The organism is Pseudoalteromonas sp. MMG013 (assembly GCF_018100885.1).
GTDB classification, from domain to species: Bacteria; Pseudomonadota; Gammaproteobacteria; order Enterobacterales; family Alteromonadaceae; genus Pseudoalteromonas; species Pseudoalteromonas aurantia.
Window position 1 is genome coordinate 115,344 of sequence record NZ_JAGJEE010000007.1, and the last position, 103,979, is coordinate 219,322.

The following is a 103,979-nucleotide window of genomic DNA, read 5'->3' on the forward strand; positions in this document are numbered from 1 at the left end:
AAACACAATCGCCAGTACTGCAAGCATGCGCTTTTTACGTCTAGGATTCATACTGCTTGCTCCTGCTGAGCTTTTTTAATTCGAGCTTCTCTTTCAATCTGCAACCTAACTTGCTGCTTAAGCCGCTTCCCATCAAATAAAGAACTTATCAAAACTGATGATAATACCAATGCACAACTACCAAACGACAACCAGACATAAAAACCATATCCACCCATCGAAATAAAATCACTAAATGACTCAAACTGCATACTTAACCTCGACTTACTAAATCTCGTACCCACGGGCGATGCTTTTCACATTGTAAGATCTCATTCTTCAAACGAATTAGCGTAATTACGCCAACAAAGCCTGCAAATGCCGCAATATTTATTAATAGCGGCCACAACATTGAAGCATCAATAGCAGATGTATCAAACTTAGTAATTGTTGCACCTTGATGTAACGTATTCCACCATTCAACTGAAAAGTGGATTATCGGTAAATTAATAACACCAACAATTGCTAAAATACAAGCCGCCCGTCCAGCTGACTTTTTATCCTCAAAGGCGTGATATAGAGACAGCACCCCAAAATATAAAAATAATAATATTAATTCAGATGTAAGCCGTGCATCCCATACCCACCAAGCTCCCCACATTGGCTTGCCCCAAGCGGCTCCTGTAATTAATGCAATTGCCGTCATTGCCGCCCCTACTGGAGCTATGGCAATAACCGCCAATTCTGCATTCCTTATTTGCCAAACCAGCGCTATGATGGCCGCAATGGCCATTGATGAATATGCTCCCATGGACAAAATAGCAGAAGGTACATGAATGAAGATAATACGATAACTGTCTTTTTGCTGATAATCGGCTGGAGCATAAGCGAGCCCCCAAACCCAACCAACAACTAAACACACGACGGTAATAACTGTAAAATAAGGCAGTAGCGTATTACATAATTGATATGCACGCTCTGCTTTTGCATAGGGATGTAACCATTTCCACATGTTAACTTACACTCACTTTTAAAGCTGACGATATTGCTAAAGGGGCCATAACAGCAGCTACTGCTAACATAGCCCCGAGGATCGCGAGTTGTCCACCATAAGCCAATGACATGCTACTTGTATCAATGGCGGACGTCGCAAAAATTAGTACTGGTATATACAAAGGTAACACCAAAAGGCTCATTAAGATCCCGCCTTTTTGTAACCCAACAGTCAATGCCGCGCCGATAGCACCAATAAAACTCAAAAGTGGTGTCCCGATCAGTAATGTTAATAACATCGCGCTGAGTAATTGACTGTCTAAATTCATGAGTAATGCAAAAACAGGTGCCATCAATACCATTGGTAACCCAGTCGTTGTCCAATGGGCCAGTACTTTTGCTAACACTGATAATGGTAACGGGTATGCTGAAGCAATTAATTGTTCTAAGGAACCATCATTAAAATCATCTCGAAAGACTTTATCTAGCCCAAGCATGGTAGAAAGTAAAGCTGCGACCCAAATTATGCCTGGAGCCATTCTTGCTAACAGCGCAGGTTCCGGACCTATCGCCAGCGGGAATAATGTAATAACAATTAAAAAAAACAGCAATGGATTAACAATTTCTGCACGTTGACGAAATGCTAACGTAAGGTCTTTTTTATAGACTGCATAAAATAACTGCCAATATGAATGAGATATTTTCATTAATGACGATACTCCAAAACAAGCGTTTTTAAATCGTCAAAATGTGTGGTTAAATCCTGATGGGTTGTCAATAATATCGACCCACCTAGGCTTAATTGCTGAGCGAATTGTTGTTGCAGTAATATCACGCCTTTTTTATCCAAGGCAGTGAAAGGCTCATCTAGTATCCATAGTTTAGCGTTATTCATCCATAGCCTCGCAAGCGCGACTCGTCGTTGCTGTCCTGCCGATAGTGTCCGTACAGGCACGTCCTCAAGGCCAACCAGACCAAGTTTGGCTAACACCTCATAAATATTGGTTGGACGTTCATAGCCATGTACATCAAGCCAATGACAGACATTTTCATAGGCTGTCAATTGCCCATTTACGCCCGTTTTATGACCTATGAATAACAATTGAGTAGCGAACTCATCATAATGGTCAGTAATTGATTGGCCGTTAAAAATTACATTACCTTCATCCGCATTTGCAAACCCTGCAACAATGCGCAATAAAGATGTTTTACCCGCACCATTTGGGCCCTCAACTTGCATGATTTTACCTGATTCTAAAGCAAAGCTTAAAGATTCGAACAAACAACGCTCTTGTTTGACACAAGTGACCGACTTTATCTCTAGCAAATTGGTGATTCTCGCTACTCAAAATTGGGCGTTAGTCTACCATAATGGTATGGTAATACGAATAATCCAACACCAACGATTACTGAAAATTTGATTTAAAATAATGAATAAACAACCAATTCACATTCAAACTTCGAGTACATCTGACACTCGCACAGTTTTAAGCGATGCTAGTACAAATAGCGTTCAGCATTCTCCACCAAAAACCTTTATCGCTAAGAATGTGGTGATTAAGTCTGATAGCCTGCAAATGGATGTAGAATTAAACGGCCGGTGGCAACCAATGCGACTGGCTATTAAAAATGGGAGCGCGGCGCCTTCACGAATTGAATTAGCACATGTTACTGTCGCAAACAATGGGCAAACATTAACACTTAACACACCAGAACAAAGCATTCAGGTTAAAGCTGCAAATGAACTGATGGCGCTCGTTAACCTGCTCAAAGGACTTCACCCTTCAACGAGCCTTCAACAAAACGTCAGCGTCATCCACACCCCAAACCCACAGCTTCAATTCAAAAAACTTGGTATTAACTTAGCAATTAATCCTGCTTTGTCAGAAATACTCAAAAACGAGTCTAAGCTTGTAGCTAATATTCAAGCTGCACCACAAAAAGTTACTTTTACTTTACTCAATCAGTTTAAAGACCCGTTATTAACAGGTGCTATTAGCAAGCAAAAGTTCACAGAGCTGTTAGCATCAAATAAAGTCACGCCTTTTATACTGGTGGATAAGCAGGATATTCAGGTGAAATTTTCGCAATCTCAGCAATCATTCACACTGACTAATACCAAAGTGGAAACAAGTAATATTACGAGCACCGCTAAATGGCAACAAGCATCGATTACAAAGCATAGTCAAGGTATTAACATCGCAGCAATCCCTCAAAAACACGCTCTGACATTAGCGCAACCTATTAAAAGTCAATTCTCTGACATTCAACCTTTACCAAACAACAGCTCAATATCAAACACCCACAAACCAATGTCTGATAATACGCTTGGCTACAATAAACCGCTTGTACATATCACCTTCCAAGACATCAAAGATGCGGTTAAAAACGCACTAAACAACTTGATTGCTAAACCGTTTGAATCCCTTAACCAAAAGAATCAAACTACAACGACAATGAACACCGACTCTACTATTGCAAAAAATAGTCAGCATCACCAAAAGCTACCAACGACACTCGATACAACCTTAGTATTACGTTCAGCAAGCCGAACTGAACAAGCCCCTATTGTGCATTTACTTTCAAGGTTAAGCACGGTAATACAATCGCTATCAATGCAAAGCCCTTTGATGGCTACCGAAAAGCTATCAAGCCTAGTTTTGTCTACAAACAATGCATATGACTCACGCACTGATTGGAGTGCACTCAAGCACAGCATAGTAAAACCCACGGCCGCACCGTTGTTAAACTTTCCAAATGAGTTGCCGCCTTCACGTATGCACTATGAACAGCTTTCCTACACGCCTAAGTTGCCTATCGAACGCGCATTACTTAAAACAATACTTGGTCTAGAAAAACAGCCATCACCTGCATATAAAGACTTACCAACAACCCAAATCCTCACCCAAAAAATAGACGCAATTAGTCATTTTAAAAGTAGCGACTCTGTTGATCTAACTAGGCTAGTACACAATGCTTTCAACCGAATGATCGATGAAAAGAATATATCTGCACCTAAAATACTTCATGAGTTACAACCGCATTTTACGCAGTTTTCAAGAGCTCCTATCAGGGAAACACACGGCCAAAGTAGTAATAACTATACCCAGGCATTAGACAAACTACTGGTAACACTCCTTGCCGCCCCCAAAGCCACACAAGGATTTAGTGAAGATATACAGCTTGAAAGACTGCATTCTTTGCTTAAAACACTCACCCCGGAATTTAAAGGGGTGCAATCAAAACAGTTATTACAAAATTTGCCGCAACTAAACTCTCAATTATTAGATGATTTAATAAAAATAAATAACGCACACCAAACAAATCTAGTACCCAGTCCAAATGCCACAAAATTTGATTCTGACGCCCAGTTACTATTGAGTTTATTTATGCCGATGAAACTCCCTCCAGAATGTCAACAAACCGAGCTACAAATTGGCCAATATAAGAAAAAGGCCAAAGAGAATATGCCAGAAAAAACGGTTTGGTTCATTCGCTTAAATTTTGACTACGCACAACAAGGTAAAATCAGTGCACATGCGGAACTTATGGATAAGGCATTAGAATGTGAGTTGTTAGGTACCACGGCACAAGTTTGTAACTTAGCTGCACCCCATATAGATGGTCTGCGAAGAAAACTTTCAGCACACGGGTTACAAGTAAGTGAGATAGTTTTAAATGAAAACGCAGAGCAAGTAGATGCTTTTTTTGACAGTCATGCTATTGTCAATATACAAGTATAGGGGAATTTAAAATGGGGCAAAAAACAGCGATAGGCTTACTTTATGAAGCCGGCCAATCTCCACATGTCGCGTGTAAAGGCTTTGGTGAACTGGCTGACGAAATAATTACGCTCGCAAAAGATAAAGGAATAATGCTTCATCAAGATGCGAGTCTTGCCAGTACATTAAGCCAACTCGATTTAAATCAAGAGATCCCCAGAGAGCTCTATTATGTTATCGCAGAGCTTATCGCATTTTCTTATGTACTAAGAGGCCAATTCCCGCCTGGGTGGAAAGGCTTTAATAGCAAACTAGATATTAAAGCCTAATTATTATGATTTATTATGCAACGACATAAGAAGCTCAGCTTCGGCACGTGGCAATTCACATTCACGCATAACTTCTTCAATATCAGCGCCTAGCTCAACCATTTTTACGGCTCGAGAGTAAATTCTTGCATCTGGATCATCATACTTTTGTGCCGCCTGTTGCTGCGCCAAATCTTTAGCATAATTCTCACAAGCAATAAGACGTTGGCCTATACTCAGCAAACCAGAACGAACTTCCGCAATTTCACTGCGCAAAATTGCGGTTTGATTTTCAGTATCTTGTATATGAGCGTGTAACTTATTATGTTTGATATGGCTCTGCTGTGCTTTTTTCAATAATACAAAAACAAACCCCAAGCACACCAATGAAAGTACGCCCGAGGCTATTGCAACAAACAGTAAAACCAAATTGTTATTTACTACATCCACTATTTATATATGACTCAGTTCATCCCACTCATCATCATTGAGCAGCTTATTAAGGTCAACTAAGATCAGCAGCTCTCCTTCTCTATTCGATACACCTTGAATGAACTTAGCACTCTCTTCAGTACCTATATTGGGCGCGCTATCAATTTCAGAGCTTCGCAAGTATACAACCTCTGCAACACTGTCTACCAAAATCCCAATTACTTGTTTTTCGGCTTCAATAATTACAATACGAGAGTTATCTGTTACCTCTGCACTCATTAATCCAAAGCGAGCGCGAGTATCAATAACCGTAACAACATTACCACGAAGATTAATAATACCTAATACATAGCTTGGTGCACCTGGCACTGGTGCTATCTCTGTGTAACGCAATACCTCTTGTACTTGCATTACATTAATACCATACGTTTCGTCTTCGAGTTTATAAGTTACCCATTGAAGAACTTCATCGTTACTATCAGCATTCTTGTCTGCAGAAAGTAGTCTATCTTGGCTCATGGTTTTACTCCATAAAGATCTTAGTTACTGCTCTCGACTATCGAGGCCTTGCTCAAGCAAGCGGTTTAAATTATCGACATCAATTAAGGCACACATTTTCTTTTTTATAACACCTGCCAACCAAGGTCGTTTGCTGTCACTCGTGCGCCACTTTACATCATCTGGTTGTAACGTAATATTATTAACTAGGCTCTCAGCCAATAAGCCCCATGGGCTATCGCCCAGAGTTATCAAATACTGATAATCTAAACGCTCCTCAAGTTCTGGTGTAAACTTTTCCGGCATAACCCACCGAGCTGTATCTACAACATTTAGCTTTTCTTCGCGGTTTAACATCACTCCTTTAAACCATTTAGGTTTTCCGAAAAGTTGATTTATTTCACCTAATTGGTGAATTCCGCCTAAAGATTTCAACGGTACAGCGAGTGTTAATCCAGCAACTTCAAAAAATAGTGCTTGAAACTCGTCTTCTCCATAAGCATCTCGAGCACTCACGGCGTGATTTACTGTGTCAGCTGCTTCTTTGATAATAGTATTATTTTCTGGTATCTCAAGATTTTTTGCTTGTAGCTCAACGATTTCTTGAGGTTCAACCTGTATTTCAACTGACCTTACCTTTTCAACTTCTGCCGCTGTCTGTGTTGCAACTTTCGTTGAGGTCGGTTCAATTTCAGTAACAACTTCATCTACACTTTGTACTTGCTCTAATAATTTAGCTACAGGTGCAAGTTCTTCTTCTTGAAGAGGTTCTTCCGTTAGTAAAGCCCCTAAATATTGCTTCATGACTTTTTCATTAGCAAATAAATGCTTACTCATTTATACCTCTATTTTGCCTGATGCAGATACTCTAGCAACGCTTGATATGCAAACACACCTCTGGATTTAGGACAGTACTCCACTGGTACTTGCTGCGCCAAACTAGCATCGCGAAACTTAGTATCTACGGGGATAACCCCTGGCCATACATATTCTTTGTAATTGGCTAATAGTGATTTATAAGCTTCTAATGATGCTTTAGTCCTTTTATCATACATTGTAGGCACAATAGTATATTGATAATCTTTGGATTGCGAACTTTGCATCAATTCCATGGTACGCATCATACGATCTAAGCCTTTTAATGCTAAAAACTCTGTTTGTACTGGGATAAGTATACGCTCACTTGCGGCAAGGGCATTAACCATTAAAACACCCAATACAGGGGGGCAATCTAAAATAGCATAATCATAATGCTCGCTAATTTTTGCCAGCGTTTTTTTTAACACCAAGCCCATCCCCGTGCGATTGCCCATACTTCTATCTAATGTCGCGATTGCCATTGTTGCGGGCAAAATATCCAGATTATCAATTGTAGAAGGGCACAACGCTTGCAAAATTTCCTCACTTTGCATCGCTGAGCCTCGCGCAAAAATATCATAAACGCTCACCTCTAACTCTTCTGAGTCGATCCCAAAATAATAAGTCAGTGACGCGTGCGGATCTGTGTCTATTAATAATACACGCTTTCCTTGCAATGCGAGTATACCGCCTAAGCTCACTGCGGTAGTAGTTTTCCCTACCCCACCTTTTTGATTTGCGACTGTCCAGATCTTCACAATATATGTCTATTCCTAAACGCGATGCCTATTCACAATAAATTAATTGCCCATTACGTACGCTGTTTCTCGCACATTATTAGCACCCTACCTCTTTTGCAACTCTCATCGCAACATCTTGGAGTGCTAAACTCTCAGTTGATAAACCAGCATTAGTAACAGCTTGAGGCATACCGTAAACAACACACGTTTTTTCATCTTGTGCCCAAATAGTAGAGCCTGCTTGTTTTAACATTCTTGCCCCATCCCGACCATCGGCCCCCATACCTGTTAAAACTACGGCCAATACATCCCCTTGGTATGCCTTAGCAGCACTTGCAAAAGTAATGTCTACACTCGGTTTATAAGTAATCCTAGGACTCTCATCTTCAAACACTTTCAATGTTTTAGAACCGCCTCTGGCTTCCACCATCATCTGCTGTCCACCAGGTGCTAAATAAGCGACACCAGGAACGAGTCTATCGCCATTTTTAGCTTCTTGTACTTTTATCTTGCAAAGGCTATCAAGACGCCCAGCAAAAGCTGGAGTAAACGCTGCAGGCATATGTTGAATGAGCAAAATTGGATGTGGGAAATTAGCAGGGAGTTGAGTTAAAATAGTTTGTAAAGCAACAGGTCCTCCTGTTGAAGTACCAATAGCAACTAGCTGGTAGCGTTTTCCAGATGCTTTTACACTTGTCGAAGTCGTCGTTGGCGAAGAGCTTCGACTAAAGCTCCTATCTGGTTGTGCAATTACTGGTTTAGCTGATGTCGTAGGCTTCGAATTTAATCGACTACTAACCTCAGTCGCAGGCGCTCTTGTTGTTGGTGCCACACGATGAACCCGCCTACGGCCAATCTCTTTAACTTTTGACTGTAAAGATTTAATCGCCTCTTCGCTATTGCGTGCTATGTCTTCAAACTTTTTCGGTAAAAAATCTAAAGCACCTGCATCCAAAGCGTCTAGCGTCGCACTAGCACCTTCTCTTGTTAAAGATGAAAACATCAATATTGGTGTCGGGTTCGCTTTCATAATCGCTTTAACTGCGGTTATCCCATCCATTACTGGCATTTCTACATCCATTGTGATGACGTCGGGTCGAAGCTTTGCAGCTTTTTCTACTGCTTCTTGTCCATTAACAGCAAAATCAATAACCTTGATATCACTGTCTTTTTCTAATATTTCACTGACACGACGACGGAAAAAGCTCGAATCGTCTACTACTAATACTTTAACTGCCATTGGCACGCTCATTTTTCTATGCGGATCTGAAAAGTGGCGCACTAGCACCACTTCAATCAATTTAACTGTAATCTACAAACTGGGTTACTGACCAGCGTAATGTTTCAGCATATTTGGTACATCTAAGATCAACGCTATACCACCATCAGAGGTTATTGTAGCTCCAGCCATACCTGGAGTACCTTGCAGCAATTGGTCGAGAGGCTTAATTACCACCTCTTCTTGACCAATCAAAGAGTCAACAACAAATCCAACTTGCTGCGTACCTATTTGCACTATAACGACGTGACCTTCCGCTTTTCTGGTCGTTGTATCAGCGCCTTTTACTAACCAATGCTCCAAATAAAATAGTGGAATAGCTTTTTGCCTCACGATAATAGTTAGTTGTCCATCCACAATATTCGTTTTTGTTAAGTCTAAATGGAAAATCTCACTAACACCAGCAAGAGGTAATGCAAAAGTTTGCTCACCTACAACAACCATTAAGGTTGGGAGTATCGCTAGCGTCAGTGGTACTTTGATTTCTAAAATAGTGCCAACACGAAGCTCCGACTGAATATTCACGGAACCATTGAGCTGAGTAATTTTAGTTTTTACAACATCCATTCCAACGCCACGGCCAGAGATATCAGATATTTCTTCTTTCGTTGAAAACCCTGGTGCAAAAATTAAATTATACGCTTCGGTATCAGATAAACGGCTAGCCTGATCAGAATCAATAACCCCTTTCCCAATCGCTATTTTCTTAAGTTTTTCAGGATCCATACCTGCACCATCATCTCTGATGGTTAACAATATATGATCCCCTTCTTGGGAGGCTGATAACGTAACCGTACCCGTTCTTGGCTTGTTTGCTGCTTCACGAACATCCGGCATTTCAATACCATGATCGACTGAGTTTCGCACTAAGTGAACGAGTGGGTCAGCTAACGCTTCAACCAAGTTTTTATCTAAGTCAGTCTCTTCACCTTCCAAAATTAAATTAATATCTTTTTTCAGGCTTCGAGCTAAATCCCTAACAACGCGAGGAAAACGACCAAACACTTTTTTAATTGGCTGCATCCGAGTTTTCATTACCGCGCCTTGTAAATCAGCAGTAACAACATCTAAGTTAGAAATAGCTTTACCCATAGTTTCACTATTTGTATTGTTAGCTAAACTCACTAACCTATTTCTAACCAAAACTAATTCACCAACCATATTCATGATTTGATCTAAACGTTTTGTATCTACTCGTACAGTTGTTTCTGCTTGCGCAGCAGCTGGTTTTTTAGCCACTGGCGCTTTCGCTGGCGCAGCCTTAGCTTCAGGTTTAACAACTGGTTTCGGTGCTGGTTTTGGTTTTGGCGCTGCTTTTGGTACTGGTGTTGGTGCAGCCGCTTTAGGAGGCTCAGGCATTTGTGCAGATTCACTCGGTTTAGCTGGTGCTTCTGACTCTGTTGAACGTGGAGCCCCCCCCTTGCCATGAAGTTCATCTAATAACGCTTCAAAATCATCATCATTGATTTCATCGTCAGCGTTATCACCTCCGACAGCCGCACTTGGCTGTGACGAATTTCCTGTAGTTGATGATTCCGCCTCTATATTACCAAAACTACCAACGCCATGTAATTCATCTAGTAGACTATCAAATTCATCATCACTTATATCACCATCACTGCTGCTCGCAGCTGGCGCTGGAGTAGGAGCAGGCCCTTGCCCTGATCCATGAAGTTCATCCAATAAATTTTCAAATTCATCTTCTGATATCTCATCAATACCACCATCATTTTCTGTAGCAGGCGCTAAGTCCGCCTCAAATAACACATCATCGACGGGTGGAGTACTAACCGGCTCGGGCTCGGTTGCAACAATTGGCGCTTCATCTTCTGATTCTGGTCGACTTAATTGATGTAACGTCTCTAATAATTGAGGGTCTGCAGGCTCTGGTTTTTCACGATTTTGAATATGCCCAAACATCTCATTAATGGTATCTAATGACTGTAGAATCACATCCATCAATTCGGAGCTAACGCCTCTTTGCCCTTGCCTTAATACATCAAACACATTTTCAGCACCATGACATGCATCAACGAGTTCGGTCATACTTAAGAAGCCGGCTCCGCCTTTGACAGTATGGAAACCTCGGAATATGGCGTTCAATAACTCCTTATCTTCAGGATTGTTCTCCAGTTCTACCAGTTGTTCTGATAATAGCTCTAGAATTTCTCCTGCTTCAACAAGAAAGTCTTGTAAGATATCTTCATCGACTTCAAAGCTCATGTACCTACTCTCCTATTAGAAGCCTAAACTAGACAATAAATCATCTACTTCATCTTGCCCAGAAACCACATCATCGCGAGTATCCGCATCCAATATGGGGCCTTCGGGACCTGATATAGCATCGATGTCTACTTCAGTTGCTTGAACTACCGCTTGCTCAGCGATTACGTCACTTTCTTGGGCTGGTAGTTCATCAGTCGTACCAAAAACGGTAAGCATATGGATAAGGTTATCTTCAACTTCCCTGACAAGTTCAATAACACGGCGAATAACTTGACCGGTTAAATCTTGATAATCTTGTGCCATTAGCACGTTAGTCATCAGGCCCTGTAACTCGTCAGTACGAGTTTGAGAGCCCTGCATAAAACGATCTAGGTCATGACAAAGCGTTTTAAATTCACCGAGTTGGATATCTCGGCTCATTAAACGATCCCACGTAGGCTTTATCTCTGAGATTTCGTCACCTAACTGTTGCGCTAAAGGTAAGCTAGCCTCTATTGCATCCATTGTTTTGTTAGCTGCATTCTCAGTCATTTCCATGACATAATTTAAACGTTGTTTAGCGTCAGGAATGGCTTCAGTCGTCAAATCAGCAAGGCGAGTATCGAGTTCGAAACTTTTTAGAGACTCATGCAATTGACGGGTTAATTTACCCACCTCCGCAAACAACTCGGACTGTTCTTTATTCGCAGCATCCAGTATAAGTTGGTCTGCTTTATCTTGCTCACCTTGTTCCAAATAAACAACAAGTTGTTTAGCTTGCTCAAGGGTGATTTGAGGCACAGAAGGCGTTGACATAAGCCTCTCCTTCTTATTGTTAACCTAAACGTTCAAACACTTTTTCTAACTTAGTTTTTAGCGTTCCTGCAGTAAACGGTTTAACTATATATCCATTTACACCAGCTTGCGCAGCAGCTACTATCTGCTCTTTTTTAGCTTCTGCTGTTACCATCAGAACAGGTATGTGCTTTAAACTATCGTCAGCCCTAATTGCACGCAATAAATCTATTCCTTGCATACCAGGCATATTCCAGTCTGTTACAACAAAATCAAACTCTTGATTTTGAAGCATGGGAAGCGCCGTACTTCCATCATCAGCTTCTTGTACATTTGTAAAGCCTAAGTCTCTAAGTAAGTTTTTGATTATTCTCCTCATTGTAGAAAAATCATCAACCACGAGAATTTTCATGTTTTTATCCAAAACATCCTCCAGTGAGGTTTCAACCTATTATTTTTACTCTAATTGACCCAGTCATTGATTTTAGCTTTGAGCTTTATCATTGCCTGCCCATGGATTTGGCTAACACGAGATTCACTAACATCAAGTATCTGGCCTATTTCTTTTAAATTCATTTCGTCGTTATAGTAAAGAGAGAGTACTAAACTATCCCTTTCTGGTAGCGATTGTATCGCTGTCAGCAACGATTCATTAAAACGTTCATTTTTAACGTTATTAAAAGGTTTGTCTAGCGATAAATCATGGTTTGCAGGAGTAATCACGTCTTCATCAACGCCTAAATCCTCGATACCGATAATTTTACTCGCATTTACATCATGTAGAATATGATGGTACTCATCTAACGTAATATCAAGTTTTTCAGCAATTTCAGTATCTTTTGGTTCTCTTCCCAACACAGATTCAAGGAAAGATATCGCTTCAGCCACCGTCCTGCTGTTTTTATGAACAGAACGTGGAGCCCAATCACCCCGGCGGATTTCATCCAACATCGCGCCCCGGATCCGAATACCCGCGAATGTTTCAAAACTTGCCCCTTTACTGGCGTCAAAGTTTTTTGACGCCTCGATGAGACCAATCATACCTGATTGAATTAAATCATCTAATTGAATATTTGCAGGTAGCCTTGCCAATAAATGGCATGCCACCTTTTTTACAAGTGATGCATGACGTTCAACCACCATGCTCAAGTGTTCTGTTGTTTGATACCCCATCGCTTTACTCACCGATGATGCCATAGTTACCCATTGACAAGTTGTTCAATAAAAAACTCTAAATGCCCTGATGGCTGATGTGGTATAGGCCATTTAGCGGCCTTGCTTGCCAGTCCACGAAATGCAACCGCGGCTGGAGACTTAGGAAATAGCTCAACAATTGTTTTTTGACGCCGCGAAGACTTTCGCATGTTTTCGTCATACGGAACTGTTGCAACAAGCTCAAGTGCCACATCTAAGAATCTATCCGTCACTTTAGACAGTTTAGCAAATAACTCTTGGCCTTCTCTTAAACTACGCACCATATTCGCAACTATTTTAAATTTGTAAACGCCATGCTCTCTGCTTAAAACTTTAATCAATGCATAAGCATCTGTAATGGACGTTGGCTCATCACATACAACGACCATTACGTCCTGTGCTGCTCTAGAGAAGCTTAGCACCATATCCGAGATACCGGCGGCAGTATCTACAATTAAAATGTCAAATTCAGTATTTAACTCACTAAATGCCCGGATCAACCCAGCATGCTCTGCCGGTGTAAGCTCAACCATATTCTGTGAGCCGGATGTCGCAGGCACTATTTTTATGCCTGCTGGCCCTTCAACTAAAATCTCATCTAGCTCACATTCGCCCGATAAAACATGAGATAAATTCTTTTCGACACGCAGACCCAACATGACATCACAATTTGCCAACCCTAAATCAGCGTCTAAAACTAATACTCTGTTACCTTGTTGACCTAGCGCTATAGCCGTGTTCAAAGACACATTGGTTTTACCCACGCCACCCTTACCACCAGTAACGGCTATGACTTTAACACCATGGTTATTATTTTGATTCATCCTACGCAGGCCACTTGCTTGATCTAAAACTGTGTTAATCATACATTCCTACTGTCTGAGACGCCACTGCTTCGCGCCTCGAATGTTGTGCTTTTATTCTCTTTAAATACAATTGCTCAGCTTTTTTGACTAACTTTTGAGCATTTGCCACTCGAATGTCTTCTGGCACCCGTTGACCATTAGTAAGATACCCTATTGGCAAGCGATTTTGAATCGCAATACTGATAATCTCACCTAAACTTAGACATTCATCAAGTTTTGTGAAAATACAGCCACTTAAATTTACTTTTTGAAAGTGACGGACCGACTCTTGTAAAACATGCATCTGTGAAGTCGCACTTAATACTAAATAACTTCTAATATCAACTCTTGCGCTACGCATTAAAGTATTTAATTGTTCTGTTAATCGCAAATCTCTTTGACTCATTCCTGCTGTGTCTATTAATACTAGACGCTTATTGCGTAAATGATATAAAACTTCTGCTAATTCATTGGCATCTTTTACTTGCTTTACAGGACAACCTATAATCCGGCCATATGTCGCTAACTGCTCATAAGCACCTATTCTATACGTATCTGTCGTAATTAGCGCTACTTTGTCAGCTCCGTATTTTTGTGCGCCTAATGCCGCAAGTTTTGCCACAGTGGTTGTTTTACCCACACCAGTTGGACCAACTAACGCATAAACACCACCTTGGCGTAAAATATCATTATTAGTTGTATGCATTTGGTTTACGACCATATTAAGCAATGCATTCCATGCTTCTTTGCGCGAAACATCATCTGGAATAAAACACGCCATTTGTTCCGCAACCTCTGAATCAATCCCCATACCTTGCAGGCGATCAATTAAACAGGCTCTTGTAGGATCTCTGCGTGCCATATCTTGTTGCATCAACCCGGAAACTTGGTGCTCTAACAACTGACGAATTGCATTCATTTCTTCGCGCATTGACGTCATTTCGTCTGGCTGGACTTCACCTGACGGTTTAACTATATCATCACCAAACCCAGACTCTAATTCATCCTCAAACTGCCAATCAGCGTTACTTTCAGTGTGACGAGCTGAAATATCCATTGGTTTTGATTTCGTTGGTCTAACATGACTTTGTTGAGTCGGCGCGCTTTGACGCTGTCCCACTGAACCATATTGACCACCGGCTTCTGCATGCTTATTGAATACTTGGTCTGTATCAATACCAGATTGCGAAAACATCGATGCCAACTCAGGAGAACGGGGACGAGGTGCTTGGCGCTCTAACAGAGCTTGCAAGCTATCTGCAACTTGAGCTTGTGGCTCAGGCCGTGCTCTTTGAGGCTCTGGACGTACAAATCTAGGCGGTTGTGATTGCGGTTGCGTAACCGTTTCTGCTAGATTTTCTGAAACCTGAGGTTGTTTCACTAGTTCTCGGTCATTATCTACCGCTGCAACGATCTCAACACCATCTGCCAACTTTTTATTTGACATGATTACAGCATCAACGCCAAGTTCTTCTTTGACTTCCTTTAATGCTGTGCGCATATCTTTAGCAAAAAAACGTTTAATTTTCATGTTACAACCCCTTGAGTCCTATTATTGTCCAACTGAGCTCACAATCTTGATTTGCCTTTCATCTGGTACTTCTTGATATGACATCACTCGAAGTCCAGGTATTGTATGTTTAACAAATCTTGAGAGCACACTTCTCAACATACCTGAGGTTAATAAAATAGACGGGTCACCTAACATTTCTTGCGTTTGATGCGCTTCTCGTAACGATTCTTGAAGCCGCTCCGCAAGGCCTGGTTCGATACCTGCCCCTTCATCACCTGCGTTCTGAAGTGACTGATGCAACATCTGTTCCAACTCAGGCGCCAATGTTATGACAGGGATTTCTTCCGCAGCTCCTACTGCATCTTGAATAATCAATCGTCGTAACGAGATTCGTACAGCAGCGGTGAGTACATCTGGGTCTTGACTACGAGGGCCATACTCTACAAGCGTTTGAATTATTGACCGCATATCTCTAATTGCGACCCCTTCGTTGAGTAAGTTTTGTAATACTTTAACGATAGTCGTGAGGGGCAATACATCTGGCACCAAACCTTCTACAAGTCTCGGATGACTTTTCGCCAAAATATCCAATAGGTTCTGAACTTCCTCATGACCTAATAATAATGATGCATTATTGGTCAACAATTGGCTTATATGTGTTGCAACGACTGTTGCGGCATCAACCACAGTATACCCGAGCGAGTGCGCTTCATCTTTTTGTTCAGGCTTAATCCAAACAGCCTCTAAACCAAAAGCAGGATCAGTGGTCGCAACACCATTAATGGGACCAAATACTTGACCTGGGTTAATTGCAAGTTCATCGCCATGTTTTAGCTCTCCATCACCTGAACCAACCCCCATTAAAGTAATATTATAAGCATTTGGGTCTAGCTCTAAATTATCTCTAATATGTACAGGTGGAACCAAAAATCCCAATTCTTGAGATAGCTTTTTACGAACACCTTTAATTCTACTTAATAGTTCACCACCTTGTGCTTGATCTACCAATGGTATTAGTCGGTAACCAACTTCAAGGCCTATAACATCCACAGGCTGAACGTCGTCCCAACCAAGCTCTTTTTGATCTTGTTTTCGAGCTGCGATGTCACCACCTTTGGCTTCTTCCGCTTGCTTTGCCTCCTCTACTTTTATTTTTTGAGACTGGGTGTAATACGCTAAATACCCGAGTAATGCACCTAAACTCAAAAATGCAACATGAGGCATCCCGGGTACAAGCCCCATAACAATTAAAATCGCGGCAGCTATTGATAATGACTTTTCATTTCCAAGTTGCTCCTTAAATTGATCTCCCATATTGTGGGATTCATTTTGTCTGGTTACAACAATTGCAGTCCCGATAGACAGAAGCAACGACGGCAATTGCGCCACAAGTCCATCTCCGATGGTAAGTAGAGTATAAACCTCCATCGCTTTACCAAACGCTAGATCATGTTGGATCATACCAACAAACAAACCACCAATAATATTAATAACGAGAATCACAATACCTGCTATTGCATCGCCCTTTACAAACTTGCTTGCTCCATCCATTGAACCATAAAAATCAGCTTCTCGGGTTACTTCATCTCGTCTCGCCCGCGCCTCATCTGCACTAATAAAGCCAGCATTTAAATCCGCGTCTATCGCCATTTGTTTTCCTGGCATCGCATCTAATGTAAATCGTGCTGATACTTCAGAAATACGCCCCGCACCTTTAGTGATTACAACAAAGTTAATAATAATTAGAATTAAAAAGACCACTAAGCCAACTGCGTAATTTCCGCCGATTACCACTGAGCCAAATGCTTCAATTACTTTACCAGCCGCATCACCACCATTGTGCCCTTCCAGTAAAACAACTCGTGTACTTGCAACATTTAATGCCAATCGCATAATTGTTGCAATAAGTAACACTGCTGGAAACATACCAAATTCTAATGGTTTCATGGTGTAAACGGTCACCAATAATACGACTAGTGCTAGCGCGATATTAAAAGAAAATAAAATATCTAGTAGAAAAGGAGGTAGCGGTAAGATAACCATGCCTAGCGCAGCCAGAACCATTAGAGGGGTACCTACACCCTTTGCATATTCTTTTTTATCTCTATTGATTTGCTGTAAAACTGCTTTAAAATCCATAACTTACTAACTACAAAATATTGACACTGATTAGTAGAAAGCAAATTATGCGCCATAAAGTTACTAACCCTAAATTTATAAGGAAATGATGAAAAATGTAGAGCATAAATAAATGTTACGCTTGTCTAAAAAAGCCGTGAAGTTTAGTGCTTCAACTCATTGGGAATAGGTAGATCACCATTAAGCTCTGTCGGTCGCTTGCCACGGCCCTTTTGAAAACGCTTTAACTGAAATACAAAAGCGAGTACTTGTGCTACGGCTGTAAACAATTGATCTGGTATTTGCTGACCAACTTCAGTCGTGTGGTATAAAGAACGTGTTAAGGCTGGTGATTCAACAATAGGCACTTCATTACCTATTGCGACCTTTCTAATTTGCATCGCCAACTCGTCAACCCCCTTGGCTAATACAATGGGTGCGCCTGCTTTTTCGGTATCATATTTTAACGCAACAGAGTAATGGGTTGGATTGGTCACAATCACATCAGCATCTGGTACATCTTGCATCATTCTCCGTTGAGACATTTCCCTTTGAGTTCGGCGAATACGCGCTTTAATTTGCGGATCACCTTCAGAGTTCTTATATTCATCTTTGACCTCTTGTAAAGTCATTTTAAGCTGCTTATGATGATTATAACTTTGGTATGGGGCATCAATGGCTGAAATAATAATTAACGTACAACTCAGGGCTAAGAACATCCATGCCAATATCTCTAATGCGTGAATGATGCTACTTGGGATTTGCTCAACACTTAAATGCAAAATTTCATAAAAAAAAGTATTAATCAGATAAATCGCAAATCCAGCAACCAACACGAACTTTAACAATGCCTTTATCAGCTCTACGCCAGCCTGTGGCCCAAGGATTCTCTTTATGCCTTTTGCAGGTGACATCTTGCTCGCTTTTGGGGCTGCAGCTTGCCAACTAAAATTAAAGCCGCCTAGCAGCGTATTACCAATAATAGCTGCAACTGCAATGATAAAAACAAACATAGACATCGGAAAAATAAGCTCTGAAAACATTTCTCCCCAGATAGAAAACATCTTAGTTGTATCATACGTTTCGTTACGATTTAAGCTTAATGCTCGACCCATGATATTATACAAACCTTTACCTATATCTGGTCCATATAATAATAATGATATCGATGAAAAAATGAGTACGAACGTAGTTCCAAGCTCTTTAGAACGAGCAATCTGCCCTTTCTTACGAGACTCTTCAATTTTTTTCCCCGTGGGCTCTTCTGTTTTTTCTTGTCCTGAATCTTCTGCCATATTACACCGTACAACCGATCAAATTGCACATTAGTTCAACAGTTTTAAGCCATTGAAACTCATACTGTACAATAAAGTTTCCTAACGTAGCCCAAATAATAGTTAGGCCTGCAACAAGCGTAAATGCAAAACCAACTGCAAATATATTCATTTGCGGCGCAGCACGGGTCATAATGCCAAATGAAATATTAATAACCAGCATCGCCGTCAATGGCGCTAAAGATAATGCCAATGCGGTGGTAAACATCCAGCCACCCCAATTAATTATTTGCCAATAATTATCAACAATCCACCACTGCTCATTAATAGGAAATGTTTCAAAGCTAAACACCACCATTTGGATCATCATCAAATGACCATTAAAGACAAAAAAAAGTAAAGTAGCCAATATCAAGTAAAATTGACCAACCGCAGGAACACTCAAGCCATTTGCAGGGTCAACCACTGAAGCAAAACCAAGGCCTGTTTGCATGGCTAAAATCTGCCCAGCAATAATAAATGTATTGAGTAAAAGGAGGGATGCAAAACCAATCGCAATACCAATAATCATTTGTTGGATCACAACAAAGATCATCGAAAATGAAAATAGGTCGGTAAATTGGGATGCTGGTAACGCTGGGACAACAGCAAAAGTAACAGTGACAGACAGTCCTAACTTTATTCTTGTTGGCACACTTTGCGCCCCCAACCCTGCCATAACCATGATCATCGAGCTAATACGAACTAAAGGCAGCAGGAAGTCACTTAACCACTGCATAACAATTGTTATTGGGAAATCCACTGCTAGCCCGCAACTTCAGGAATTAATAAAACCAAACCTTTGAAATAATCCATCAACTCTTGTGTTAACCAATGACCACCAGCAATTAAAGCTAAAATAGTGACTATTAAACGCGGCAAGAAACTCAACGTCTGTTCATTAATTGATGTAGCAGCCTGGAAAACAGCAACTACGATTCCGATAGATAAGCCAGGAAGTACAATTGCTGCAACTAACTTTATTACTAAAAACAATGCATTACTTAATATGTCAACAAATACTTCTGGTTCCATACTACGTCCCCAGTCCAAAGCTCCGAGCTAGCGTGCCCATAACCAAGCCCCAGCCATCAACAAGTACAAAAAGCATGATCTTAAACGGTAGAGACACTATCATAGGTGAAAGCATCATCATACCCATTGCCATCAAGACACTGGCAACCACCAAGTCCACAATGAGAAATGGGATAAAAAACATAAAACCTATAATAAATGCCGTTTGTAATTCACTCGTTACGAAAGCAGGAATAATCACAACAAATGGTGTGTCTTCTGGCGCATTCAAGTTATCGTAACCAGCTATTTTTGCGAAGGTTTCTAAATCCTTTAAACGGGTTTGCGATAACATAAATGCTTTTATCGGTTCCTTTGCTTCAGTGAGCGCTTGCACAGACGTCAATTGTTCATTCAAATACGGTTGCACTGCTTTATCATTTATCTGACCAAAGATAGGTGCCATAATAAAAAATGTTAGAAACAATGACATACCTAACAAAATTTGATTTGATGGTGATTGCTGAAGGCCTATCGCCTGACGCAGTATAGCAAGCACTATAATAATTCTTGTAAAGGAGGTCATCATAATAACTGCTGCAGGAATAAAGCCCAACGCAGTCATGATTGCCAGTACTTGCAATGTCACAGAGTACTCTTGTGAGCCATCTGGATTAGTAGTCACACTTAATGCACCGATCCCTTCAGCACTCACATAAGGTGTAAACAATAGTAAAAGTACTATCACTAATAATCTAATCATTTGGTGTATTCTTATTCTCGGGCGTAAAAAATCGGCTTAGTTCTTTTGCAAACACGGGGCTACTTTGCTCGTCGAGCGGTTTGTCTAATTGATATAGATAATTAATATTTTGCGGTGTAACCCCAAGTAAAAGCTGTTTATCATCAATTTCTATAACCAGTAAGCGCTCTTTAGTCCCCAAAGGGAGGCTTCTAATCACTTTGAAATCAGTGTTATTACCAATGTTGGGATTTAACTTTTTCAGAAAAAACCCTAACCCAATGATCAACAATAACACCATCAAAAGAGACAAACCAACTGACACTAGCTCTGAACTGAAGCCCGAGGGCTGTACAGCAGTATAAGCTACACTTGGGTATAAACTAATTGCAAATAAAAAATGTTTCATCGTAATTTTTTTATACGTTCAACTTGGCTGATAACATCCGTTAGACGAATACCAAACTTGTCATTTACTACAACAACCTCTCCATGTGCAATAAGAGTACCATTAACAAGTACATCTAGAGGCTCACCAGCGACTCTGTCGAGCTCTACAACTGAGCCTTGGTTTAATTGTAATAAATTACGGATATTAATTTTAGACCTCCCCACTTCCATAGAAATAGTCACTGGTATGTCTAAAATGGTATCTAGTTTTCGGGCTTCATCGGCTGACAAGTTACCTGATGCATCTGTTAACTCATCAAGCTCTGCTAACTCAGGCTCTCCACCTTGATCCGCATCATCAGCCTCTGCTAATGCCGCAGCCCACTCATCCATTGTATCTTGGTCATCACTCATACTATTAAAACCTTTATTAAATCAATTATCACCAATCTAAATCTACGCCATCAGATAAGTGCAAATCTTCTTCTAATTCAGCCAGCTCAGCATCAGAGTCAAGTTTCTTTCCACCTTTAGTAAAGACATGCAACTCTGATTTCACAGATTCTGGACGTTTAATTTTCTCGCTGATCTGCAGCGCTATATTGTCTCTTGAACGACCCATTTTTGCTCGATATGTTGGTAATTCCTCAACAAATACCGTTATATGCTCTGGCATTTCAACCGGGATCACATCCCCCGTTTTCAACCCCATAATTTGTTCAAGGGATAAATCAACCTCAAGAAGTTGTGTTGATAACTCAACCTCAACGTCCATAATCTCATCTCTGAGCGCTTTACTCCATCGTAAGTCGGTATCTTCAGTGTCTGATTGCACACCCGCATCAAGGAGTTCACGAATCGGCTCTAACATAGAGTAAGGTAGGGATATATGGAAGTCGCCACCACCACCATCGAGCTCAATGTGAAAAGAGCTAATAACAACCACTTCCGTAGGGCTCACAATATTTGCCATTGCTGGGTTTACTTCTGAATCTAAATACTCAAACGAAACATCCATTACAGGTGCCCACGCTTCTTTATAATCTTCAAAAATAATCTTTAGCAGCATCTGAACGATACGTCTTTCGGTTGGGGTAAATTCTCGACCTTCAATTTTAGCGTGATAGCGACCATCACCACCAAAAAAGTTATCCACTAAAATAAAAACAAGTCTCGCTTCCATGGTGATAAGACCTGTCCCCTTCAAAGGTCGAAAACGCACCATATTCAAGCTGGTTGGTACAAATAAGGTATGTATATATTCACCAAATTTGAGCATTTGCACACCGTTTATCGATACTTCTGCTGTACGGCGCATCATATTAAACAAGCTAATTCGCATATGGCGAGCAAAACGTTCGTTCACAATTTCAAGGGTTGGCATACGCCCACGAACAATACGATCTTGCGATGAGAAATCGTACTGTAGCGCATGAGAGGACTCACCTTCTTCACCTTCAACAACTTCTTCTTCTTCAACTTCATCGACACCATGCAATAGTGCATCAATTTCGTCTTGAGATAATAAATCACTCACCGTAGGACTCCATTACTGCATCACAAAGCCAGTAAATAATACACGCTCAACAACTTTACTACCCTCGACACCTTCCATTGCAGCCTGTACTTTATCTAAAGCAGTTAAGCGTAACGTTTCTTTTCCAGCACTAGTACTCAATTCATCTGCCGTCGTAGTTGAAAATACACTTAGCAGGGTCCCTTCTATCAAGGGTATATGCTTTTTAGCAATTTCTTCATTGCCATCACCACGAACCAATAACTGCACTTTTATCTGCACTATACGATCTCGGCTTGCGCCCGGTACATTAAAAACAAAAGGTCTCGGCATCGCAACATATAGTGCACTGCCGGTTTCAGCTGCTGAACTTGGCTCTGGCGCTTCAACAATTGCTGTTTCTTCCTCGAGTGTTTCCGCTGGTTCATCCGAGCCAGACATTAAGAAAAATCCAGCTACGCCTCCTAAGATAACCACAACTGCGGCTATAATAATAATCAGCTTTTTTTTACCGCCACCAGCTTCTTCTATCTCTAAATCTGTTTCTTCTGCCATACCAATCCTTAAAAGTGATATAAAGTCACAAGGTTTCTTTATATATCATAGCAGTTGTTAGGCATAGTAATCTATTCCTGACCCTTCATCTGCTTTACTATTCATCAATTGAGCGGTATTTTGCGCCTCGTCATTGTTATTGGCAAGTCTAGAATTCCCTTCTTGTTGATTATTCTCGCTTTGTTCATCCCGTTGACCTTGATCCTCTTGCTGAATATTACTCTCCCCCAATTCTATGCCTTGTTCAGCCAACATCTCTTTTAGCTTTGGCATTGACTGCTCAAGAGCTTCTTTAGCCTGCTGATTTTGAACGACAAAATTGACTTGAGCTTGTTCAGCATCACTTCTAATACGAATTTGCATACTGCCTAACTCTGGTGGATCTAATCGAACTTCAGCTTCTTTATTATTCAAGTTCAACATCATCGATACCTTCTCTTGAAGCACTTTTGCAGCATCATTTCGAGCAACATTTATCGCTTGCTGTATCTCTGGATCCATCACCACTCGGCCTGATAAGAGTGATGTTTGATTTTGATTTGACACTTGTTGCCCCTGTGTAGAATCTAATATTTGCACGGGGCTGTTATAATCAACAAAGTCTGTATTGTTCACGCTTTGTGGTGCTACAGGTTGCACAATAGCTTTAAATAATTGCTCGACTTGAATATTAGATACTGGTTTTCTAAGTACATTTATTTCTGCAGTGTCTACATTATCATCAGCGGTTGCTTGACCTTTAATTACTGCCTCTTTCACTGCTTCTTCTTGCAAGGCTTTCAATTCACTACTTCGGTATCCACCGCTTTCAGATTGAGGAACCCGAGAAGTGATGCTCTCAAGTACTGAGCTTAATTTAGGCTGATTCTCATGACTTACAGCCTTAAGTGGGTTATCCGGATCCACCACATCACTTTCACCTATCTGCATTTCTATCTGTGGTGCTTTTACATTACGCTCATTGTTCATGAATTGAAGTGCGCGCTGTGCATTTTCTTTCGCCTCAGGCGATAAAGTGTTTCTATTTATGGCCTGCTGTAAAGCAAGCTGAAGTGACTTTTTCTCATTGCTATTAAGTTGTTCAATATGTGTTTTGAGCTGCAAATCTTTTTCTAGAAGCGGTGTTTTATCTTTCTGTTGAGTCACCGTAGGCTGCTCATTCATCTCCTCTTTCTTTATGAACCTACTGTCTATTGCGTTGTACTTAGTATTGCTACTCGATTGTCTATCCATAAGTACTTCAGCACTCTCTTGATTCACGTTTTCCTCTGTAGGTTTGTTCTCTCCTGTTTGTGAAGCGCTATTAATCAATGTCGGGTCTTTTCTAGCTATGTCATTATTTGCCAGAGATGACGATAAGCCAGGTGTACTTTTGTCCGGTTTATTATCCTTATAACCCGACTCTATACCCTTAACCGCTTTATCAACATCAGACGCTTTTGTGATCTGTATATCACCACTTGTCACTGCGTCATTTTTTGTACCTTTAGATATTAATTCAGCTTTATTAGTAAATAAAAGCTGATCATCCGATTCTTTCTCATTCTTTAAATTTCCCCCAATCTGTTGTTCTGGCTTGGCATTTTTTGAAGCATTCAATTGCTCTATTGCCTGTGCAACTTGAGACAGTTTTGAATACTCTGGGGTGGTCGGTTGTGTGTAACTTTTGACTGATGTACTTTGCTGTTGCGCAGCATTAATTTGCGCTAGGAAATCACCGTCACTATTGTTTGCTGTAGACTTAACACCCTCTTTTGCATCTGGCTCTACAATAATATCAGAATTGGCTTTAGTAGAAGAGCTGGCTTCATCAGTAGAGGGATTGACTTCGGCTTTATTGTCACTCGTATTAATATCATCTGTTTTACCGGCCGTTGCAGGGGTTTCATACTCTTTGCTTCTCGTCTGCAACTCTTCTTTTGGCTCTTTACCATTTCTTAACTTAGGTTTATTCTCTGGAGTCTCTTTTGAGTCATAAGACGAGGCGTACTCTTCATATCTACTCAATTCATTTGCAAATTCTTCATTAGCTACTGCTGCATCTTTTCGCTCTTCGTATTTGACTTTCTCTGAATACTCAGAGTTGAGTATAGCTAAATCTTGTTTCATATTGAGCATATGATCACCTTTTACATAACGGCAAAACCACGCCGTTCACATTAATAACTTATAAGGACAAGCAAATAACAAGCCAATTTAGCTTGCTTTACGTCGCACAAACTGATTTGTTGCAAACTCATCTAACATAGCCTGCTCTGCTTTATCTAATCGCTTCTGCTTTTCCAAAGCTCTTTTATTAATAAGCATTTCAATTGCTTTTGCTTTTACTTGTTGAGCTAGCCAAATTTTTTTCCGCTGCTCAACAACTTGTTGTGCCGTCATAACTGTTGAGGCTTGCTGCTTTATGGCATCTTCAATTTTTTTAATAAATGATTGATATTGATTAAAGCCACTGGTTTGCAGTCCCGCTAACGCTTTCAAATGAAGCTGCTGAGTATATTCAAGGCGAAAATCATTCAAGCCTTTGAGCTTTTGCTGATTAATGCTCAGGTGCTGTTGAGCCTGACTATAATTAACTCGTAGTTTTTCTTCTTTTTCACTTTCAAGCTTATACAGGAGTGCCAATTTATCTGTCGCCATTAGCCTTGCCCCAATAATTGTGCAAGCCCTTGCAAACATTCATCATAATTGAGCACATCTTTCATTCCTTGTTGTAAGAATGTATTCACTGCCGGCATCATGGTGATCGCTTGATCTAACATTGGATCACTGCCTTTTTGGTAAGCACCAAGTGTTATCATGTCTTTATTTTGTTGATACATAGAGTAAACTTGTTTCAAAACTCGTGCTTGTTGCATATGACTCTCAGACACCACTTGCGGCATAACTCGACTAATCGACTTTTCAATATCAATTGCAGGATAATGACCACTATCCGCGAGCTCTCGTGATAAAACAATATGACCATCTAGAATCGCACGCGCGGCATCTGCGATAGGATCTTGCATGTCATCACCTTCACTTAAAACCGTAAAAAATGCCGTGATTGACCCTTGCCCTTCACCGCCGTTACCAGCCCTTTCTACTAAAGCTGGCAACTTAGCAAATACTGAGGGCGGATAACCTTTAGTAGCTGGAGGTTCTCCAACCGCTAATGCGATTTCACGTTGTGCCATCGCATACCGGGTTACTGAGTCAAGTAACAACAAAACACTTAACCCCTGATCTCGAAAATACTCCGCGATTGTGATTGCACTCTCACAGCCTTTCAATCTCATCAACGGGGATGCATCCGCAGGTGCTGCAACCACAACCGAACGCTTTCGTCCCTCAGCACCTAATATTTCGTCAATAAACTCTTTTACTTCTCGACCACGTTCGCCGACTAAACCAACCACGATAACATCGGCTTCACTGCCACGCGTCATCATGCCCAAAAGTACCGATTTACCCACTCCACTTCCTGCAAATAGGCCCATTCTTTGCCCTTGACCCACAGTGATAATTGAGTTGATAGCCCTAACACCGACATCCATTGGCTCCTTGATTGGTCGCCTTGCTAATGGATTGATCGGTTCTTGAGCAAATTTTAACGTTTCTTGTGTATCGACCGAGCCTAAACCATCCAATGGACGACCAAGCCCATCAACCACTCTACCTAGCAACCCCATCCCAACTGGCAACCCTGTTTCATTCAATTGCGGAATAACGCGTGCGCCCGGTAATACTCCTGAAATATGGTCATTTGGCATCAAGTACAGCGTATCATCGTTAAAACCAATTACTTCGGCATCGACAAAACCACGAATTGTTTCAATTTTACATTGACTTCCAACGGGTGCGATTAATCCTTTAGCTTCCAGTGTTAGCCCTACAACACGTGTTAGACTGCCTGCTACGGGCACGGAGAATTGCGGTATGTGATCTTGATAGCGAGCGATCCGCTCTGCGAGAGTATTGGTTTGGCTCATCCGGTTACGTGATTCTGAATGTTAGATATCACTATCATGCAAGAATTTATCCAAAATTTCTCGCATTCGTGTTTTTAATGTCATATCAATCGATGACTGCACCGTTTTAACCTCACACCCTCCTCTAGCCAAAGTCGGTTCGGGTGTTAATTGCCATTGTTGTTTAGATAACTCTTCCTCTCCGTAGGCTTGCTTAACTAGCTCAAGATCTTCAGGGTGTAAATGCACCTTCACATTTTGCTGCACGATAGGCAACGCATCCATCGCTTTTTTCAACGCCAATAAAACTACATCAGGGTTTAATTTTACTTCTTGAAAAATAACCGCTTCCGCCAATATATTGGCAAGAAAAACCAGTTGCTTTTCACACGCTTCGTCAACAAGTCTCAGGGGAGAATTTAAATCGCTCACTAACTGAGATAACACCTGTAGCTTCTCATCTATCAATGGTTGTGCATCATCCAGCCCTTGTTGTTTACCAATTTCAACCCCCTCTTTATAACCAGCGTCTTTTCCTTCTGTCATTCCCTTATCAAAGCCATCAATATAACCTTGTTCATGACCTTGCTTTATCCCTTCTTCATAAGCATCTTGACGAATTTGCTCAAGCTCTTCCATTGTTAATGTCGGAAATTCAGGCTCATGTGCTTGCGGCTCTGCATTCACTTTTTCTTCCGGTTTTTGGAACACTTCTTCCAAAGGTTGGCCAAAAGCCGTTGAACGACCGGCATATTTCCTAGGGTCATCAGCAACATCAGGGATCGGCCAATTTTTTAGCAACTCATCTAATGCCTCTCCCTCAACAGGGCGCCCTTTATAAAACTTTGGATCACTCATGGTTTACAAGAACTCCTCACCGCCACCACCGCCTAGCATAATTTCACCGGAATCAGCTAATCTTCTGGCCGTTGAGAGTACTTCTTTTTGAGCGGCTTCCACTTCACTTATTCGCACAGGGGGCATTGCCTCTAAGTCATCAGCCATCATCTCGGCAGCACGCTTCGACATATTGGCCAAAATCTTATCTTTGAGTGCATCATCTGTGCCTTTGATAGCTTTCATCAACACATCTTGTTGAACTTCACGGAGAATCGCTTGAATACCTCTGTCTTCCACATCCAATAGATTCTCAAATACAAACATTAAGTCTTGGATCTGCTGTGACATCTCTTCATCATGCTCACGTATAGAGTCCATTAATTGCCCTTCAACATTGGTATCTAGATAATTCATAATATCCGCAGCCGCTTTCAAGCCACCCATTTTAGCTGCTTGTGCGCCCGCTTGACCAGCAAACTGTTTCTCCATAATTTCATTTAGTTCTTGTAAAGCGGCCGGCTGAACTTCTTCTAAGTTAGCAATACGCATAGTCAAATCTAAACGAACCTTCTCCGGGAATTGAGACAAAATCTCCGCCGATTGCTCTGGTTCTAAGTATGACAAAACAATGGTTTGGATCTGAGGGTGCTCATTTCGGATTATATTCGCAACTTGCTTTGAATCCATCCACTTGAGTGAATCCAAACCTTTAGCGCCCGAGCCCATGACAATTTGGTCAATCAAACTCGCCGCTTTATCTTCACCCAATGCTGCGGTTAATGCTTTACGAATAAAATCTTCTGACTGGAAGCCAATAGTACTGAAACTCTGTATTTGTTCAATGAACAGATTATGTACAGCACTAATCTTAGATTGAGATAAATCATCTAATGCAGCCATCGACATACCGACTTTTTGTACTTGCTTTGGCTCAAGGTGCTTCAGTATCTGAGCTGCATCTTCTTCGGTAAGGCTCAATAATAAGATTGCAGCTTTATCAACACCATCAAGTTTTTCAACATCAAAGGTTGCCGGTAATTGTTTTTGTTCTTCATCAGTCATCTTCTGTTAACCACGCTTTCACTACTTGTGAGGAGAGTTCTGGCTCGTTAGCTACTAAAGCTCGTACTGCTTTAAGTAAGTCTTCATCGCCATGTAAGTCCGGTAATTGTAATGTACCATCTGACGAGAAACCAACAGCAGCTGAATCAAAATCGTTATTTAACATATCTAACGTGCTATCACCTAAGTCAACACCTGAAGTTAATGAATCTTCATCAAACTCTTCTAATGTATCATCTGGGTAAATCAGACGCTTCAACATCGGTCTTACAACCGCTAGAATTAACACAATAATAACCAATGCTCCCATCACAAGACGCATTGTTTTCATAAACCACTCTTGTTCCCACAAAGGTAGCTCAGCAGTTTCTAAAATGTCTTCTCGCACAAAGGGCACTGTCACAACTTCAAGTGCATCACCACGCTGCATATCAAACCCTACACCACCTTGCAGTAACCGTCTTATGTTATTAATTTCTTCTTGGCTTCTTGGTGCCATAGTTACGGTGCCCTCGGCATCTGCTTTCGCCAAATAATCAACCGCAACTGACACACTGATCCTGCGTATAACACCACTTTGTTGGCGCTTATGACTAATCGTGGTATCTAGTTCATAATTACGTGTTGCTTCTTTATGCGTTCTACTTGGATTTGCATTATTTCGCCCATTGCCTTGTCCAGCAACTTCAGGAATATTTGAATTAACAGGAGGCTGATTCGTCAACGCACCAGGGATCCCTACTGCCAGCCCTCCGATGTTATTTTCTTCGAAGGTTGTTTCACTTCTCACTGCCGGCAAATCAGGGTTAAAGCGCTTTTGTGTTTCTTCGATGGCGCTAAAGTCCATTGTTAAGTCAACTTGCGCTGTAAATTTCCCTAATCCAACTACTGGGATTAAAATACTGTCAATTTTTTCTAAGTACTCTTGCTCTCTTTTACGCTCTAAATCATACTCTTTACGAGAGCGAGCGGCCAAAGAGTCTTGAGAACCCGAGTTAAGTAAACGGCCGTTTTGATTTGTCACAGTTACTCGCGCCGGTTCAAGTCCTTGAACAGCTGATGCGACAATATCAACAATAGCATCCACTTCTTCTCCACCCAGAGAGCGGCCCCGTTTAAGCGTGATTACAACTGTTGCAGAAGGTTTTTTCTCTCTTCTTGCGAATACATTTTCTTTTGGGATAGCCAGTAAAACTTTTGCTCTGGTAATATCTTGAAGTTCTTCAATTGTACGCGCGAGTTGCTGCTCGCGACCGTGCTTTAAACGCTCTCTTTCTAATCGCTGGCTCACACCGAAACCCATATCTTGCATTAAAATATCGGTACCAGAGCTTGGCGACTGAGTAAAGCCATCCCGCGCCATTTTGAGTTTAATATTTTGGTAGTCATTTTCAGCAACCATGATGGTGTTGCCATCTAACTCATATTCGACCTTTTGCGCATCTAAAAAATCTAATGTTTGTACAAGCTCATCTGTTGGATACTGCCCTAAAGGACGCATGTCTGGTTGACGGGCCCAAATGATGATAAAAATTGCGATCGCCAAACAAATCGCCAATGCTATTACCAAAGTAACTTGACGCAACATATCAACGCCACTTAACCCACTCAAATAGCCTGATTTCTGTTCTTGTTGGTCTTCAGATCCGCCATCGCCTACAGCGCCATCGGATAAAGCCAGTTCAGTTGATTGATTCGTTGCCACAGTTACTCTCCACTACCCAAAAATTATACTGGCATGCTCATGATTTCTTTGTACGACTCAACAAGCTTATTGCGAACTTGCACCGTTGCTTCAAAAGCAACGGAAGATTTTTGTGAGGCAATCATCACTTGAGAAAGAGAGACACTGCGATCTCCCATCTCCATGGCCGTTACCTTAGATTTTGCATCTTTTTGTAAGCCACTTACAGTATTAATTGCATCTGATAGCAAATCACCAAATTGTGCAGAAGATGTAGCGGCACTTTGTACTGGCATGGTTGCATCAGGTTTATTACGTGTCGCCTCGATAGCGAGTGACTGCATTTCTTGATATAAAGTATTAGGTTGAATGTTCATGTGCTGATCCTGTAAATTTGTTACATACAGAACACTGCACTAATCATGCCAATTAATTATCTATAATAATCAATGAGTTAAATGGAGATTTGATAGTGCCATATTATTGACAGGAGAAAAGCCAGACAGCGCTGGCTTCCATTCATTAATAAAAATTAATCACGCCGGAAGAGCAATACCTAGATCTCGCATTTTAGCCAGCTTATAGCGTAACGTCCTCGGACTCATGCCCAGTACTTCAGCAACATCTTTACGCTTGCCTTGGTAACGTGATAGTGTCTCTAAAATAATCTGATGCTCTTTATCTTGTAGTTCACTTTTATAATCAGTACTTTCGCTTTGGACGTCTACATTATTAGAACGCTCTAACTGGTAGTTCAACTCCACACTCACGGTATTATCTATCAGTGTAGGTTCTGGTAAATCCATAGTTTCAGTGTTTTCAATAAAAATGTCTTGTGCGAATATCGTATTGCCCTGTAATAAAATGAGGGCTCGTTGCACAACATTATCTAGCTCTCGTACATTACCAGGCCAATTGTGAATTAGCAGTTTTTTCTTAGCACCATCATCAATCACAGGAGTTAATTTCCCCGACTTACTGCAATGTCTCGCGACCAAGTGCTCCGCCAATACAATAATGTCACCAGGGCGTTGATGCAGCGGCTTCCACATAAGCGGGAACACATTAAGGCGGTAATAAAGATCTTCTCTAAATGTGCCTTTCGCTACTGCTTCTTTTAAATCTCGGTTACTCGTAGCTAATACGCGCACATTTAACTCAATAGTTTTTCTTCCTCCTAATCTTTCAACTTCTCTTTCTTGTAAAACTCGCAGTAACTTTGCTTGTAGGCCCAGTTCCATTTCCGTTATTTCATCTAACAAGATAGTGCCACACTGAGCTTGTTCAAACTTACCTGGGCATGCTTGAATTGCACCTGTGAACGCCCCTTTTTCGTACCCAAATAAGGTTGCTTCTAGCATGTTTTCAGGTATAGCTGCGCAATTAATAGCAACAAATGGTGAATCTACTCGGTCAGACTTATCATGAATATAACGCGCGAGTACTTCTTTACCTGAACCGCTCGGACCTAAAACCATAACACTTGCATCTGACTTTGCAACTTTAGCTGCTAACTCCAAAAGCTGTAAACTTTGCGCGTCTGCTACAATCGGACCATCTGTTTCTTTCGTTTTCTCTGGCATATAACGACTAACCATATTAAGCAATACTTCTGGTGCAAAAGGTTTTGCCATATAATCAATCGCGCCTAAACGCATTGCTTCCACCGCGTCATCAATCGTCGCATAAGCAGTCATCATTAGTACAGGCAAATCAGGGTAATTTAATTTGATGGTACGCAGTAAATCAATACCACTCATTGTCCCCATTTGAACATCACTCACAACCAACGAGAAACGTTGCTGTTTTAATAAAATTACGGCTTCTTCAGCACTTGCAGCTTCTACACATTCAAGTCCAGCCAATTGTAATGTGTCTAACAATGCTTCACGCAAACCTGCATCGTCTTCAACGACTAATATAGAATGACTCATACAGCCTCCAATTGTTCCATATCAAATGAAATAGGTAACAACAAACTAAATTGTGCTCCTCCTTCCTCAATATTACTCACTTCGACCTTACCTTTATGAGAGTTTGCAACAGAGTTAACCACAGCTAAACCAAGCCCAGTACCTTGGCTCTTAGTAGTAAAAAATGGTTCAAATAGTTTACTTTTCAATGACTCATCAACGCCGGGACCATTGTCTGTTACAGAAATTCTAACTCTATCGGATCCGGGTTCTCGTTTAGCACTCACCACAACATGCGCATTACTTCCAATGATTTGAATACTGTTATGAATTAAATTTTGAATCGCACCGGCCAAGGCTGTTTTATTACCAACTATTGCAATATCTGGCTCTGGTAGCACCACATCTAATATACTTTCGTGCATCAATACCATCGCATCTGATCCAGCCTTAACTTCACTCAACAATTGCTGCATAGACACTGATTCAACAACTTGCTCCTCACCACTTTTAGCAAATAACAGCATATCATTTACTTGCGATTCTAAATCTTTAAGCCGTGACATAAGCTTCTCATGAAAACGTATTCGTGCAGTGCCTAACATTTTATTACTGCCCAAATTTGCGGCATAAAGCATAGCTGCTGAAAGCGGAGTGCGAACTTGATGCGCCAAAGATGCCACCATCTTGCCTAAAGCGCTCAAACGTTGCATATGCGCCATTCTTGCTTGCAATTGTCGAGTTTCAGTGAGGTCGGTCATTAAGATAAGCTGCCCAGGCTCTGGGGTAAGCGCTGAGATATCTAGCTTAATCAAACGACCATCTTTAAGAGATACCTCATGACCATCATCTTGTTTCGGGCAAAAAGAGCGTTGAATAATGTTAAACCACTTCTCCCCCTCTAGTGGCTCACCTAACATATCTATGGCGATTTGGTTGGCTTTAGCTATCATTCCTTGACCATCTAGCACAATCACACCTGCAGGCATTGTGTCAACTAAATGACTTAGCCAACTCGCCTGTTGACGCAGGTCGCTCAACTCACCAACATAGGCCTCTTGTAATAAGCAAGGATTAAATTGCGACGATGGAGTAAAGCCTGGATTTAAAATATGTGCTAAAGCCATAATAAAATTCTCAAATAAAAATTCTTACCATAGATAAAGCACACTTTATGCCAACTTTATTTTCATTTGTTTTCAATATATTACGTAAAAAAAGCACCAGCATTTTTTTGACGGTCACCATAAGCTTGGAAATACAAGCCATGCAGATGAAGCTCAGTATTAGGAAAAGGCCGTCGCTTCACAGATTCAAAGCATACCAATTCCTCTATATGTGGTACTTTATAATCAAAATGATAAAAACCAATGGACCGCAGTCAAAGCACTCTATCAATACCATGCCACTCAGATAAGTGATATGAAAAATGATGCGCGGAACCAACCTGTTAGTAGCATCGTCTGCTATTTCGGAGAGAGAATATGTGTACACGCTGTCTATGGGTAGACCAATCAAAACCGGATTATATTGAATATCATGATGTGGAGTGGGGCGTACCCGTTATGGATGACCAAACGTTGTTTGAATTCATTACACTAGAGTCCGCACAAGCGGGGCTTAGCTGGTATACCATTTTAAAAAAACGTCAAGGTTATAAAAATGCATTTCATCAATTTCGAGTTGAAGATGTTGCACTAATGACGGAAGCTGATGTGGAGCGTTTATTAAGTAACACCGATATTATTAGAAATAAGCTAAAAATACGCGCTACCATCAATAACGCGCAAGCATTTATTAACATTCAACAAGAGTTCGGTAGCTTTGCTCGCTATCAATGGCAGTTTGTGAATTTCAAGGTTGTCATTAATGATATTGCAAGTAAAGAAGACTATCTAGCAACGAGTGATATTAGTATCACGTTTGCTAAAGATTTAAAAAAACGCGGGTTTAAATTCTTAGGCCCTACGACTGTATACGCCCATATGCAGGCTTGTGGAATGGTCAATGACCATGATAATGCGTGCTTTAGAAAGCAAGAAATTATTAACACCTACCAAAATTTAGATATAAAACAACGCTTAGCCTAATCAGTGCCTAACCTTAATTTACTCTTTATTAAGGTTATATTTTTTCATTTTTTCAACCAATGTCGTGCGGCGTACGCCTAACACTTCAGCCGCCCGAGCAACAATATAGTCATACCGCTCCAGCGCTTGAGAAATTAAACTCACTTCTAATTCTGCCAAATACTCTTTTAATTCTATACCTTCTGCTGGTAAAGAGCCTAACGTTTGTTCACTTACTTGAAACTCCGGTTCTGGATCTTCGTCATAATCACTAAACCCACCACTAAATAGTTCATTAAATGCGTCTTTTTCTCGCAGTTCTTCTGGGTACTCAGGCTCAAACGCATCAACTTCGATATGTCGATATTTATTTGGTAAATCCGTGACATCTACCACCTTTTCAGGAAACATAATGACCATACGCTCAACCAAATTTGCCAACTCACGTATATTACCAGGCCACGTATGTGCTTTTAAACTTTCAATAGCCCGTTCAGTAAATTTAGCACCAGTGCCACTTTGTTCATTAACACGGCGCATTAATTCCTTCAACAATAATGGAATATCATCCGCTCGTTCATGTAGTGATGGGTTTTCAATCGGGAAAACATTAAGGCGATAATATAAATCTTCTCTAAATTGTCCACTTTCAATCATGTCTTCTAAGTTACGGTGAGTCGCGGCAATTACTCTAACATCTGCTTGAATCGCTTTCGTCCCCCCAACTCTTTCATAGCTGCGCTCTTGTAAAACACGTAGTAACTTAACTTGCATTTGTAACGGCATATCACCGATTTCATCTAAAAACAAGGTTCCACCTTGCGCTAATTCAAATCTCCCTTTTCTTGCAGAAATAGCGCCAGTAAATGCCCCTTTTTCATGACCAAATAATTCACTTTCAAGTAACTCACCCGGTATAGCACCACAATTAACCGGTACAAAGGGTCCATTATTTCTTTTTGACAATAAATGTACATTGCGTGCAACAACTTCCTTACCGGTACCTGATTCACCTAAAATGAGAACGTTGGCATCAGTTTTTGCTACCTGAGAAATTAAAAAACGGACTTGTTTAACTGCGTCGGTCTCGCCAACCAGTCCATCAAATGATTTGCCATTCGTTTTATCCGATTGACCGGGAAGCATCCTGAGATACTGCTGACTGTCATGCAATAACTGCATAGTAATATCATGACCAAATGGTTCAGTAATTAGGCCTATAACATTGGCTAAGCTTAATAAAGGTTTAAGCGTTTCTCCGACAAGTAGAAACGGAGTCGCTGGGTATGATTTAATTACACTCTCATGTTGCAACTCAGTCAAAGCACCTAGTACGACGATCGCATCTGACCCTAACTTTTTTTCTTGAGATAAGAATTCGTCGTCAATAACTTGAGATGATTGTCCAACAAAGTTCAACGACGCACACAAGCTACTAGCTCGGTTATTATTATTATCGAGGATCAAAACCATCTTAACGAGTCCAACTTTCAAGGTGATAGTGTAAAGTTAAGATTGTAAGGCACTTACGGAGGGATGCAATACCTAAGTGGCAAATTTTTGACATCATCGCCAAAAAACTGCCACCAATTATGCTTTGAATCAATACTTATTGATTAGATTGAGCTATTCGTCATTACAACAGTCCAAGTACTGATGATGCAGACTGATTTGCTTGCCCACGTAAAGCAATTGACGCTTGAGACAAGATATCATTTGCAGTTTGTTCCGAAATAGCTTGTGCATAGTCAGTATCTTGGATACGGCTTTGGCTTGCTGCGATATTTTCTTGCTGTGTCCCTAAGCCGCGAATCGTACTGTTCAAAGTATTCTCGAAAGCCCCTAATTGCGTCCGCTGCGTGTTTACATCTTTAGAAGCTGTATCTGCAATATCTATCGCGGCTTGTGCTCCCGCCTGTGTCGAAATATCGACACTTGCAATAGCACTTGCAAAACTCCCATCTGTCGCCGTTATATTCTGTGTTGAGTTCGCATCAGGTCCCACTTGAAAACTTGTTTGCTCACCGTTAAACAACGACTTACCACCAAATGTTGTGTTTTCAAACGTTTCCGTAATTTGTGTTTGAAGTTGCGATACTTCATCTTGAAGAGCTTGCCGGTCAGAATCGGTTAATGCACCATTACCAGATTGAATTGATAACTCTCGGATCCGAGATACGGCATCATTAACACCAGACAAAGCTGAATCAGCGGTTTGAGAGTAAGAAATACCATCATAAGCATTACGGACGGATTGATTATACCCTTCTTGCTGAGAATTCAAGCGGTTAATTATTTGTAGTGCTGCCGCATCATCGGCCGCTGAATTCACTTTTTTCCCGGTTGCTAACTGCTGATTGAGTTTATTGCCAACCTGCTCAGTCCGGTTAAATGAATTAATACCAGAAGTTGGAATCTTCATAACGCCTCCCATCAGGTGCTACATTGATAACATATAGTACAAATACTAACCTGACTTGCGAAAAAAGTCACCTTATACCATGTTTATTAGATTGGCCTTGGCATAATTACTGCAAATTCATTTTAAGTATTATAAAGTACTGACAATTAAATTCTTTCTGAACGGTTGCTGCAATAATCAGACAACCTGTTATGTGTATCTGTAAAGTATTTGATGCACTTAAGCTAGGTGACTATATGTTTAACAACAAAACTATTTTAATTACTGGCGGTACAGGGTCCTTCGGCAAAAAGTATGTAAAAACTTTGCTCGCTCGATATAAGCCGAAAAAAATCATTGTATTTTCTCGTGATGAGCTCAAACAATTTGAAATGCAGCAAGATTACAACCATCAATGTATGCGCTACTTCATCGGTGATGTAAGAGATAAGGATCGACTAAGGCGTGCTATGCGAGGCGTCGATTATGTAATTCATGCAGCAGCGCTTAAGCAAGTCCCTGCCGCTGAATATAACCCGATGGAATGCATAAAAACAAATATTAACGGGGCTGAAAATGTCATCGAGGCAGCTCTGGATTGCAATGTTGAGAAAGTCATCGCTTTATCTACTGATAAAGCAGCAAATCCTATTAATTTATACGGAGCTACCAAATTAGCCTCAGACAAATTATTTATTGCAGCCAATAATATTGCTGGCGGTCACAATACCACTTTTTCTGTCGTGCGCTATGGCAATGTTGTGTGTTCTAGAGGTTCCGTCGTTCCTATTTTTCAAAAATTCATTGATGAAGGTAGAGATCACATACCAATCACTAACGAAGATATGACTCGGTTTTGGATAAGCCTGCAGCAAGGTGTCGATTTTGTTCTTAAGAATTTTGAGCGGATGTTAGGGGGAGAAATTTTCGTACCCAAAATACCATCAATAAAAATTACCGACTTAGCCACGGCCATGGCACCAAATTTACCCCAGAAAATAATTGGTATTCGTCCCGGTGAGAAACTTCACGAAGTGATGTGTCCATCAGATCTGTGCTTTGAAACCTATGAATTTCATGATCACTTTGTAATCGCTCCTGGGATTATATTTAGCAGCCGAACCAATAACTTTGACATTAATGCCATTAATGAAAAAGGCAAAAAAGTAAACATTGGATTTGAATATAACTCGTTAGACAATCCAGATTATATGACAATCGATGAAATCCTAGCGTTCAATCGTCAGGCTTTAATATGATCTCGTATGGAAAGCAATCTATCACACAAGCGGATGTAGACGCTGTTGTTGCTGTACTTAACTCTGATTGGCTTACTCAGGGACCTAAAGTTCCCGAGTTTGAGCGCGCAATATGTGATTATGTCGACTGTCAGTATGCTGTGGCAGTAAACAGTGCGACCTCTGCTTTGCATATTGCTTGTTTAGCACTTCAAGTTGGAGAGAATGACCTCGTATGGACGTCCCCTATCTCATTTGTGGCTAGCAGTAATTGTGCTTTATACTGCGGTGCTAAAGTTGACTTTGTTGATATAGAACCCAATACCGGTAATATGTGTGCTAAGGCTCTTGAAGCAAAGTTAGCCCATGCGAAAACAATGAATCAACTCCCTAAAGTCGTCATTCCAGTGCATTTAGCAGGGCAAACCTGCGATATGGAATATATATCCAAACTATCTAAGATATATGGCTTTTCTATTATAGAAGATGCATCTCACGCCATCGGTGGTAAATATTACGATAAGCCTATTGGTTCCTGTACTTACTCTGACATCACTATTTTTAGTTTCCATCCGGTCAAGGTTATGACCTCTGCTGAAGGGGGGGTGGCACTAACGAACAATTCGGCCCTTGCTCGTCAAATGCAGATGCTACGTAGCCATGGGGTTACGGCCGAGGATGATGAAATGACCGAACCGTCACATGGACCTTGGTATTATCAACAAGTATGCCTCGGATTTAACTATCGCATGACCGATTTACACGCTGCGCTTGGTTTGAGTCAATTAAAAAAAGTTGATTCATTTGTTACGCGACGCCATCAACTTGCAAATATCTATAACCAATTGCTTGACAGTCGTTTAGTCACTCCGCTGAATCAGGTCGATAACCGTTACTCCGCCTATCATTTATATATTATTTTATTAAATGAGCCCAACAAGACGTTACACCACACATTAGTATCTGGGTTAAGAGACAAAGGCATAATTGGTCACGTACATTATATTCCTATTCACTTACAGCCTTATTATAAAGAGATGGGTTTCAAACCAGGGGAGTTTCCTAATGCCGAGCGCTACTATCAAAGTGCTGTTACTTTGCCATTACACCCTGATTTAACCCAAGATCAAGTTAAATATGTGGTTAAAACTGTCCATGATATTTTAGGCTAAAGTTTTCTCTTACGCTGACGATTCCTAATTAACTTATTTACCTCAGAGGCTTTTATGCTAGATACCCGCCCATCGCTCAAACTTGCATTTATCGGAGGAGGCAACACATCAGCTGTTGGATATGTTCATTTCTGCGCTGCCCATATGGATAATAAATTTCAAGTCGTTGCAGGGGCATTCTGCCGTACTCAAGCAAATAACCAAGCAACGGGCGTCCAATGGGGGATATCACCAGATAAGGTGTATCTCGATTGGCGGGATATGGTTAAGAAAGAGCACTGTAACGTGGATGCTTTTGTCGTATTAACACCTACGCCTCACCACTTAGAAGTACTACAGTATCTATTTAGCAAAAAAGTACCTGTTATTTGTGAAAAAGCCATGGTGTGTGACCCTAAAGAAATAGAAGCACTGCAACCTTTCTATTCTAAAGCGCAATTCTTAGCCGTAACATTTAACTACAGTGGTTATGCAATGGTTCGAGAGCTGAAGCATTTAATTAATCAAGGAAAATTGGGGGAGATCCAAAAGGTTCACTTAGAAATGCCACAAGAAGGCTTTAGACGTCCTCCAGATATTGCAGGAAAAGCCGCCAGCCCTCAAGCATGGCGCTTGCAAGATGGAGAAATTCCCACTATTTGTCTTGATTTGGGTGTACATTTACATCATCTAGCCAGCTTTTTAATCGAAGAAGAAGCAAGTCAGACAATTGCTGAATTCAGCAACCACTCTCAGTATGACGACATTATTGATGATGTACACATGCTATTAAAGTACCCGAGTGGCGTAAAAGGCAGCATGTGGATGTCTAAAACAGCAATAGGCCACAGAAATGGCTTACAAGTCCGAGTCTACGGAGACAGGGGCAGTGCCAAATGGTTTCAACTTAACCCCGATGAAATAGAATTAAACTACAACGACGGGCGCCGCGAGATATTAGATCGAGCCGGCCAATGTGAATATGCAGATCAATTTAGATACAACCGCATGAAGCCAGGACACCCTACTGGCTTTGTCGAAGCTTTTGCTAATTTGTACAGTGATATTGCTGATAATTTAAGATGTTATCAAAATGGTGATGAACAAACTTCTCCCTATGTTTTTGGATTAGAGCATGCTAACGACGGACTGAAGCTTTTTAGTGCAGCAAAACGGTCGTCGCTCAGTCTAAAATGGGAGTCTATATAACTCTCAAGGCTTATAAGTTCATTCCTGCTAACTGGGGCTTTCATACATGCGTTTGATACTTGGCTTATGAATTTTCCCCATTTCGGTTTTTGGCAATTTATCTAGTTCTAATAGAACTCTTGGTTGTTGATAATCAGTTAGCTGGGTTAAAAAATGCAGTTTTAGTTGAGTCTTTACATCTTCTAAGGCTTTATTTTTCAACGTATATGCGACTAAAATAACCTCCCCAAATTGAGGATCTTCAACACCCAAAGCAGCACACTCATCAAGCCAAGGTAATTGGTTAGCAACTAACTCTATATCGCTTGGAAACACATTGATCCCACCCGATTTGATGACTTCTTTTGTACGCCCAACGTAGTACAAATAACCCCTTTCATCCAAAAACCCCAAATCTCCTGTATAAAAAAAGCCATCGTCGTCATAGCTATCAGATGTTTGTTGCTCTAAATTAAAATACTCGACAAACTGTGTATTTGAGCGACATGCGATTTCCCCTATCTCTCCGTGTGCTAAGCTGTCACGGCCTACTGAGCATATTTTTACTGTAACGTGAGGCAATGGACGACCTACACTTTTTAATGGAACCCCCGCTTCTGTTATATCAAAGTCACTAATCACGCCCATTTCTGAGGCACCATAACACTCATGAAAGCGACACTCTAACACCTCTAATAGCTTTGACTTATCCGCTTCATCCAAGGTTGCTGATGAGGAAACGATACACCTAACACTCGTCAAATTTCGACCTTGAATTGGCTCAATTAAAGCTTTTAACTGATTTGATACGGCAAACAAAAAGCTAACTTGGTGCGTCTCTATCGCCATTAACCAAGCCTGTACGGTAAATTTGGGCAATATAACGGCTGTCGCTCCTAGCATTAATGGCATTAACAAACTTCGCTGACCCAACGAGTGGTATAACGGTGTAGAGACTAAAACAACCTCTTCACTAGACAGGTTGTAATAATCGACTGTCGCTGTAAATGCGCGATTGATTTTAGTATCTTGCGTAAAAACAATCGGTTTTGGCTGACCGGTTGAACCTGAAGTCATTGTCAAAATATAAGGATTGCTACCAAGTCCAATTGGAAAGTCAACCACGCTTTGAGCGCATAGGTGCTCCAAGGTTAACTCTGTCAATCCTGAGCTCCCAACCGTCACTATATGTTCGACTGGTATACATGCCAAATCAGCAACGGCCTTTGCAACAGTTGGCCATGCAAATACAAAGTCGCATTGTGCACTGTGTAACGCGGTCTCTAACGCGTGCCCTTTCATTGTTAAAGGCAATGGCACTAAAGCAGCACCTAATTTCGCGGTAGCAAGTAAACATAAAGCAAACTCAATATTATTTGGACAAAACAGTGCTATTTTACTTGTATCACGCACGCCTAGCTGCCACATCCCGCTTGCTAAGCTATCAACCTTGTTTATAAGATCGACATAAGTGACGACGTCTTTTTGATATACACATGCTTTTTTATTGGGGGTAGCAACACTATGCTCTGCCACTAGTTGATATATATTTGGATTATTCATTGGCGTATCGCACCACAAAATTAAACTCAGCATCAGCGTGAGGAAAAAGGCTTTGCGTCGCCATGTGAAAAGAAGACGCTTGGGGGGTTTCAACAAACCCCATGTAACGATTTAATAAATTGACGAACTTGTTTTCTTTATGGATCACCGCAAGCCAGTGTGCTTGTGGGTAGCGTTCACCACAAAAATCTAGTTGCCACTGTAAGATCAGCATAGCAATATTAAAAGGCACGTCCTCATGTGTGGTAAACCAACCTCCATATAGGTATTCAATACCATTACAGTGATGTAATTGATGCCAAATATACGCGATGACTTTACCATTTTGTTCAACAGCATATGAGTGCCGCTTATTATTAAACCACCATAGGTAATGTGTTAATCGCTCGATTGGTTCTGTTACCGTCATTCGTTTCGCATTATTAGGTTTATTTCTAGCGGCTAAATAATCGTTAACATCTCCATCAAATATCGGCCTCACAGATATAGAGCTTGATAAATGTTCGTAGTCATGAACATAACTAGCTAACCCTCTCGTCGTGGTATCTTGCTTAATTCCCATAAGTATATTAGCCACTCGGTGAACACCCCTTCCATCCACCGTTAAAGTACCCTGTCGCCTCAAGTCACCAATTCTAGGCAAGGCATTAAGTATCTTGTCAAAATTTTCGCCAAACAATTTCATTTGCGCCAAATCAATAAAGTCAAGGTGTAGAAAATGTCCTAACGCTTCTAAATGTGGTAGCTCATTGTGCTGATTTCTTGCTATTGAGAAGGTAATATTTGGCACGTGTAGTGCAGCAAGCTCGTACAATGAAGTACCTAATGCGCCAATAAATAAGTCACACCCAGCATAGTGTTTTGCCAATGATATAGGCGATTCCAATAAGGTAATCTCAGGTAACTTTTGAGATATGGCGTCTAACATCTCTCTGTTTTTCGCTTGCGGTCCAATAACAACCGAGATGTGCAATGTTTTCAGTAGTACTTGTGGAATGGCATTTATGAAGCCTGCAAATAAAGCTAAATCACCTCCCCCACCGAGTGATAACAAGATTCGGTTTTTACTATTATGAATATTTTCTATGCACGCATTTTTTGAGTATTCCGGTGATAGTAAAGCAAAATCAGGCCCTTGATATACTTGAGTGAAGTCAGGCACTTTATTGTCATATCTATGGCTGGTCTCACTGCCCTGCCATTTAGCATCAAAAAGAAAGTCGCAATAATGGGAGTTAGCTAAGTCATCAAAAACAACAACCTTACCGACTAAAGGTTGCAGTGCGCATTCATACTCATAGCCAAGCTCATAGTGATCGATAAAAACAAAGTCCGGATTTTCAGACTCTATAAGTGATTTGAGTAACCCTAAGTCATGTGTACTATTTGTTACCACATAATGCTGTTCACACGTCAAATCACTCAATAAATAACTAATATCAACTGAACTTCTATCTAAAATCAAGGTGAGTGTATAATGCCTCACTGTAAATTCGTGCAATAACCACTTCATGCGCATTAAATGCCCAATCCCTGCGCATGTTGAAATTCTTGCGATAATATTCATAGTGACTCTAAAATAGTAGAAACAAGCCCTGAGACCGTCGCATTTTTTTCATCGACTAGCTGTAATGGTGTTAGTTTTATTCCCGAGGCTAATTCCAACTCCATTATCATCGATAAAATTTCAAATGAATCCAGCAGACCTGAGGCGACAAAGTTAAAACATAATAATCTTTCACCTGAACACTCAATGCCTCTGACCATTAAAAACTCAGAGAAAAACAATAGTAACTGTTCTTTATTCATAATAAGCCCATCTATGTAATATCATTCCAGCTCAATTGAGTACCTTTAGGCAAAAAATGTGCCGCGGTTCTCCCGATGATATTTGGTAAATCTTTCGGGGCAAGTTCGCCACCACCGGGTCGCATATTTATTACATTACTATTGTCAAATTTAGCCCCAACCGCAACGTCACATGATGTATATAAACATCGTCTAAATGGCGACGGTTTTGTAGGATAGCAGATCGTTCCTACTGCTTTTTCTACTTGACGAACTCCATGCACCAATGCCTTGAGTTCATCTGGCGTCATAGAAAAAAAGCTATCTGCGGTTTCATGATCCTTACTTAACACAAAGTGCTTTTCAATCATGTGCGCACCAAAAGCAACAGAAGCAATTGGCACGTCATTCCCTAAAGTATGATCTGAAAGTCCAACAGGACACTGGAAGCTGTCAGCAAGGTGTGGGATTGTTTTGAGATTAATCGATTCCGCAGGCGCTGGGTATGTACTCGTACACTTTAATACGCATAATTCTTTCACACCGGCTTCTTCGGCAACTTGCACAGCATCCGTAATCTCATTCAACGTAGCCCCGCCCGTCGACATAATCACAGGCTTGCCTGTCGCTGCCACTTTTCGGATTAATTCATGATCGATTAGTTCAGGAGATGCAATTTTATAGGCTGGCGAGTCAAATGATTCTAATAAATCAACTGCACTGGCATCAAAAGGTGATGAAAATATGGTAATGCCAATTTTATTCGCTAGTTCAATCAGCGGTTTATGGAAGTCCCATGGCATGTAAGCACCTTCATACAAGTCGTAAAGATACTGTCCTTTCCAAGGGCCTTGATCAATATAAAAATGCGGTAAATCACACTTCATAGTGAGTGTATCTGCGCGATACGTTTGCAATTTGATAGCATCCGCACCAGCTTCTTTCGCGGCAATCACAATGGCTTTTGCTTGTTCCAAATCTTGTCCATGATTTGCAGACATTTCTGCAATAATATAAACAGGACATCCGGGGCCAATTTTTCTCCCATCAATAGAAATCTCTGATTTAAATGTCACAAGCATTCCTCTTCTTAATCTAATTTATGGTCAAACCAATGTGCAATCTTTGTGCCTTAACCTAAAACATTGCTCAATAAATGAAACATTACCTTGTTCTATAATAGGTTAAGTACTTTTTACTGTGTGAAACAGTGTAATGATTTGCTATATTGAACTCAATGATAATTATCACAAGTCTAAGTCATGTCCAATGTTATGATAATCATTCAAGCACGAATGACATCAACCCGATTGCCCGAAAAAGTCATGCTCCCTTTGTGCGGAAAATCGGTACTCCAGGTAATGATCGAGAGATTATCGGATTGGCATGAGCACATTATCGTTGCAACGACAAATGATGGCAGCGAACGACCTATATTAGATTTATGTAATAAATTGAACATTCGGACTTTTGAAGGCGATACCCAGGATGTATTAGGTCGTTATTACCATGCAGCTAAGCGCTATGGTGCAACTGAAAACACGACGATTGTGAGGCTCACAAGTGATTGCCCTCTCATCGATCAACAGTTATGTGCTCAAGTTATTTCGAAACGGCGACAACAAGAATACGATATGGTTAATTTAGGACCTCATAGCGGCTACCCACGGGGCCTCGATTGTTGCGCATTCTCATTTCGATTACTTAAGCATACCCATAATCAAGCAACGTCGGTCTCAGATCGTGAGCATGTAACGCTTGGCATGGCAAAATTTAACTCTATGTCTACTTACACCTTTAGTGCACAAGAAGACTTTAGTCACTACAGGCTCACCCTCGATGAACCTGATGACTATTTGGCAATCACGGCTATATATGACGCTTTTTGTGATTCTCTCAACTTTTCATACCCTGAATTACTTAAAATGCTAAAGAAAAAGCCCGAACTGTACGATATAAATAAACATGTTGAACAAAAAGGTGTCTAGCACGCTTGGTTTTGTATGTTAATTATCACGACGGTAGGCTCTACGTATAATAATTTTGAGAAAATATAATGAATTCTAAAACAGTACTCGTTACAGGTGCAACCGGTTATAAAGGCACCGTCCTAGTTCCAAAACTACTTAGCAAAGGCTATCGCGTTATCGCTCTAGATACTCAGTGGTTTGGAAACTTTTTGCCCAGTCATCGTAACTTAACTGTAATCAAAGGTGATGTTCGAGATACCCATAGTATCAATTTAGAAAACGTCGATGCGATTATCCACCTCGCTTCTATTGCTAACGATCCGTGTGGAGATTTGAACCCAAAACTCACATGGGAAGTCAGTGCACTGGCTACAATGCAGCTTGCAGATAAAGCCAAACGCCATGGTATTAAGCAATTTATTTACGCATCTTCTGGTAGTGTGTATGGCATCAAAGATGAAGAACATGTCACTGAAGACTTATCATTAGAGCCCATATCGGAATATAACAAAACTAAAATGGTCGCCGAACGGGTCCTTTTAAGCTACGCAAATGATATGGCTGTTCAAATTGTTCGCCCAGCAACCGTGTGTGGCTTGTCTTCTCGCATGCGTCTGGATGTATCAGTCAATATGTTGACAATGCAAGCATTACAAAATAAAAAAATTACTGTTTTTGGTGGCAAGCAAGTTCGACCAAATATCCATATTGATGATATTACTGATTTATATATTTATATGTTAGAGCACCCGAAAAAAACACAAGGTGTGTTTAATGCTGGCTTTGAAAACATTTCAATTTTAGATATTGCAAATCGGGTACAAGATAAAGTTGACTGTGAAATAGTCGTTACGCCATCAAATGATCCGCGCTGTTACAGAGTAAATTCTGACAAATTACTTGCTACAGGGTTTAAACCGACTAAGACCGTAGCCTGCGCAATAGATGAAATTTCGCAAGCTTATAATGACGGAAATTTAGTCGACCACCCTCGCTTTCATAACCTGCAATGGATGCAGCAGGAAATTCTATGAGCGAGCGCAGAAACAACATCACACAACTGGCAATAACCTATGTTAGTTCACTTTCGAACACATTAGCACAGCTAAATACAGATGCCTTGGCACTATTCGTTGACACACTCCTAAATATGCGCGAAAAGCGCGGTACGCTTTATTTGTGTGGTAATGGAGGGAGTGCAGCCAATGCAATTCACCTTGCAAACGACTTTACATTTGGCATCAACCCGCAAGGTAATGCATTAAAAGTTGAGGCCTTACCGGCTAATAGCTCGATACTGACATGTCTAGGTAACGATATCGGTTACGACAACATTTTCTCCCATCAGCTCAAAGTTAAAGCCGAACAACATGATGTTTTACTTGTGTTGTCTGGCAGTGGGAATTCACAAAATATTATTAACGCAATTTCACAAGCAAACAAAATTGGTATGACAACCGTCGGTATTCTCGGATTTGACGGTGGTAAGGCCAAAGCGCTACTCGACCAACCGTTTCACTTTGATATACAAGATATGCAAATTTCTGAAGATACTCAGGTTATCTTAGGTCACATATTGATGAAAGCGCTATACCAGGAGTTAAAAAATGAGTAATTCACCCATCTTAGTACTTGGTAGTAACTCCTTCTCTGGAGCGTCATTTTGTGCCCATATGTTAAGCCAAGATAAACGTGTTATTGCAGCAAGCCGCTCTCTAGAGCCTGTTGAAGCGCTACTCCCCTATAAATGGCAAACTAACTATCAGGATGCCTTACAATTCAAACAGTTGGACCTAAATCATCAACTAGATGACATTATCTCGCTTATTAAACGAGACAAAATAAGCACAATATATAATTTTGCAGCACAAAGTATGGTTGGTCAAAGCTGGGAATTCCCTGAACATTGGTTTATGACCAATGCGGTCTCAACCATCAAATTACACAATGCTCTACGCCAACTTGATACGCTTGATAAATATATCCATATATCCACACCCGAAGTATATGGCAGCTGCGAGGGTTTAGTACCTGAGCATCGCAACTATCAACCAAGTACGCCTTATGCAGTATCTCGTGCAGCAGCTGATATGAGTTTGCACACGTTTTCTGATGTTTATGATTTTCCGGTCGCATTTACGCGAGCTGCCAATGTCTTTGGCGAAGGTCAGCAGCTCTATAGAATCATACCGCGTACTATTTTATATATATTACTCGGTAAAAAACTCCCCCTGCATGGTGGCGGACACTCCACCCGCTCGTTTATTCACATAGATGACGTATCGCATGCCACACAACTGATAGGTGAATCTGGGAACAATGGCGAGGTTTATCATATTTCAACAGAAAGAATGATCACGATTCGCGCCATCGTAGAACTGCTCTGTGACATGATGGGTGTACCGTTTGATAAGGTCTGTGAAGTCACTGACGATAGATTAGGTAAAGATGCGGCTTATCTTTTAGATACCCAAAAAATCCGCGCCGAACTCTCTTGGGATGATAAAATAGAACTCGAAAACGGGCTACAAAGAACAATTAATTGGGTCTCAAATAATTTGGACATATTATCTAAACAACCTTTAGAGTACATTCACAAAACATAAACGATTGGAGATATTAATGGGAATGACATTAAGCGTCTTGGAAAAAACACTGACTTACTTTCCAAACAGTAACTCTCGGGTGCTAGATCTTGGGGCCCAACAAGTATTTGGTAATTTTTACCGCTCCGAAGAGTTTCAATTCTCTCCTCATGAGTGCTCTAAGTTTAATATTCCCGTTAAATCCGGGGTATATGCCCGAAACATTTACAAAGGTTTAGGGTTTACTTATAAAGCTATCGACTTAAGTGGTGAAGACTACAGTATAAGTATCGATTTAAATTTTGATAGTTATCAAGAAGAAGATAGTTTTGATGTTGTAACCAACTTTGGAACGTCAGAGCATATTATAAATCAAGTTAACTGTTTCAAAGCAATGCATGATGCATGCTCCCAAAACGGGGTTATGATACACTCATTACCATTTACTAGATTCTTTGAACACGGCTTTTACAATTACAACCCTAACTTGTTTCTTTCATTGGCGCTTGCAAATAACTATGAAATTGAATACTTTGCCATTGTTGAAGATAAAAATGGCGGCAGGATCCAAAGTGTATTTCATGAACTAGATAGTTTTTATAAGTATGAGGAACTGCCACTTAAAGACTTACTTTTGTATTGTGTTTTTAAAAAAACAACAAACACCCCCTTTAAGCTACCTCAACAAGAAAAATACACTTCGTTATCAATGAGGTATGCACAGCAAAAAAACAGCTTTTATGCTAACAGACTATTAGAATTGAGCATTGGCTGGGCGGTTGATATTCAAAAATTTTTAAAAAGTGTACCTCAACAGCCGTTTGCCCTATATGGCGGTGGTGAGTTAAGTCAGAATATTCTATCCGTAGAGAAGTGTAGAAAAAACATACTAGTTATCATTGATGCTGATCAAAGCAAACACGGAACTGAAATTTATGGTATACCAATAATTTCTCCCTCCGAGATACCCAAAAGCATAAATCATATATATTTAACAATTGACATTCACTCTACTGTTATCGAGAGTTACTTGAAACAGTTTAGTACTCAAAATTACAAGTTCAGCGGATATTTTATAGGTTAATGACCATGCTAGGAAACGAAATCAACCTTTTAAAGAATTACCCTCAATCAAAAAGAGACACAAAAGGAAGAGCAAAGATAATAACAGAAGTTGACAGAGAAATAGCTCGTCAGTATGGCAAAGATTTTTTTGATGGTGATCGTACTTATGGGTATGGTGGTTTTAGCTATATGCCACGCTTTTGGCAACCTGTTGTCCCCGATATTCAATCTCATTTTAATCTAACAAGCAATAGTTCATTATTAGATATAGGGTGTGCTAAAGGGTTTATGCTTTATGATTTAATGCAACACATACCGAACATATCACTGACAGGCCTCGATATTTCAAAGTATGCCCTCAAACATGCAAAACCAGAAGTAAAAGACTTGTTGCAGCTTGGTAATGCGAAAGCGTTGCCATTCGAAGACAATAGCTTTGATGCTGTTATGTCAATTAACACAATCCATAACCTCGATGAACAAGAGTGTGGCACCGCCCTGCAAGAGATTGAGCGTGTCAGTAAAGGAAAGTCATTCATTACAGTCGATGCCTACCGAGATGATGAAGAGAAAGAACGTATGCTAGAGTGGGCTTTGACTGCAAAAACGATAATGCATGTAGATGACTGGAAAGTCTTTTTTCAAGATCACGGGTACACCGGTGATTTCTATTGGTTCATACCATAATGGATATCACAGCAATCAGTGCACAAATGAGGCACACATTATGTGATGTTTCATCTAAAACAAAAACACCGCACCTAGGAAGTTGCCTGTCCGCAATAGATATTCTTAGCGTACTTTACTGGAAAATAATGCGCGTAGATCCTCAGCAACCAAATGCGCGCGACAGAGACTACTTTTTACTCGGGAAAGGCCATGCCGCAAGTGCACTATATACAACGTTGGCCTATCGTGGTTTTTTCGATATTGACGCACTTTACGAACATGGGCAAACCAATAGCCAGTTTGAAGAGCACCCAGGAGTCAATGCCCCTGCCGGTGTAGAAACGGTGTCCGGCTCATTAGGCCATGCATTGTCTTTAGCAACTGGCATGGCACTCAGTTGTAAACTACAAAACATGCCAAATCACTTCTATGTACTCATGGGGGATGGTGAGCTCAATGAAGGAACTGTATGGGAAGCTGCAATGTTTGCCGCTGGAAAACAGCTTGATAATTTAGTGGCAATTGTAGATTTTAATAAATTACAGGGCACAGGTGAAAGCTGTCAAATTATGCACTTAGAACCATTAGAAAAAAAATGGGCCGCGTTTGGTTGGCACACAATTCGACTCGATGGCCATGACACTGGTGCGTTAGAGTCAGCGCTTAAAGAAGCAAAGCTAATTTCTAAACCGGTCTGTATTGTGGCAGATACAGTTAAAGGCAAAGGTATTTCATTTATGGAGAATGACAATAATTGGCATTACCGTATCCCTAATTCTGATGAAGTAATCATGGCAAAGAAGGAGCTAGGACTACAATGAGAAATGCCTTTGCTCGTGTATTAACCGAACTCGCAAAAGTTGATGAAAGCCTCTTGCTTTACTATGCCGACATAGGCAACCGACTCTTTAATCCACTGAAAGAGTTTGCTGCAGAACGTACAATTAATGCCGGTATTGCCGAAGCGAATATGGCATCTATGGCTGCGGGTTCTGCTATGATGGGCCATAAACCATTTATTTATACTATCACCCCATTTACGACATCTCGTAATTTTGAACAAATTAAAATTGATATTGCATACCAAAATCAGCCAGTGATCATTGTTGGCACTGGTTCAGGGCTATCTTATGCTAATTTAGGGCCCACCCATCATTCCTTTGAAGACATAGCATTGATGCGGAGTCTGCCAAATATGAATATCGTATGCCCTGCCGATGCCCAAGAACTAGAAATATTAATGCCACAACTTATTGCATTAAATAAACCGTGCTATTTTAGAATTGGTAAAAAGAATGAACCTAAAGTACACCACAACCAACCTGATCTGCAGTTTGGACGTGCCTTTAGGATGGAACACGGTACCCAATTAGCAATACTATCAACTGGTACTATCATGCCATTAGCCCAAGCATTGTATCGCGCTATAGAGGCCCGCGGCATATCAGTTGAGTTAGTGAGTTACCATACCGTTAAGCCTCTTGATACTGATTACTTAAATGCCGTAAGTCAACGCTTCAAGCACATAATCACCCTGGAAGAGCATAATGTGAATGGTGGCTTTGGCAGCGCTGTTTTAGAACATATTTCTGCATTAACTTATGCACCCAAAGTCCATCGTTTCGGCATCCCTGACCACTTTATCGATCAAGTACATAGCTGTGAAGACGCCCGCAAAAAAGCAGGGCTTACAGTAGAGAATATTATCAATCAATTAGTTGAGAGAGAGGTACTATGATTATTGGGATTGACTTTGATAATACCATTGCAGATTACACTGGAGTATTTCATGAAGTTGCACGGAAGTTAGGCTGGATCCCTCCGCATATAGGTCAATCAAAAACACAAGTCAAAGAATTTTTTATTACGCAAAATCAGGAACCAAAATGGACTGAACTTCAGGGAATTGTGTATGGTTCTCATATCACCTTGGCACCTGCGTACCAACATTGCCTAGATGTACTTAAACAGCTAAAACAACAAGGCCATCAGCTCATCATTATTTCTCATAAAACTAAATACCCAATCATTGGCGAACCGACTGATTTACATCAAGCTGCTACGCACTGGTTAAAAGAGAAAGGGTTTACTGAATGTGGGACTGCTCCAATTGACGTTAACGATGTCTACTTTAATGAAACTAAGTCAGAAAAGGTGGAGCGAATTAAACTGAGTAAGTGTGATGTTTTCATTGATGATCTGGAAGAAATTCTAGCGCATAATCAATTCCCTAAACAGTGTAAAAAGATACTTTTTTCTGACCAAGGCTCGTCACTGTATGACTGTATTGATACGTGGGCAGACTTTAATTCGAAAGTATGATGAACACCAATATTGAGCGTTTCCTAACACAACATTTAAATGAATCGTCTTGGCAAATTCACACCATTTCTGCGGGTGCAAATAATCAAGTATGTAAAGTAGTAACATCAGACAATACTTATTTTCTAAAATGCTTTGCACCGTCATATTCTGCACAATATAAATTACAAAATGAATTTTCATTTACTCAAGCATTGTTTAATGCCGGTATAGAGCGTGTATCTACGCCACTATATTATGACAAAGAATTACTCATCGCATTGTATCAGTTTATCGAAGGACGCCCTGTTACTACAATTACGGATTGGCATATCAATGAAGCGGTTGAGTTTATTATTCACTCTAACTCAAATGATACACTTACAGAGAAACTCAACATCGCGTCCGAAAGCCCTAATACGCTTTATGGATTTATCGAAATTGTGCAAACACGGCTCACTAATCTAGCTTCTGCTACGGTCCCTAAGCACTGCGAAACACCATTAAAAGACATTTTGACACAGGTTCAACATAAGCTCTTTGCTCTAAAACAGCAAACCGATGATAGTTGGCATCACATTATCGAAAGAAGTTGTGTCTCAGCCTCTGACTTTGGCTTTCACAATGCCATTGAAGAGCACCATCAGGTCACTTTTATTGACTTCGAGTACGCAGGATTAGACACACCATGGAAGCTCATTTGTGATTTTTATGCACAACCAGCCATTCCTATTCCCCTGTCTTATTTGCCACATTTACTCGAACTGAGCATTTTTTCAACTGTAAAACGCCAACCTGCTAATTTTGCAATTGTTTTTGAACTAACCTTATTGAAGTGGGTACTGATTATGCTGAATGAGTTCTTACCTCATGTTCAGGCTCGGAGAAAATTTTCTTGGAATAATTCTTGCATTAATTCAACGGAACAACAGCTAAATAAAGCACAGGAAAAACAACTAGCAAAGAGCGCTCAGTATTTGTCTGAGATCCCAGCAAAAGTTCTAAGTATTAAAACACAATTAAGAGATGTCTAAATGAAAGCAGCTGTATTATTTGAAACCGGCCAACCGCTCCAAATTGTTGATGAAATTAAACTGCCAGAGTTAACTCGGGGACAAGTACAAGTCAAAATAATTTATAGTGGTCTATGCCATTCGCAGTTAATGGAAGTGAATGGTGGGAGAGGTGAAGATAAATACCTTCCTCATTTACTCGGACACGAAGGCGTTGGTATCGTTGAAGCGATTGGTAAAGATGTCACCAAAGTACAGCTTGGAGATAAAGTCGTTATTGGCTGGATAAAAGGTCAAGGTATCGATGCGCCTGGCGGGAAGTACCCTCATGATAATTATGTGATCAACTCTGGGGGCGCAACCACACTTGCAGAGCAAAGTATTGTTGCAGAAAATAGGGTCGTAAAATTACCGCACCAATTCCCTGAAAAACTAGCAATGTTACTTGGTTGTGCATTACCCACAGGACTTGGCCTAGTATTCAATGAACTAAAACCTGAGAAAAACAAAACCATTGCGATATTTGGACTTGGCGGGGTTGGCATGAGTGCTTTACTGGCCGCAAAACTATTTAATCCAACTAAACTCATTGCCATTGACGTAACGAATGACAAACTTAAACTTGCTAAAGAATTAGGTGCAACTGACATCGTAAATGCAAGTACCCAGGACCCCGTTGCGGCAATCCTTGCATTGACTGATAATATTGGTGTTGATTACAGCATTGAGGCTGGTGGTACTACACAGACTATTGAGCAAGCATTCGAATCTGTGAGAGATGCCGGTGGACAATGTATTTTTGCCTCTCATCCGAGCAATGAATTAAAAATTCAATTAGAGCCACATGCATTCCATCGTGGTAAATCAATTCGTGGTAGTTGGGGTGGAGGCAGTAATCCAGATAAAGATATTCCGATGTTTGCCGATTTATATAATAACCAATCTCTAAATATTGCACCGCTTATTTCAAAAGAGTACGCTCTTGAGGAAATTAACGAGGCACTTCAAGATTTAGAGAGTAAATCAATCGTGAGAGCGTTAATTTGTTGCCATGCAGAAAAATAATATGCTAAATGTGCTGAACTTTCCGACTCCCAATCAATCAAAAAATAAGGATAAGGTTGTTGTATACGGGTTCGGTCAAGCCGGAAAAGATACAGTTGCGATAAAAAGTAAAGCTGTAGACATCCTTGCTATATGTAATACATTCGCTATTGAGTACAAAGAATACCATGGTATTCCAATTATTACGCCCGATGAGCTAGCTCGATTTTCATTCGATAAAATCATTATAGCCAGTGTTTATATTGATGAAATTAGAGAAACGTTAACTCATTTTCACATTCCAAATGATAAAATTGAAGTTTATGAGCCGCCTAAAATTTTAATCGATAAACGATTTTTTGATGCAAAAAAGCTAATTAATACCCTTTCTAATAATTCGACTAAGGTCACCAGTGGACACTTAACTAAAACCGTAGAATCTTTACTATCTAAACCAAGTAACACGCTCAGCTATAAAGAGTGGCTGCTAATATATGACTTTTTAATTGTAAGTAAAGCATTCCCATTAGCGCTGCAGTGTCGCCAAAAGAGCATACAAGCTTTACTTCAATTGAATCCTCGGGAACTAAACAATGAAATGTTATGCGAGTATTTGCTTGCCTTGTTTGATACAAATGAACTCGAACAATTAAAGACGCTTCTTGCCAAGAATAAAGTTAGGTTAAGTAAAGACGATAAATCCTACTTTACACTTTTACTTAACTTTGCTCATGGAAAAGCACAATACACCAAGTATAACTATGATCAAAAATGTTCAGTTAGTAATGATTTTACAAAGCTAATAAAAAACAAGGAGGTAGCAATTATAGGTCCATGCTTGAACAACCTAGAGCAAGGTAAAGAAATAGATAGCCATGACATTGTTATTAGGTTCCTTCCCTCTCTATCAGGTGGATTAGATGTCTCAATGGCTGGATCTAAAACCGATATTGTTTATGTTTCTGCACACAAGTTGCAAACTATGAAATCTGAAAATAGTACTCTGCTTAAATTGCCCAATGTTATCTATGTACTTGAACCTACATTTAACGGGGAAAAACTCAACTTAACCAATAATCAAAGACTAATTACTTACGCAGGTAAAATGAAGTTATTTCATAGTTTCGGTAATTTCATTTTGAGAATATTGATTGATATTGTTCAAGCTTCACCCAAAAAAATTACGGCTTTTAATTTTGATTTATTTACATCACCTACACCTTACGTGCCTAGCTATCTAACTTTTTTAGATAGCGATAAAAATGCAAATATAGGTGAAAACTTACTAGTCAATCAAGCTGTATTTCACGACTTTGCGTCTCAACACAATTTTTTAAAAATATTGAAAAAGTCAGGCTCATTACATTGCGACAAAATTTTGTCACAGTTATTAGAATTGAGCTCTGAGGACTACTATTCACGGTTGCAAACTGCATTCAATAAGAATGGGTTTTAAGGGGCTAATATGAGTAATAATAATCTATCTGCGGACTTTGATGTAGATACACCCATAGATCACAATTACCATGTTGATACCAACGCGAAAATTGAACGTTGGGAATCAACGTTACCAAAAGAGTATTGGGATTATCGGCAAGAATGGGAAAGCCACCCACAGAACCGTATTGTCCAACAGTTTCCCATTCACCTTGATATCGAAGCAACCAGCTCATGCAACTTAAAATGTACTATGTGTCCACGCACAGAAATGGAAGCCAATGGGACGTTTTGGAAAGTAGAGAATTTTGATTTTGAGCTTTATAAAAAGTTAATTGATGAAGGTGTTGCTAATGGTCTACGGTCAGTTAAGTATAACTACCTCGGTGAGCCATTATTAAACCCAAAGCTATTTAAGATGATTGAGTATGCGAAAGAAAAGGGGGTTATTGATGTAATGTTTAATACCAATGCCACCTATCTATCAGAGAAAAACGCAGAAAAGCTTCTTAATTCAGGTATTGATAAACTATTCTTCTCTTTTGATTCGCCAACCAAAGCACAATATGAAAAAATTAGGGAAGGCGCTGAATTTGAGGAAGTACTTGGTAATATTAAGCGTTTTATTCGAATGCGTGATGAACGAGGTTCAATCAAGCCCTTTACTCGTGTTTCTATGGTGCTAATGAAAGAAAACCAAGACGAATGGCCCAAATTCAAAATGTTATTTGAGCCGATTGTCGATGCCGTTGCTTATGTGGATTACTTAGATCACGGTGACCAAAATAACGACGAAATGACCCTGATCGACCTTACCGCTAGAGACAATAGATTCTGCTGCCCACAATTATGGCAACGCATGTTTGTTCACCCAGATGGAGTAGCCACGGTATGTTGTATTGATAGTAAAAGAGAACTGGTTGTCGGCAATGTCCATGAACAAACCATCTCCGAAATTTGGCAAGGTGACAAATACACTAATCTAAGAAAATTACATGCTGAAGGACGGTCTCACGAAATACCGGCATGTGCACGTTGTCCACTCGCTAAATATTGAGGCTTTTAAGTGTCAAAACCAAATATTCAATGGCATAAATGTCTATTACTTACCAAACACTCAATTAGGGATGCCGTTAGGACGATCGATGAGAGTGGCTTGCAAATTGCGCTCGTTGTAGATAGCAAGAATACTTTACTTGGTACCGTCACCGATGGAGATATTAGGAGAGCTTTGCTTAAAGAGCTGCCGTTAGATGCACCAATAAATCGAATAATGCATACAACGCCTCTAGTTGTAACGCCCCACATCAGTCGAAGTCAAGTAGTGCACCTGATGAAGGTAAACAAAGTGCACAAAGTGCCCATTGTAAATGATGAGCATCAAGTAATAGGCTTGCACATATGGGAAGACATTGAGCTATGTGACTCCCCTATTAAGGTCCCTTTTGTCATAATGGCTGGTGGTTTAGGGAGCAGGTTAAGACCTTATACAAATACATGCCCAAAACCTATGTTGAAAGTTGCTGGTAAACCAATGCTAGAGCATATTATTGAGCGAGCAAAGGAAGAAGGGTTTTCAACTTTTATTATTTCGATTAATTATTTAGGTGAGAAAATAAAGCAATATTTTGGCAAAGGCAAACGCTGGAATATTAACATCCAATACTTAGAGGAAAAGGAGCCTTTAGGTACTGCCGGTGCGCTGGCCCAACTGAAATCTAGCCCTCATAAACAGTTTGTTGTCACTAATGGAGATGTGATGTCTGACCTTCGGTTTAGTGATTTCCTCAACTTTCACATTGAAAATGGTGCAATTGCTACAATGGCAGTCAGAGCACACGAATGGCAGAACCCATTCGGTGTTGTCGAAAATGATGGAATTAACATTTTAGGCTTTAAAGAAAAACCGATCATAAAATCACAAATTAATGCAGGCGTTTACGTATTAAATAAAGACGCAATCAATCATCTTTCTGACAATAAAGCGAGTGATATGCCTCAGTTGTTCACATCTTTGATGAAAAACAATATGAAAACTATTGTGTTTCCTATGCATGAAACGTGGGCTGATATCGGCAAACCAGAAGATTTACATAAAATAAATAAAAGCAGCAAAATAACTAAACTATGATTGTTTTATATGGAATAAATAAAGTAACAGAAACTCTTCTACAAACTATTAACGAAGAAGTAATACTTGCATCAACACACGGAAAAGAGGTATTTCCTGGTTATAGTGTCCTTAATCTACAAGCTCTATCAGAAATTGATGAAGGCCGTATAGATAAAATTATCATTTGCTCAATGTATGTAGAAGAAATATCTAACAGCTTATTATTAAAAGGTTTTTCTAACGACAAGATCAGCTTTTTCAATTGTGTAAGCTGCCTTATTGAGCCGCTTGCTCCTCGTCAACCACCTTTAAATTCAAATAAGATTTTTTACACTACCTTTGATCTTGCGAAGTCATTGCCATCATTTGATGCTGTTAATTTCTTTTGCTCTATAGAGTTACAAAGAAAAAAACGAGGCGCAGAACATATCCACCTTTTGATCTTGCCCCCAATTTCTGACTCGCGACACTTTCAAACTAATATTCATCATGACGCTGACGATACAGTCTGGCGAACTCATCAAATCATTTTGCATTTAGCTCGTTGTTTACCCAGTATAACTGGGGTTTCAGTGCTAACTTATCGTGAGCAACTACTGCACTACCCTTTAAATAGCTCAAACAGTGATTGTTATACCTATGATTTAGAAAACCCAAAGAATATGGTTACATTTAACGATATCCGAGAGGATATAGCATCTGGTCTTACATCTAAGATCTTTAAAGCTCCTACACAAGCCACCGCTATTGCTAAGCAATTTATAGCCACTTTTAGCCAAGAAAAGCCTTTGGTCGTTATTAATTTAAGAGAATATACACAACAGCCTTTTAGAAACTCAGACTTAATGTCGTTAGGCATGTTTGTTACTTGGCTTGAAGAGCGAGGATATTATCCAGCACTAATGCGAGATACTTATAACCTTTATGGGGAGCTCCCAGAGCCCCTCCGCAATGTAACGTGCATTCCCGTCGCATCTTTAGATTTAACTGTTAGAATTGCGTTTTATCAGCAAGCTTTTTTGACAATGTCTGTAAATACTGGCCCTAGTAATGCTTTTTATTTTGTAAAAGACTGTAACTCCATTGAATTTAGATGGAACGATGAACAGTTTTTTTCAATATCCAAAAGTACCATGGAGGCAACTGGTTTTCCCTATAAACAGCAGCCCTATTTTAAAAGTACAGACTATAACAAAGTGTTTTGGGGGAAAGACTCATATATAAACCTCAAAGCAGCCTTTCAAAAATTTGAAAGCTGTCACACTCACATGTAATCACTCGAGGCAGAAGTCACAGTATGACTATTAACATTAAACACCGACGCACCTGTCGATTATGTAATGCAGAAGATATATCGCTTGCGGTAAGTATGCACCCAATCCCTCCACAAGAACTTTATCTCGCAACAAAAGAGCAAGCACAAGCTATTCCGAGATTTCCTGTGGATGTATATTTCTGTAACAATTGCAGCCATGTTCAACAGCTCGATATTTTAGATTCAGATACTTTATGGCAAGAGTACACCTATTTATCAGGTCAAGCTAAAGGCATGAAGCAACACTTTGAATCATTCACAAAAACCGCAATTAAAAAACATGCGCTAGGTAGTTCTGGTTTAGTTGTTGATATCGGGAGCAATGATGGTTCTTTATTAGTCAACTTCCAAAAAGTGGGGTTTTCTGTACAAGGCGTTGACCCTGCATCACAAGTGGCTAAATTTGCACAAGCACAAGGTATTCCAACAATTGTCTCAGGCTTTGATCCTGAAGTAGCGTCTGAAATTATTACCGAGCACGGAAAAGCGAAAGTAATCACAGCGTTTAATGCATACGCACATGCTGATGATCTACATGCAATGACACGAGGTATTAAGGCACTATTAGACGACGATGGCGTCTTTTTTTTCGAAGTGCAGTATTTACTGGATGTTATAGATAAGGTGTTAATTGGCTCAATCTTTCATGAGCATATGAGTCACCACTCCCTCATTCCATTACAAAGGTTTCTTGCTCAACACCAATTAGAAATCATTGATGTTGAACACGTCTCTATTCAACATGGTTCTTTAATTGGTGCAGTACAACACATGGGTGGAAAGCGTCATATTTCCCCAAGTGTTGACGAGCAAATATCAATTGAAATAACCCAAAAATTAAACCATTTTAGTAAAATCTCTCAGTTAAAAGCTGCTATTTCAAACCTTAAAGCGGATGCTCAGGCATTAACAATGCAACTAATTAACGACAACTGCACTATTGCCGCTTTCGGTGCTGCACGCTCAGGACAAACTTTAATCTCGCAACTAGGTATCGAAGGTGTCATTCAATATATCCTCGATGATCACCCTCTAAAAGTAGGAAAGTACCCCGCTGGTGATGGTATTCCAATAGTACCTACTTCCACATTGCTAGAAAAAATGCCTGATTACATAATAATCTTAGCTTGGGTACACTGTGAGCGAATTATTCGTGACAACCAAGCTTACTTAGACAAAGGCGGTAAGTTTATTGTACTGACCCCCAAAGTGACAATAAGAGAAGCCTAATTATGGGAAAAAGCAAAGTTTTAGTTGTCGGTGGTGATAGCTTTTTAGGTAAACAGCTTGGCGTAGAACTCGATAGTATGCATGTAGAGAGCTATCTATCGACCAGAAGAAAGTCTTCAGTCTCACAATACAGGCCTTTTTTAGATTTACTTCAACCAAAGTTGTCTAACGCATACGACCACGTTGTTTTACTAGCTGGCATTTGGAATTATCACGCATGTGCTACTGATCCTGACGCATATACCATCAACGTCATAAATATGATTGAAATCGCACAAGCATGCTGGAATAAAGGAGCATTTGTTACATTTATATCTACTAACACCGTGTTTGGTGGTGATAAACCGTGGTGTAACGAAGACGCCCCTTTAGCTCCTTCATTTCCATATGCCCAACACAAAGTAGATGCGGAGTTAGGCTTACAAAAAAAAGCAAAGCTTCTCGGTTTCGAATCTAAACTAAATATTATACGCCTGACAAAAATATTAGATTCGAGTGTCTCACCCCTCCCATCATGGTTACCGGAACTGGCTAACAATAACAAAATCACCCCCTTTTCAGACCTTGTTTTTGCGCCGATAACACGTGAATTCGCTTCCCAATCTATTGCAAAAATTGCTTTATCAGGCATTGCAGGCACCTTTCATCTTTCTGGTGAAAAGAATGTTAAATATGATGAGTTTGCGAAAAATATTGCGATAACAATGGGACATTCACAAAAGCTAATCGAGGCGACCACTTCGACTAAAGCTGGTATAAAAATACCATTTTTACCACTGTATAGTGGCTTGGGAATGCGTAATACAAATGAAGTATTTAAAATAGCCCCTCAACCTTTGCAACAAGTTGTTTCAACTATAGTCGCACAATACCATGCAAAGAACAGTTACACATGTAAAGTGTGTCATCAAAAGAATGTCAGACTCATACTTAACTTTGGGCCTCAGCCTATTTGCAATAACTTTCAAACGTCACCAAATACGGCTCCTAGCTATAAACTTACTTTTGGGCAATGTACACATTGCAGCACAGCCCAGCTGGTAAATAGCCCCTCAATTGAAGACTTGAGGCCACGCCTAAACTGGCTAGCTTATAATGAGCCCGAAACACACCTTGATGAAGTCGTTAAACAGAGCGCACACATTATCGGCTTCGAAAACTTAAAGAAAGTACTTGGAGCGACTTATAAAGATGCCTCAATGCTGTCTAGGTATACGGACATGCTTGAATGTTCACAAGCAACTATACAGCCGCAGTCAATACCTGAGTCACACGGACTAGAAACAATCCAACAAGCGATTTGTGATAGAAACGTAATTGGAATTAAAAGTGACTTAGTTATTGCTAGGCACTTAATTGAACATTCTGATAAACCAGTTAAGTTATTAAAAGAATTAAGCAGCTTCATAGATGATACAGGTTATATCCTTATTGAATTGCCTGCTAGCGAACATATCTTTGAGCATAATAATCACCCATTTATTTGGGAAGAACACTTTTTGTATTTTACAGAGTCATCTGTAGATTCATTGATCGAACAAAGCGGCCTAGTAAAAGTTCATCATTGGCGCTTTAAATACGACTATGAAGACTCGCTTGTTCTTCTTGTTAAAAAGGCGCAAAAAAATATACCACACTCTGTCAAACATGTTTGCTTAAAACCCGTGCAATCTTTTGCCAAAACCTTTCTTGAAACGCAATGTGCTTGGCAAACGCAGTTAAAAAAGCTAAAGCAAGAATATGGGGGGATAGCCGTATTTGGTGCTGGTCATATGTGCATTCGATTTATAAATTTTTACCAATTGTCGGATTATATTGACTATGTTATTGACGATAACCCTAATAAAATTGGCATGTATCTCCCAGGTAGCGATATAATTATCAGTGCAAGTGTCAATATTAACGTAGAACAAGCCCCCGTATGTATTTCAACATTAAGCCCTGAAAGTGAGGCGAGGGTCGTTGCAAAGAATACTTATTTGTCATCGGGTGTACTATTGATAAGGGCATTTAAAGAACATGACTAAACAAAATCACAAATATTCAATGCCTAAATATTTGCGTGAGGAATCATACGAAGTCTACCGTTTTACTGGAAAATACCCAGTCATAAGAATAGACGACTTATTATTTTTAAAAGAACGAGCTAATAATTCAGAAAGAAAACGAGCACGCATTTGTCTACATGAAAGTAATCACTGTGCTTTACAAGAGATGGTTATTGCTCTTTGTAAAGGAACGTATGTACCACCACATAAACATGAGCATAAAGTGGAGTCGTTTACTGTACTTGAAGGCAAAGCACGACTCATCATTTTTGATATTAGTGGAACTATCATTTCACAACTTGAACTAAGTCCCAATGCATGTAAATTCTGTCGTATTCCAAAAAATCAATTTCATACACTTGTTATAATAAGTGATATTTTCGTCGTACTGGAAACAACACAGGGACCATTCAGTAATGATGGAACTGAAAATGCCGAGTTCGCTCCTACTGACATAAGCCTCGGTTTGAAGTATTTGAACAATATTATACTGAACTAATTTAAAGTGAAAAAAATGAAACGCCTCATACTTGTCTCAGGAAACTTTGATGTTTTACACCCTGGTCATATTCGATTACTAAAATTCGCACGAGAGTGTGGTGATCATCTCGTTGTAGCTGTAACCAGCGATGAGCAAATGGAAGTTAAAAGCAGAGTTAAACAGCAGCATAGGCTTGAAGTAGTTAATTCACTCGAATGTGTAGATGAAGCTTTCATCAGCACTACATCTCCGGAACAAAATATTCTTAGACTAAAGCCTTATGCCGTAGTAAAGGGCAAGGAACATGAAACTCAACTCAATCAAGAACAAAGTGTACTTGACAGTTATGGCGGAAAACTAATTTTTGGCTCTGGCGAATTTGAGACGAACTCTGAGCAATATTCGAGACATTCACATTCACTATACGAACACTACGACTTTACCCAGGCACAACGATACGCACAAAGACATAACATAACCCAAACAGCTCTGCATGATATCTTAGATCATATTCAAACATTACGTGTTGCCGTCATAGGTGAAGTAATAGTCGATGAATATGTTCATGGAACAGCTGTTGGCATATCTCAAGAAGATCCCACCATTGTAATGACGCCAGAGAAAAATGAATTATTCTTAGGTGGTGCAGCTATCACCGCAGGGCATATCAAATCACTTGGAGCTGATGAAGTTACACTTATTTCTGTACTAGGTGACGATGACATACAGAATTATGTAAAAAATAATATTGATAAGTATCAACTGAAATACCACCTTTTAAGCGATGTAAGCAGGCCTACGCCATTAAAAACGCGATACCGTGCGGGTTCTAAAACTCTACTAAGAGTCAATAAGTTAAGACAGCATAAAATATCAAAACAATTACAAGATGAGATATACAAATATATTGAGAACCTCGTCAATAATATTGATCTACTCGTCTATTCAGACTTTAATTATGGTATTTTGCCGCAAGATTTAGTCAATAAAATTTCGACTCTATGCGCAAAATATAAAGTAACAATGGTTGCTGACAGCCAAACATCCTCACAAGTAGGAGATATATCTAGATATAAGAATGCAAAATTACTTACACCTACAGAAAAAGAAGTGCGTGTTGCTTTGAACAACTCTGATGATGGTCTAGTAGTACTTGCAAATAAGCTATGTGAGCGCGCAAACCCAGAAAACCTCGTGGTGACTTTAGCTGGAGAAGGTGTATTTATTCATATTCCAGATAACAAAAACAATACATGGGAAAATGATACGCTACCAGCTTTTAATAAGAATGCCATAGACCCAGCAGGTGCCGGCGACTGCTTTCTTGCAACGAGTAGTTTAGCGCTTTGTGTAGGAGCAACACCGTGGCATGCTTTCTACTTAGCCAACTTATCCTCCGCATGTCAGGTTTCCACTTTAGGTAATTCACCATTGAAAGCGCAAACTTTACGACATATTCTTGATAGATCAATGAGGCAACAATGAGAGCCGTTTTACTTGCTGCGGGGCTGGGCACAAGATTAAAGCCCCTAACTAACACTATACCAAAATGTTTAGTTCCGATTGGTGGACGACCTCTACTTGATTACTGGATAGAAAAGCTTATTAAATTAGGAATATCTAAAATTTTAATCAACACCCACTATAAATCAGAACTCGTTGAAGCATTTGTGCATTCACATAAATACCGAGAACAAATTTACCTTTCGCATGAAACTGAACTACTTGATACAGGTAGCACTTTAATTAAAAATAGAGAGTTTTGGGATAGTTCGGATGTTTTAATCGCTCATGCCGATAACTTTACCACCAGTGATCTCAGTGGGCTAATCTCAGCGCACAGCTTCCGAGCAAGCCATATTGATGTAACAATGTTATTGTTTTACTCTGACACACCACAATCTTGTGGCATTGTCGAACTAGATGAACTGAACATAATAACAGGGTATTTCGAAAAAGTAGCTCAACCACCAACTAATTTAGCAAATGGAGCTGTCTTTTTATTTTCCCCAAAAGTATTCCAACGTTTTTTTCAGCCAATGCTACGTGAGAAGCGGCTCAGTCTATGCGCAGATATAGTGCCCACTATGATTGGCTCTATGCAAGGTTGGCTTGTTGATGGCCCTTATATGGATATTGGTACACCGAATTCTTACCAGCGGGCAAACGACATTACTTACCGGTAAAGTCAAAAATAACATTAACGGCCTTCGGGTCTCTAGCAGTGAAACCTAGTTTTTTCATCGTGTTGAGCATGTTTAAGTGATCATCCTCAAATTTACTCACTTCAATTAAACATGAGCGACATTTTCCAGAAGCTAGCAATTTCATTGCACCTTGTAATATTGCTGGTTCAACACCATCTACGTCTATTTTCAAAAAGCTAGGGGGAGAAAAATGCTGATTATAAACAAGATCATCAATAGTCGTAACTGCAATTCCTTGTCTAAAAGCAGGCTCAAATTCTTTTCTTCCATCGGGGTCATTAGAGTCGTAAATATTAATTGGTTTATCAACTGCATTCATAGAAGCTCCTGGAGTCTCCCAATTAAGATATAAAGACGTAAACCCGATATGTTCTGCTATCGCTAAATTGTAAGCGGTAATTTTACAACCCAATTTATTCAAGGATATATTTTTATTCAATAAATAATAATTACCTGATTCAGGTTCAAAGCTAATGCATTTAGCGCCAGTTAGTTTTGCTGCTAAAAGTGTATAAGTACCAACATTGGCACCAACGTCCCACAATATGTCGTCTTCTTTCAGCTCTTTTATCCATTGGATTGTTTGTGGCTCTGCTGACAAGCAATATTCAGCTCTCCCCCATGCATGGTGAGTTGGGATAGCAAACTGCACTTTGCTATCTTCTACTGCTACTTCATAGATCGGTAACGAACGTTCATATATTAGAATTTCATCCATTTCATATTTATCATTAATCTTCACCATTTAAAAGGCCAACCTATTAACTTAGTTTACACACGGTTAAACTTTAGTCGAGAATATATGAATTAGGAAGTTTTTCTCAATATCAAAATCTATTTACTCGCCAAACCAAGTTTTGGTCTACCTTTTGCTTGTACTACCGTATCATGTAAATGTACCTAAGTTACGGAGTAAATATAACAATGATTAATAATTTTGACGAGTTATCTGATTTAGCAAACAACTCACCAAAAAAATTCGCTCAGCTATTAATTTCCCAGTACATGTCCGAGAAAAACTCTATTTTTGAATTGTTTGGAGCAGAAATAAAATCACTACTCCAATCGAATCAAAAACTATTTTGGCACTTATGGACAGAAAGTGAACAAGCGCAACTTGACCTATTACCGCCTCCTAATGATAAACATCAATCATTGCTGAATACTTTAGAGCAGGATGGTATTTGTATTATCAATGATTTTTTCGATAAAAATACTATTCTATTATTGCAAAATGAATGGGAAAATAGCTTCAAGCAGATGCCTAAACAAGATGAGAAGGCTATCCAAAAAGCACTGAGAAACCGATTTACTTTTGATTTAATTGATGGTATCCGATACGTACAAAGCTCTCCATTTGATAACAAGCAACGAATATTATTTCAAGATCATGGAAAAACACCTTCTGCATTCTCTAAGTTTGTTCTCAACAACACGACATTCTCAGAGGTTGCTCAACGCCATTTTAAGCTTAATACGCTTCCCACCCCTAGCTTTGTTATGGCAGAATATCTCCAGAATGTGAAAATGCCTAGACAAGATTTATTTTGGCACATTGACAACCTGAGTGACCAATTTAAAGTTATGGTTGTACTCGAAGACATGAGTGAAAATGATGGTCCATTTACATTTATTAAAGGTACTCATAAAGTTAAATATGAATATCAAGAGCGTTATCATAAAATGTATGCGATGAATGGCCTCTCCACTCAAGAGCATAATCATTTTGAACCGGGTTTTACCAGCAGTGAAAGTGCTGAAAAAGCAATACTGAATGCTGGAGATATTGTATTGTTTGATTGTAAAATTCACCATAGTGCAAGTTTTGTCAAACAAATGGGGAGCCGAAAGAATTTAGTCCTTTATTTCAACGAAATCCCTACCATAAGAAATAATATTCTCCAAAAGTTTGACCACTTCTTGAATTTCGGACTTAGATAAAATGAATAAAAAAACGAAGGTGCTTATATTAACTGACTCTTTGGGGTTACCTCGATGCGCTCCTGAAGAAACAGAAGATAATGATGTGTGGGTTTATAAGTTAACTGACGCATTGTCATCAAGCTACTCTTTTAGAATGTTGCGTCAACGAAGCTTAGACTCTAGCCGTTTGATCGAAAATATCGATTCATCACTTAAAGCTTATAAAGACGTCGATTTTGTAATCTTGCAAGTCGGGATTGTTGATTGTTACCCTAGAACTATTAGCAAAGAGAATTTGCGTTGGATAAACAAAACACCGAAATGGGTTCAAAATTTTATCTACAAAAAAGTAAAATCAAATGCAAATTATTATATTGAGCGTCATGATAATAGATTCGTGAAGCCTGATGAGTACTTGCGTAACATTGAAAAACTAAAAAGCACCTTTCCCGACAGTAAGTTTTTAGTGATCCCAATTGGGCCTGCCTGTGAGAGTTATGCCAAAAGCAACTCTAAAATTAAGTCCTCTATTGAAGAATACAACCTTATATTAGAGAAGTCATTCCAGACTGGATATTTAAGCAACATATTTGAGGATGTAGAGCTAACAGACATGTACATCTCAGATGGCCACCACCTAAGTGAACAAGGCCATAATCGCGTATTCAATTCCCTACATCAGCATTTTAAAAACCTTAATCAAGTTTAGCAAAACTAACCTTCCCTCAATACCCAGCTATTTTCATATATTGAGGGAGCATTTCTACATATGCACTAACATTGACCATATCAGCCTGTTTACTCCCTAAAAAACTCTCAGTTTGTTTATACAAACCAGGCTTAAAATCTATATCTAAACTAGATTCAAGTTCAAATTTAGACATTGAAACGGAACCCTTATTTTGTATGGTAAGCTCTTCAAATGGAGACAAATAAATTTTTCTTTTACGCGTTTGTATTTCAATAGCCCAACGACCTGCCGATTGCCAGTCAGCATGATAGCTAAATAAAACGCCTGTTTGTGTCACACCTGAACCACTGAACAAAGCTGGTTTGTGCCAACTTAATTCACCCGAGTGATAGCATGACATTTCAGCTGGTGCTCCAGAGAAACTAAACGCTAAATCAACAACATGGAGTGAATTACATAAAAACCAGTTCTCCAATTCTTTTTTTGGCTTACTTAATTTTTCAATTACATGAGACCACTCAGTAAACTCAAATTGAACGGCTCTTACTCCGCCATCCTCTTTTATTAACTGATGTGCTTTTTCAACTGATGCATAGAATCTTCGATTTAATCCTATATAAACATTAGCATTAACCTCAATCGAGGCTCGATATAGCTGCTTTGCTTCGCACAATGATAAAACAGCTGGTTTTTCAACCAATATTGATTTAAAGCCAATATCGAGTAACTGCATGGTAATATTAAAACTTGATAATGTACTTACACACACTATCGCGCTGTCGCACCGAATATCAGCACCTTTAACCACTTCATCAATTGGAGCTCTATGTACAACAATTCCTGTTTTGCTCTCAAACTCCTTTGCTGACAGCTCTCCTCGTCCAATAACGTTAAAAACTTCATTTTGCGCTTTAAGTACTTTTGCATACTCAATGGCCATATTGCCAGCACCAATTAACCAAATCATATCTACCCCCTAAGTGATTTGATACTCACGACTACGTGAGGTATCCCCATGTAACTGGAAATGTTTCTCTAGCGTATCTAAAAGTGCTAAATGGGTATCAGCAGACTCTTCAAATGGTGTTAGTGTCATTGGTTCCTCCCGAATACTCTGTTCAACAAACTGATAACTTAAATTACTTTGATAAACCGTTTCAAAAGGGCGAATTTCTTGTATATCACCATTAAATTCGATGGTACCTGCAAGTTCATCAATGAGCACTTCCTGATGCTCTGAAGTCAGCTTCACCTGCAATGACATTTTTTCACTATGCCCGCACAATATTGAAAGCTCTTTTGATGAACTCGTTATTCGGCCAAATACCTCTTTGTAACCACCCCGTTTGCTTTCAAATATATAAGGCTCTAACCCTTTGCCTTCTAAAACTAAAGGCTGTTGCTCTTCGGTTAAGTAACGGTATATGTCTAGAAAATGTACCGCGTTGCAAGCAAGTCCCCACTCATTTCCCTCGACCGAAAATTGCCAATTTGAGTGTTTTTTCAGTTCTTTTTTCAATGCCTGATAGTTTGGGTTCATCCTACGAGGACAATTGACATACGCCTTAACTGAATGCTGCTTAAGTAAGTTTTTTGCTTGTTGATATTCATTCTTAAAAGAAAATAAAAACTTCTCAAGTATTAAGCTGGTCACATGATTGCTATTTAATAATTCACGCATTACATGAAGCCTGACGTGTGAGGTTGTCGCGACAATTGCAACGCTATAATCTTGTCCTTCTGGTAGCACTGTTTTATAGTGCACTTGCGTCTGAGCATTGCCAAGCGTTACTTCACCCGCTAACTTGCTCGCATTCGTTAATGACTCTTTGTCAATATCGACCACATCAATACTCAAAGGTAAACTGCTTTTTAAGACCCCTTGTAAATGACGCGCGCCTATTCCCCCACACCCAACAATTAATATTTTATAACTCAACGTGTTTCTTCCATCAGTAACTGTGCAAATTTAAAATCTAACTCAGAATCAATATCTACCGATTCTTGTTGAGACATAATGTAGGCTTGTAAGTTTTTTTTCAGAAAAAAACTCTTCTGTTCTCGTATAGCATCCACTTTAGCTATGTAAATAGCACCATTGAGTCGAAAATAAGGAGGTAAATCTTGGCTCCTAGCATTGACAAAGTCCATGTTTAGAAAATGAGACATATCGTTATCTCGACCAAGCTGCCCTGACCAAATTGGCGAATGTTCAACTTCACAGACAGAAATAATACCGTCACTACCACGGTCAAGCAGCTGAACAAAAGCCTCATCGATATGTTTAGACGTTCTCAACGGTGAAGTCGGTTGTAGCAATATAACGTAGTCGAATTGCGCTCCTTGAGATTCGAAATAATCAAGCGAATGAAGAACAACATCTATTGATTTAGCGGTATCTGACGCTAAATAAGCAGGCCTCAAAAATGGCACTTGGGCGCCCATAGATTGGCCTAAGCTGCGCATATCCTCGCAATCTGTACTCAAAACACAGGTTGTTACCGTACTGCTTTCAACCCCAGCTTTTAGAGTCCAGTGTAATAATGGCTTCGATAGTAGCAGTTTAAGGTTCTTATTTCGAAGTCGCTTACTTCCTTTTCTTGCTGTCACTACCGCAAGTACTTTACTCACAGGTTTCATTTTCCAACCTTGAAACGCGTTCCAATCCGGAAATCAGGCGTAAATTTTTCACCTATTTTCCCTTCTAATATTTCACTCATTTGCGTAACAAGTATCGAACTATCTGCTACTTTAACTACACACCCTTTTGTATTACGTGCAGTCACCTCACCAATTGTTGCAATATACTCAGGTGCACCCAAAATAAGCTCACTGCGCAAAACTGCATATTCTTTATCATTATGGAAACAACGAGCACCAGGGCCTGGCAACGTAATTGCTCTTATAAAGTTATGGACTCTCACAGCTGATTGATTGAATGTTAACTCTTCATCCCCGATAACACGTTGGCAAAAATAGGTGCCAATAGGATGTATATCTTGCTGCCGTATTCGTTTAACGGTATCTGTTGCCAATTTTTTTAACGCTGAATATAGTACATCTGCGCACGAATTAATGGCTTTAGACAACAAGGTACTATAATTGTCGACATCTGCTATTGGGAATTTATGTTGCTCGATGATATCGCCAGTATCAATGCCTTCGTCAATATAGTGCACGGTGATCCCAAATTCACTTTCTCCATTTATCAATACCCAATTCAAAGGATTTCGCCCTCGATAAAATGGCAATGCCCCAGCGTGACAGTTAATAAACCCTTTAGGCGCCATGGAAAGAATTGGTGTCTTTAATATTTGATTGAATGACATAGAAACCAAAAGGTCGACACTATATTGGTTAACGACATTAATAAACTGCTCTGAATTAACATTCTCAGCCAGTAAGAATGGTACACCTAATTTATTTGCCCACTCTTTCAACACGGGATCTTGAGTATCAAACCTAGGCACAATGAACACGATTTCAAAGCGACTATCACTTACTATTTTCTCTATCGCTTTGTGAGCCCAAGGACCATCTGCAAAATATCCAATTTTCACTATATCTCCTGCTCATCATCCAGATCTGTCACAACGGTGTTACCAATAAGAGACCAATACTCCATTGGTGAACGACCTGAACCAGAACGTTTCGCCGTAATCATATCTGGTTGCCACAGTTCGCCAGCCTTTATCGCTCGCGTCGTCACTAAGTTTTTCCTGACAATAGAGCGGTTTTCAACCTCAGACTCAGTAAACGTCTTAATCCCACTCCCTAACGCCCGCTCAACAGAGCGAATATTAGCCACCATATAGTTCAACTCTCTCGGCTCAAGAGACGCTTTATGATCCGGACCTGGTAGTGTCTTATCCAAAGTAAAATGCTTTTCAATAACGACACCTCCTCGCGCGACAGCAGCCAGTGCAACCGCGATACCCTCTGAGTGATCTGAATATCCCACTGGGATCCCAAATGCTGAAGCCATTGTATTCATGGCTTTTAGGTTAATATCTTCTAACTTTGCAGGATAATCTGACGTGCAGTGCAACAAAGTGACTTTTTGTTTTAAAGCTTGCTGCCCAGCTTCAGACGCATACGCACTTTGACACGCTGCAATTGAGCAGGCTTCTTCTGGTTTAGTAAAACCAAATGCAAGTACAGCAAGCGCTAACTCTATATCGGCTAATGTCGACATTCCAGTTGATAAAATAATATCTGCGCCTGTTTTTGCATGAGCCAATAAAAATGGACCATTGGTAATCTCGCCAGATGGGATTTTCAATTTAGACACGCCTAAATCGTTTACCAAAAAGCTCAGACTTTGTTCATCAAATGCAGTGGATAAAAACTGTATCCCTTTTTTATCGCAATACGAAATCAGCGGGCCATGGTGCTCATACGGCAGCTCGAGCCGCTTTAGCATAGCAAATTGAGATTCTCTAATCGCAGTATTAACCGTTTGATATTCACATTGTCGCGCTTCTTGGGTAACTAAATGTTCCGCTTTAAAAGTTTGAAACTTGACAATATCAGCACCGGCTTCCACTGCAGCATCGATTAACTTGTAAGCAAGAGCGAGATCGCCGTTATGATTCACTCCGGCTTCAGCTATTATTGTAACTTTCTGATTCATATTACCTCTTTTAGTATCATAAAGGCTTCGGCCATGCTGCACCCAGCTACAGCCCCTCGATAACGCGCTAATGCACGCATGTTTTCTTCACTACGGGGAAATGGAACCGGCAGGATCTCTCCTTTGTAAAGGTGCATAATGTCGATTTTTCGCTCTAAATAATCTGAAATATCTACAAATAAGTTTGGCTTAAACACGGGGTTCATAGGGTTAACCGAAAACTCAGTTTCAGACAGAGTTTCATAACAACATATTTTTTTGATAAATGGGTATCGGAACGACTTTGAACATGCCGCAATTGCGTTGAACACCACCTCATGGTCTGAATGAATATCCCCTGGATAGGGGACATAAAGCTGATCAGGTTTGAGCCTATTAATAACCCCTGATAAATCGCCAATTAAATCGCTTAACGTATTTGGTGACAAAGTTGTAGCCACATGCTCTAGCCACGAATAAGACGTCATGTTATAGGCATCAGCTACCTGCTTTACTTCATTTCTTCTAGTTCTAATACGATCTTTTGAGAAACCAACCTCTTCACTAATTTGTGTAACAATAATCCAATGAACTTCGTCACCAGCATTAAGATGTTTCAATATAGTCCCCCCACACCCTAATGTTTCATCATCTGGGTGAGGCGCAATGACTGCCACAATACTCATAGGTACTCTCCAACTGTGAATTGTGAGCCATCTATATTTTCCAACCAAAGACTCGATGTACCCGAACATTTAACATGTACCTGTGTGCGGGTTGTATTTAATATTTTCCCTGGTTCTAAATTTAATGCCACCATTTCGGTGTGGTGGGTCGCTCGCGTAACGGTATAGATTTCGCCACTCTTTAAAAATGTAGCGCCTGGATATGGCGAGGACAAAGCTCTAATTAAGTTGTAGATGTCTTTAGCCTGCATTCTCCAATCTATTGCACCATCAATTGCTGACCGCTTGCGCCAATAACTAGAACTGGCCGCTATTTGAGGTTGAGACTCGATTGAGTTATCACAATATCCAGTAACTATTTTTGATATTTGCCGAGGTATTGTCAACAGTACCTTATTATATAAATCTCGCGCATAATCCGTATCAGATATGTTAATAATTTCCTGATCAACCAACGCCCCACTGTCGACTTTTTCCTCCATTAAGAAAAAGCTCGATGCGGTCTCTGACAACCCCAAGGCCAAAGCCCAAATTAACGGGTGACGCCCTCGGTTGCTTGGTAGCTTTGCAGGGTGGAAACCAATGGCTGCTTTTTTAACTTGATGGAGTATTCTATTTGGTATTATGTGACTCCAGCCAATACAAAATAACATATCAATATGTTTATTCGACAGCGCTTTGTCATAATCGATATCATTTACAAAAAAGGTTGTTTCAATACCAAATTCTTGTGCCAGTTCAACCAAACTTGCGTAGTCTGAGTTAAATACTGATTGGGACTTGGTGATCAATGCAACCAATTCTATCTCACCTTCCACATGGTGACTAAGCAACTGTGTGAATGCCGCATGACTGGTTTCTACACACCCAATAAAAGCGACCTTCATGATTCATCACCAAAATCATTGAACCTTTTCAATAAGATATTTTCAAGTGACTGACTCATAATTTCATGCACTATTTTCTCAGAAGCGCCTCCTGCGCCATAGGGGCTAATAACCGACATGCAAACTTCCTTATGTTCCACGCTAACGGCTGTTTTCAATGCGCATTCTATTTGTTCTACTGAGCTACCACTTTGAATGACAGACTTCGCTGCTACTCGGCCTAACTGCCTAGCACCAATATTGACGGTTGCAACTTTGCAAGATGGCGCTTCCAATATGCCACTCGATGAATTACCAACAACCGCGTCACACACTTTCATAAGTGATAAATATTTCAACTGACCTAATGACTGTGTTAACAACACTCTGGTTGTTTGGCTTTTTGCAAACTCTTGTAGCTTATCTATCAGAACCCTGCCAAATGTATCCGCATTTGGATAGGTAATAACAAGCTGATAATGAGGAAAGGCACCAAAAGCTAATAGAAGGTTTTCTAATGCTTGAAGTGAGCTTTCCTTATCTAAAGTCAAAGGGTGGTAAGTAACTAAAAAGAACTGTTCTCCCAACTTAAAGTCGAGTTCCTTTTCTAACGATTTCTTTGAAAGCAATTTTAATTTTAATAAATTATCAATGCCAGGAGCACCGACATTAAAAACCCGATTCGGCTGCTCACCGAGTTGCTCCACCCGCTTTTTATAAACTTCGGTCGTAGTAAAGTGCAAATGAGACATTTTTGACAATGAATGACGAATAGCTTCATCAATAAGACCCTCAGTGGCCTCGCCTCCATGTATATGTGCAATTGGAATATTTGCGAGCATTGCAGCCTGTGCGACCGCTAAGGATTCATACCTATCACCCAATACCAACAGCATATCGGGGGTGTGTATCGCAAATTGCTCAGCAGCAGACATTATAGCTAAAGCCATTGATTTTGATACGCCTAAAGCCGTATCTGAAGAGACCAAGAACTCCAACTGCCCCGTTACACCAAAACCATCTTGCTTTATTTGCTCAATGGTATAGCCAAACTCTCTTGATAGGTGCATCCCCCCTACAAATAACTGTAAATCACACTGCGGGTGTGCTTTTAAGCCTTTTAGTGTCCAGTAAAGTAACCCATATTCAGCTCGGGTTCCGGTAAAAATAGCAACTTTTCTCACAGTATCACCGTTTCTTTTTTACGGAGCTAGGTAGGTTCACGATTCTCTCCGCTAAGTATTCCGTATTTTTTAATGCCAAATTGGGGGCGTCAGCGTACATATCCAACAAGTGCATCGGCCTCCATACAGGTCTGCCCATTATGTTATCTTTTTCAAGAGAGTCTAATAAACTATCTCGATGTAACTTACCCTCACAAATAACAGCATTTAACCAAAAATTCGACCTACACCCTGGTGGTTCATCAACAAAGCAATAGTGACTTTGCAAAAATAAGGAGCGGTACTCATCAGCTAGCAGCCGCTTCTCAATCAAAAAGCCCTCTAAGCGACTTAATTGCCCTCGACCCAACGACGCATTGATATTTGGCATTCTGTAGTTAAAACCTATTTGATCATGGATAAATTCTCTTTCATGTTTTACCTTCGCTGTTGACATGAGATGCCTGCTCTTGTCAGCTATCTGTATATCCTGTGTTAGCAAAGCTCCACCACCGCCCGTTGTAATGACCTTATTACCATTGAAGCTTAATGCCGATGCTTTGCCAAATGTACCTAGTGCTTGTCCATGATATTGACTGCCTAAACCTTCTGCAGCGTCTTCAACAATCGCCAAGTTCCATTTCTTACACACGTGTTGAATGCCATTCATATCACTTGGGTGCCCAAATGTGTGCATAGGGACCACTGCACTAATCTTTTTTTTCGTTTTTTTATGAATGCACGCTCCATCTTCACTAATAAAAGCATTTTCTAGTAGAAAATTTTCTAGAGAAGCTGGGCACATGCCAAGTGATTGTAACGAAACATCGACAAAAATAGGCGCGGCCCCAATATAGCTAATGGCATTACAAGTCGCGACAAACGTAAGTGACTGAGTAATAACAAACTGATCTTGCTCCACACCTGCAACCAATAATGCAATATGAAGTGCTGACGTTCCAGAATTAGTAGTGACAGCATAGTTCGACTGAGTAAAAGTACAGATCTCGTTTTCAAACTGAGTGACATTAGCTCCTACAGTCGATACATATGTACTATCGAGGCAATCCATAAGCATTTGGCTTTCAGTCGAGCTAAAGTTTGGTTCATGCAAAGGAATAAAGTCTTTCGTGTCAAAATAACACTGAATGAACTGACTTATCTTATTGAGCACAATGACTCCTACATTTTATTATCCAGAGAATTATGTTTTTCTATATGGGTAAAGTTCGGGAGTATAGGCGCAATAGTACTAGCAATCGCCAACTTTGACCAACCCCCCGAACGCTGTAGATGTCTAATTTCATTGACCATATCTATTATTTGGGCTTTATTTTCGACACTTTTAGTAGGCTTAATGATCCCTATCTCCTTAAAAGCGCCCAGTTCGATCTTATCTTCTCTAGCAAAAAACTCTTCCTCTGGTTTTTCACCACTAGTATCACTTTGAGAGAAATAACATGGCCATAAGCCTGAAGTGATCAATTTACTTGCTTCATTGCGAGCTTCATCCTCTGAACCACAGCTATGTGGGGTGAAACCATGCGCACGTATGACTGTTTCAGCAACGTCAACAAAACTTTGTAAAACTAATTCTGAATTATTTTTTGGAAAGAAAATATCTTTGTTATCACCAAGCAAGCAAGATATTAAGCACAATAAGCCTGCTTCTTCTTGTGTGATAAAATATCTTAATATATCTGTTGGTGCAGTAATAACCTGTCGTTTCTCAATTCTTCTTTGAAAGCTTTCTAATAATGAGCCATTCGAAAACGCCACATTTGCAAAGCGAGCAGTTGAAATATCGAGTTCTGAACTATAACCATATAGTACTTTTTCCATTAATAATTTAGAAGCCCCCATAAAATTAACTGGATTGGTGGCTTTATCTGTAGAAACTGAAAAATACTTCTTTACACCAGAAGAGGCTGCTTGTTGTAATGTTTTTTCTGTCGCTAAAACATTTGTCTCTAACATTCTCATCAGGGTAAATTGATCCCGTTCACTTCGAACATGTTTCAATGCTGACAGATTTAATACGTAATCATATTGTCCATTTTGAGTATAAAATGCATCATATGTACTCGAACAGATGTCGAGTGAAAATGTCTTGAATTCGCCAGAAATATACCCAAGTTCACAACGTAAATCCCTTACCAGTTCTGCTAAGCCATTTTCATTAATATCAACTGCGTGCAAACAGAGCGGGCTTCGTTTAAATATTTCTTTTGTAACCGCTTGACCTATTGACCCACCAGCGCCTATGACTAGAAAACGTGCATTAGAAACCAATACATTCAATGTGTCATTATGCTTTAAAATATCTTCGAGAAACAACTGACGGGATCTACCTATCATTTTTAAAACTTCAAGCATACCGATTTAACTCAACTTTAATTTATTTTTAAACCTGACTTGGATTTAAGTAGTCACAGAACTCACGGTAATTAGAACCAAAGTCTGCCTGGATACTATTAATATAGTTAATCCAAAGCATATTGAGTTGCTCATAACGTTGTAAGGTAAACTCATCATCCTCGTAACTGTATAACAGTGTAATAATCGGACAGTGAAAATATAATAACGACCCTTTTAGAATATGAAATAAATGGCTCGCAACCGTACCTCTTAATGAATAAACATATTGCTCTTGTCGTTTTAAATTAGAGGCAGCTTCAGCTCGGCTACTCACATTTTCTCGACAAATATCCATCAAGTGCTCACATACATCATTGAAAATACCAACCCCCACAAACTCATCGTCGATGCTGAGAGATAAAGGTTTATAAAAATCCTTTTTGATTGATTCAACCACTGTATCTATTTCAATGTCCGATTTAACCGGTAACAACTCTTCAGCATTAACCGCAACAGCTCCTTTGAGCTTTGCTCCATTACCGACATTGTAGAAAGTAACATCTGGATAAGTTGAAATTAAGCTTTCTATTTGTCGATGTGATAATTTATACAAATCGTTTGTATAAACAAATCCTCCCAGATTCCCCTCTAGGGTACTCTCTGTTACTCTGGGACTGTGATACCCAGGTTCATTGGGGGAGTTTCTATAAAAACTAAATTTGCTGTGATGCTTCCCTGATACACAATTACCATTATCTACTCCAAACAAGTAAATATGCTTAAATCCCATATGACTAAACAAACTACAGGCGGTATTAGAAACGAGTGGGTTACTGAACGAGGGTAGCGGTAATGTCGTGTGCTTGTTCTGGTAAGCCCACACTCTCAATAAATCAGTACCAGATTCATTTCCCTTTAACGCTAACCCTGACCATTTGTATAACTTTGTTGTATCAGGGTAAACCACATTCACACTAAGCAAATTAGTTTTCAAATATTCTTCTTTAGGCAGAACATCCTCAACAATTTTATAGTTTGATAAGGGTCTTTCAACCAACACATGAAAATCACTGTTAATACCGAGTTTAACTAACGATGCCAAAGCGGATCCTGCAGCAACAATAATCGCGCTACTTTGTTGTTGCTTTATAAAATCACTGGCTTCATCCAAAGAAGGGCCATTACCTATAATAAAAACAGGTATATCCTGGAATTCAAACGCTTTACTGTCACTTTCATGTAAAAAGCCAACTTGACTTTCTGCATGATGAATTGAATGTGCCAGTCCTGTTATTGCATCGTTATAAAACCCATGCCCAGTCTGGAATTTAAAGTAATCTTCAAACCAAATTTTAACAATGTCATTTAAGCTAGAGTTTGGAATATGTTGATAACAAAAGGAGCGCACAAGCGCTTGAGACCCTATGGATTCAGTAATCACCTCAAGATCAGCAATAAGCGTACTTTCAGATACGCCTAAATGGAAATACAAATTACCACCTTGCTCATCGATACGCTCAATAATACTTGCCCAATCTGTACAAAATAAGCTCGCAAAAAACACTTCAAAGTCAGGTTCAATCAAAAATGTATAATCAAACTGACATCGCTCCATCAGCATTGGCACATGGTAGCCAAGACCTAATCCAAAAATCATTGCGGTAGGAAATGTATCAGGTAAATATTTTAACTTAGGTTGCTTTGCGTCTTCATTTTCGCGCATTATTGCCCCTAAATCTACCATATAGCTTGTATGGATCCTGTCATCACTTTTCTTTTTTGGATAACTACCATAATCAGTTACTGTAAAGTATGCATTATTGACGTGCTCATTAACTTGATTTTGAGATTGCGCAATAGGATCATCGCCATACAAAGGAAGCGACATTCCTCTTGGCACAAAGTTTCCATGACCACTTTTTGTCACGTGCAAACAAAAGTCATCTCGCAGTTCAAATTCTTCAATTGCTTTACCAAGATCGGGATAATACTTATTTATACACGCAATATTATGTGCGAAGCGAGTATTCGCTTCTTCAGAAAAAACAGCTTCTCTTTTTTGATGCGCTATTGTATTTGTAATACTTTCATCGAGCTGGTTTATTTGATTTTGTAAAGGCTGGTTATGTTTATTTTTATTCATATGTAGGTCACAGGTTTCTGTAGACATCAAGCTTCTTTTTATTTCCGACATGCTTAACTAATTTCTTATAAATTAGTTGCTGCTCTGTCTCTACGCTGTCAATTAAATTTGAATAGCGAGTATAAATTTCAGTTAATTTGTCCATCTCAACTTGATTCAACGTATTCGTTGGGGCTTCGAAAATTGACCGTAACTTTTGTTCAATAAATTGACAGGTGTCTACAATATTCGTTATTTCTTCGAGCTCAGGGTTATTATTAACCACCTCACTGACTTCATCAATAAGGCTACCTATTTGCTGGATTCTATCCAGCATTGGCATCACTACCATTATCTCCAAGTGTTTTCTCTCGGATGGCGTATGGAATAGCATCCCAAGCTGATTTAATTTCTTTTAAAAGAGCCGATACTTCTTCTACAATCGAAGAATCATTTTTTAAACTCGCGTCTAATAATCGATCTATCATGTATGAATACAGTGAATACAAGTTTTCAGTAACCTCTCCACCCACCTCAAAGTCAAGACACCCTCTCAAAGCTTCAATGATCGCTGAAGCTTTTGAAATATGCTCTGCCTTTGCTTCTAAGTTTTTCCTATCAATAGCGACCTTTGCAAACACCATTTTCTCAATAGCACCAGACATCAACATTTGAATAATTTCATACCTATCAGCACCCGCAACACGAGTCTTTAAAGCTTCTTTTTGATAATTTTTTACTTTTGCATTATACATTATAACACCTTAATTATTTGACTTTGTAAAGCCTGGTAAATTGGCTAGTTGCGCACCCAAATAAGACTGAGTTTGCTTCATATTAGCAAGTAGAACATCTAACCCAGAGTACTTTTGTCTAAGCCCTTCTTCGAAAGATTGCATTCGAAACTCATGGTTAGAAACATCATCTTCAAGCTCGCTCAATTGCCCGTTTAACGAAGTCTCTCTTTGCTTAATCAGGCCTGATGAATCTATATAGTTGCCTAACAAAGTTTCTAAATCTTTCGCAACGCCATTATCACCTGCAAATGCCTTGCCAATATCATCAAAATTTTCGTCCATTGCGTCATCTAAGCTTCTTACTAATGATGACTTTTCTAAATATCCATCTTTTTTAACGCCCAAACCGATATCAAAAATCGAACCAAACGGTCCCGCATCTGTTAGCGTTTTACCCAGTGTATTTATAAGTTGATCACTCAGACTTCTCATTGACGAGTCACCATTAAGCGGTTTACCTATCCTTGTTTGAAAGCCAATATTCCCAATTAAGTTATTATAATTTGTTACCAATTCATCAATCAGTGTAGATACTGACCCTTTATCATAATCAATATTTAATTTTGCCGTCTCTGGAGAACCTGCATCATCATCACTTACTTTTAATGCCTTGATTGTCATATCCTGAACTGCATCTTTAAAAGTATTTGTGTCACTATTTACCGTTAAGCCATCCACCGTAATGATTGCGTCTTGCGCTACATCTTCTGTTGCGATCGTCATTCCGCCACTCGGGTTCGTTGACGCATCATATGTCTCAATAGCATCGAGTTCAGCTGTGTCGCTGGTAATAACTAAATCATTACCTGTACCACTCACACTAGAGGTAAGTACAAGCTTAGACCCTATAGCGGGATCACCTGTATTAACAATGTTAGCTGTAACGCCAAAATTATTGTCTGCAGAATTAATCGCATCTCTCAATTCTGCAAGTGTTGCACCTGCGCTAAGTGTTAAATCAAACGTATTGTCAGTTCCTGCACCAAAGGTTAATGTCCCTCCCGACGCGGTAACTACGTCATCGACAGACGAAAATGCATTATCCGCACTGACTGCTCGGCTACCTTGAGCTAATTGTGTTACTGCGATATCAAAGCTGCCCACTGAAATATCGGATGTGGGTGTTACGCTAATTAAATCACCGCTAGTCGGCTGCGTAATCGTTGCGGCCCTTTTACCAAAATTATCTGGGTCAGCTAACTTTTCAATCGTATCGTTCAATTGTGAGATCGCCGACTTAACTTCACCTATCGCAGATAGCTCTACTTTAAGTGACTCTTCTTTTTTTGCAAATGCCGCAACTTTCGGACCACTTTCAGCGTTAACCGACGCTGTAATGATACTTTCTAAGTCTAAGCCTGAGCCGATACCGGCAGAAGTTATAAGTGGCATGTTGTATCTCCAAAATTCATTGTGCTCTATGCGATACTGTCGAGTAAAACACCTTTGCTTGTTAATTTATCGGCCAGTTCATCCAAAGCCTTAGCAACTTCACGAAATTCTTCTGAAGGAATCTCTCGAATCACTTCATCATTTCCTTTATCAACCACCCGAATAAACGGTGGGTCGCCATTTTCATCAAACTCAAATGACAAGTTTGTCGTTACTGGAATAACCTTATCTAGCTTCTCTAAGTTCTTTTTTACATCATCAATCAAAAATTGACTATCCACTGGCGTATCTAGCGATTGTTCTTCTTTATCACTCGATGCCTTGCCAGTGTCTTCTACTTGACGCTTTATACCGTTAGGGAGTGGTTCAGCTGTTACACTTCCAGTCAAAACATTGGCGATAACATTTGAAGGGTCAATATCTTTCATAATAGATCTCCTTAAACACTACTTAATTATAGTATACGCCAAGTCCAGAAGCGTAGCATCTGAAATTGGCGTAATACAACAGATTAGCCCAATAACGATAAGGCTACCTGAGGTCGCTGATTGGCTTGACTTAAAATCGAGCTACTCGCCTGTTGTAGAATCTGCATTTTAGTCAAATTAGCAGTTTCTTGAGCAAAGTCAGTATCGCTAATACGAGATCGTGCAGCCGTAAGGTTTTCAGATACATTTGCTTGGTTACGTATTGTTGATTGGAAACGGTTTTGAATAGCACCTAACTCAGCACGCTTTTTATCTACCACAGCTATCATTGCATCCATACCAGCCAACACTGCTTGTGCGTTTGCCTGAGATGATACACTGATAGAACCTGCTTGGAATGTACCTGAGAATGTATAGCTGTTCGCAACACCTGATACAGCACTCACACCATCAGCTAGGGTTTGTAAAGATTTGCCGCCGATACCTTGAGCAATACCAGCAATGCCTGACAAGGTAAAACCACCATTGGCTGCGATATCATTGGCTGTACCATCTACATTTTTCATACTAAATGCAATAGTTTGTACTGCGTCAGCACCTACTTGGAAATTAGCATCATAAGTACCATCTAATAAGTTTTGACCACCGAAAGTAGTATCTTGCGCTACTCGGTTAACTTCTGACGATAATGACTGGATTTCTTCTTGGATAGCAAGCCTATCTTCATCGGTATTTGAACCATTTGAAGCTTGTTGCGCTAGTGTCCGGATACGCTGAAACATTTGTGTTGTTTCATCCAAAGCACCTTCTGCTGTTTGCGCCAAAGAAATACCATCGTTTGCATTTCGTATCCCTTGGTTCAAACCATTTATTTGACCAGTCAGACGGTTAGATACTTGCATACCTGCCGCGTCATCTCTAGCACTATTAATACGCATACCGGAAGATAACCGTTTAAACGATGTATCTAACGAGTCTGCTGAATTACTCAACTGTCTTTGTGCGTTCAAAGAACTCACATTCGTGTTTACATATAAAGCCATAATAGCCTCCGCTTCATCTTAGATAAGGTAATTAGCGGGATACCCCTACCCTGCTAAATACCGAATTAGAGTCCTAGATTTATAGTTCTCTAATTCTGCTATCGGCGAATGAAGTGAAAGCTTTAGCTAAATTTGTAAATATATTAAAATCTTATTTATTACCCTTGTAATAAGCTTAATGCAGCCTGTGGTCTTTGGTTAGCTTGACCCAATATTGTCTGGCTAGCCTGTTGTAATATTTGATTTTTTGTAAGCATAGCTGTTTCCAGCGCAAAATCTGCATCTTTAATCCGCGATTTTGCAGATGCTAAGTTTTCTGAGATATTTGCCTGGTTTCTAATCGTTGATTGGAATCGGTTTTGAACCGCACCTAACTCTGCTCGTTTTTTATCAACCACAGCTATCATTGCATCCATACCAGCAAAAACAGCCTGCGCATTGGCCTGTGAAGATACACTGATCGTGCCAGCCTGAAATGTCCCAGAAAAAGTATATGCGTTAGCAACGCCTGATATTGCACTCACACCACTGGCCAATGTTTGTAAGTTTGATCCACCCACTGCAGCAGCTATTCCTGCAATTCCAGACAATGTAAATCCATTGTTCGCCTGAAGACTATTTGCAGTTCCACCAACATCTTGCATACTAAAGCCAATCGTTTGAACCGCATCAGCACCTACTTGGAAGTTAGCAGCATAAGTTCCATCCAACAAATTCTGGCCACCAAATGTAGTATCACTTGCAACTCGATTTACTTCACTTGCAAGTTGTTGGATCTCTTCTTGAATTGCCAATCTATCTTCATCTGTGTTCGAACCATTGGCGGCTTGTTGCGACAGTGTACGAATACGCTGGAACATAGAGGTCATTTCATCCATTGCACCCTCAGCGGTTTGTGCTAATGAAATGCCATCGTTGGCATTACGATTGCCTTGCCCTAAGCCTAGAATTTGCGACTGAAGACGGTCAGTAATTTGCAGACCCGCGGCATCATCAGCGGCACTGTTAATACGTAAACCTGATGATAAACGTTTAAATGATGTATCTAATTCATTACCTGAATTGGTTAATTGACGCTGAGCATTTAATGCACTGACGTTGGTATTTACAAATAAAGCCATAACTCATTCTCTCTATTTCAAGTCAAAGCTGAATTACCTCAGCTTTAATTTACTAAATACAAGATGGCAATTTTTATCGTCAAAGCTATTTGCCGAAGGGGCAAAAAACTGCCATTTGCATGGTATTTAACTTACTTAGAATGATTAATGCAAAAGGTGGGCCAAATAATAATTATTTCTTTATTATTTGCATTCTCCATAAAAAAGGGGCGTTAAGCCCCTTTTTGAAGTTTGAGAGTGAGTGTCAATAAATTAGCATGAACATTGGCATAGTTCATGCTTATAAATACTTGTTCATTGAATTGATGAACAGTTTGGATTAAAGCTCCTCCGCTTTGTTATCCAATCCGGTGTCCGTGTTAATACCCCATCAAACACGGACACCCATTTCCTAAACCTTAATACTTCCTTAAAACCTTACCCTAATAAGCTTAACGCTGCCTGTGGACGTTGGTTTGCTTGACTTAAGATTGTTTGGCTCGCCTGTTGTAAAATTTGCATTTTAGTTAAGCTTGCTGTTTCTTGGGCGAAATCTGTGTCTTTAATACGAGATTTTGCAGCTGATAAATTCTCTGAAATATTAGCTTGGTTACGAATAGTTGATTGGAATCGATTCTGAACCGCACCTAACTCAGCACGTTTTTTATCTACTACCGCAATCATTGCGTCCATACCCGCTAATACAGCTTGTGCATTCGCTTGTGAAGAAACACTAATCGAACCTGCTTGGAAAGTACCAGAGAACGTATAACTGTTAGCAACACCAGATACGGCACTCACGCCATCAGCAAGGGTTTGTAAAGATTTACCACCAATACCCTGCGCTATACCTGCAATACCTGATAGTGTAAAACCACCATTTGCTTGAAGGTCATTCGCCGTACCATCGACATTTTTCATGCTGAAGCCAATAGTCTGTACAGCATCTGATCCTACTTGGAAACTCGCTTCATAAGAACCATCTAGCAAGTTTTGACCACCGAAAGTGGTATCTTGCGCTACTCGGTTTACCTCTGCAGATAAAGACTGGATCTCTTCTTGTATTGCTAATCTGTCTTCATCTGTGTTTGAACCGTTTGATGCTTGTTGTGCTAACGTTCTAACACGCTGGAACATTGATGTTACTTCATCCATTGCGCCTTCAGCTGTTTGCGCTAAAGAAATACCATCGTTCGCATTTCGGTTACCTTGATTCAAACCGTTTATTTGAGAGGTCAAACGGTCTGATATTTGTAGACCTGCCGCGTCATCAGCTGCGCTGTTGATACGAAAGCCTGAAGATAAACGCTTAAATGATACGTCAAGCGAATTACCTGAATTATTTAACTGTCTTTGTGCGTTCAATGAACTTACGTTAGTATTTACATAAAGTGCCATGATATTTCTCCCAATGTAAACTTTTAGTTTACTCTCAAACTTATAACTTTAAGCCTTCAGTGCGTTCTGCATCTCCAGCTTGGTTACTTAAGTTATCGGAAGGCAAATAAAATCCTTTAGTATTTTTTTTAAAAAAAATATAATCCACTGATTAACAATCATAAAAAGTTTATTTCAGTTAAACGTGGAATATTAAGTTATTTTATGAAAAGTACTAACACTAAGATAAAAACCCCATATATTTCATATGGGTAAACTTAAAAAATGATAAAATAGAGAGTTAAGCTGGGCCGTAACCCAGCTTTCTAGGGGAAAACTTTTCTTTATAAGTATTCTAGTAATGAGAGATTCGTCAGGCGGCCAAAAGTTGCCTGTGAGGCTTGCAATGCAGTTTCATGCTTTGTTAATTCTGTAATGGCTTCAGCCATATCCAATTCAACCAATGTCGCCTTTGCTGATTTATTATTTATATCGAGGTCTGCATTCGCATTTACAATTCGTTCAGCGGTATTCAGTCTTCCCCCTAATCCAGACTGGGTTTGCGACACTAAATTTTTTGAATTCGTTAATCCAACTAAAGAGTCTGCCAACACTTGTTCGTAATCATCTTGGCTTAATGAAGAATCATTGAGCGCCGCTTCTAATTTGTTCAGTGTATTTAATGCATTCTCTTTTTTAGGTCGTTCTAAATCAAATGTCATGCTGGCTGCGCCGTTTGCCTTTACTTCCATACCTGCAATATTGGCACTACTTCCTGAATACGTACCAGATTGAATCGTACTACCACCTTGTAAAACATCATATGTTGTCGCTGAGGTAAAATTCACGGTGATTGTATTAGCCCCTGCAGGTGCACTCGGGCTCGCGTTGTATTGGGCTTTATGGAATACATCAAATTGCCCCTGCTCTTTTACATACACACTTGCAGTTGCAGGTAAAGTTGTCGTTCTGTCAATATCTAACCGTTTATGGGCACTTTCAAAAGCATCATACCCATTATCACTTGATTTTATCTCAACTCCTTCAGCAACTTTAATTTTGTGCTGACCTTGATCTCCGTTGTATTCATATTGACTCGTTGTACTGTTAAATGAATATGTTTGAGTATTATCTTGATATCCAGAAAATATATATCGACCATCTTCTGTTTTTGCGTTCATCAGATCGAGCACCGTTTCCTTAATTGAAGAGATCTCTTCAGAAATACCTGCTCGGTCTTCACTCGATAAAGCACCATTACCTGCTTGTACTGTTAGGACATGGGCTCTCGTTAAAGAGTCTTTAATATTATCCAACACACTTTCTTGCGTTTTTAAACGGCTATTCAGCATCGTTAAGCTTTTAGTATATTGCTCATTGGTTTGAATTCTATCGGTATAGAGTAAAGCTCTCGCTGTCGCAGACGGATCATCCGATGCTGTCAATACTCTCTTTTGCGTATTCACTTGCTGCTGCGCTTTGTTTACTTCTTGCTGATTGTTCAAAATCGAGTTTAAATTCGTTTTGTGCATTAAGTTATTTGATAAACGCATAATTACCTCGTTGCACTTAATAATGTATCGAAAATAGTTCGAGCGGTTGAAATTATCTGCGCTGAAGCAGAATACGACTGTTGAAAACGTAATAAATTAGCCGCCTCTTCATCTAAATTAACGCCTGACATAGATTCAAACCACGCTTCTGATTGCGCAGCTAATGCTTCAAATGCTGCGCCATTTGTTTTTGCTTGATTTGCAACAACTCCGACATCTGTCACTAACCCAGCATATGCTTCATTAAATGTTTGTAAATTATCAGCTGTGGACGTTGTGATAACATTTTCGCGGACCAATTCACTCGCCTGTAATTTACTGAGCTCTAATCCATTTCGGTTATCGTCAAATCCACCCGTATTAAACTCTACGGTAAAGCTATCACCTTCTTGCGTAGTCCCTTCAATGTTAAAATCAAACCCATAGGTATTAAATGGCGCACCAGCCGTCGATAAGATATTCTCCGCAGGCGGAGGAGCCAAAAATGTAACGGTACCACTACCATCAGTAACAGTGTATTGATTGGCCACCGCTGTTTTTTGCAATGTAATAGTTCCGTTAGTCAAACTTGGTGGTGGACCGGCCGTAAAATTACTTCCAGTACCAGTACTTGACACAGAGCCTACAGAAATATTGCCATTGCCAATATTATCTGTTGCTGTTTTTGTTCTAATGGGGGAGGCTAGTGCCAATTTTTCGGGTCTATCTGTTGCCAGCTCAATATTACCCGCTGCATTTGCATTGAGCTTAATCAAATGACTGTCCCCAATTGCACCAGTACCGGTTATCGCCACCTCTAAACCAAATGTATCGGGGGGGGTCGCTGGCCCTGTAAAAACAATGTTACCAGCCGTAATGGTTCCAGTTGATGGGGTACCAATGACGTTTCCTTTGCTATCAACAGCAGCCACTTCTACAGTTGTTAATCCCGTATAAGTAACCTTAAAATCTGTAGCAGGAATTTCATTGCCTTTTCCTGCTTCTAATGTTGCGGTAACAGCGGCGGTACTTGCAGCCGCATTCGTGCTGTATGCAAAACCTGTAACCGAAGGAATAGTAAACAAATCCCCACCTAAGTTACCATCTAAGTCCATCCCTTTCTTGTTTTGCTCATTAAATGCATCTGCCAATGCTATTCCAATTTGACCAAGTTGGTTCTGGGCTGGGTGTAATATTTCATCTCTAAATGCAAGTAACCCCCCTATTTTACCTTTTAACGTACTTGAGTTGACTTCTAGTGCAACAGCTTGCCCATCTCTCACGTCCAGTTTTAAATCTCGTACATTCGGATCAGGGTCTCCTGCCAATGAAAACGCATTAAAGGTACCATTTTCCATGACTAACGCTTGGCCTGAGCCTAAAAATACTAACTTTTCACCATTGGGACCATCTAATGTCTCTAAATCTACCAGCTCAGCCAAATCACTAATCGCTTGATCTCGTTCATTTAATACTGAACTCGACGCTTTCGTACCTGTTGGAGTATTTAACGATGCAACTTGTGCATTTAAATCGCTGACCTTCTGTATTAGGTTGTTCGCTTCATTTGCAAACAAGTCAAGCTGTTGATTAACAATATTACCTTGATCAAATACAATGCCAGACAACCTATCCATTTGCTCGGTCAAGTTCTCTGCATCGGTTAAAAATAAACCGCGGGTTACTCTTGAAGATGGTTGATTCATTGCTTCTTGTAAATTATTAAACAGAGAATTAATACTCTTATTTAAGCTATTTGAGTCTTCGGCAAACAATGTATCGACACGAGAGGCCTCTGTGACAAATTGCTCATAATAGGTTTTATTTGAAATATCTCTGTTTAATTGTTTTTGAGCAAACTCATTTAATAAGCGAACAGTTTCACCACGACCAACCTGATTTCCAATCATCGTAGTATGTTCCGTTCGTTCACGGATATACCCTTTGGTATTCAGATTTGAAATATTCTTACTCGTGGTCTGCAGCAATTCTGTACTCGCTCTAATACCACTGGTTCCAATATTCATTAAATTGAACGACATCTTAATTTACTCCCTTTCGAACCAACGATGTAAGCATGTCTTTTAAATCGCTACGTTGAAGTACGTTCTTTATTTTTGCTGCATATTGCGGATCAGTTGCATAACCGGCATCTTGTAAGGCTGATAAATATTGCTCGGGTTGCGCTACTTTTTTTAATGCGTCTTGATAACGAGGGTTTCCTTGTAAGAAATCCACGTAATCATTCATGCTGTCTTTTATTGTGTCGTATGCACGAAAACTCGCTTGCTTTTTCACCGGTAATCCATCTTCAAATTCCAATGTCAACTTTTTGGCACTTTGACCTTGCCACGCTTTGTCTGACTTAATATTAAATAAATTATTACTGCTCGAACCGTCTGCTTTAGCAATAATGTGTTTACCCCAACCAGTTTCCAATGCCGCTTGGGCTACCATTACAGCTGGATTAAGCCCTATTTTCTTAGCTGCTGTTTTTGCGTGTTCCCACATAGTTGATACGAAAGACTCAGGATCGTTAAATGATGCACTTTCGCTTGTAGTAGATGAGGTCGCGTTCACATGCGAAGGTTGCTTATCGAGTAACTCCCCTGCAGCACGTCTATCACTCTCAAAATCAGCACCTGTACGTAATACTGACGCCGGCGTATAACCCTGTGCATTGGGTGATAACTGCTGAACAATTAAGTCTGCCAGACCCAAACTACCTTTACTGGACAAATCCATTGATAATTGCTGATCATGCATTTCTTCAAAAAATTTAACGCCGCTAGAGTTAAAAGGGCTATTTTTATCTTCCATCGCCTCATTCGCTTTGCGCATACTTTTCATCAACATTTGGGTGAAAATTGATTCAAATTGTTGTGCCGCTTTTTTTAGCGCTTCATCAGAGGCGTTTGGATCGCCACCGCTTTTCAGTGCATCTTTTCTCAAGCTATTTAAATCGCTCAAATCAAAGAAATTCTGCTTTTCTAACGGATTTGTATTCATCGGCTTAATGACACTTAACTATTCATAACATCTATCAAGCAATATTCGAGCCAAAAAAAAGCCCTAATAAATTAGGGCTAACACATTGATTAATAATCAGCCTTTAAATGACAACTAATTGACCATTTATTGCACCGGCTTCTTTAAGTGCTTCTAGAATGGCCATTAAATCGCCAGGAGCTGCGCCTACTTCATTAATAGCGCGCACTAAATCATCTAGACTAATGCCTGGATCAAACACAAAAGCACGAGAATCGTCCGTATCTACGTCAATAATACTTTGCCTAGTGACAACGGTTTCCCCTTCCGCCAAAGGCTGAGGCTGATTGACATTTTGTTGTTCAGCAATTGTCACTGTCAAACCACCATGTGTAATTGCTGCTGGCTGTAATTTGACATTTTTACCTATCACTATGGTACCTGTGCGAGAGTTTACGATAATTTTTGCACTTGTATCTGCTGGTTTAAACTCCAGATTTTCTAGAGTCGATAAATAAGAAACTCGCTGAGACGGGTCTCTTGGTGCGATTACACGTACAGATGCCGCATCCATCGGTTTAGCACTATTAGGACCCACCAAATTATTGATTGTATCAGCCAGACGCTTAGCAGTTGTAAAATCAGGACTATTCAAATTAAAAGTGATAAAATCACCTTGTGTAAATGGGCTTTTAACTTCACGTTCAACAGTTCCTCCATTTGGCACTCGACCAACGGTGGGCGTATTAATGACCACCCTGCTGCCATCTAAGCCTTCGGCACCAAGACCACCAACAATCATACTTCCCTGAGCAATAGCATATACATTACCATCCACCCCTTTTAAAAAGGTTTGTAATAACGTACCTCCCCGTAAACTGCCCGCACTGCCAATTGAAGACACAGTTACATCAATCGTTTGACCGGGCTTAGTAAAAGGAGGCAAGTCAGCATGGACCGCAACCGCTGCAACATTCTTTATTTTTGGTTTCAAAGAAGACGGCAGAGTAATGCCAAAACCACTTAACATTGCTTTAAAGCTTTGTTCAGTAAAGCGGCTTGATTCACCCGTACCAGGCAAACCCACAACCAAGCCATAGCCTACTAATTGGTTAGAGCGAACGCCTTGCACCATACTTACATCCTTGACCCGTTCAGCCTTCGCTACTGGTACTAGCGTTATCAATAGTACAGATAAGAATAGATGACATAGTTTCATAATATTTGTGCCCTAAAATGGTAGCAACGTACTCATAAAGAATTGAGTTAACCAACCTGAACTTTGTGCTTCTTGGCCTTGCCCTTTTCCAGAATATTGAATACGAGCATTAGCAATCCGATTTGATTCTACCGTATTATCTGCAGCAACATCTGCTGCTCGAACGAGACCTTCAAGACGAATAAACTCTTCACCGGTGTTTAAAGTAAGCCACTTTTCCCCTCTAATGACTAAATTACCATTCGGTAGCACACGCATCACATTCACAGAGATATTACCAAATAGGCTATTTGATTGGTTTGCTTTACTGTCACCTTTAAAGGATGACTCTGAACCTAAACCAAATTGAATATTATCACCACCAATATTAACCGGAGTTCCATTAAAGCCTAATACCGGATCTAGTTTTAAGTCCGTTTCTTTATCTGTTTCACTGTTCGCTGCTTTAGATGCTTGCGTTGACTCTCTTAGTACAACAGTAATGATATCGCCTGTGCGTAGCGCTTTCTTATCTGCATATAAATCATTCGAACGATTTGGATTAAATAATGACCCAGTCGCAACGACTTGCTCTAAATCTTGTTCTGGATACATAGGCGCATAATAAGGGTCATCACGCACAACCTCACTATTTTGTGTCGACACGCAACCAGAAAGCAACATCAATGCCGCCACAATCATACATAAAGCACGCATACAACCTCCTAAAATTTATAACTGTTGATTGATATAACTCAGCATCTCATCCACTGAAGAAATCACTTTTGAGTTCATTTCATAGACTCGCTGGGTTTCAATTAAGTTGACCAACTCTTCAGTCACATTGACATTAGATGTCTCCAGTGCTCCTTGCACAATAGAACCCAACCCATCCGCACCAGGATTCCCTTGCACTGGTGCTCCACTCACAGCTGTTTCCGTATATAAATTCTGACCCATTGGCTCTAAACCAGATGGGTTAATAAAGTCACTTATAACTAATTGCCCAATAACCGTATTTTGTGCTTGCCCTGCGACTCTCACTGATACTTCGCCGTCTTGTGAAATTGTGATCGACTTAGCATCATCCGGCACATTCATTTCTGGTTGCACAGGGAAACCTGCACCTGAAGTAACCACTCTACCATTCTCATCGGTCGTAAATTGACCATTACGGCTATACCCAATGGTGCCATCTGGCATTTGAATTTCAAAAAAACCAGGACCTTGGATCATCCAATCTAAGGAGTTTTCAGTACTAAGCATATTACCTTGGGAGAAATTCTTTTGGTTTGCAACAACCTTGGCCCCTGCACCGAGCATTAGTCCTGAGGGTAACTCTGTATCTTGTGACGAACGACCACCAGGCTGATTAATATTTTGATAAAGTAAATCTTCAAAAATTGCTCTGCTCTTCTTGTAACCTACAGTACTAGCATTCGCGAGGTTATTCGAAATTACCGATATATCAGTTTGCTGGGCATCTAGGCCGGTTTTACTGATCCATAACGCTGGATTCATAACATATACCTCACTTCGTTAGACTATACGCAGCAGAGATACATGACGTTCGTCAATTTCTTCTGCTGTTTTCATTAGTTTCATTTGCATTTCAAACTGCCGCTGATGATTGATCATATCGACCATCTCATGCACAGGATTTACATTAGACATTTCTAAGGCACCGCTCATTACTTTTGCTGTGGGTGATACATCACAAAAACCACATAAACCATCATCTAGCGAGCCTTCTTTTGGCCTGAATAAACCATCATTTCCTTTTTCTAATTTGGTGTTATCTGCTTCAATGATCTTTAAACGATCTACCACTTCCAAAAAGTTTGCAGGTGCCCCCTGAGGGCGCACTTGAATCGACCCGTCATCGCTGAATGTCACCTTCTCTACCGGAATAGGTAAAATAATAGGACCACCTTCACCAACAACTTGACGCCCATGACTAGTTACCAGCGCTCCATCAGCAGTAATATTCAGCGTTCCAACTTTGGTATAAGCCTCTTTGCCACTTTTATCCATGACACTTATCCAAGACTTATCAGACACCGCGATATCTAGATCTCGCCCGGTTTCAACAATCGCGCCGCTGGTCATATTCGTACCAGGCCGCTCTTGCATCGCAAACACCCGAGTCGGTAACCCTTCACCAAATGCCTGCATGGAACGTGCTTGAGCAAAATCTGACTTAAACCCGGTCGTATTTGCATTGGCTAAATTATTTGCTTTAATAGCCACACCACGCAGGTTTTGTTTCGCACCAGACATAGCGATATAGAGCATTTTATCCATTGCATTGACCTAAAAATTCATCATACAAAGGATAAAGCAATTATAATGCCAACTAAAGTTTGACGGTCATATTTATAAATGAATGAATCGCTCATATACGGGAATAAATAAAAGGGAAGTGAAAAGGCCACATATGTGGCCTTTGAAGTTAATTGATTATCGAATTTGTAGGATATTTTGTTGTAATGTAGAGTTCACTTCTAAAGCACGGGAGTTCGCCTGGAAGTTTCTCTGCGCACTTATCAAATCAACAAGCTCATTCGTTAAGTTTACATTTGATTGCTCCAACGCCGAAGAATTAATTGATCCAAGTGTTCCGGAATTTGGCTCTCCCGCAATTGGCTCCCCCGAAGTTAGGCTCTTTTTCCAAGAGGTGCCTCCCACTTGTTGAAGTCCTTGAGAGTTAGAAAAGCGAACCATGGCAACTTGGCCTAAAAATGTTGAATCACCGTTACTATATGAGGCCACAATTTTTCCATCTGCACCAATATCAACTCCGGCTAAACGACCCACTGTTGCACCATCTTGCTCTAGTGCTTTCACTTCAAAGCGGCTCGCATATTGAGTCGGTAGTTTATTGGTGGTATTGGCTTCATCACGCCAATTCATACTCAATGGAGCTGGAAACGTAGCACCATTAGTTAACAATGTTGAAAGGCCTGTACCTGCACCACTTGGTAAAGGCAGTGCGCCAAACGTCCCACCAGCAACAACCGGTACCCCCGCACCAGCGACCCCTGCCGCAGAGTATGGGATCGTCGAACTCGGTAAACCTGTTGCATCGAATGTAAACCCTGCAATAGGATGTGGACCACCAGTCCCCGCTGTACCATCAGACGTAAAAGGTTGATTGTCTATGGTACCAAATACCTCCCAGTTATTTGCTGTGGCTGTTTTTCTGAAGTAAAGCTGTACCGTGTGAGGTTCACCTAACGAGTCATACACCGTTGTAGATGTTGAACTATTGAACGATGCACTGACTGCTGGGTCAAAAGCAATTGTGGGTTGCGCCGCTCTTGAATCAAGATTAAACGAAGAATACACATTTGTCGTCGCTCTCGGAGCTCCTGATGCATCTGGTATTTGCATTGCCGATGCAGTACTTAAGCTCACCGAGGTCGTTGCACCAGTACTTGGATCTACAGGGAAACCTTGTAAGAAGTTACCTTGCGCATCGGAGATAAAGTTATCCTTATTTAACTTAAATGCGCCAGCACGAGTATAACTATAATCCTGCGAGCCTAATTCAGAGCTCGTAGCAAAATAACCTTCGCCTGTGATTGCTAAATCTAGCGAATTGGCTGTAAATTGCAATGAACCTTGGTGAAATTGCTGAGCAACCATGGTCGTTTGTGCGCCATCACCATTTTTAGTTTTTCCTGAACTAAATACTGATGATGCATAAACATCAGCAAATTCAGCCCGAGACTCTTTAAAACCCGTGGTATTAACGTTCGCGATGTTATTTGCGGTGGTGTCCAGATCTTTTTGAGCAGCCGCTAAACCTGTTAATGCAATATTAAAACTCATACTCTTACCTCTTGTACGTAAGGCCTATTCTATAAACTTTGAATTAAGCGATTTCAGCGACGTCAGTAAGCCTTACTGCGCCCGCTTTTGTATTGATGATTATTCCGTTAGCGCCATTAACATTGACACTATCGATATTTTTAAAGGTTGCTGTCGGCAAGCTGGTGAATTCACCGTTAATGTTTGCTTCTGCCTTTATCTCATAATCCCCTTCGGGCATAGGTTCACCATCTCCATTCTTACCATCCCACTCGAACCGAATTGCACCTGCTTTTTGTTCCCCCATATCAATAGAACGTACTAACTGGTTTGATTCATCATAAATATTTACGACCAATTTTTCCGTTGGCTTCGCTGAAACGATAGAGCCTCGTGCTGAACCGCTAGCACTTAACTCCAAAGTATCCGATTCAAGTAGCGCTTTCTTACCAACCAAAGTTGATGCTTGTAACGCAGAGTTGGATGTCATTGAGGCAGACAAAGACTCAAATTTTGTATTCAAATTTGAAATACCTTCCGCCATTGTAAAGCTCGTCATTTGTGCGATCATTTGGTCATTATCAGCAGGTTTACTCGGATCTTGATAAGATAACTGCTGGGTAAGCAAGGCAAAGAAATCCTCTTGCTTTAACGTATCATCTTTTTCTACTGGCTTTTGTTTATCTGGCCACCGTAACGAATCAATATGACTGGACGTTTGACTTACTTCGCTATTCATTGGCTAGTGCCCCCGTTAACGCTGGCCAAGTAACAGAGTTTTACTCAGCATTTGTTTTGCTGCATCTGCCACCTGAACATTTGTTTGATACGAACGTGAAGCGGAAATCATATTTGTCATCTCCTCAACTACATTCACATTTGGTTTATAGATATACCCATCTTTGTCGGCACTTGGATGATTGGGACTATATTCAACCTGAAGTGGTTTATCACTTTCAACGATCCCCAATACCTTAACTCCCACTGATGCCCCTGCTGAGTTTGCATTTTGTAATTCATTTGCTTTAGTAAGTTCAGCTGCAAATACAGGGTGCCTTGCTCGATACACCTCATTTTGGCTTGAACTAATACTATTTGCGTTAGATATATTACTCGCAGTGGTATTTAGGCGTATGTTTTGCGCACTCATTCCTGAACCCGCTATGTCAAATACATTATATAAACTCATAATTAAGCTCCTTGACCGCCTAGGGCTTTTTTCAACCCTTTAAATTTACCAGTGAGAAATTGCAAACTTGCTTGATACTCTAATGCATTCTGTACATACAAGTTTCGTTCCACTTGTATGTCAACTGAATTACCATCGCCCGTATCTGTTTGATTTGGATTACGAAATAGCTCTACACCACTGTTTAATTTAGTACCACCGGAGAGATGTTTGTCATTGGTGCGCAGCATTGTATTGCCACTTTGCTGGTTAGATTTTGCCGCTTTAAATGCTCGTGCAAAATCAATATCTTTTGCTTTGTATCCAGGGGTATCCGCATTAGCAATGTTACTTGCTAATATTTCTGCTCGCTGAGAACGGATAGCTATTGTCTGGGGGTGAACACCTAAGGCTTTATCAAAACTAATCGCCATAACGTAACTCCAAAAATTTGACTATATGGAGTTAAAGCAATTCTTAGGCCAAAATAAAAAAGGCGGTAAAAACCGCCTTAAATCATTGTTTTTTCTGGTATATAATTCCAGGGTTACAACGGATCATATCAAACTCATCACTCAAGCCCGCCATTGATTCCGATGCACCAAGAAACAAATACCCTTTGGGATTTAGAGCTTGGGCAAATTGAGCTATGATTTTTGCTTTCACTTCTGGGGAAAAGTAAATCAGCACATTACGGCAAAATATAACATCAAACTTACCCATCAAAGCATACGAGTCAAGTAAGTTTAGATGTCTAAAATTGACCATTTTCTTCACAGGCTCTACCACCTGTGCCATGCCGTTACCACTGTCTTTAAAAAACTTTTGCCGACGTTCGGATGATAACCCTCGAGCAAGAGCCAGTGCATCATATTCAGCATGTTTGCACATATCAAGCATGGTGTTTGAAATATCAGTACCTACAACCTGTACACCCATTTTCAAAGCGCCAGGGCTTTTAGATTGATATTCACTTGCTGACATACCTATTGAATACGGCTCTTGTCCTGACGAGCTCGCTGCTGACCATATTTTCACCGACCGTCGTAATTCACTAAATTCTGGGAAAATCTTAGTTTTAAGAAGTTCGAATGGGTAAGAATCTCTAAACCACAACGTCTCGTTTGTTGTCATTGCATCAACAACGGCGGCACGCAATTGCCGCTCATGTGGGCTCAATGTTTTTGCAACCAACTCCGACAATGACTGAACACTAAAACGTACCATGAGTGGTGCTAAGCGACTCTTTACCAAATACAGCTTGTTATCGCCAAGCACAATACCACATTGCTGCTCTAAAAAGGTTCTAAATTGATCGTACTCGTTTTGCTGAAGATGCTTATTTTCCAAAGTATTACCGCCATTCATTAATCACAGTGAACCCATTTTTTAACCGCAGTCGCCAATTCATCCGGGTTAAACTTCGCGATAAAATCATCAGCACCCACTTTCTCTATCATGGCCTGATTAAATACACCGCTCAAAGAAGTATGTAAGATAACATGTAAAGGCGCCAACTTAGGGTCCGCTTTTATTTCCGCGGTTAACGTATATCCATCCATTTCAGGCATTTCCACATCTGAAATCAATAATCCAACCCTTTCCGTTATGTCATTTTGACAATCATCTTTAGCAATTTCTCGCAGCCTAATTAATGCTTCTTTACCATTCTTAGCTAATTCAGTTTGAACGCCCAATGGTTCAAGTGCACGTTTAACCTGATTCCTAGCTACCGCAGAGTCATCAGCAATAAATACGATACGCTCGCCAAGGTCTTTCTGCATCTCGCCATCTGATACAATATCTTGGCTCACTTCGGTATTCACCGGACAAATTTCATTGAGTATTTTCTCAACATCGAGTATTTCTACAAGCTCATTTTCTATTTCAGTTACCGCTGTCAAATATGAATATCTACCGGCCCCTGAAGGTGGCGGCATTATTTTTTCCCAGTTCATATTTACAATACGTTCAACTGCGCCAACTAAGAAGCCTTGAACAGAGCGGTTGTACTCAGCAATAATTATAAAACAATTCGCTATGTCTTCGATCGGTGGACCACCAACCGCTAGCGACATATCTATCACAGAGATAGTCTGTCCGCGAATATGTGCTACACCTCTTACATAAGAGTTAGACTTGGGCATGTTAGTAAGTGGAGGACACTGCAGTACCTCCCGTACCTTAAATACGTTTATGCCAAAACGTTGACGCCCCTTCAACCTGAACAGCAATAATTCTAGGCGGTTTTGCCCTACCAACTGTGTTCGTTGGTTGACCGAGTCTAAAATACCAGCCATTTCAATCTCCTACATATAAAACTGCTTGCCGGAACGATATTTGCTTACACTACTAAGGATAAGATTTACCTTGAAGAGGTGTCACAATTAACGCAAAATCTTTATACCTTGTTTCCCCTGATAAGCATAGTCGAAACATCATGAGTTTGTTAAAAAAAACCAAAACCTGCGGGTTTTTTTGCGCGATGGTCTATATTCTAGCCAGTTACCAAGTATCTGCGAACGACTATAGCACTAAAGAACTAGAAGAATTAGCACAAAATTTTGTTGCGTCACAAACAATAACTAAAGCCGATGTAAAAACCAAATTTTCAACACTGCCATTAGATACTCGGATCCCGTCAAAATTCTGTGTGCAAGAATTGCAATTAAGTACCGCAGCTAAACCTCCTTTTAATCGTCAAGTTACTGTTCAAATCCGTTGTACCCAAGCGCCAACATGGACCCAATATGTTCACGTGCGGATCAATGAAATGTACCCTATTATTGTCAGCACCCAACTGATATCTAAAGGAGAGTTGCTCACAAAAGGACACTTAAAAATTGAATACAAGCCAAAACAATTCGTTCGAGCAGCGTATATTGAAGATTTATCTCTACTCATTGGAAGTAAAAGTAAACGAACTTTGCGAGAAGGTATGCCCATCGGGGCGCACCAAGTATGTATGGTTTGTAAAGGAGATATGGTTACTATTTTCGCGAAAACGCGTACTTTGACAATAAAAACTTCAGGTGTAGCACTACAAGATGGTAATCTTGGAGAGCAGATTCGCGTTAAAAATCAGAAGTCTGGAAAAACAGTTTCTGCTAGAGTAAAAGATGTTGAATCTGTAGAGGTTAATATCTAAAAAATTTGCTAAAGTTAAAGGTATATTAGTCGATAACCTAAACATGGTGTTTAGTAACCTTGGGTCAATAAATTATGGTTAATAATATTAAAGGTCAGGCACAGCCAAATAGTGTGCTCAATAATGTTAAGCAACAAAAAGCTGAATTGCAAAAAAATGAGGCTCAAAATGTCGCATCGAATATTAAAACGCCGCAAAAAGCAGCAACTGATTCTGTAAGTTTAACACCACAGGCACAACAATTGAAAAGCATGCAAGATAAAGCGCAAGACGCTCCTGCATTCGATAGTAAGAAAGTGGAAGAACTTAAGAAAGCCATCAGTGAGGGCAAATATCAAATTGATGCACAAAAGCTGGCAAAAAATATAGCGGCATTTGAGTTCGATATGTATGGCTGATCACCTTAAACTATGTACGCATAAACTCGAAGTTCAAATCTCAAATCTAACCACTTTGACCCAGTTGTTAGACTCAGAGCTTGATATTTTGGCATCCAAAACGGGTGATGGCCTCAAAGATGCTGCACGTGAAAAACTAATACTCCTCACTGCAATCCAGAAACTTGATAAAGAGCTATCTACCTTTCCTTCAGAGGTTTACCTAGAAGATCCAATAACAGAGTTAACCGGAAAAATTCAAACACTATTGATAGAGTGTAAAAATAAGAATGATGTGAATGCAAAAGCTGCGCATCATGCGCAACTAAGTGTACGACAACTAAAAGAAATTTTGATTGGTACTCCAGGCTCAATCACCTATGGCCAAGATGGCAGTGTTATTGCTGGAAATAGTGAATTAGTGAAAGATATTAAGGCATAGTTAATTTAATTACGCCTTTGTCTATTTTTGAGCCAAGTCAAGTTCAATACCATTTACACTTTATTAGTAGTAAGTAACTCTTTTCACTTTCCTTGGTTTAACTTGTGTAATATATAAGTCATGCACGCGCTTCATGTCTAGCTCAAGTTCCGTTGCATAGGTATCCCCAACGGCATAAGACTTGACCACTCGAGCTCCTCTAATCACACCTTTGACCTGGCTCTTTAGTCCATCGTTTTGTGCAATTGCTCCTTTAACTGTCATTTCTGAAGACAAGTTCTGTCCATATACCTGCTCTGTAAGCTCTCGGTAAGCTTCCAATTTGGACACCTTAAGCGCCATCAGCATTTTTTGTGCGTCATTCATACCTGGCTGTGCGCTGAGCGGCGCATAACCGATTGCTTTAATGACTGGATAACTATCTGGCTCGACATAACTATATTCAATATGCTTATCGAACATCGAACTACACCCAGCTAACCAAAATAGTATCACTATCAAAATAATCGATTTTGAGTTCACTATCGAATAAGAAGGTATTTTCATTATTAATTGCCTCTAGAACTTAGTTACTAATTCTTAATGCACATTTCTTGCCAATAAATATGGCATATCTATTGCTGTATTAATTTATAAGCGTTCTAGTGGAGATCAATCATGAATCAGTTAACCCTTTTTTTGAGTATATTATTGTATAGTATGGCGGCAAAAGCTGAGTGGTACGAAGTAACAGGCTATGCAAATATATTAGATAGCAACGTTGCCGATGCTCGAAAAAGCGCAGTTCAAGATGCGATTACACAAGCATTAATTTTTTCCGGCGCAACAGTATCCAGCGTACAAACGGTTGCTGATGGCTTGCTAAGCCAAGATCAATTGAAAGTCAAAGCACATGCAGAAATACAACAAGCCACTTTGATCAGTGAAGAACAAAATAATAACGATTACATGGTGACTTTACATTTAGATATATATGCAACCCAAGAGCATTGCACCCATCAACAATTTAATAAGCAAGTTACCGTCACCCAGAGCCAACTTATACAACCACATCAAGCTCGTCTTGGTCAAATATTTGACATCGCAAAAGCAAGCTCCCAAAGACTGTATAACACAATGATGGAACGTGCTACAGCAATTAAGGCTGTGCCATATATCAACAGCGCTATAAATGTTCGCCCTTTTTTCTCTCAAAGGTTTGACTACGACCCAGCACTTATCGAAACCTTAAGTAACAATAGCAACAGTCAATATGTACTATTTAGTCAAATCACCGATATTGCGCAAGGTAAAAAGCTAAACAATGACTATGCGTTTTGGGAAGATGACCAATATGTACGTAGCTTTAAGGTAGATTTTGCGCTTTATGACGCGATGACCCGAGACAGACTATGGCAAAAACACTACGCTGTTCAGGGGATCTGGCCATTCGAAAAAACAACTCTTATTGATGTATATAGTGATGAATTCTGGCAATCAAATTACGGTGACCAAATACAAAGCATTTTTAATAAGGTTTCCCAAGACTTGAATAGCGCGATTGGCTGTATGCCAACTAAAGGGAAAATACTACATATTGATGGTGAACGTTTAGCTATCAATTTAGGTCGAGTTCATGGCATTAAGCCAGGGCAAACTCTTGCTATTATGCAAAAAAACAATTTCACAACCCAACAAGGGATGATACTCAATAACCACAGACAAACAATAGATCAGTTGAAGGTGCTTCAGGTTAACGATCAAACAGCAATTACGACTAACGTAAATATGAGACCACTAAGTAATATCCAGCTGAACGACATTGTCAAAGTGATTATCAAAGAAGATGACACCTTTTCCCTCAACTAGTCTAAACTCTGAATGTTAAATGCTTATCAAAAAAACAGATTGCATTAATTCATTCAATCTATTTTACTGAGAAGTAAGATGTTGCCATACTGACAGCATCAAATTTAAGGAGCGTACTATGTTAGAGAATATCGAAGGCAAAAAAATACCACAGGTCACTTTTTCAACTCGTAACAATGAACAATGGCAAAAGATCACGAGCGAAGAAATTTTTAAAAATAAAACCGTGGTCGTTTTTTCGCTTCCGGGAGCTTTCACTCCTACTTGCTCATCTACACATTTGCCACGTTACAATGAACTTGCCAGTACCTTCGCTAAAAATGGCGTTGATGAAATAGTATGCCTATCTGTCAATGATACATTTGTTATGAATGCATGGGCACAACACCAAGAAGCGGATAAAATTCGCTTACTTCCCGATGGAAACGGTGAGTTTACAGATGGAATGGGTATGCTTGTTGACAAGAATGACTTAGGCTTTGGTAAACGAAGCTGGCGTTATTCCATGCTTGTCAAAGATGGTGTAATTGAAAAAATGTTTATTGAACCAGATGTACCTGGCGACCCATTCGAGGTCTCTGATGCTGACACTATGTTGGATTACATAAATCCGAGTCAAATTAAGCCCCAAGCTATTAGTCTATTTACTAAGCCTGGCTGTCCTTTTTGCGAAAAAGCGAAACGTTTGCTAAAAGAACATGACTTTAATTTTGAAGAGATCACTCTTGGCAAAGGCATAACCTCTACCAGCCTCAAAGCAATGAGTGGCAGAGATACCGTTCCTCAAGTGTTCATTGCTGGCGAACACATTGGTGGGTCTGATGATTTAGAATTATATTTAAAGAAATAACATACTGGCGTCCCCGGCAAGAATCGAACTTGCATCTAAAACTTAGGAGGTTCTTGTTTTATCCATTAAACTACGGGGACTCCTAAAACATCTTAAGTATAACAATTTCCAATTAAAATTGAATATCTTACCGTAAGATTTTGATAGAACATTAGGGGCTGTTGATCTTTGCTGTTCTATTTTTGTTCTCTTTGAGCATGCTTTTATCGCGGCGCTTAATATGTGGCCTAGTAATCTAAGCGAATATTAAGCAACAAAGAGACAGGGAGTACTCAAAAGAACCGGTAGGCAGTGCTTGATTGGCTTTTCTACTATGTTATCGGCAGACTCACATGGAATAACCATGCTACGCAGCCTCCACCCTGTATTAAATTCAGTCAAACTGCTGCAAAAATGAACCTAAAAGATCAACAGCCCCTAGTATATCCCATAATTTCATTTCAATTTTTATGACGAACACATGTTATTCTGCTGTAAAATATCCAGCAGCATCTCAGCGTCTGAAAAGCCAACTAAGTGGGTAACAACCTGCCATTTTGAGTCAATCACAATAACGCGGGGAACAGATAAATTAGGCAATGCAGCAACCAGCCCCTGAGGGGCTACGATCGCAGGAAGTGTGTTAGACATACGTCGCAAAGTTTGTTTGTAGCCTACCTTATTCCCATTAATTCCTACCATAACAGGGTTAAGCTCTCGACAAATCACCGCAAGTTCGGTTAA

The 103,979-nt window shown here is 40.0% G+C and carries 107 protein-coding genes and 1 tRNA gene (1 of these 108 only partly in view); 33 read left to right on the forward strand and 75 right to left on the reverse strand.

Features of this window, described 5'->3' with window-relative positions; genetic code table 11:
- The 5 genes in view from ccmE to ccmA are tightly spaced (at most 2 nt apart) and all read right to left on the reverse strand, a layout consistent with a single transcriptional unit that may run on beyond the window.
- Positions 1 to 51, reverse strand: the beginning of a protein-coding gene (gene ccmE / locus J8L98_RS09520) for a cytochrome c maturation protein CcmE (protein ID WP_192506876.1). 429 nt of this gene lie to the left of the window's left edge; the window shows 51 of its 480 coding nt (coding positions 1-51); it begins with the start codon at positions 49 to 51; the stop codon falls past the left edge of the window.
- Positions 48 to 251: a heme exporter protein CcmD gene (gene ccmD, locus J8L98_RS09525; protein ID WP_192506875.1), complete on the reverse strand. Its 204-nt coding sequence runs from the start codon at positions 249 to 251 to the stop codon at positions 48 to 50. The genes ccmE and ccmD overlap by 4 nt, the downstream gene beginning before the upstream one ends.
- Positions 252 to 253: 2 nt before the next feature.
- The gene (locus J8L98_RS09530) at positions 254 to 991 is read right to left on the reverse strand and encodes a heme ABC transporter permease (protein ID WP_192506874.1); all 738 of its coding nucleotides are present in this window, start codon (positions 989 to 991) and stop codon (positions 254 to 256) included.
- Position 992: 1 nt separating this feature from the next.
- Positions 993 to 1,679: a heme exporter protein CcmB gene (gene ccmB / locus J8L98_RS09535; protein ID WP_192506873.1), complete on the reverse strand. Its 687-nt coding sequence runs from the start codon at positions 1,677 to 1,679 to the stop codon at positions 993 to 995.
- Complete coding sequence (gene ccmA, locus J8L98_RS09540) at positions 1,679 to 2,299, reverse strand: cytochrome c biogenesis heme-transporting ATPase CcmA (RefSeq protein WP_192506872.1); 621 nt, start codon at positions 2,297 to 2,299, stop codon at positions 1,679 to 1,681. Before ccmA ends, ccmB begins: the two co-directional genes overlap by 1 nt.
- A 103-nt stretch (positions 2,300 to 2,402) precedes the next feature.
- On the opposite strand from ccmA, the gene J8L98_RS09545 reads away from it, so the two are divergent.
- Positions 2,403 to 4,715 carry a hypothetical protein gene (locus tag J8L98_RS09545; protein WP_210996214.1) on the forward strand — a complete coding sequence of 771 codons (2,313 nt, stop codon included), beginning with the start codon at positions 2,403 to 2,405 and terminating at the stop codon, positions 4,713 to 4,715.
- Between the two features lie 11 nt (positions 4,716 to 4,726).
- Positions 4,727 to 5,023, forward strand: coding sequence for an EscU/YscU/HrcU family type III secretion system export apparatus switch protein (locus J8L98_RS09550; RefSeq protein WP_210996215.1), 297 nt, complete (start codon positions 4,727 to 4,729; stop codon positions 5,021 to 5,023).
- Between the two features lie 3 nt (positions 5,024 to 5,026).
- Here the strand turns inward: J8L98_RS09550 and J8L98_RS09555 are convergent, their stop codons facing one another.
- The 29 genes from J8L98_RS09555 to J8L98_RS09695 form a co-directional block, all read right to left on the reverse strand.
- Positions 5,027 to 5,455 carry a DUF2802 domain-containing protein gene (locus tag J8L98_RS09555; protein WP_348771900.1) on the reverse strand — a complete coding sequence of 143 codons (429 nt, stop codon included), beginning with the start codon at positions 5,453 to 5,455 and terminating at the stop codon, positions 5,027 to 5,029.
- Positions 5,456 to 5,953 carry a chemotaxis protein CheW gene (locus tag J8L98_RS09560; protein WP_192506869.1) on the reverse strand — a complete coding sequence of 166 codons (498 nt, stop codon included), beginning with the start codon at positions 5,951 to 5,953 and terminating at the stop codon, positions 5,456 to 5,458. It abuts the gene before it with no gap.
- A gap of 24 nt (positions 5,954 to 5,977) precedes the next feature.
- Positions 5,978 to 6,769, reverse strand: coding sequence for a chemotaxis protein CheW (locus tag J8L98_RS09565; RefSeq protein WP_210996216.1), 792 nt, complete (start codon positions 6,767 to 6,769; stop codon positions 5,978 to 5,980).
- Between the two features lie 8 nt (positions 6,770 to 6,777).
- Positions 6,778 to 7,548 carry a ParA family protein gene (locus tag J8L98_RS09570; protein ID WP_210996217.1) on the reverse strand — a complete coding sequence of 257 codons (771 nt, stop codon included), beginning with the start codon at positions 7,546 to 7,548 and terminating at the stop codon, positions 6,778 to 6,780.
- Between the two features lie 79 nt (positions 7,549 to 7,627).
- Entirely contained in the window at positions 7,628 to 8,770 is a 1,143-nt protein-coding gene (locus tag J8L98_RS09575; RefSeq protein WP_192506866.1) for a chemotaxis response regulator protein-glutamate methylesterase, read from the reverse strand.
- A gap of 84 nt (positions 8,771 to 8,854) precedes the next feature.
- Entirely contained in the window at positions 8,855 to 11,032 is a 2,178-nt protein-coding gene (locus tag J8L98_RS09580; RefSeq protein ID WP_210996218.1) for a chemotaxis protein CheA, read from the reverse strand.
- Positions 11,033 to 11,047: 15 nt separating this feature from the next.
- The gene (locus J8L98_RS09585; RefSeq protein ID WP_210996219.1) at positions 11,048 to 11,830 is read right to left on the reverse strand and encodes a protein phosphatase CheZ; all 783 of its coding nucleotides are present in this window, start codon (positions 11,828 to 11,830) and stop codon (positions 11,048 to 11,050) included.
- A gap of 19 nt (positions 11,831 to 11,849) precedes the next feature.
- Positions 11,850 to 12,233 (reverse strand): chemotaxis response regulator CheY, encoded by a 384-nt coding sequence (cheY, locus tag J8L98_RS09590; protein ID WP_010364893.1) that lies wholly within the window; start codon positions 12,231 to 12,233, stop codon positions 11,850 to 11,852.
- Positions 12,234 to 12,271: 38 nt separating this feature from the next.
- A complete protein-coding gene (locus J8L98_RS09595; RefSeq protein WP_210996220.1) occupies positions 12,272 to 13,006 on the reverse strand; it encodes an RNA polymerase sigma factor FliA in 735 nt (244 codons plus the stop codon).
- A 2-nt stretch (positions 13,007 to 13,008) separates the two neighbouring features.
- Positions 13,009 to 13,869, reverse strand: coding sequence for a MinD/ParA family protein (locus J8L98_RS09600; RefSeq protein ID WP_010364898.1), 861 nt, complete (start codon positions 13,867 to 13,869; stop codon positions 13,009 to 13,011).
- Positions 13,862 to 15,379 (reverse strand): flagellar biosynthesis protein FlhF, encoded by a 1,518-nt coding sequence (flhF, locus tag J8L98_RS09605; RefSeq protein WP_210996221.1) that lies wholly within the window; start codon positions 15,377 to 15,379, stop codon positions 13,862 to 13,864. Before flhF ends, J8L98_RS09600 begins: the two co-directional genes overlap by 8 nt.
- 21 nt (positions 15,380 to 15,400) lie before the next feature.
- Positions 15,401 to 17,500, reverse strand: coding sequence for a flagellar biosynthesis protein FlhA (gene flhA / locus J8L98_RS09610; RefSeq protein WP_210996222.1), 2,100 nt, complete (start codon positions 17,498 to 17,500; stop codon positions 15,401 to 15,403).
- 143 nt (positions 17,501 to 17,643) lie between these two features.
- Positions 17,644 to 18,774, reverse strand: a complete 1,131-nt coding sequence (flhB, locus tag J8L98_RS09615; RefSeq protein ID WP_210996223.1) for a flagellar biosynthesis protein FlhB — start codon at positions 18,772 to 18,774, stop codon at positions 17,644 to 17,646.
- Position 18,775: 1 nt separating this feature from the next.
- Positions 18,776 to 19,555, reverse strand: a complete 780-nt coding sequence (gene fliR, locus J8L98_RS09620) for a flagellar biosynthetic protein FliR (RefSeq protein ID WP_192506858.1) — start codon at positions 19,553 to 19,555, stop codon at positions 18,776 to 18,778.
- A 2-nt stretch (positions 19,556 to 19,557) separates the two neighbouring features.
- Entirely contained in the window at positions 19,558 to 19,827 is a 270-nt protein-coding gene (gene fliQ / locus J8L98_RS09625; protein ID WP_192506857.1) for a flagellar biosynthesis protein FliQ, read from the reverse strand.
- A 1-nt stretch (position 19,828) separates the two neighbouring features.
- Entirely contained in the window at positions 19,829 to 20,569 is a 741-nt protein-coding gene (fliP, locus tag J8L98_RS09630; protein ID WP_192506856.1) for a flagellar type III secretion system pore protein FliP, read from the reverse strand.
- A complete protein-coding gene (fliO, locus tag J8L98_RS09635; protein ID WP_210996224.1) occupies positions 20,562 to 20,957 on the reverse strand; it encodes a flagellar biosynthetic protein FliO in 396 nt (131 codons plus the stop codon). The genes fliP and fliO overlap by 8 nt, the downstream gene beginning before the upstream one ends.
- The gene (gene fliN / locus J8L98_RS09640) at positions 20,954 to 21,352 is read right to left on the reverse strand and encodes a flagellar motor switch protein FliN (RefSeq protein WP_192506854.1); all 399 of its coding nucleotides are present in this window, start codon (positions 21,350 to 21,352) and stop codon (positions 20,954 to 20,956) included. Before fliN ends, fliO begins: the two co-directional genes overlap by 4 nt.
- Positions 21,353 to 21,380: 28 nt before the next feature.
- A complete protein-coding gene (gene fliM / locus J8L98_RS09645; RefSeq protein ID WP_210996225.1) occupies positions 21,381 to 22,475 on the reverse strand; it encodes a flagellar motor switch protein FliM in 1,095 nt (364 codons plus the stop codon).
- Between the two features lie 12 nt (positions 22,476 to 22,487).
- Positions 22,488 to 23,009, reverse strand: a complete 522-nt coding sequence (fliL, locus tag J8L98_RS09650) for a flagellar basal body-associated protein FliL (protein ID WP_210996226.1) — start codon at positions 23,007 to 23,009, stop codon at positions 22,488 to 22,490.
- 57 nt (positions 23,010 to 23,066) lie between these two features.
- Positions 23,067 to 25,127 (reverse strand): flagellar hook-length control protein FliK, encoded by a 2,061-nt coding sequence (locus tag J8L98_RS09655; RefSeq protein ID WP_210996227.1) that lies wholly within the window; start codon positions 25,125 to 25,127, stop codon positions 23,067 to 23,069.
- Positions 25,128 to 25,205: 78 nt separating this feature from the next.
- Positions 25,206 to 25,649, reverse strand: coding sequence for a flagellar export protein FliJ (gene fliJ / locus J8L98_RS09660; RefSeq protein ID WP_210996228.1), 444 nt, complete (start codon positions 25,647 to 25,649; stop codon positions 25,206 to 25,208).
- Complete coding sequence (gene fliI / locus J8L98_RS09665; RefSeq protein WP_210996229.1) at positions 25,649 to 26,980, reverse strand: flagellar protein export ATPase FliI; 1,332 nt, start codon at positions 26,978 to 26,980, stop codon at positions 25,649 to 25,651. Before fliI ends, fliJ begins: the two co-directional genes overlap by 1 nt.
- A gap of 21 nt (positions 26,981 to 27,001) precedes the next feature.
- Positions 27,002 to 27,817, reverse strand: coding sequence for a flagellar assembly protein FliH (gene fliH, locus J8L98_RS09670; RefSeq protein WP_210996230.1), 816 nt, complete (start codon positions 27,815 to 27,817; stop codon positions 27,002 to 27,004).
- 3 nt (positions 27,818 to 27,820) lie between these two features.
- Complete coding sequence (gene fliG / locus J8L98_RS09675) at positions 27,821 to 28,861, reverse strand: flagellar motor switch protein FliG (RefSeq protein ID WP_010364930.1); 1,041 nt, start codon at positions 28,859 to 28,861, stop codon at positions 27,821 to 27,823.
- Positions 28,854 to 30,566, reverse strand: a complete 1,713-nt coding sequence (gene fliF, locus J8L98_RS09680; RefSeq protein ID WP_192506847.1) for a flagellar basal-body MS-ring/collar protein FliF — start codon at positions 30,564 to 30,566, stop codon at positions 28,854 to 28,856. The genes fliG and fliF overlap by 8 nt, the downstream gene beginning before the upstream one ends.
- Positions 30,567 to 30,589: 23 nt before the next feature.
- Entirely contained in the window at positions 30,590 to 30,922 is a 333-nt protein-coding gene (gene fliE / locus J8L98_RS09685) for a flagellar hook-basal body complex protein FliE (protein WP_192506846.1), read from the reverse strand.
- A 159-nt stretch (positions 30,923 to 31,081) separates the two neighbouring features.
- Positions 31,082 to 32,479 (reverse strand): sigma-54 dependent transcriptional regulator, encoded by a 1,398-nt coding sequence (locus tag J8L98_RS09690; RefSeq protein WP_210996231.1) that lies wholly within the window; start codon positions 32,477 to 32,479, stop codon positions 31,082 to 31,084.
- Positions 32,476 to 33,585: an ATP-binding protein gene (locus J8L98_RS09695; protein ID WP_210996232.1), complete on the reverse strand. Its 1,110-nt coding sequence runs from the start codon at positions 33,583 to 33,585 to the stop codon at positions 32,476 to 32,478. The genes J8L98_RS09690 and J8L98_RS09695 overlap by 4 nt, the downstream gene beginning before the upstream one ends.
- 357 nt (positions 33,586 to 33,942) lie before the next feature.
- Here J8L98_RS09695 and J8L98_RS09700 point away from each other — a divergent pair, with 357 nt between their 5' ends.
- Complete coding sequence (locus J8L98_RS09700; RefSeq protein WP_210996233.1) at positions 33,943 to 34,548, forward strand: DNA-3-methyladenine glycosylase I; 606 nt, start codon at positions 33,943 to 33,945, stop codon at positions 34,546 to 34,548.
- 18 nt (positions 34,549 to 34,566) lie between these two features.
- Here the strand turns inward: J8L98_RS09700 and J8L98_RS09705 are convergent, their stop codons facing one another.
- Together J8L98_RS09705 and J8L98_RS09710 are read right to left on the reverse strand one after the other, a co-directional pair.
- Entirely contained in the window at positions 34,567 to 36,000 is a 1,434-nt protein-coding gene (locus J8L98_RS09705; RefSeq protein ID WP_210996234.1) for a sigma-54-dependent Fis family transcriptional regulator, read from the reverse strand.
- Positions 36,001 to 36,163: 163 nt separating this feature from the next.
- The gene (locus J8L98_RS09710; RefSeq protein WP_210996235.1) at positions 36,164 to 36,949 is read right to left on the reverse strand and encodes a flagellin; all 786 of its coding nucleotides are present in this window, start codon (positions 36,947 to 36,949) and stop codon (positions 36,164 to 36,166) included.
- 236 nt (positions 36,950 to 37,185) lie between these two features.
- Between J8L98_RS09710 and pseB the strand changes: the two genes are divergently transcribed.
- Genes pseB through J8L98_RS09725 form a run of 3 tightly spaced genes read left to right on the forward strand, consistent with a single transcriptional unit; the run spans position 37,186 to position 40,526 of the window.
- Entirely contained in the window at positions 37,186 to 38,187 is a 1,002-nt protein-coding gene (gene pseB, locus J8L98_RS09715) for a UDP-N-acetylglucosamine 4,6-dehydratase (inverting) (RefSeq protein ID WP_210996236.1), read from the forward strand.
- The gene (gene pseC, locus J8L98_RS09720) at positions 38,184 to 39,338 is read left to right on the forward strand and encodes a UDP-4-amino-4,6-dideoxy-N-acetyl-beta-L-altrosamine transaminase (protein ID WP_210996237.1); all 1,155 of its coding nucleotides are present in this window, start codon (positions 38,184 to 38,186) and stop codon (positions 39,336 to 39,338) included. Before pseB ends, pseC begins: the two co-directional genes overlap by 4 nt.
- A gap of 54 nt (positions 39,339 to 39,392) precedes the next feature.
- A complete protein-coding gene (locus J8L98_RS09725) occupies positions 39,393 to 40,526 on the forward strand; it encodes a Gfo/Idh/MocA family oxidoreductase (RefSeq protein ID WP_210996238.1) in 1,134 nt (377 codons plus the stop codon).
- Between the two features lie 27 nt (positions 40,527 to 40,553).
- Here the strand turns inward: J8L98_RS09725 and J8L98_RS09730 are convergent, their stop codons facing one another.
- Genes J8L98_RS09730 through pseI form a run of 4 tightly spaced genes read right to left on the reverse strand, consistent with a single transcriptional unit; the run spans position 40,554 to position 44,932 of the window.
- A complete protein-coding gene (locus J8L98_RS09730) occupies positions 40,554 to 42,068 on the reverse strand; it encodes a class I adenylate-forming enzyme family protein (protein WP_210996239.1) in 1,515 nt (504 codons plus the stop codon).
- Positions 42,061 to 43,635 carry a hypothetical protein gene (locus J8L98_RS09735; RefSeq protein WP_210996240.1) on the reverse strand — a complete coding sequence of 525 codons (1,575 nt, stop codon included), beginning with the start codon at positions 43,633 to 43,635 and terminating at the stop codon, positions 42,061 to 42,063. The genes J8L98_RS09730 and J8L98_RS09735 overlap by 8 nt, the downstream gene beginning before the upstream one ends.
- Positions 43,632 to 43,877 (reverse strand): hypothetical protein, encoded by a 246-nt coding sequence (locus J8L98_RS09740; RefSeq protein ID WP_210996241.1) that lies wholly within the window; start codon positions 43,875 to 43,877, stop codon positions 43,632 to 43,634. The genes J8L98_RS09735 and J8L98_RS09740 overlap by 4 nt, the downstream gene beginning before the upstream one ends.
- Positions 43,878 to 43,888: 11 nt before the next feature.
- Entirely contained in the window at positions 43,889 to 44,932 is a 1,044-nt protein-coding gene (gene pseI / locus J8L98_RS09745; protein WP_210996242.1) for a pseudaminic acid synthase, read from the reverse strand.
- Positions 44,933 to 45,130: 198 nt separating this feature from the next.
- Between pseI and J8L98_RS09750 the strand changes: the two genes are divergently transcribed.
- From J8L98_RS09750 to J8L98_RS09845, 20 genes are all read left to right on the forward strand, one after another.
- Entirely contained in the window at positions 45,131 to 45,844 is a 714-nt protein-coding gene (locus J8L98_RS09750) for a glycosyltransferase family protein (protein WP_247682493.1), read from the forward strand.
- A gap of 68 nt (positions 45,845 to 45,912) precedes the next feature.
- Positions 45,913 to 46,860 (forward strand): SDR family oxidoreductase, encoded by a 948-nt coding sequence (locus J8L98_RS09755; protein WP_210996244.1) that lies wholly within the window; start codon positions 45,913 to 45,915, stop codon positions 46,858 to 46,860.
- Entirely contained in the window at positions 46,857 to 47,441 is a 585-nt protein-coding gene (locus J8L98_RS09760; RefSeq protein WP_210996245.1) for an SIS domain-containing protein, read from the forward strand. Before J8L98_RS09755 ends, J8L98_RS09760 begins: the two co-directional genes overlap by 4 nt.
- A complete protein-coding gene (locus tag J8L98_RS09765; RefSeq protein WP_210996246.1) occupies positions 47,434 to 48,432 on the forward strand; it encodes a GDP-mannose 4,6-dehydratase in 999 nt (332 codons plus the stop codon). Before J8L98_RS09760 ends, J8L98_RS09765 begins: the two co-directional genes overlap by 8 nt.
- A gap of 4 nt (positions 48,433 to 48,436) precedes the next feature.
- Positions 48,437 to 49,495: a methyltransferase domain-containing protein gene (locus J8L98_RS09770; RefSeq protein ID WP_210996247.1), complete on the forward strand. Its 1,059-nt coding sequence runs from the start codon at positions 48,437 to 48,439 to the stop codon at positions 49,493 to 49,495.
- Positions 49,496 to 49,500: 5 nt separating this feature from the next.
- Complete coding sequence (locus tag J8L98_RS09775; protein ID WP_210996248.1) at positions 49,501 to 50,163, forward strand: class I SAM-dependent methyltransferase; 663 nt, start codon at positions 49,501 to 49,503, stop codon at positions 50,161 to 50,163.
- The gene (locus J8L98_RS09780; RefSeq protein ID WP_247682494.1) at positions 50,163 to 50,966 is read left to right on the forward strand and encodes a transketolase; all 804 of its coding nucleotides are present in this window, start codon (positions 50,163 to 50,165) and stop codon (positions 50,964 to 50,966) included. The genes J8L98_RS09775 and J8L98_RS09780 overlap by 1 nt, the downstream gene beginning before the upstream one ends.
- Entirely contained in the window at positions 50,963 to 51,883 is a 921-nt protein-coding gene (locus tag J8L98_RS09785) for a transketolase C-terminal domain-containing protein (protein WP_210996249.1), read from the forward strand. The genes J8L98_RS09780 and J8L98_RS09785 overlap by 4 nt, the downstream gene beginning before the upstream one ends.
- Positions 51,880 to 52,467, forward strand: a complete 588-nt coding sequence (locus J8L98_RS09790) for an HAD family hydrolase (RefSeq protein ID WP_210996250.1) — start codon at positions 51,880 to 51,882, stop codon at positions 52,465 to 52,467. Before J8L98_RS09785 ends, J8L98_RS09790 begins: the two co-directional genes overlap by 4 nt.
- A complete protein-coding gene (locus tag J8L98_RS09795) occupies positions 52,464 to 53,480 on the forward strand; it encodes a phosphotransferase (RefSeq protein ID WP_210996251.1) in 1,017 nt (338 codons plus the stop codon). Before J8L98_RS09790 ends, J8L98_RS09795 begins: the two co-directional genes overlap by 4 nt.
- Positions 53,481 to 54,524, forward strand: a complete 1,044-nt coding sequence (locus J8L98_RS09800; protein ID WP_210996252.1) for a zinc-binding dehydrogenase — start codon at positions 53,481 to 53,483, stop codon at positions 54,522 to 54,524.
- On the forward strand, positions 54,511 to 55,959 hold the full coding sequence (locus J8L98_RS09805; RefSeq protein WP_210996253.1) for a hypothetical protein: 1,449 nt from the start codon (positions 54,511 to 54,513) through the stop codon (positions 55,957 to 55,959). The genes J8L98_RS09800 and J8L98_RS09805 overlap by 14 nt, the downstream gene beginning before the upstream one ends.
- A gap of 9 nt (positions 55,960 to 55,968) precedes the next feature.
- On the forward strand, positions 55,969 to 56,997 hold the full coding sequence (locus tag J8L98_RS09810; RefSeq protein ID WP_210996254.1) for a radical SAM protein: 1,029 nt from the start codon (positions 55,969 to 55,971) through the stop codon (positions 56,995 to 56,997).
- A gap of 9 nt (positions 56,998 to 57,006) precedes the next feature.
- Positions 57,007 to 58,071 (forward strand): nucleotidyltransferase family protein, encoded by a 1,065-nt coding sequence (locus tag J8L98_RS25165; protein ID WP_210996255.1) that lies wholly within the window; start codon positions 57,007 to 57,009, stop codon positions 58,069 to 58,071.
- Complete coding sequence (locus J8L98_RS09820) at positions 58,068 to 59,327, forward strand: hypothetical protein (RefSeq protein ID WP_210996256.1); 1,260 nt, start codon at positions 58,068 to 58,070, stop codon at positions 59,325 to 59,327. Before J8L98_RS25165 ends, J8L98_RS09820 begins: the two co-directional genes overlap by 4 nt.
- A gap of 23 nt (positions 59,328 to 59,350) precedes the next feature.
- Positions 59,351 to 60,598 carry a class I SAM-dependent methyltransferase gene (locus tag J8L98_RS09825; RefSeq protein WP_210996257.1) on the forward strand — a complete coding sequence of 416 codons (1,248 nt, stop codon included), beginning with the start codon at positions 59,351 to 59,353 and terminating at the stop codon, positions 60,596 to 60,598.
- Between the two features lie 2 nt (positions 60,599 to 60,600).
- Positions 60,601 to 62,625, forward strand: a complete 2,025-nt coding sequence (locus tag J8L98_RS09830; RefSeq protein ID WP_210996258.1) for a sugar nucleotide-binding protein — start codon at positions 60,601 to 60,603, stop codon at positions 62,623 to 62,625.
- Complete coding sequence (locus J8L98_RS09835) at positions 62,618 to 63,145, forward strand: WbuC family cupin fold metalloprotein (protein WP_210996259.1); 528 nt, start codon at positions 62,618 to 62,620, stop codon at positions 63,143 to 63,145. The genes J8L98_RS09830 and J8L98_RS09835 overlap by 8 nt, the downstream gene beginning before the upstream one ends.
- A 15-nt stretch (positions 63,146 to 63,160) precedes the next feature.
- A complete protein-coding gene (locus tag J8L98_RS09840) occupies positions 63,161 to 64,612 on the forward strand; it encodes a PfkB family carbohydrate kinase (RefSeq protein ID WP_210996260.1) in 1,452 nt (483 codons plus the stop codon).
- Positions 64,609 to 65,313 (forward strand): nucleotidyltransferase family protein, encoded by a 705-nt coding sequence (locus tag J8L98_RS09845; protein ID WP_210996261.1) that lies wholly within the window; start codon positions 64,609 to 64,611, stop codon positions 65,311 to 65,313. The genes J8L98_RS09840 and J8L98_RS09845 overlap by 4 nt, the downstream gene beginning before the upstream one ends.
- Here the strand turns inward: J8L98_RS09845 and J8L98_RS09850 are convergent.
- Positions 65,300 to 66,079 carry an FkbM family methyltransferase gene (locus J8L98_RS09850; protein ID WP_210996262.1) on the reverse strand — a complete coding sequence of 260 codons (780 nt, stop codon included), beginning with the start codon at positions 66,077 to 66,079 and terminating at the stop codon, positions 65,300 to 65,302. The genes J8L98_RS09845 and J8L98_RS09850 overlap by 14 nt on opposite strands.
- Before the next feature lie 179 nt (positions 66,080 to 66,258).
- Between J8L98_RS09850 and J8L98_RS09855 the strand changes: the two genes are divergently transcribed.
- Positions 66,259 to 67,275, forward strand: coding sequence for a phytanoyl-CoA dioxygenase family protein (locus J8L98_RS09855; RefSeq protein WP_210996263.1), 1,017 nt, complete (start codon positions 66,259 to 66,261; stop codon positions 67,273 to 67,275).
- A 1-nt stretch (position 67,276) separates the two neighbouring features.
- The gene (locus J8L98_RS09860) at positions 67,277 to 67,966 is read left to right on the forward strand and encodes a hypothetical protein (protein ID WP_210996264.1); all 690 of its coding nucleotides are present in this window, start codon (positions 67,277 to 67,279) and stop codon (positions 67,964 to 67,966) included.
- A 16-nt stretch (positions 67,967 to 67,982) separates the two neighbouring features.
- Here the strand turns inward: J8L98_RS09860 and J8L98_RS09865 are convergent, their stop codons facing one another.
- From J8L98_RS09865 to J8L98_RS10015, 31 genes are all read right to left on the reverse strand, one after another.
- Positions 67,983 to 68,915: a Gfo/Idh/MocA family oxidoreductase gene (locus tag J8L98_RS09865; protein ID WP_210996265.1), complete on the reverse strand. Its 933-nt coding sequence runs from the start codon at positions 68,913 to 68,915 to the stop codon at positions 67,983 to 67,985.
- A 9-nt stretch (positions 68,916 to 68,924) separates the two neighbouring features.
- Positions 68,925 to 69,887 carry a Gfo/Idh/MocA family oxidoreductase gene (locus J8L98_RS09870; RefSeq protein WP_210996266.1) on the reverse strand — a complete coding sequence of 321 codons (963 nt, stop codon included), beginning with the start codon at positions 69,885 to 69,887 and terminating at the stop codon, positions 68,925 to 68,927.
- On the reverse strand, positions 69,884 to 70,588 hold the full coding sequence (locus tag J8L98_RS09875) for an acylneuraminate cytidylyltransferase family protein (protein WP_210996267.1): 705 nt from the start codon (positions 70,586 to 70,588) through the stop codon (positions 69,884 to 69,886). Before J8L98_RS09875 ends, J8L98_RS09870 begins: the two co-directional genes overlap by 4 nt.
- A complete protein-coding gene (locus tag J8L98_RS09880; RefSeq protein ID WP_210996268.1) occupies positions 70,585 to 71,508 on the reverse strand; it encodes a methionyl-tRNA formyltransferase in 924 nt (307 codons plus the stop codon). The genes J8L98_RS09875 and J8L98_RS09880 overlap by 4 nt, the downstream gene beginning before the upstream one ends.
- Positions 71,508 to 72,581, reverse strand: a complete 1,074-nt coding sequence (gene neuB, locus J8L98_RS09885; RefSeq protein WP_210996269.1) for an N-acetylneuraminate synthase — start codon at positions 72,579 to 72,581, stop codon at positions 71,508 to 71,510. Before neuB ends, J8L98_RS09880 begins: the two co-directional genes overlap by 1 nt.
- On the reverse strand, positions 72,578 to 73,246 hold the full coding sequence (locus J8L98_RS09890) for a PIG-L deacetylase family protein (protein WP_210996270.1): 669 nt from the start codon (positions 73,244 to 73,246) through the stop codon (positions 72,578 to 72,580). Before J8L98_RS09890 ends, neuB begins: the two co-directional genes overlap by 4 nt.
- A complete protein-coding gene (locus tag J8L98_RS09895; RefSeq protein ID WP_210996271.1) occupies positions 73,243 to 74,133 on the reverse strand; it encodes a formyltransferase family protein in 891 nt (296 codons plus the stop codon). The genes J8L98_RS09890 and J8L98_RS09895 overlap by 4 nt, the downstream gene beginning before the upstream one ends.
- Positions 74,130 to 75,296, reverse strand: coding sequence for a UDP-N-acetylglucosamine 2-epimerase (gene neuC / locus J8L98_RS09900; RefSeq protein ID WP_210996272.1), 1,167 nt, complete (start codon positions 75,294 to 75,296; stop codon positions 74,130 to 74,132). The genes J8L98_RS09895 and neuC overlap by 4 nt, the downstream gene beginning before the upstream one ends.
- Positions 75,297 to 75,300: 4 nt before the next feature.
- On the reverse strand, positions 75,301 to 76,449 hold the full coding sequence (locus J8L98_RS09905) for a LegC family aminotransferase (protein ID WP_210996273.1): 1,149 nt from the start codon (positions 76,447 to 76,449) through the stop codon (positions 75,301 to 75,303).
- A gap of 8 nt (positions 76,450 to 76,457) precedes the next feature.
- Positions 76,458 to 77,651 (reverse strand): polysaccharide biosynthesis protein, encoded by a 1,194-nt coding sequence (locus tag J8L98_RS09910; protein WP_210996274.1) that lies wholly within the window; start codon positions 77,649 to 77,651, stop codon positions 76,458 to 76,460.
- A 28-nt stretch (positions 77,652 to 77,679) separates the two neighbouring features.
- On the reverse strand, positions 77,680 to 79,803 hold the full coding sequence (locus J8L98_RS09915; RefSeq protein WP_210996275.1) for a 6-hydroxymethylpterin diphosphokinase MptE-like protein: 2,124 nt from the start codon (positions 79,801 to 79,803) through the stop codon (positions 77,680 to 77,682).
- On the reverse strand, positions 79,784 to 80,092 hold the full coding sequence (locus J8L98_RS09920; protein ID WP_210996276.1) for a hypothetical protein: 309 nt from the start codon (positions 80,090 to 80,092) through the stop codon (positions 79,784 to 79,786). The genes J8L98_RS09915 and J8L98_RS09920 overlap by 20 nt, the downstream gene beginning before the upstream one ends.
- Positions 80,082 to 80,510, reverse strand: a complete 429-nt coding sequence (gene fliS / locus J8L98_RS09925) for a flagellar export chaperone FliS (RefSeq protein ID WP_210996277.1) — start codon at positions 80,508 to 80,510, stop codon at positions 80,082 to 80,084. The genes J8L98_RS09920 and fliS overlap by 11 nt, the downstream gene beginning before the upstream one ends.
- Positions 80,511 to 80,519: 9 nt before the next feature.
- Positions 80,520 to 81,944: a flagellar filament capping protein FliD gene (gene fliD, locus J8L98_RS09930; protein ID WP_210996278.1), complete on the reverse strand. Its 1,425-nt coding sequence runs from the start codon at positions 81,942 to 81,944 to the stop codon at positions 80,520 to 80,522.
- A gap of 26 nt (positions 81,945 to 81,970) precedes the next feature.
- Entirely contained in the window at positions 81,971 to 82,372 is a 402-nt protein-coding gene (locus J8L98_RS09935) for a flagellar protein FlaG (protein WP_210996279.1), read from the reverse strand.
- A gap of 83 nt (positions 82,373 to 82,455) precedes the next feature.
- Complete coding sequence (locus J8L98_RS09940; RefSeq protein ID WP_210996280.1) at positions 82,456 to 83,415, reverse strand: flagellin; 960 nt, start codon at positions 83,413 to 83,415, stop codon at positions 82,456 to 82,458.
- Positions 83,416 to 83,573: 158 nt separating this feature from the next.
- Entirely contained in the window at positions 83,574 to 84,536 is a 963-nt protein-coding gene (locus tag J8L98_RS09945) for a flagellin (protein WP_119860535.1), read from the reverse strand.
- A 417-nt stretch (positions 84,537 to 84,953) separates the two neighbouring features.
- A complete protein-coding gene (locus tag J8L98_RS09950; protein WP_210996281.1) occupies positions 84,954 to 85,913 on the reverse strand; it encodes a flagellin in 960 nt (319 codons plus the stop codon).
- 323 nt (positions 85,914 to 86,236) lie between these two features.
- Positions 86,237 to 87,445 (reverse strand): flagellar hook-associated protein FlgL, encoded by a 1,209-nt coding sequence (flgL, locus tag J8L98_RS09955; protein ID WP_210996282.1) that lies wholly within the window; start codon positions 87,443 to 87,445, stop codon positions 86,237 to 86,239.
- 2 nt (positions 87,446 to 87,447) lie between these two features.
- A complete protein-coding gene (flgK, locus tag J8L98_RS09960; protein ID WP_210996283.1) occupies positions 87,448 to 89,466 on the reverse strand; it encodes a flagellar hook-associated protein FlgK in 2,019 nt (672 codons plus the stop codon).
- 1 nt (position 89,467) lies between these two features.
- Entirely contained in the window at positions 89,468 to 90,433 is a 966-nt protein-coding gene (gene flgJ, locus J8L98_RS09965) for a flagellar assembly peptidoglycan hydrolase FlgJ (protein WP_210996284.1), read from the reverse strand.
- 103 nt (positions 90,434 to 90,536) lie between these two features.
- Complete coding sequence (locus tag J8L98_RS09970) at positions 90,537 to 91,631, reverse strand: flagellar basal body P-ring protein FlgI (RefSeq protein WP_210996285.1); 1,095 nt, start codon at positions 91,629 to 91,631, stop codon at positions 90,537 to 90,539.
- Positions 91,632 to 91,643: 12 nt separating this feature from the next.
- Complete coding sequence (gene flgH / locus J8L98_RS09975) at positions 91,644 to 92,327, reverse strand: flagellar basal body L-ring protein FlgH (protein WP_210996286.1); 684 nt, start codon at positions 92,325 to 92,327, stop codon at positions 91,644 to 91,646.
- A gap of 15 nt (positions 92,328 to 92,342) precedes the next feature.
- Positions 92,343 to 93,131 carry a flagellar basal-body rod protein FlgG gene (flgG, locus tag J8L98_RS09980; RefSeq protein WP_010362181.1) on the reverse strand — a complete coding sequence of 263 codons (789 nt, stop codon included), beginning with the start codon at positions 93,129 to 93,131 and terminating at the stop codon, positions 92,343 to 92,345.
- 18 nt (positions 93,132 to 93,149) lie between these two features.
- Positions 93,150 to 93,914 carry a flagellar basal body rod protein FlgF gene (locus J8L98_RS09985; protein WP_192506811.1) on the reverse strand — a complete coding sequence of 255 codons (765 nt, stop codon included), beginning with the start codon at positions 93,912 to 93,914 and terminating at the stop codon, positions 93,150 to 93,152.
- A gap of 156 nt (positions 93,915 to 94,070) precedes the next feature.
- Positions 94,071 to 95,444: a flagellar hook protein FlgE gene (flgE, locus tag J8L98_RS09990; protein WP_210996287.1), complete on the reverse strand. Its 1,374-nt coding sequence runs from the start codon at positions 95,442 to 95,444 to the stop codon at positions 94,071 to 94,073.
- A gap of 43 nt (positions 95,445 to 95,487) precedes the next feature.
- Positions 95,488 to 96,162: a flagellar hook assembly protein FlgD gene (locus tag J8L98_RS09995; protein WP_192506809.1), complete on the reverse strand. Its 675-nt coding sequence runs from the start codon at positions 96,160 to 96,162 to the stop codon at positions 95,488 to 95,490.
- 15 nt (positions 96,163 to 96,177) lie between these two features.
- Positions 96,178 to 96,612, reverse strand: coding sequence for a flagellar basal body rod protein FlgC (gene flgC, locus J8L98_RS10000; protein ID WP_192506808.1), 435 nt, complete (start codon positions 96,610 to 96,612; stop codon positions 96,178 to 96,180).
- Positions 96,613 to 96,614: 2 nt separating this feature from the next.
- Entirely contained in the window at positions 96,615 to 97,025 is a 411-nt protein-coding gene (gene flgB, locus J8L98_RS10005) for a flagellar basal body rod protein FlgB (RefSeq protein WP_192506807.1), read from the reverse strand.
- A gap of 82 nt (positions 97,026 to 97,107) precedes the next feature.
- On the reverse strand, positions 97,108 to 97,941 hold the full coding sequence (locus J8L98_RS10010) for a protein-glutamate O-methyltransferase CheR (RefSeq protein WP_210996288.1): 834 nt from the start codon (positions 97,939 to 97,941) through the stop codon (positions 97,108 to 97,110).
- 17 nt (positions 97,942 to 97,958) lie between these two features.
- Positions 97,959 to 98,891, reverse strand: a complete 933-nt coding sequence (locus J8L98_RS10015) for a chemotaxis protein CheV (protein WP_192506805.1) — start codon at positions 98,889 to 98,891, stop codon at positions 97,959 to 97,961.
- A 140-nt stretch (positions 98,892 to 99,031) separates the two neighbouring features.
- On the opposite strand from J8L98_RS10015, the gene flgA reads away from it, so the two are divergent.
- From flgA to flgN, 3 genes are all read left to right on the forward strand, one after another.
- Complete coding sequence (flgA, locus tag J8L98_RS10020) at positions 99,032 to 99,739, forward strand: flagellar basal body P-ring formation chaperone FlgA (protein WP_210996289.1); 708 nt, start codon at positions 99,032 to 99,034, stop codon at positions 99,737 to 99,739.
- Between the two features lie 74 nt (positions 99,740 to 99,813).
- Positions 99,814 to 100,137 carry a flagellar biosynthesis anti-sigma factor FlgM gene (flgM, locus tag J8L98_RS10025; RefSeq protein WP_210996290.1) on the forward strand — a complete coding sequence of 108 codons (324 nt, stop codon included), beginning with the start codon at positions 99,814 to 99,816 and terminating at the stop codon, positions 100,135 to 100,137.
- Positions 100,130 to 100,558 carry a flagellar export chaperone FlgN gene (flgN, locus tag J8L98_RS10030; protein WP_210996291.1) on the forward strand — a complete coding sequence of 143 codons (429 nt, stop codon included), beginning with the start codon at positions 100,130 to 100,132 and terminating at the stop codon, positions 100,556 to 100,558. Before flgM ends, flgN begins: the two co-directional genes overlap by 8 nt.
- 63 nt (positions 100,559 to 100,621) lie before the next feature.
- Here flgN and J8L98_RS10035 read toward each other — a convergent pair whose 3' ends face one another.
- Positions 100,622 to 101,104: an LPP20 family lipoprotein gene (locus J8L98_RS10035; protein ID WP_192506801.1), complete on the reverse strand. Its 483-nt coding sequence runs from the start codon at positions 101,102 to 101,104 to the stop codon at positions 100,622 to 100,624.
- Between the two features lie 111 nt (positions 101,105 to 101,215).
- On the opposite strand from J8L98_RS10035, the gene J8L98_RS10040 reads away from it, so the two are divergent.
- Together J8L98_RS10040 and J8L98_RS10045 are read left to right on the forward strand one after the other, a co-directional pair.
- On the forward strand, positions 101,216 to 102,406 hold the full coding sequence (locus J8L98_RS10040; RefSeq protein ID WP_210996292.1) for a flagella assembly protein FlgT: 1,191 nt from the start codon (positions 101,216 to 101,218) through the stop codon (positions 102,404 to 102,406).
- 118 nt (positions 102,407 to 102,524) lie between these two features.
- The gene (locus J8L98_RS10045) at positions 102,525 to 103,256 is read left to right on the forward strand and encodes a glutathione peroxidase (protein WP_210996293.1); all 732 of its coding nucleotides are present in this window, start codon (positions 102,525 to 102,527) and stop codon (positions 103,254 to 103,256) included.
- Between the two features lie 5 nt (positions 103,257 to 103,261).
- On the opposite strand, the gene J8L98_RS10050 is transcribed toward J8L98_RS10045, so the two are convergent.
- Positions 103,262 to 103,336 (reverse strand) — tRNA-Arg (locus J8L98_RS10050).
- Positions 103,337 to 103,703: 367 nt separating this feature from the next.
- Positions 103,704 to 103,979 (reverse strand): hypothetical protein (locus tag J8L98_RS10055; RefSeq protein WP_210996294.1); only part of this gene is annotated, 276 nt, incomplete at its 5' end.

What these genes read in the sequence shown, in the direction of transcription:
- fliJ (WP_210996228.1), bottom strand. Translation starts at nt 25,649, where the DNA reads ATGGCGACAGATAAATTGGCACTCCTGTATAAGCTTGAAAGTGAAAAA.
- J8L98_RS10035 (WP_192506801.1), bottom strand. Translation starts at nt 101,104, where the DNA reads ATGAAAATACCTTCTTATTCGATAGTGAACTCAAAATCGATTATTTTG.
- fliH (WP_210996230.1), bottom strand. Translation starts at nt 27,817, where the DNA reads ATGAGTGATCCAAAGTTTTATAAAGGGCGCCCTGTTGAGGGAGAGGCA.
- pseC (WP_210996237.1), top strand. Translation starts at nt 38,184, where the DNA reads ATGATCTCGTATGGAAAGCAATCTATCACACAAGCGGATGTAGACGCT.
- fliS (WP_210996277.1), bottom strand. Translation starts at nt 80,510, where the DNA reads ATGTATAATGCAAAAGTAAAAAATTATCAAAAAGAAGCTTTAAAGACT.
- fliO (WP_210996224.1), bottom strand. Translation starts at nt 20,957, where the DNA reads ATGAAACATTTTTTATTTGCAATTAGTTTATACCCAAGTGTAGCTTAT.
- J8L98_RS09945 (WP_119860535.1), bottom strand. Translation starts at nt 84,536, where the DNA reads ATGGCTTTATTTGTAAATACCAACGTCAGTGCATTAAATGCTCAGCGT.
- J8L98_RS09890 (WP_210996270.1), bottom strand. Translation starts at nt 73,246, where the DNA reads ATGAGTATTGTGGCAGTCATTGCGCCTCACCCAGATGATGAAACATTA.
- J8L98_RS09705 (WP_210996234.1), bottom strand. Translation starts at nt 36,000, where the DNA reads ATGGTTTTGATCCTCGATAATAATAATAACCGAGCTAGTAGCTTGTGT.
- flgG (WP_010362181.1), bottom strand. Translation starts at nt 93,131, where the DNA reads ATGAATCCAGCGTTATGGATCAGTAAAACCGGCCTAGATGCCCAGCAA.
- J8L98_RS09835 (WP_210996259.1), top strand. Translation starts at nt 62,618, where the DNA reads ATGACTAAACAAAATCACAAATATTCAATGCCTAAATATTTGCGTGAG.
- flgE (WP_210996287.1), bottom strand. Translation starts at nt 95,444, where the DNA reads ATGAGTTTTAATATTGCATTAACAGGTTTAGCGGCTGCTCAAAAAGAT.
- fliE (WP_192506846.1), bottom strand. Translation starts at nt 30,922, where the DNA reads ATGAACATTCAACCTAATACTTTATATCAAGAAATGCAGTCACTCGCT.
- J8L98_RS09575 (WP_192506866.1), bottom strand. Translation starts at nt 8,770, where the DNA reads ATGGCAGTTAAAGTATTAGTAGTAGACGATTCGAGCTTTTTCCGTCGT.
- flhB (WP_210996223.1), bottom strand. Translation starts at nt 18,774, where the DNA reads ATGGCAGAAGATTCAGGACAAGAAAAAACAGAAGAGCCCACGGGGAAA.
- flgC (WP_192506808.1), bottom strand. Translation starts at nt 96,612, where the DNA reads ATGAGTTTATATAATGTATTTGACATAGCGGGTTCAGGAATGAGTGCG.
- J8L98_RS09810 (WP_210996254.1), top strand. Translation starts at nt 55,969, where the DNA reads ATGAGTAATAATAATCTATCTGCGGACTTTGATGTAGATACACCCATA.
- flhF (WP_210996221.1), bottom strand. Translation starts at nt 15,379, where the DNA reads ATGAAAATTAAACGTTTTTTTGCTAAAGATATGCGCACAGCATTAAAG.
- J8L98_RS09795 (WP_210996251.1), top strand. Translation starts at nt 52,464, where the DNA reads ATGATGAACACCAATATTGAGCGTTTCCTAACACAACATTTAAATGAA.
- J8L98_RS09950 (WP_210996281.1), bottom strand. Translation starts at nt 85,913, where the DNA reads ATGGCACTTTATGTAAATACTAACGTAAGTTCATTGAACGCACAAAGA.
- J8L98_RS09805 (WP_210996253.1), top strand. Translation starts at nt 54,511, where the DNA reads ATGCAGAAAAATAATATGCTAAATGTGCTGAACTTTCCGACTCCCAAT.
- J8L98_RS09850 (WP_210996262.1), bottom strand. Translation starts at nt 66,079, where the DNA reads ATGGTGAAGATTAATGATAAATATGAAATGGATGAAATTCTAATATAT.
- J8L98_RS09895 (WP_210996271.1), bottom strand. Translation starts at nt 74,133, where the DNA reads ATGAAGGTCGCTTTTATTGGGTGTGTAGAAACCAGTCATGCGGCATTC.
- J8L98_RS09655 (WP_210996227.1), bottom strand. Translation starts at nt 25,127, where the DNA reads ATGCTCAATATGAAACAAGATTTAGCTATACTCAACTCTGAGTATTCA.
- fliN (WP_192506854.1), bottom strand. Translation starts at nt 21,352, where the DNA reads ATGAGTGATGACCAAGATACAATGGATGAGTGGGCTGCGGCATTAGCA.
- J8L98_RS09915 (WP_210996275.1), bottom strand. Translation starts at nt 79,803, where the DNA reads ATGTCTACAGAAACCTGTGACCTACATATGAATAAAAATAAACATAAC.
- flgL (WP_210996282.1), bottom strand. Translation starts at nt 87,445, where the DNA reads ATGCGTTTATCAAATAACTTAATGCACAAAACGAATTTAAACTCGATT.
- J8L98_RS09595 (WP_210996220.1), bottom strand. Translation starts at nt 13,006, where the DNA reads ATGGCATCATCGGTGAGTAAAGCGATGGGGTATCAAACAACAGAACAC.
- J8L98_RS09755 (WP_210996244.1), top strand. Translation starts at nt 45,913, where the DNA reads ATGAATTCTAAAACAGTACTCGTTACAGGTGCAACCGGTTATAAAGGC.
- J8L98_RS09875 (WP_210996267.1), bottom strand. Translation starts at nt 70,588, where the DNA reads ATGAAACCTGTGAGTAAAGTACTTGCGGTAGTGACAGCAAGAAAAGGA.
- J8L98_RS09820 (WP_210996256.1), top strand. Translation starts at nt 58,068, where the DNA reads ATGATTGTTTTATATGGAATAAATAAAGTAACAGAAACTCTTCTACAA.
- fliD (WP_210996278.1), bottom strand. Translation starts at nt 81,944, where the DNA reads ATGCCACTTATAACTTCTGCCGGTATCGGCTCAGGCTTAGACTTAGAA.
- J8L98_RS09585 (WP_210996219.1), bottom strand. Translation starts at nt 11,830, where the DNA reads ATGTCAACGCCTTCTGTGCCTCAAATCACCCTTGAGCAAGCTAAACAA.
- fliG (WP_010364930.1), bottom strand. Translation starts at nt 28,861, where the DNA reads ATGACTGATGAAGAACAAAAACAATTACCGGCAACCTTTGATGTTGAA.
- J8L98_RS09970 (WP_210996285.1), bottom strand. Translation starts at nt 91,631, where the DNA reads ATGAAACTATGTCATCTATTCTTATCTGTACTATTGATAACGCTAGTA.
- J8L98_RS09935 (WP_210996279.1), bottom strand. Translation starts at nt 82,372, where the DNA reads ATGAAAGATATTGACCCTTCAAATGTTATCGCCAATGTTTTGACTGGA.
- fliI (WP_210996229.1), bottom strand. Translation starts at nt 26,980, where the DNA reads ATGAGCCAAACCAATACTCTCGCAGAGCGGATCGCTCGCTATCAAGAT.
- J8L98_RS09800 (WP_210996252.1), top strand. Translation starts at nt 53,481, where the DNA reads ATGAAAGCAGCTGTATTATTTGAAACCGGCCAACCGCTCCAAATTGTT.
- ccmB (WP_192506873.1), bottom strand. Translation starts at nt 1,679, where the DNA reads ATGAAAATATCTCATTCATATTGGCAGTTATTTTATGCAGTCTATAAA.
- flgB (WP_192506807.1), bottom strand. Translation starts at nt 97,025, where the DNA reads ATGGCGATTAGTTTTGATAAAGCCTTAGGTGTTCACCCCCAGACAATA.
- fliQ (WP_192506857.1), bottom strand. Translation starts at nt 19,827, where the DNA reads ATGGAACCAGAAGTATTTGTTGACATATTAAGTAATGCATTGTTTTTA.
- J8L98_RS09760 (WP_210996245.1), top strand. Translation starts at nt 46,857, where the DNA reads ATGAGCGAGCGCAGAAACAACATCACACAACTGGCAATAACCTATGTT.
- pseB (WP_210996236.1), top strand. Translation starts at nt 37,186, where the DNA reads ATGTTTAACAACAAAACTATTTTAATTACTGGCGGTACAGGGTCCTTC.
- J8L98_RS09700 (WP_210996233.1), top strand. Translation starts at nt 33,943, where the DNA reads ATGTGTACACGCTGTCTATGGGTAGACCAATCAAAACCGGATTATATT.
- J8L98_RS09545 (WP_210996214.1), top strand. Translation starts at nt 2,403, where the DNA reads ATGAATAAACAACCAATTCACATTCAAACTTCGAGTACATCTGACACT.
- J8L98_RS09690 (WP_210996231.1), bottom strand. Translation starts at nt 32,479, where the DNA reads ATGAGTCATTCTATATTAGTCGTTGAAGACGATGCAGGTTTGCGTGAA.
- neuB (WP_210996269.1), bottom strand. Translation starts at nt 72,581, where the DNA reads ATGAATCAGAAAGTTACAATAATAGCTGAAGCCGGAGTGAATCATAAC.
- flgK (WP_210996283.1), bottom strand. Translation starts at nt 89,466, where the DNA reads ATGTCGTTCAATTTAATGAATATTGGAACCAGTGGTATTAGAGCGAGT.
- J8L98_RS09865 (WP_210996265.1), bottom strand. Translation starts at nt 68,915, where the DNA reads ATGATTTGGTTAATTGGTGCTGGCAATATGGCCATTGAGTATGCAAAA.
- fliL (WP_210996226.1), bottom strand. Translation starts at nt 23,009, where the DNA reads ATGGCAGAAGAAACAGATTTAGAGATAGAAGAAGCTGGTGGCGGTAAA.
- J8L98_RS09765 (WP_210996246.1), top strand. Translation starts at nt 47,434, where the DNA reads ATGAGTAATTCACCCATCTTAGTACTTGGTAGTAACTCCTTCTCTGGA.
- J8L98_RS09790 (WP_210996250.1), top strand. Translation starts at nt 51,880, where the DNA reads ATGATTATTGGGATTGACTTTGATAATACCATTGCAGATTACACTGGA.
- J8L98_RS09940 (WP_210996280.1), bottom strand. Translation starts at nt 83,415, where the DNA reads ATGGCTTTATATGTAAACACGAATGTGAGTTCTTTGAACGCACAAAGA.
- J8L98_RS09985 (WP_192506811.1), bottom strand. Translation starts at nt 93,914, where the DNA reads ATGGATAAAATGCTCTATATCGCTATGTCTGGTGCGAAACAAAACCTG.
- flgN (WP_210996291.1), top strand. Translation starts at nt 100,130, where the DNA reads ATGGCTGATCACCTTAAACTATGTACGCATAAACTCGAAGTTCAAATC.
- ccmD (WP_192506875.1), bottom strand. Translation starts at nt 251, where the DNA reads ATGCAGTTTGAGTCATTTAGTGATTTTATTTCGATGGGTGGATATGGT.
- J8L98_RS09580 (WP_210996218.1), bottom strand. Translation starts at nt 11,032, where the DNA reads ATGAGCTTTGAAGTCGATGAAGATATCTTACAAGACTTTCTTGTTGAA.
- J8L98_RS09710 (WP_210996235.1), bottom strand. Translation starts at nt 36,949, where the DNA reads ATGAAGATTCCAACTTCTGGTATTAATTCATTTAACCGGACTGAGCAG.
- J8L98_RS09730 (WP_210996239.1), bottom strand. Translation starts at nt 42,068, where the DNA reads ATGAATAATCCAAATATATATCAACTAGTGGCAGAGCATAGTGTTGCT.
- J8L98_RS10045 (WP_210996293.1), top strand. Translation starts at nt 102,525, where the DNA reads ATGTTAGAGAATATCGAAGGCAAAAAAATACCACAGGTCACTTTTTCA.
- J8L98_RS10040 (WP_210996292.1), top strand. Translation starts at nt 101,216, where the DNA reads ATGAATCAGTTAACCCTTTTTTTGAGTATATTATTGTATAGTATGGCG.
- J8L98_RS09775 (WP_210996248.1), top strand. Translation starts at nt 49,501, where the DNA reads ATGCTAGGAAACGAAATCAACCTTTTAAAGAATTACCCTCAATCAAAA.
- J8L98_RS09600 (WP_010364898.1), bottom strand. Translation starts at nt 13,869, where the DNA reads ATGATTAACACAGTTTTAGATCAAGCAAGTGGCCTGCGTAGGATGAAT.
- J8L98_RS10015 (WP_192506805.1), bottom strand. Translation starts at nt 98,891, where the DNA reads ATGGCTGGTATTTTAGACTCGGTCAACCAACGAACACAGTTGGTAGGG.
- J8L98_RS09910 (WP_210996274.1), bottom strand. Translation starts at nt 77,651, where the DNA reads ATGCTTGAAGTTTTAAAAATGATAGGTAGATCCCGTCAGTTGTTTCTC.
- J8L98_RS09695 (WP_210996232.1), bottom strand. Translation starts at nt 33,585, where the DNA reads ATGGCTTTAGCACATATTTTAAATCCAGGCTTTACTCCATCGTCGCAA.
- J8L98_RS09785 (WP_210996249.1), top strand. Translation starts at nt 50,963, where the DNA reads ATGAGAAATGCCTTTGCTCGTGTATTAACCGAACTCGCAAAAGTTGAT.
- J8L98_RS09780 (WP_247682494.1), top strand. Translation starts at nt 50,163, where the DNA reads ATGGATATCACAGCAATCAGTGCACAAATGAGGCACACATTATGTGAT.
- J8L98_RS09840 (WP_210996260.1), top strand. Translation starts at nt 63,161, where the DNA reads ATGAAACGCCTCATACTTGTCTCAGGAAACTTTGATGTTTTACACCCT.
- J8L98_RS09855 (WP_210996263.1), top strand. Translation starts at nt 66,259, where the DNA reads ATGATTAATAATTTTGACGAGTTATCTGATTTAGCAAACAACTCACCA.
- flhA (WP_210996222.1), bottom strand. Translation starts at nt 17,500, where the DNA reads ATGGATTTTAAAGCAGTTTTACAGCAAATCAATAGAGATAAAAAAGAA.
- J8L98_RS09830 (WP_210996258.1), top strand. Translation starts at nt 60,601, where the DNA reads ATGGGAAAAAGCAAAGTTTTAGTTGTCGGTGGTGATAGCTTTTTAGGT.
- J8L98_RS09735 (WP_210996240.1), bottom strand. Translation starts at nt 43,635, where the DNA reads ATGAATATTATCGCAAGAATTTCAACATGCGCAGGGATTGGGCATTTA.
- J8L98_RS09740 (WP_210996241.1), bottom strand. Translation starts at nt 43,877, where the DNA reads ATGAATAAAGAACAGTTACTATTGTTTTTCTCTGAGTTTTTAATGGTC.
- J8L98_RS09860 (WP_210996264.1), top strand. Translation starts at nt 67,277, where the DNA reads ATGAATAAAAAAACGAAGGTGCTTATATTAACTGACTCTTTGGGGTTA.
- flgJ (WP_210996284.1), bottom strand. Translation starts at nt 90,433, where the DNA reads ATGAATACAAATCCGTTAGAAAAGCAGAATTTCTTTGATTTGAGCGAT.
- J8L98_RS09530 (WP_192506874.1), bottom strand. Translation starts at nt 991, where the DNA reads ATGTGGAAATGGTTACATCCCTATGCAAAAGCAGAGCGTGCATATCAA.
- flgA (WP_210996289.1), top strand. Translation starts at nt 99,032, where the DNA reads ATGAGTTTGTTAAAAAAAACCAAAACCTGCGGGTTTTTTTGCGCGATG.
- J8L98_RS09825 (WP_210996257.1), top strand. Translation starts at nt 59,351, where the DNA reads ATGACTATTAACATTAAACACCGACGCACCTGTCGATTATGTAATGCA.
- J8L98_RS09565 (WP_210996216.1), bottom strand. Translation starts at nt 6,769, where the DNA reads ATGAGTAAGCATTTATTTGCTAATGAAAAAGTCATGAAGCAATATTTA.
- flgM (WP_210996290.1), top strand. Translation starts at nt 99,814, where the DNA reads ATGGTTAATAATATTAAAGGTCAGGCACAGCCAAATAGTGTGCTCAAT.
- J8L98_RS09725 (WP_210996238.1), top strand. Translation starts at nt 39,393, where the DNA reads ATGCTAGATACCCGCCCATCGCTCAAACTTGCATTTATCGGAGGAGGC.
- J8L98_RS09920 (WP_210996276.1), bottom strand. Translation starts at nt 80,092, where the DNA reads ATGCTGGATAGAATCCAGCAAATAGGTAGCCTTATTGATGAAGTCAGT.
- J8L98_RS09750 (WP_247682493.1), top strand. Translation starts at nt 45,131, where the DNA reads ATGATAATCATTCAAGCACGAATGACATCAACCCGATTGCCCGAAAAA.
- J8L98_RS09845 (WP_210996261.1), top strand. Translation starts at nt 64,609, where the DNA reads ATGAGAGCCGTTTTACTTGCTGCGGGGCTGGGCACAAGATTAAAGCCC.
- flgH (WP_210996286.1), bottom strand. Translation starts at nt 92,327, where the DNA reads ATGCGTGCTTTATGTATGATTGTGGCGGCATTGATGTTGCTTTCTGGT.
- fliP (WP_192506856.1), bottom strand. Translation starts at nt 20,569, where the DNA reads ATGATTAGATTATTAGTGATAGTACTTTTACTATTGTTTACACCTTAT.
- J8L98_RS09995 (WP_192506809.1), bottom strand. Translation starts at nt 96,162, where the DNA reads ATGAATAGCGAAGTAAGTCAAACGTCCAGTCATATTGATTCGTTACGG.
- J8L98_RS09550 (WP_210996215.1), top strand. Translation starts at nt 4,727, where the DNA reads ATGGGGCAAAAAACAGCGATAGGCTTACTTTATGAAGCCGGCCAATCT.
- J8L98_RS09560 (WP_192506869.1), bottom strand. Translation starts at nt 5,953, where the DNA reads ATGAGCCAAGATAGACTACTTTCTGCAGACAAGAATGCTGATAGTAAC.